General features: G+C 64.6%; 115 protein-coding genes, 1 tRNA gene, 2 pseudogenes and 2 riboswitches (2 of these 120 only partly in view). Of the genes and pseudogenes, 65 read left to right on the top strand and 53 right to left on the bottom strand.

The features are described from left to right. The 7 genes from JQ616_RS14560 to JQ616_RS14530 form a co-directional block, all read right to left on the bottom strand. Nucleotides 1-614: the 5' portion of a P1 family peptidase gene (locus JQ616_RS14560; RefSeq protein WP_212015369.1), read on the bottom strand. 382 nt of this gene lie to the left of the window's left edge; only the first 614 of its 996 coding nucleotides appear in the window; it begins with the start codon at nt 612-614; the stop codon falls past the left edge of the window. A 183-nt stretch (nt 615-797) separates the two neighbouring features. After that, nucleotides 798-2,357 carry a GMC family oxidoreductase gene (locus JQ616_RS14555; protein ID WP_212015368.1) on the bottom strand — a complete coding sequence of 520 codons (1,560 nt, stop codon included), beginning with the start codon at nt 2,355-2,357 and terminating at the stop codon, nt 798-800. A gap of 229 nt (nt 2,358-2,586) precedes the next feature. Then, nucleotides 2,587-3,705 carry a branched-chain amino acid ABC transporter substrate-binding protein gene (locus JQ616_RS14550; protein ID WP_212015367.1) on the bottom strand — a complete coding sequence of 373 codons (1,119 nt, stop codon included), beginning with the start codon at nt 3,703-3,705 and terminating at the stop codon, nt 2,587-2,589. Between the two features lie 157 nt (nt 3,706-3,862). After that, nucleotides 3,863-4,612, bottom strand: coding sequence for an ABC transporter ATP-binding protein (locus tag JQ616_RS14545; protein ID WP_212015366.1), 750 nt, complete (start codon nt 4,610-4,612; stop codon nt 3,863-3,865). Then, entirely contained in the window at nt 4,609-5,442 is an 834-nt protein-coding gene (locus JQ616_RS14540) for an ABC transporter ATP-binding protein (RefSeq protein ID WP_212015365.1), read from the bottom strand. Before JQ616_RS14540 ends, JQ616_RS14545 begins: the two co-directional genes overlap by 4 nt. After that, nucleotides 5,439-6,707: a high-affinity branched-chain amino acid ABC transporter permease LivM gene (gene livM, locus JQ616_RS14535; RefSeq protein WP_212016303.1), complete on the bottom strand. Its 1,269-nt coding sequence runs from the start codon at nt 6,705-6,707 to the stop codon at nt 5,439-5,441. The genes JQ616_RS14540 and livM overlap by 4 nt, the downstream gene beginning before the upstream one ends. Nucleotides 6,708-6,774: 67 nt before the next feature. Beyond that, nucleotides 6,775-7,692 (bottom strand): ABC transporter permease subunit, encoded by a 918-nt coding sequence (locus tag JQ616_RS14530; protein ID WP_212015364.1) that lies wholly within the window; start codon nt 7,690-7,692, stop codon nt 6,775-6,777. 302 nt (nt 7,693-7,994) lie between these two features. On the opposite strand from JQ616_RS14530, the gene JQ616_RS14525 reads away from it, so the two are divergent. Together JQ616_RS14525 and JQ616_RS14520 are read left to right on the top strand one after the other, a co-directional pair. Beyond that, complete coding sequence (locus JQ616_RS14525; protein WP_212015363.1) at nt 7,995-8,138, top strand: hypothetical protein; 144 nt, start codon at nt 7,995-7,997, stop codon at nt 8,136-8,138. A 221-nt stretch (nt 8,139-8,359) separates the two neighbouring features. Next, a complete protein-coding gene (locus tag JQ616_RS14520) occupies nt 8,360-8,887 on the top strand; it encodes a hypothetical protein (protein WP_212015361.1) in 528 nt (175 codons plus the stop codon). Here JQ616_RS14520 and JQ616_RS14515 read toward each other — a convergent pair. The 3 genes from JQ616_RS14515 to JQ616_RS14505 form a co-directional block, all read right to left on the bottom strand. Further along, nucleotides 8,867-9,259: a carboxymuconolactone decarboxylase family protein gene (locus tag JQ616_RS14515; protein WP_212015359.1), complete on the bottom strand. Its 393-nt coding sequence runs from the start codon at nt 9,257-9,259 to the stop codon at nt 8,867-8,869. The genes JQ616_RS14520 and JQ616_RS14515 overlap by 21 nt on opposite strands. Before the next feature lie 31 nt (nt 9,260-9,290). Continuing rightward, complete coding sequence (pcaD, locus tag JQ616_RS14510) at nt 9,291-10,073, bottom strand: 3-oxoadipate enol-lactonase (protein WP_212015357.1); 783 nt, start codon at nt 10,071-10,073, stop codon at nt 9,291-9,293. Between the two features lie 103 nt (nt 10,074-10,176). Further along, on the bottom strand, nt 10,177-11,547 hold the full coding sequence (locus tag JQ616_RS14505) for a 3-carboxy-cis,cis-muconate cycloisomerase (protein WP_212015355.1): 1,371 nt from the start codon (nt 11,545-11,547) through the stop codon (nt 10,177-10,179). A 211-nt stretch (nt 11,548-11,758) separates the two neighbouring features. Between JQ616_RS14505 and JQ616_RS14500 the strand changes: the two genes are divergently transcribed. The 9 genes from JQ616_RS14500 to JQ616_RS14460 all read left to right on the top strand — a co-directional run bounded on the left by JQ616_RS14500 (nt 11,759) and on the right by JQ616_RS14460 (nt 19,236). Beyond that, on the top strand, nt 11,759-12,205 hold the full coding sequence (locus tag JQ616_RS14500; protein ID WP_016840413.1) for an SRPBCC family protein: 447 nt from the start codon (nt 11,759-11,761) through the stop codon (nt 12,203-12,205). 154 nt (nt 12,206-12,359) lie between these two features. Continuing rightward, the gene (locus tag JQ616_RS14495) at nt 12,360-12,845 is read left to right on the top strand and encodes a (2Fe-2S)-binding protein (protein WP_016840414.1); all 486 of its coding nucleotides are present in this window, start codon (nt 12,360-12,362) and stop codon (nt 12,843-12,845) included. A gap of 37 nt (nt 12,846-12,882) precedes the next feature. After that, nucleotides 12,883-13,689 (top strand): FAD binding domain-containing protein, encoded by an 807-nt coding sequence (locus JQ616_RS14490; protein ID WP_212015354.1) that lies wholly within the window; start codon nt 12,883-12,885, stop codon nt 13,687-13,689. A 137-nt stretch (nt 13,690-13,826) separates the two neighbouring features. Beyond that, nucleotides 13,827-14,735 carry an AAA family ATPase gene (locus tag JQ616_RS14485; RefSeq protein ID WP_212015352.1) on the top strand — a complete coding sequence of 303 codons (909 nt, stop codon included), beginning with the start codon at nt 13,827-13,829 and terminating at the stop codon, nt 14,733-14,735. Nucleotides 14,736-14,880: 145 nt separating this feature from the next. Further along, nucleotides 14,881-16,083, top strand: a complete 1,203-nt coding sequence (locus tag JQ616_RS14480; protein ID WP_212015350.1) for a vWA domain-containing protein — start codon at nt 14,881-14,883, stop codon at nt 16,081-16,083. Between the two features lie 11 nt (nt 16,084-16,094). Beyond that, nucleotides 16,095-16,418 (top strand): XdhC family protein, encoded by a 324-nt coding sequence (locus JQ616_RS14475; protein WP_021077800.1) that lies wholly within the window; start codon nt 16,095-16,097, stop codon nt 16,416-16,418. A gap of 2 nt (nt 16,419-16,420) precedes the next feature. Continuing rightward, complete coding sequence (locus JQ616_RS14470) at nt 16,421-17,134, top strand: XdhC family protein (RefSeq protein ID WP_212015348.1); 714 nt, start codon at nt 16,421-16,423, stop codon at nt 17,132-17,134. Then, entirely contained in the window at nt 17,131-18,735 is a 1,605-nt protein-coding gene (locus tag JQ616_RS14465; protein ID WP_212015346.1) for an NTP transferase domain-containing protein, read from the top strand. Before JQ616_RS14470 ends, JQ616_RS14465 begins: the two co-directional genes overlap by 4 nt. Nucleotides 18,736-18,828: 93 nt before the next feature. Continuing rightward, nucleotides 18,829-19,236, top strand: coding sequence for a DUF4189 domain-containing protein (locus JQ616_RS14460; protein WP_212015344.1), 408 nt, complete (start codon nt 18,829-18,831; stop codon nt 19,234-19,236). A gap of 26 nt (nt 19,237-19,262) precedes the next feature. Here the strand turns inward: JQ616_RS14460 and JQ616_RS14455 are convergent, their stop codons facing one another. Both JQ616_RS14455 and JQ616_RS14450 read right to left on the bottom strand, forming a co-directional pair. Further along, nucleotides 19,263-20,480, bottom strand: coding sequence for an NAD(P)/FAD-dependent oxidoreductase (locus JQ616_RS14455; protein ID WP_212015342.1), 1,218 nt, complete (start codon nt 20,478-20,480; stop codon nt 19,263-19,265). Nucleotides 20,481-20,595: 115 nt separating this feature from the next. Then, entirely contained in the window at nt 20,596-21,174 is a 579-nt protein-coding gene (locus JQ616_RS14450; RefSeq protein ID WP_212015339.1) for a tetratricopeptide repeat protein, read from the bottom strand. A gap of 274 nt (nt 21,175-21,448) precedes the next feature. Between JQ616_RS14450 and JQ616_RS14445 the strand changes: the two genes are divergently transcribed. The 15 genes from JQ616_RS14445 to JQ616_RS14375 all read left to right on the top strand — a co-directional run bounded on the left by JQ616_RS14445 (nt 21,449) and on the right by JQ616_RS14375 (nt 35,017). After that, complete coding sequence (locus JQ616_RS14445) at nt 21,449-21,859, top strand: DUF2000 family protein (RefSeq protein WP_212015337.1); 411 nt, start codon at nt 21,449-21,451, stop codon at nt 21,857-21,859. A gap of 167 nt (nt 21,860-22,026) precedes the next feature. Continuing rightward, a complete protein-coding gene (locus JQ616_RS14440) occupies nt 22,027-22,803 on the top strand; it encodes a hypothetical protein (RefSeq protein ID WP_212015335.1) in 777 nt (258 codons plus the stop codon). A 227-nt stretch (nt 22,804-23,030) separates the two neighbouring features. Beyond that, complete coding sequence (locus JQ616_RS14435) at nt 23,031-23,756, top strand: TetR/AcrR family transcriptional regulator (protein WP_212015333.1); 726 nt, start codon at nt 23,031-23,033, stop codon at nt 23,754-23,756. Further along, complete coding sequence (locus tag JQ616_RS14430; protein WP_212015331.1) at nt 23,753-24,538, top strand: HlyD family secretion protein; 786 nt, start codon at nt 23,753-23,755, stop codon at nt 24,536-24,538. Before JQ616_RS14435 ends, JQ616_RS14430 begins: the two co-directional genes overlap by 4 nt. After that, nucleotides 24,535-25,494 (top strand): ABC transporter ATP-binding protein, encoded by a 960-nt coding sequence (locus JQ616_RS14425; RefSeq protein WP_212015329.1) that lies wholly within the window; start codon nt 24,535-24,537, stop codon nt 25,492-25,494. Before JQ616_RS14430 ends, JQ616_RS14425 begins: the two co-directional genes overlap by 4 nt. A 5-nt stretch (nt 25,495-25,499) precedes the next feature. Next, nucleotides 25,500-26,663, top strand: a complete 1,164-nt coding sequence (locus JQ616_RS14420) for an ABC transporter permease (protein ID WP_212015327.1) — start codon at nt 25,500-25,502, stop codon at nt 26,661-26,663. A gap of 44 nt (nt 26,664-26,707) precedes the next feature. After that, nucleotides 26,708-28,027: an adenylate/guanylate cyclase domain-containing protein gene (locus JQ616_RS14415; protein WP_433995970.1), complete on the top strand. Its 1,320-nt coding sequence runs from the start codon at nt 26,708-26,710 to the stop codon at nt 28,025-28,027. A gap of 73 nt (nt 28,028-28,100) precedes the next feature. After that, nucleotides 28,101-28,829, top strand: coding sequence for a GntR family transcriptional regulator (locus tag JQ616_RS14410; protein ID WP_212015323.1), 729 nt, complete (start codon nt 28,101-28,103; stop codon nt 28,827-28,829). A gap of 46 nt (nt 28,830-28,875) precedes the next feature. Next, complete coding sequence (locus JQ616_RS14405; RefSeq protein WP_212015321.1) at nt 28,876-30,120, top strand: MFS transporter; 1,245 nt, start codon at nt 28,876-28,878, stop codon at nt 30,118-30,120. Between the two features lie 15 nt (nt 30,121-30,135). Then, nucleotides 30,136-31,035 (top strand): amidohydrolase family protein, encoded by a 900-nt coding sequence (locus JQ616_RS14400; RefSeq protein WP_212015319.1) that lies wholly within the window; start codon nt 30,136-30,138, stop codon nt 31,033-31,035. A 99-nt stretch (nt 31,036-31,134) separates the two neighbouring features. Then, the gene (locus JQ616_RS14395) at nt 31,135-32,052 is read left to right on the top strand and encodes a PhzF family phenazine biosynthesis protein (RefSeq protein ID WP_212015317.1); all 918 of its coding nucleotides are present in this window, start codon (nt 31,135-31,137) and stop codon (nt 32,050-32,052) included. A 369-nt stretch (nt 32,053-32,421) separates the two neighbouring features. After that, nucleotides 32,422-33,303: an NmrA family NAD(P)-binding protein gene (locus JQ616_RS14390; RefSeq protein ID WP_212015315.1), complete on the top strand. Its 882-nt coding sequence runs from the start codon at nt 32,422-32,424 to the stop codon at nt 33,301-33,303. Nucleotides 33,304-33,366: 63 nt separating this feature from the next. After that, the gene (locus JQ616_RS14385; protein ID WP_249136787.1) at nt 33,367-33,708 is read left to right on the top strand and encodes a hypothetical protein; all 342 of its coding nucleotides are present in this window, start codon (nt 33,367-33,369) and stop codon (nt 33,706-33,708) included. A 63-nt stretch (nt 33,709-33,771) separates the two neighbouring features. Continuing rightward, the gene (locus JQ616_RS14380; protein ID WP_212015311.1) at nt 33,772-34,485 is read left to right on the top strand and encodes an SDR family oxidoreductase; all 714 of its coding nucleotides are present in this window, start codon (nt 33,772-33,774) and stop codon (nt 34,483-34,485) included. 142 nt (nt 34,486-34,627) lie between these two features. Beyond that, the gene (locus JQ616_RS14375; protein ID WP_433995969.1) at nt 34,628-35,017 is read left to right on the top strand and encodes a MarR family winged helix-turn-helix transcriptional regulator; all 390 of its coding nucleotides are present in this window, start codon (nt 34,628-34,630) and stop codon (nt 35,015-35,017) included. A gap of 79 nt (nt 35,018-35,096) precedes the next feature. Here JQ616_RS14375 and JQ616_RS14370 read toward each other — a convergent pair whose 3' ends face one another. Both JQ616_RS14370 and JQ616_RS14365 read right to left on the bottom strand, forming a co-directional pair. Next, complete coding sequence (locus JQ616_RS14370; protein ID WP_212015307.1) at nt 35,097-35,558, bottom strand: DUF488 domain-containing protein; 462 nt, start codon at nt 35,556-35,558, stop codon at nt 35,097-35,099. 11 nt (nt 35,559-35,569) lie between these two features. Continuing rightward, nucleotides 35,570-36,433 carry a DUF72 domain-containing protein gene (locus JQ616_RS14365; protein WP_433995968.1) on the bottom strand — a complete coding sequence of 288 codons (864 nt, stop codon included), beginning with the start codon at nt 36,431-36,433 and terminating at the stop codon, nt 35,570-35,572. A 137-nt stretch (nt 36,434-36,570) separates the two neighbouring features. Here JQ616_RS14365 and JQ616_RS14360 point away from each other — a divergent pair, with 137 nt between their 5' ends. The 10 genes from JQ616_RS14360 (at nt 36,571) to JQ616_RS14315 (ending at nt 47,311) form a co-directional block, all read left to right on the top strand. Further along, a complete protein-coding gene (locus JQ616_RS14360) occupies nt 36,571-36,927 on the top strand; it encodes a hypothetical protein (protein WP_212015305.1) in 357 nt (118 codons plus the stop codon). 67 nt (nt 36,928-36,994) lie between these two features. Continuing rightward, nucleotides 36,995-37,204 (top strand): hypothetical protein, encoded by a 210-nt coding sequence (locus JQ616_RS14355; RefSeq protein ID WP_212015303.1) that lies wholly within the window; start codon nt 36,995-36,997, stop codon nt 37,202-37,204. Nucleotides 37,205-37,462: 258 nt separating this feature from the next. Continuing rightward, complete coding sequence (locus tag JQ616_RS14350; protein ID WP_212015302.1) at nt 37,463-38,596, top strand: glycosyltransferase; 1,134 nt, start codon at nt 37,463-37,465, stop codon at nt 38,594-38,596. A gap of 7 nt (nt 38,597-38,603) precedes the next feature. Further along, on the top strand, nt 38,604-40,106 hold the full coding sequence (locus JQ616_RS14345; RefSeq protein ID WP_212015301.1) for a glycosyltransferase family 39 protein: 1,503 nt from the start codon (nt 38,604-38,606) through the stop codon (nt 40,104-40,106). Between the two features lie 78 nt (nt 40,107-40,184). Beyond that, nucleotides 40,185-40,880, top strand: coding sequence for a DUF899 family protein (locus JQ616_RS14340; protein WP_212015300.1), 696 nt, complete (start codon nt 40,185-40,187; stop codon nt 40,878-40,880). A gap of 327 nt (nt 40,881-41,207) precedes the next feature. Further along, a complete protein-coding gene (locus JQ616_RS14335) occupies nt 41,208-42,434 on the top strand; it encodes a DUF2778 domain-containing protein (RefSeq protein WP_249136783.1) in 1,227 nt (408 codons plus the stop codon). Nucleotides 42,435-42,623: 189 nt separating this feature from the next. Then, nucleotides 42,624-43,580, top strand: coding sequence for a GAF domain-containing protein (locus JQ616_RS14330; RefSeq protein ID WP_212015299.1), 957 nt, complete (start codon nt 42,624-42,626; stop codon nt 43,578-43,580). A 189-nt stretch (nt 43,581-43,769) separates the two neighbouring features. Next, nucleotides 43,770-45,287, top strand: a complete 1,518-nt coding sequence (gene adh, locus JQ616_RS14325) for an aldehyde dehydrogenase (RefSeq protein ID WP_212015298.1) — start codon at nt 43,770-43,772, stop codon at nt 45,285-45,287. Between the two features lie 73 nt (nt 45,288-45,360). Further along, on the top strand, nt 45,361-45,711 hold the full coding sequence (locus JQ616_RS14320; RefSeq protein ID WP_212015297.1) for a DUF779 domain-containing protein: 351 nt from the start codon (nt 45,361-45,363) through the stop codon (nt 45,709-45,711). Between the two features lie 103 nt (nt 45,712-45,814). Next, nucleotides 45,815-47,311 (top strand): AMP nucleosidase, encoded by a 1,497-nt coding sequence (locus JQ616_RS14315; RefSeq protein WP_212015295.1) that lies wholly within the window; start codon nt 45,815-45,817, stop codon nt 47,309-47,311. A gap of 81 nt (nt 47,312-47,392) precedes the next feature. On the opposite strand, the gene JQ616_RS14310 is transcribed toward JQ616_RS14315, so the two are convergent. Both JQ616_RS14310 and JQ616_RS14305 read right to left on the bottom strand, forming a co-directional pair. Beyond that, the gene (locus tag JQ616_RS14310; RefSeq protein ID WP_212015293.1) at nt 47,393-48,022 is read right to left on the bottom strand and encodes a glutathione binding-like protein; all 630 of its coding nucleotides are present in this window, start codon (nt 48,020-48,022) and stop codon (nt 47,393-47,395) included. Between the two features lie 11 nt (nt 48,023-48,033). Further along, on the bottom strand, nt 48,034-48,627 hold the full coding sequence (locus JQ616_RS14305; protein ID WP_212015291.1) for a cysteine hydrolase family protein: 594 nt from the start codon (nt 48,625-48,627) through the stop codon (nt 48,034-48,036). 129 nt (nt 48,628-48,756) lie between these two features. Here JQ616_RS14305 and JQ616_RS14300 point away from each other — a divergent pair, with 129 nt between their 5' ends. Beyond that, on the top strand, nt 48,757-49,596 hold the full coding sequence (locus JQ616_RS14300; RefSeq protein WP_212015289.1) for a LysR family transcriptional regulator: 840 nt from the start codon (nt 48,757-48,759) through the stop codon (nt 49,594-49,596). A 93-nt stretch (nt 49,597-49,689) separates the two neighbouring features. Here the strand turns inward: JQ616_RS14300 and JQ616_RS14295 are convergent, their stop codons facing one another. Beyond that, the gene (locus JQ616_RS14295) at nt 49,690-50,298 is read right to left on the bottom strand and encodes a TetR family transcriptional regulator (RefSeq protein ID WP_249136781.1); all 609 of its coding nucleotides are present in this window, start codon (nt 50,296-50,298) and stop codon (nt 49,690-49,692) included. Between the two features lie 260 nt (nt 50,299-50,558). Between JQ616_RS14295 and JQ616_RS14290 the strand changes: the two genes are divergently transcribed. Beyond that, nucleotides 50,559-51,404 (top strand): DUF3313 domain-containing protein, encoded by an 846-nt coding sequence (locus JQ616_RS14290; protein WP_349629995.1) that lies wholly within the window; start codon nt 50,559-50,561, stop codon nt 51,402-51,404. 183 nt (nt 51,405-51,587) lie between these two features. Further along, nucleotides 51,588-54,947: an adenylate/guanylate cyclase domain-containing protein gene (locus JQ616_RS14285; RefSeq protein ID WP_212015285.1), complete on the top strand. Its 3,360-nt coding sequence runs from the start codon at nt 51,588-51,590 to the stop codon at nt 54,945-54,947. 82 nt (nt 54,948-55,029) lie between these two features. Here the strand turns inward: JQ616_RS14285 and groL are convergent, their stop codons facing one another. Both groL and groES read right to left on the bottom strand, forming a co-directional pair. Continuing rightward, a complete protein-coding gene (gene groL / locus JQ616_RS14280; protein ID WP_024582526.1) occupies nt 55,030-56,670 on the bottom strand; it encodes a chaperonin GroEL in 1,641 nt (546 codons plus the stop codon). A 45-nt stretch (nt 56,671-56,715) separates the two neighbouring features. Then, on the bottom strand, nt 56,716-57,030 hold the full coding sequence (groES, locus tag JQ616_RS14275; RefSeq protein WP_021077770.1) for a co-chaperone GroES: 315 nt from the start codon (nt 57,028-57,030) through the stop codon (nt 56,716-56,718). Between the two features lie 394 nt (nt 57,031-57,424). Between groES and JQ616_RS14270 the strand changes: the two genes are divergently transcribed. Further along, nucleotides 57,425-57,715 carry an usg protein gene (locus JQ616_RS14270; protein WP_097674119.1) on the top strand — a complete coding sequence of 97 codons (291 nt, stop codon included), beginning with the start codon at nt 57,425-57,427 and terminating at the stop codon, nt 57,713-57,715. A gap of 116 nt (nt 57,716-57,831) precedes the next feature. Then, the gene (locus JQ616_RS14265) at nt 57,832-58,398 is read left to right on the top strand and encodes a cupin domain-containing protein (protein WP_212015283.1); all 567 of its coding nucleotides are present in this window, start codon (nt 57,832-57,834) and stop codon (nt 58,396-58,398) included. 140 nt (nt 58,399-58,538) lie between these two features. On the opposite strand, the gene JQ616_RS14260 is transcribed toward JQ616_RS14265, so the two are convergent. Further along, nucleotides 58,539-59,789 (bottom strand): NupC/NupG family nucleoside CNT transporter, encoded by a 1,251-nt coding sequence (locus JQ616_RS14260; RefSeq protein ID WP_212015281.1) that lies wholly within the window; start codon nt 59,787-59,789, stop codon nt 58,539-58,541. A gap of 116 nt (nt 59,790-59,905) precedes the next feature. Between JQ616_RS14260 and JQ616_RS14255 the strand changes: the two genes are divergently transcribed. Beyond that, a complete protein-coding gene (locus JQ616_RS14255; RefSeq protein ID WP_212015279.1) occupies nt 59,906-61,129 on the top strand; it encodes an MFS transporter in 1,224 nt (407 codons plus the stop codon). A gap of 236 nt (nt 61,130-61,365) precedes the next feature. Here the strand turns inward: JQ616_RS14255 and JQ616_RS14250 are convergent, their stop codons facing one another. Together JQ616_RS14250 and JQ616_RS14245 are read right to left on the bottom strand one after the other, a co-directional pair. Continuing rightward, the gene (locus JQ616_RS14250; protein WP_212015277.1) at nt 61,366-62,127 is read right to left on the bottom strand and encodes an SDR family oxidoreductase; all 762 of its coding nucleotides are present in this window, start codon (nt 62,125-62,127) and stop codon (nt 61,366-61,368) included. Between the two features lie 12 nt (nt 62,128-62,139). Further along, nucleotides 62,140-62,901: a peptidase gene (locus tag JQ616_RS14245; protein ID WP_212015275.1), complete on the bottom strand. Its 762-nt coding sequence runs from the start codon at nt 62,899-62,901 to the stop codon at nt 62,140-62,142. Between the two features lie 303 nt (nt 62,902-63,204). On the opposite strand from JQ616_RS14245, the gene JQ616_RS14240 reads away from it, so the two are divergent. Beyond that, a complete protein-coding gene (locus JQ616_RS14240) occupies nt 63,205-64,815 on the top strand; it encodes an ABC transporter substrate-binding protein (RefSeq protein ID WP_212015273.1) in 1,611 nt (536 codons plus the stop codon). 26 nt (nt 64,816-64,841) lie between these two features. On the opposite strand, the gene JQ616_RS14235 is transcribed toward JQ616_RS14240, so the two are convergent. From JQ616_RS14235 to JQ616_RS14215, 5 genes are all read right to left on the bottom strand, one after another. Continuing rightward, the gene (locus JQ616_RS14235) at nt 64,842-65,267 is read right to left on the bottom strand and encodes a carboxymuconolactone decarboxylase family protein (protein WP_212015271.1); all 426 of its coding nucleotides are present in this window, start codon (nt 65,265-65,267) and stop codon (nt 64,842-64,844) included. Nucleotides 65,268-65,335: 68 nt separating this feature from the next. After that, nucleotides 65,336-66,178 carry an alpha/beta fold hydrolase gene (locus JQ616_RS14230; RefSeq protein ID WP_212015270.1) on the bottom strand — a complete coding sequence of 281 codons (843 nt, stop codon included), beginning with the start codon at nt 66,176-66,178 and terminating at the stop codon, nt 65,336-65,338. Nucleotides 66,179-66,229: 51 nt separating this feature from the next. Continuing rightward, on the bottom strand, nt 66,230-67,072 hold the full coding sequence (locus JQ616_RS14225) for a transglutaminase family protein (RefSeq protein WP_212015269.1): 843 nt from the start codon (nt 67,070-67,072) through the stop codon (nt 66,230-66,232). Nucleotides 67,073-67,255: 183 nt separating this feature from the next. Further along, complete coding sequence (locus JQ616_RS14220) at nt 67,256-68,200, bottom strand: alpha-E domain-containing protein (protein WP_212015268.1); 945 nt, start codon at nt 68,198-68,200, stop codon at nt 67,256-67,258. An 8-nt stretch (nt 68,201-68,208) separates the two neighbouring features. Further along, complete coding sequence (locus JQ616_RS14215) at nt 68,209-69,627, bottom strand: circularly permuted type 2 ATP-grasp protein (protein WP_163161604.1); 1,419 nt, start codon at nt 69,625-69,627, stop codon at nt 68,209-68,211. A 225-nt stretch (nt 69,628-69,852) separates the two neighbouring features. Here JQ616_RS14215 and JQ616_RS14210 point away from each other — a divergent pair, with 225 nt between their 5' ends. The 3 genes from JQ616_RS14210 to JQ616_RS14200 all read left to right on the top strand — a co-directional run bounded on the left by JQ616_RS14210 (nt 69,853) and on the right by JQ616_RS14200 (nt 71,917). Further along, a complete protein-coding gene (locus tag JQ616_RS14210) occupies nt 69,853-70,605 on the top strand; it encodes a competence/damage-inducible protein A (protein ID WP_212015267.1) in 753 nt (250 codons plus the stop codon). A 6-nt stretch (nt 70,606-70,611) separates the two neighbouring features. Further along, on the top strand, nt 70,612-71,139 hold the full coding sequence (gpt, locus tag JQ616_RS14205; protein WP_212015266.1) for a xanthine phosphoribosyltransferase: 528 nt from the start codon (nt 70,612-70,614) through the stop codon (nt 71,137-71,139). A 154-nt stretch (nt 71,140-71,293) separates the two neighbouring features. Beyond that, nucleotides 71,294-71,917, top strand: coding sequence for a hypothetical protein (locus tag JQ616_RS14200; RefSeq protein WP_212015265.1), 624 nt, complete (start codon nt 71,294-71,296; stop codon nt 71,915-71,917). Nucleotides 71,918-71,933: 16 nt separating this feature from the next. Here the strand turns inward: JQ616_RS14200 and JQ616_RS14195 are convergent, their stop codons facing one another. Beyond that, the gene (locus JQ616_RS14195) at nt 71,934-72,956 is read right to left on the bottom strand and encodes a methionine synthase (RefSeq protein ID WP_212015264.1); all 1,023 of its coding nucleotides are present in this window, start codon (nt 72,954-72,956) and stop codon (nt 71,934-71,936) included. A 100-nt stretch (nt 72,957-73,056) separates the two neighbouring features. Here JQ616_RS14195 and JQ616_RS14190 point away from each other — a divergent pair, with 100 nt between their 5' ends. The 3 genes from JQ616_RS14190 to JQ616_RS14180 all read left to right on the top strand — a co-directional run bounded on the left by JQ616_RS14190 (nt 73,057) and on the right by JQ616_RS14180 (nt 75,446). After that, nucleotides 73,057-73,761: a glutathione binding-like protein gene (locus JQ616_RS14190; protein WP_212015262.1), complete on the top strand. Its 705-nt coding sequence runs from the start codon at nt 73,057-73,059 to the stop codon at nt 73,759-73,761. A 99-nt stretch (nt 73,762-73,860) separates the two neighbouring features. Further along, nucleotides 73,861-74,472, top strand: coding sequence for a 2-hydroxychromene-2-carboxylate isomerase (locus tag JQ616_RS14185; protein ID WP_212015260.1), 612 nt, complete (start codon nt 73,861-73,863; stop codon nt 74,470-74,472). After that, nucleotides 74,472-75,446: an NADPH:quinone oxidoreductase family protein gene (locus tag JQ616_RS14180; RefSeq protein WP_212015258.1), complete on the top strand. Its 975-nt coding sequence runs from the start codon at nt 74,472-74,474 to the stop codon at nt 75,444-75,446. The genes JQ616_RS14185 and JQ616_RS14180 overlap by 1 nt, the downstream gene beginning before the upstream one ends. A gap of 95 nt (nt 75,447-75,541) precedes the next feature. Here the strand turns inward: JQ616_RS14180 and JQ616_RS14175 are convergent, their stop codons facing one another. The 11 genes from JQ616_RS14175 to JQ616_RS14125 form a co-directional block, all read right to left on the bottom strand. After that, nucleotides 75,542-76,216: an alpha/beta fold hydrolase gene (locus JQ616_RS14175; protein ID WP_212015256.1), complete on the bottom strand. Its 675-nt coding sequence runs from the start codon at nt 76,214-76,216 to the stop codon at nt 75,542-75,544. Next, on the bottom strand, nt 76,213-77,103 hold the full coding sequence (locus tag JQ616_RS14170) for a crotonase/enoyl-CoA hydratase family protein (protein WP_050625555.1): 891 nt from the start codon (nt 77,101-77,103) through the stop codon (nt 76,213-76,215). Before JQ616_RS14170 ends, JQ616_RS14175 begins: the two co-directional genes overlap by 4 nt. Before the next feature lie 135 nt (nt 77,104-77,238). Beyond that, nucleotides 77,239-78,657, bottom strand: coding sequence for an amidase (locus JQ616_RS14165; protein WP_212015254.1), 1,419 nt, complete (start codon nt 78,655-78,657; stop codon nt 77,239-77,241). After that, on the bottom strand, nt 78,650-79,822 hold the full coding sequence (locus JQ616_RS14160) for a M20 aminoacylase family protein (protein ID WP_212015252.1): 1,173 nt from the start codon (nt 79,820-79,822) through the stop codon (nt 78,650-78,652). Before JQ616_RS14160 ends, JQ616_RS14165 begins: the two co-directional genes overlap by 8 nt. Before the next feature lie 5 nt (nt 79,823-79,827). Next, a complete protein-coding gene (locus tag JQ616_RS14155; protein WP_212015250.1) occupies nt 79,828-81,348 on the bottom strand; it encodes a M81 family metallopeptidase in 1,521 nt (506 codons plus the stop codon). 252 nt (nt 81,349-81,600) lie between these two features. Next, entirely contained in the window at nt 81,601-83,265 is a 1,665-nt protein-coding gene (locus JQ616_RS14150) for an ABC transporter ATP-binding protein (protein WP_212015248.1), read from the bottom strand. Beyond that, nucleotides 83,262-84,149, bottom strand: coding sequence for an ABC transporter permease (locus JQ616_RS14145; RefSeq protein ID WP_212015246.1), 888 nt, complete (start codon nt 84,147-84,149; stop codon nt 83,262-83,264). The genes JQ616_RS14150 and JQ616_RS14145 overlap by 4 nt, the downstream gene beginning before the upstream one ends. Nucleotides 84,150-84,152: 3 nt before the next feature. Beyond that, entirely contained in the window at nt 84,153-85,094 is a 942-nt protein-coding gene (locus tag JQ616_RS14140; protein ID WP_212015244.1) for an ABC transporter permease, read from the bottom strand. A gap of 264 nt (nt 85,095-85,358) precedes the next feature. Beyond that, the gene (locus tag JQ616_RS14135; RefSeq protein WP_212015242.1) at nt 85,359-86,657 is read right to left on the bottom strand and encodes an ArgE/DapE family deacylase; all 1,299 of its coding nucleotides are present in this window, start codon (nt 86,655-86,657) and stop codon (nt 85,359-85,361) included. Between the two features lie 320 nt (nt 86,658-86,977). Next, on the bottom strand, nt 86,978-88,285 hold the full coding sequence (locus tag JQ616_RS14130; protein ID WP_212015241.1) for a D-amino acid dehydrogenase: 1,308 nt from the start codon (nt 88,283-88,285) through the stop codon (nt 86,978-86,980). 68 nt (nt 88,286-88,353) lie between these two features. After that, nucleotides 88,354-88,469, bottom strand: a riboswitch (glycine riboswitch). Between the two features lie 3 nt (nt 88,470-88,472). Further along, nucleotides 88,473-88,578: riboswitch (glycine riboswitch) on the bottom strand. 86 nt (nt 88,579-88,664) lie between these two features. Beyond that, nucleotides 88,665-89,795, bottom strand: a complete 1,131-nt coding sequence (locus tag JQ616_RS14125; protein ID WP_212015240.1) for a M20/M25/M40 family metallo-hydrolase — start codon at nt 89,793-89,795, stop codon at nt 88,665-88,667. 266 nt (nt 89,796-90,061) lie between these two features. Between JQ616_RS14125 and JQ616_RS14120 the strand changes: the two genes are divergently transcribed. Further along, on the top strand, nt 90,062-91,681 hold the full coding sequence (locus JQ616_RS14120) for an ABC transporter substrate-binding protein (protein ID WP_212015239.1): 1,620 nt from the start codon (nt 90,062-90,064) through the stop codon (nt 91,679-91,681). Between the two features lie 165 nt (nt 91,682-91,846). Here the strand turns inward: JQ616_RS14120 and JQ616_RS14115 are convergent, their stop codons facing one another. Then, on the bottom strand, nt 91,847-92,125 hold the full coding sequence (locus JQ616_RS14115) for a hypothetical protein (protein ID WP_212015238.1): 279 nt from the start codon (nt 92,123-92,125) through the stop codon (nt 91,847-91,849). A gap of 333 nt (nt 92,126-92,458) precedes the next feature. On the opposite strand from JQ616_RS14115, the gene JQ616_RS14110 reads away from it, so the two are divergent. Beyond that, nucleotides 92,459-92,698: a PilZ domain-containing protein gene (locus JQ616_RS14110; protein WP_212015237.1), complete on the top strand. Its 240-nt coding sequence runs from the start codon at nt 92,459-92,461 to the stop codon at nt 92,696-92,698. A gap of 86 nt (nt 92,699-92,784) precedes the next feature. On the opposite strand, the gene JQ616_RS14105 is transcribed toward JQ616_RS14110, so the two are convergent. Continuing rightward, a tRNA-Leu gene (locus JQ616_RS14105) sits at nt 92,785-92,871 on the bottom strand. 225 nt (nt 92,872-93,096) lie between these two features. Here JQ616_RS14105 and JQ616_RS14100 point away from each other — a divergent pair. Then, complete coding sequence (locus JQ616_RS14100; protein ID WP_212015236.1) at nt 93,097-93,531, top strand: twin-arginine translocation pathway signal; 435 nt, start codon at nt 93,097-93,099, stop codon at nt 93,529-93,531. Nucleotides 93,532-93,582: 51 nt separating this feature from the next. Here JQ616_RS14100 and JQ616_RS14095 read toward each other — a convergent pair whose 3' ends face one another. Further along, the gene (locus JQ616_RS14095) at nt 93,583-94,785 is read right to left on the bottom strand and encodes an FAD-dependent monooxygenase (protein WP_212015235.1); all 1,203 of its coding nucleotides are present in this window, start codon (nt 94,783-94,785) and stop codon (nt 93,583-93,585) included. A 7-nt stretch (nt 94,786-94,792) separates the two neighbouring features. Further along, nucleotides 94,793-95,038, bottom strand: a complete 246-nt coding sequence (locus JQ616_RS14090) for a zinc-finger domain-containing protein (protein ID WP_021077734.1) — start codon at nt 95,036-95,038, stop codon at nt 94,793-94,795. A 249-nt stretch (nt 95,039-95,287) separates the two neighbouring features. Between JQ616_RS14090 and JQ616_RS14085 the strand changes: the two genes are divergently transcribed. Next, a complete protein-coding gene (locus tag JQ616_RS14085) occupies nt 95,288-96,421 on the top strand; it encodes a hypothetical protein (RefSeq protein WP_212015233.1) in 1,134 nt (377 codons plus the stop codon). Between the two features lie 93 nt (nt 96,422-96,514). After that, entirely contained in the window at nt 96,515-97,267 is a 753-nt protein-coding gene (locus tag JQ616_RS14080; RefSeq protein WP_212016296.1) for an alpha/beta fold hydrolase, read from the top strand. A 15-nt stretch (nt 97,268-97,282) separates the two neighbouring features. Here JQ616_RS14080 and JQ616_RS14075 read toward each other — a convergent pair. Then, nucleotides 97,283-98,674 (bottom strand): annotated as a pseudogene (locus JQ616_RS14075) (hypothetical protein); the annotation flags it as partial. Nucleotides 98,675-98,856: 182 nt separating this feature from the next. On the opposite strand from JQ616_RS14075, the gene cysE reads away from it, so the two are divergent. Next, nucleotides 98,857-99,684, top strand: a complete 828-nt coding sequence (gene cysE / locus JQ616_RS14070; protein ID WP_212015231.1) for a serine O-acetyltransferase — start codon at nt 98,857-98,859, stop codon at nt 99,682-99,684. A 138-nt stretch (nt 99,685-99,822) separates the two neighbouring features. Then, on the top strand, nt 99,823-100,035 hold the full coding sequence (locus tag JQ616_RS14065) for a DUF3126 family protein (RefSeq protein WP_021077729.1): 213 nt from the start codon (nt 99,823-99,825) through the stop codon (nt 100,033-100,035). 78 nt (nt 100,036-100,113) lie between these two features. Here the strand turns inward: JQ616_RS14065 and JQ616_RS14060 are convergent, their stop codons facing one another. Then, nucleotides 100,114-100,824, bottom strand: coding sequence for a hypothetical protein (locus tag JQ616_RS14060; RefSeq protein WP_212015229.1), 711 nt, complete (start codon nt 100,822-100,824; stop codon nt 100,114-100,116). A gap of 220 nt (nt 100,825-101,044) precedes the next feature. On the opposite strand from JQ616_RS14060, the gene JQ616_RS14055 reads away from it, so the two are divergent. After that, on the top strand, nt 101,045-101,374 hold the full coding sequence (locus tag JQ616_RS14055) for a DUF6949 family protein (protein WP_212015227.1): 330 nt from the start codon (nt 101,045-101,047) through the stop codon (nt 101,372-101,374). Nucleotides 101,375-101,565: 191 nt separating this feature from the next. Next, a complete protein-coding gene (locus JQ616_RS14050; RefSeq protein ID WP_212015225.1) occupies nt 101,566-102,096 on the top strand; it encodes a gamma carbonic anhydrase family protein in 531 nt (176 codons plus the stop codon). A gap of 103 nt (nt 102,097-102,199) precedes the next feature. On the opposite strand, the gene JQ616_RS14045 is transcribed toward JQ616_RS14050, so the two are convergent. Beyond that, nucleotides 102,200-103,171: a LysR substrate-binding domain-containing protein gene (locus JQ616_RS14045; RefSeq protein ID WP_349629994.1), complete on the bottom strand. Its 972-nt coding sequence runs from the start codon at nt 103,169-103,171 to the stop codon at nt 102,200-102,202. Between the two features lie 101 nt (nt 103,172-103,272). Here JQ616_RS14045 and JQ616_RS14040 point away from each other — a divergent pair, with 101 nt between their 5' ends. The 3 genes and pseudogenes from JQ616_RS14040 to JQ616_RS14030 form a co-directional block, all read left to right on the top strand. Then, nucleotides 103,273-104,532 carry an amidase gene (locus JQ616_RS14040; RefSeq protein ID WP_212015223.1) on the top strand — a complete coding sequence of 420 codons (1,260 nt, stop codon included), beginning with the start codon at nt 103,273-103,275 and terminating at the stop codon, nt 104,530-104,532. Between the two features lie 39 nt (nt 104,533-104,571). Next, nucleotides 104,572-104,952, top strand: a complete 381-nt coding sequence (gene gloA / locus JQ616_RS14035) for a lactoylglutathione lyase (protein WP_349629993.1) — start codon at nt 104,572-104,574, stop codon at nt 104,950-104,952. A 40-nt stretch (nt 104,953-104,992) separates the two neighbouring features. Further along, nucleotides 104,993-105,226 (top strand): annotated as a pseudogene (locus JQ616_RS14030) (IS5/IS1182 family transposase); the annotation flags it as partial. 3 nt (nt 105,227-105,229) lie between these two features. Here JQ616_RS14030 and JQ616_RS14025 read toward each other — a convergent pair. Continuing rightward, nucleotides 105,230-105,484: a hypothetical protein gene (locus JQ616_RS14025; protein WP_212015221.1), complete on the bottom strand. Its 255-nt coding sequence runs from the start codon at nt 105,482-105,484 to the stop codon at nt 105,230-105,232. Between the two features lie 87 nt (nt 105,485-105,571). Here JQ616_RS14025 and JQ616_RS39290 point away from each other — a divergent pair, with 87 nt between their 5' ends. The 3 genes from JQ616_RS39290 (at nt 105,572) to JQ616_RS14010 (ending at nt 106,867) form a co-directional block, all read left to right on the top strand. Further along, nucleotides 105,572-105,871: a hypothetical protein gene (locus JQ616_RS39290; protein WP_249136777.1), complete on the top strand. Its 300-nt coding sequence runs from the start codon at nt 105,572-105,574 to the stop codon at nt 105,869-105,871. A 155-nt stretch (nt 105,872-106,026) separates the two neighbouring features. After that, nucleotides 106,027-106,506 (top strand): hypothetical protein, encoded by a 480-nt coding sequence (locus JQ616_RS14015; RefSeq protein ID WP_212015219.1) that lies wholly within the window; start codon nt 106,027-106,029, stop codon nt 106,504-106,506. 112 nt (nt 106,507-106,618) lie between these two features. After that, complete coding sequence (locus tag JQ616_RS14010) at nt 106,619-106,867, top strand: hypothetical protein (RefSeq protein WP_212016400.1); 249 nt, start codon at nt 106,619-106,621, stop codon at nt 106,865-106,867. A 376-nt stretch (nt 106,868-107,243) separates the two neighbouring features. Here the strand turns inward: JQ616_RS14010 and JQ616_RS14005 are convergent, their stop codons facing one another. The 3 genes from JQ616_RS14005 to JQ616_RS13995 all read right to left on the bottom strand — a co-directional run bounded on the left by JQ616_RS14005 (nt 107,244) and on the right by JQ616_RS13995 (nt 109,101). After that, nucleotides 107,244-107,735, bottom strand: coding sequence for a hypothetical protein (locus JQ616_RS14005; RefSeq protein WP_212016286.1), 492 nt, complete (start codon nt 107,733-107,735; stop codon nt 107,244-107,246). A gap of 154 nt (nt 107,736-107,889) precedes the next feature. Continuing rightward, a complete protein-coding gene (gene fabA, locus JQ616_RS14000) occupies nt 107,890-108,420 on the bottom strand; it encodes a bifunctional 3-hydroxydecanoyl-ACP dehydratase/trans-2-decenoyl-ACP isomerase (protein ID WP_212016283.1) in 531 nt (176 codons plus the stop codon). A 33-nt stretch (nt 108,421-108,453) separates the two neighbouring features. Further along, nucleotides 108,454-109,101: a TetR/AcrR family transcriptional regulator gene (locus JQ616_RS13995; RefSeq protein ID WP_212015217.1), complete on the bottom strand. Its 648-nt coding sequence runs from the start codon at nt 109,099-109,101 to the stop codon at nt 108,454-108,456. Nucleotides 109,102-109,196: 95 nt separating this feature from the next. On the opposite strand from JQ616_RS13995, the gene JQ616_RS13990 reads away from it, so the two are divergent. Then, complete coding sequence (locus tag JQ616_RS13990) at nt 109,197-109,547, top strand: hypothetical protein (RefSeq protein WP_212015215.1); 351 nt, start codon at nt 109,197-109,199, stop codon at nt 109,545-109,547. Nucleotides 109,548-109,579: 32 nt separating this feature from the next. On the opposite strand, the gene JQ616_RS13985 is transcribed toward JQ616_RS13990, so the two are convergent. The 3 genes from JQ616_RS13985 to JQ616_RS13975 all read right to left on the bottom strand — a co-directional run. Continuing rightward, nucleotides 109,580-110,194 (bottom strand): transglutaminase-like cysteine peptidase, encoded by a 615-nt coding sequence (locus JQ616_RS13985; protein ID WP_212015213.1) that lies wholly within the window; start codon nt 110,192-110,194, stop codon nt 109,580-109,582. Between the two features lie 332 nt (nt 110,195-110,526). Further along, entirely contained in the window at nt 110,527-111,144 is a 618-nt protein-coding gene (locus JQ616_RS13980; protein ID WP_028336124.1) for a PilZ domain-containing protein, read from the bottom strand. Between the two features lie 150 nt (nt 111,145-111,294). After that, nucleotides 111,295-111,710 carry the end of an FAD-dependent monooxygenase gene (locus JQ616_RS13975; protein ID WP_212016281.1) on the bottom strand. It continues 1,138 nt past the right edge of the window, so the window shows 416 of its 1,554 coding nt (coding positions 1,139-1,554); the start codon falls outside the window, past its right edge; the stop codon is at nt 111,295-111,297.

The following is a 111,710-nucleotide window of genomic DNA, read 5'->3' as shown; positions in this document are numbered from 1 at the left end:
CCGCCGAACTCGCTGTCAACCTCGAACGGCGCGGCCCAGAACCACGGGCCGCTGCCGACCGTCACGCTGCCGACCGCGTTGACCACCGCGAGTGCCGCGACCTTGATGCCGTCGTCGGTCACATCAGACGCCGAGCCGAGGCCGCCCTTCAGATTGGCCGTGGTGGCGCCCATGCCGGCGCCGACGCTGCCGAGCGCGAAGTCATCGGCCGCCGCATTCGCCGCCGCGTAGCCGAGGTCGCGATAGGGCGGGAAGCGTCCCCACGCCTTGTTGCCGCCGTTGAGCAGGTCGAAGCAGATCGCGCCGGGCACGATCGGGATCACCGCGTCGCGAATGCGAAAGCCGCGACCACGCTCGGCGAGCCAGGCCTGCACGCCGCCGGCCGCGTCGAGCCCGAGCGCGGAGCCGCCGGACAGCGTGATGGCGTCGATCGCCTCGACGACATTGTGCGGCGACAGCAACGCATCCTCGCGGGTGCCGGGCCCGCCGCCGCGCACATCGATCGAGGCCACCGCCGGCCGCTCGAACAGGATGGCGGTGACGCCGGAGGCGATCACCGCGTCGTCGGCATGGCCGACGCTGACGCCGGCAATATCGGTGAGAAGGTTTTTCACGATCGAGTCCATCCGCCTGCTGTCCGATCGATCCGGTATAGCAGCTGCGGCGGGCGCGGCTAGAGCATGATCCGGAAAAGTGCGAAGCGGTTTTCCGAAAGATCATGCCAAAACAAGAATCCAAAGCGCGATGACGATTCAACTCAATCTCATCGTGCTCTGGAGGCGCGCTAATGGCTTGGCCTATGACCTCATCATCCGGGCGATGGCTTCGCCAATCACGACCGTGGTGAAGTGCGTATTGGCCCGGCAATCGGACGGCATGATCGATGCGTCGGCGACCCGCAGGCCGCCGATGCCCTTCACCGTGCCGTCGGGATTGACTACACCCGTGGGATCGTCGGCGCCGGCCATCCGGCAGCTGCCGGCTGCATGCTGGATGTCGCCGGTCTCGCGTCGCAACACCGCTTCGAGCTCGGCCGTCGGCAAGGCTGCCGCGGCCGGCAGGGTCAGCTCGGTATCGCCGAGGCGGATCCAGTCCGAGATGCCGGCCAGTGCCGGCTGCGTGGCGAGGACCGCGAACCGCTTCACCGCATCGACCATGCGCAGCATATCGCGCGGATCGGCCAGCATGTTCTCCTCGACGATCGGATCGATCGTCGGATCGGGCGAAGCCAGTTTCAGCTGTCCGCGCGAATAGGCGTTGAACAGTCCTGCGCCGATCGCGCCGGGATTTCCGATGCCGCGATGGTTGAACCCGATCATGATCATGTCGCGCTTGCCGCCGTCGGCGAGACCGGATGAGTAGGTCACGCAGCAATTGGTGTGACGCGTATCCGGATCGGTGGGCCGCAGCTCCTCGCGCAGCTGGATCGTCATGCGAAACAGCGGATGGTCGAAGAAATTGCGGCCGACCGGCAGGTCACGCTCGACCGCGATCCCCATCGCTTGCAGCTCGGCCGCAGGGCCGATGCCCGATCGGAGCAGGATCGCGGGGCTGTGGATGGCGCCGCCGCACAACACGATCTCACGCGCATCGATCTCGGCGGTGCCCTGGCCGTCGATATGGACACGGACGCCGGTCGCCTTGCCGTCGCGGATGATGACCCGGTCGACCAGCGCCTTGCCTCGAATCTCGAGATTGGCGCGGCCACGCGCCGGCTCGAGATAGCCTTCGTTGGTCGTGATACGACGGCTGTTGCGGCTGTTGATCGGATAGCAGGCGACGCCTTCGCCATCCGGACCGTTGACATCGGTGCACCACGGATAGCCGCTGGCGAGAGCTGCATCGCGCAGGCCGCGATCGATCGGCCCCCATGTCTCCAGCGGCGCGCGATAGACCGGCAGCGGACCGCCGCGGCCATGTCCCTTGGCGTCGCCGAATTCCTCGTCGTCCTCGATCACCGAGAACAGCGGCATGATCTCGCGTGCGGACCAGCCGTTGCAGCCGAGCGCGGCCCATTCGTCGAAGGCATCCGCGACGCCGCGAATTGCGATCTGGCCGTTCATCATCGAGCTGCCGCCCAGCCCCTTGCCGCGCCAGTAGAAGCGCGGCTCCTGTCCCGCGATGCGGCGCGTCAGGAGGTCGGGCCACTGCCATTTCTCCTGGAATTCGCGCTTGTGAATGATCGGAATCGGATTGGGCGTCCGGATTTCCCAGGGGGCTTCGTCCGCACGCCAGTCGAGGCCCGCTTCCAGCAGCAGCACCCGCCGCTTTCGATCCTCGGACAACCGGGCGGCAATGGCCGCGCCGGCCGAGCCGCCGCCGACGACGATCACATCGTAAGTGGTATCAGGTGACATGACTTCAAACCTTAGCTTCAAATCTTGCTGCGTCGGAAAGTCCGGATAACGACATCAGATCGCATTCCGGACATCTCCAGTGTTTTTCGTTTCATCGCACGGCGCGGGCGTCGGCTCGTTCCGGACAGCCGCCCGCGTCGATCAGAATCATGTGGGTTAGCAGCCCAGAAAAAACGCCCCGGCGGACCGGGGCGTTTTGCCGTCTCTGGTCGGATCAGACGCGTGCGGCTCAGGAGCCCTTCGGATTGATCTCGGTGTAGTTACCCTTGGCGTCCCACTTGTAGACGACATAGTCGATTGCCTTGATGTCGCCCTTGGCGTCGAAGGCCATCTTGCCGAGCACGGTGTCCCACTCGCCGGCCTTGATGGTGTCCATCACCTTCTTGGCGTCGGTCGAGCCGGCCTTGGCGACGGCCTGGGTCCACACTTGCATCGCGGCGTAGGTGTAGAGCGTGTAGCCTTCGGGGTCGATGTTCTTGCTCTTGAACTTCTCGACGATCGCCTTCGCGGTCGGCTTGTTGCGCGGATCGGGACCGAAGGTGAACAGCGTGCCTTCGGCGGCCGGGCCGGTGATCGAGGCGAACTCCTTGTCGTTCATGGCGTCGCCCGCCATCAACACGGTCTGCAGGCCCTGGTCGCGCATCTGGCGCAGGATCAGGCCGGCTTCCTGGTGGTAGCCGCCGACATAGACCAGGTCGATGTTGTCGCGCTTCAGGCGCGAGACGATCGAGTTGAAGTCCTTGTCGCCCTTGTTGTAGGACTCGAACATCTTCTCCTGGAAGCCGGCCTTGTTCAGCGCCTTCTTGGTCTCGTCGGCGAGACCTTTGCCGTAGGTGGTCTTGTCGTTCAGGATGGCGACGTTCTTGCCCTTGAAGTTCTTCATGATGTAGTCGGCGGCGACCAGGCCCTGCTGGTCGTCACGGCCGCAGACGCGCGCCACGTTCCAGAGCTTGCGCTCGGTGAACAGCGGGTTGGTCGAGGCCGGGGTGATCTGCAGCACGTTGGCGTCGGCATAGGCCTCGGAGGCCGGGATCGACGACGACGAGCAGAAATGGCCGGCGACGAACGGGATCTTCGACGAGCCGATCTTCTCGGCGATCGAGCGCGCCTGCTTCGGATCGCAGGCGTCGTCGTCGGATTCCAGCACGAGCTTCTTGCCGAGCACGCCGCCGGCGGCGTTGATGTCAGCGACCGCCTGCTCGGCGCCGTTCTTCATCTGCCGGCCGAAAGCGGATTCGGAGCCCGTCATCGGGCCCGCGACTGCGATCGTGATATCTTGCGCGAACGCGCTCGCCGACAATGCGAACGAAGCGCCCAATGCCAGGCCGATCAGCTTCAGTGATTTCATGAGACGTCCCTCGTGGTCGTTGCCTCTTGCGGAAGGGCCCGGCATCCCGGGCCCCAAAACCGCCGGCATATTCGGCTGATTTCGCAGCGAAGTCACCGGCAATTTTCAGGCAAATCGACGCTACATCTTGCTAGCGGCGGCGGCACGAAACGTGCAGCTAACCGTGGCGGCCGCCTTCCAGATAGGCGGCGCGGATTTCCGGGCGCTGCAGCAATTCGCCGCCGGTTCCGGTCAGCGTGATCAGGCCGTTGACCATGACATAGCCGCGATGGGCAAGCTTCAGCGCATGGTTGGCGTTCTGCTCGACGATCAAGACGGTGAGGCCGTCCTGCCGGTTCAGCGTGCGGATGGCGTCGAAGATCTGCCGGGCGATCAGCGGCGCCAGCCCGAGCGACGGCTCGTCCAGCATCAACAGCCGCGGCCGGCTCATCAGTGCGCGGCCGATCGCCAGCATCTGCTGCTCGCCGCCCGACAGCGTGCCGCCGCGTTGCGCGATGCGCTCCTTCAACCGTGGAAACAGCGCGAACACGCGCTCCAGCCCGGCTTCGCGCTCGGCGTCCGTGCATTCGGTCGCATCGGCGCCCATCTGCAGGTTCTCCGCGACGCTCATGCGCGGAAAGATCCGGCGGCCCTCGGGCGATTGCGCGATGCGCAGCCGCGCGATCTCGTGGGTCGGCACGCCGGTGATGTCGTGGCCGTCATATTCGATGGTGCCGGCGCGGGCGCGCGGCCGACCGAAGATCGTCATCATCAGCGTCGACTTGCCGGCGCCGTTGGCGCCGATCAGGGCGACGATCTCGCCGGCATTGATCTCGATGTCGACACCCTTCAGCGCCTCGATCTTGCCATACGCCGCACGCACGCCGCGCACCGCGAGCAGGGGTGTGGTCGCCGGTGCCGCGCTCACGTGCCGCTCTCCATCACGGCGATCGCCTCTTCCTCGTCGGCGCCGAGATAGGCCGCGATCACCTTGGGGTCGTCGCGCACCGCCTGCGGCGTGCCTTCGGCGATCTTGACGCCGTAGTCCATGACCACGACGTGATCGGAAATCTCCATCACGACCGACATGTCGTGCTCGATCAAGAGGATCGATGTGCCCTGTTCGTTGCGGATCGACAGCAAGAGCTCGTTGAGCCCGCCGCTCTCGCGCGCGTTCAGTCCGGCCGCCGGCTCGTCGAGGCAGAGCAGGGCGGGTTCGGTGCACATCGCGCGCGCGATCTCGAGCCTGCGCTGGTCGCCATAGGGCAGGTTGCCCGCGGCATCGTCGGCGCGATCGAGCAGGCCGACGCGGTCGAGCCAGGCTCGCGCCAGATCGATCGCGCGCTTTTCGGCCTCGCGCCAGGACGGCAGGCCGAGCAGCCCCAGCACGGTCAGGCCCGAGGCGCGCATCAACGCGTTGTGCTGGGCCACCATCAGGTTTTCCAGCGCTGTCATGCCGGGAAACAGCCGGATGTTCTGGAAGGTGCGCGCCACCTTGGCCTGCTTGGAGATGCGGAAATCGTTCAACCGCTCGAGCTGGATGCTGCGGCCGTCGTCATGGCTGAGGCGGATCGCGCCGCCGCTGGGCCGGTAGAAGCCAGTGATGCAGTTGAACACCGTGGTCTTGCCGGCGCCGTTCGGCCCGATCAGCGCGGTGATCTTGCGCCGCTCGGCGCTGAAGGAGAGCTCGTTGACCGCGACGATGCCACCGAAGCGCATCATCAGGCGGTCGACGCTGAGAATGGGATCGCCGCTCATCCGTGGCCCTCCTTGACGAGGTCGGACGAGATCGACTGGTTGCGCTCCAGATACACGGTCGGCGCGCGATGGCCGATCAGCCCGCGCGGCCGCCAGATCATCAACAGCACCATGGCGATGCCGAACACCAGCATGCGGTACTGATCGAAGCCGCGGAACAGTTCGAAGCCGCCGATCATGGCGAGCGCGGAGAGTGCTACGCCAAGCTGCGAGCCCATGCCGCCGAGCACGACGATCGCGAGCACCAGCGCCGATTCCTGGAAGGTGAAGGATTCCGGGCTGATGAAGCCCTGCCTTGTGGCAAAGAACGCACCGGCGAAACCGCCGAACATCGCACCGGTCGCGAACGCCGTCAGCTTGGTGGTCGTGGTGTTGATGCCGAGCGCGCGGCAGGCGACCTCATCCTCGCGCAGCGCCTCCCAGGCGCGGCCGATCGGCAACCGCCTGAGCCGGATCGTCACCCAATTGGTGAGCAGCGCCATCGCCAGGATCAGATAGAACAGGAACACCAGGCGATGGGTCGGCGAGAACTCGATGCCGAGCCTGGCGGCGAGCCCGTTGTCGCTGTTGTCGAGCGGAATGCCGAACATGGTCGGGCGCGGAATGCCCGAGACGCCGTTGGGGCCGCCGGTCAGGCTCTGCCAGTTGATGATGACGAGGCGGATGATCTCGCCGAAGGCGAGCGTCACGATCGCCAGATAGTCGCCGCGCAGCCGCAGCACCGGGAATCCGAGCAGCACGCCCCAGAACGCCGCCAGGATACCGGCGAGCGGCAGGCAGACCCAGAACGACAATCCGAAATTGGTCGCCAGCAGCGCGTAGGAATAGGCGCCGACCGCATAGAAGGCGACATAGCCGAGGTCGAGCAGGCCGGCGAGGCCGACCACGACGTTCAGGCCCCAGCCCAGCATCACATAGGTCAGGACCAGGATCGACAAATCGAGAATGTAGCGCTGGTCGTAGAAGATCACGGGCACCAGGACGGCGAACACCAGGAGCGCCGGCGCCAGCCAGCGACCGGCGAACGAGATCGCTGACTGCACCGGCTTCGGCACGATGCTGTCCTTGTCGACCGGGCCCCACCATTGCCGAAGCAGCTCGACGATGATGCTGCCGCCGAACACGGTGCCGACGAGGGCTGCGAGATCGCCGAACCGGGTCCAGTAGATCAGGCCGCCTTGCGGTCCGGCCTCGGTGCGGACGCCGATCATCAGCGAGAACAGCACCAGCGCGACGAGGGCGCTGATCAGGGCTTTCTTGACAATGAAGGCGCTGCCCGAGGGCTGCGCGGCGTGCGAGGGGCGGGCTGAGGTCGCGCTCACGAAGTGCCTGTCAGACTTTTTCGACTTCGGGACGGCCTAGCAGGCCGGTCGGCATGAAGATCAGCACCACGATCAGGATCGAGAACGCGGCGACGTCCTTGTACTCGACCGAGAAATAGGCCGACCAGAACGTCTCGATCAGGCCGATCGCAAGCCCGCCGAGCATCGCACCCGGCAGCGAGCCGATGCCGCCGAGCACGGCGGCGGTGAACGCCTTGATGCCGGCGACGAAGCCCATGAAGAAATCGACCAGGCCGTAATAGAGCAGGTACATCATGCCGGCGACGGCGGCGAGCGCGGCACCGATCACGAAGGTCATCGAGATGGTGCGGTCGACATCCACCCCAAGAAGCGCGGCCATGGTCTGGTCCTGCTCGCACGCGCGCATGTCGCGACCGAGCCTTGTGCGCGACACCAGCCAGGTGAACAGCGCCAGCACCACGACGGTGGCGAGCACGACCATGATCTGGATGTTGGAGAGCTGCACGGCGAAGCCCTCCGGGCCTTCATGCAGCGTGTAGCCGCCGGTGATGATCGGCGGCACCGGCTTGACGCGCGCGCCCTGCGACACCTGCGAGAAATTGGTCAGCACGAACGACATGCCGATCGCCGACAGCATCGGCGCCAGCCGGAACGAATGGCGCAACGGCCGGTAGGCGATGCGCTCGATGGTCCAGCCATAGAGCGCGGTGATCGCCATCGAGACCAGCAGCACGATCAAGAGGATCAGGGGGATCGCGGTGAGGCCGAGCGACACCAGCACCAGGAATGAGATCAGCGCGATGAAGCCGCCGATCATGAAGATGTCGCCATGGGCGAAGTTGATCATGCCGACGATGCCGTAGACCATCGTGTAGCCGATCGCGATCAGGCCGTAGATCGAACCGAGCACGAGGCCGTTGATCAGTTGCTGGGCGAAATAGTCCATGCGCTGCCGTTAGTCCCCACTTCGCTCGAAAACGCCACGTCGCGAATGACGCGGCGAGGGCCCCCGGCAGCCTGATCCGTCGCGTCGTGCCATTTTCTAACAGCGGAACCCCGGCGGCGGCAACAGCGTGGCAGCAGCAGAAAGGGCTTGTACATAACTACTTTGGCGGGTGCGGTTCCGATGTCACAGGGTCGACACGCGGTTGCCCTGCAATGATCACGCCGGAACCGGTGTTCCCCCAGCAACTGCGCTTCCGGCGCGCGCGTTGTCCCCAGCTTGATCAAAGTAAAGGGAGTATCCGCATGAGCAATCAGAACCAGAAGCCGGGCCAGCAAGGCCAACAGCCTGGTCAGAAGCCGGGCCAGCAGCAGGGTGGCGGGCAGAAGCCCGGCCAGCAGCAGCAGGATCCAGGCCGCCAGGGCCAGCCCCCGAGCGAGGAGCGCTAGTTCGGAACCGACGGCACGGCAGGTCGTCATGGAAAGGCCCCGCGGAGGCGGGGCCTTTCCTTTTGCCTCGTTCTGGCACGGCGCGCCGGCTTGTCGCCAATAATCCCCAGGCAGTTAAGGTAAACAAAGGGTTTAAATTGCCGCCGGCAATTGATCGGCGTTACCTCGTACGCTGAACCGTCGCCGACCTGAAAGGCGCCGGACAGAAACGGGAAGCGGCAATGTCGAACACCTGGCGGATCAGCTCCTTCAACGGCGCGCTGCTGGCGGCCTATTTCATTCCGGTCTGGACCATCATCGCCTTCAGCATCATGGTGTCGCCGATCCACGGCCTCTATGAGCGGCCGAGCGTGTCGATCGCGCTCTATGCCAGCGACTATCTGCACCTCTCCAAGATGGCGACGGTGCGGCTGGCTTGGCTGCTGGCGCTGGCGCGGATCACGGTGGTGGCGTTCTTCGCGGTGTTCCTCGCGATGGCGGCATTCTCGCCGCTGCGCAAGAAGAGCAGCGGCAGCGACGAGGCGCTTGCGGTGGCGCTCTGCCTCGGCAGCGTGCTGAGCTTCGCCAGCATGATGATGGCCTCCAAGGTCGGCGAAGTCGAAGCGATGCGCATGCATGCCTCGGAGCTTCTGATGCTGCTCGGCACCGCGATCGTGATGCTGTTCGAGACCTCGCCGAAGCCCGCCGTGAAGGCGCCCGCAGCGGAGACAAGCGTGCCGGCCGGTGAGCTATCCCTTCAGCAGCCCTAGCTCGGCAATGATCGCGCCGGCTTCCTTGACGGCGTGATTGGCCGCGGGCACGCCGCAATAGATCGCCTGCTGCAGCAGGATCTCCTTGATGTCGTCGGGCGTGAAGCCGCCTTCGCTGAGCGCGGCGCGCACATGGAGGCGGAATTCGTCCCACTGGCCGAGCGCCACCATGGTGCCGATGACGAGCACGCGGCGGGTGCGGTGATCGAAATGCGGCCGGGTCCAGATGTCGCCCCAGGCGTAGCGCGTGATCAGGTCCTGGAAGTCGGTGTTGAACGCGTTGCGGTTTGTGATCGACTTGTCGACCCATTCATTGCCGAGCACCTTGCGGCGCTGCGTCATGCCGTCTTCGCGGCGCTGATTGTCGTCCATCAGTTTCTCCTCGCAATGACGCTCTTTGTTGTTACCGTTGCGTCAGGAAGCCGACCACGGCTTCGGTGAAGGCGTGCGACTGCTCGACGTTGGAAATATGCGCGGCGTCGAGCAGCGTCATGCTGGCGCCGGGAATGCCGCTGCGGATCATCTCGCCCGCCGACACCGGGGTCGCCATGTCCTGTTTGCCTGCGATCACCAGCGTCGGGCTCTTGATTTTGGGCAGCAACGCGCGCTGGTCGAGCGTGGAGAGCGCCTCGCAGCAGGCGAGATAGCCCTCGACGGGAGACGCAACCAGCATCGCCTTCATGCGCGCTGCGATCTGCGGCTCGCGCTCGCGGAAGTCGGCGGTCAGCCAGCCCGCGATCACGGTGTCGGCGACCGCGGCGATACCACCTTCCTTCACCGCCTTGATGCGGTTCAGCCAGTTGGTCGGATCGGGATAGTAGCAGGCGGTGTTGGCGAGGATCAGCTTGCCGAACCGCTCGGGCGCGTTGGCGCCGAGCCATTGCCCGACCATGCCGCCCATCGACAGGCCGCACCAATGCACCTTCTCGATGTTGAGGTCGTCGAGGATCGCGAGCACGTCGCGGCCGAACCGCTCCATCGAATAGGGGCCGGCCGGCACGCCGGACTTGCCGTGACCGCGGCGGTCGTAGCGGATGACGCGAAACATCTGCGTCAGCGCCGGCATCTGCGGCTCCCACATCTGCAAGGTGCAGCCGAGCGAGTTCGACAGCATCAAGGTCGGTCCGCCGTCGCGGCCGTCCACCTGGACGTTGAGCAGGCACCCGTCGGCGTTGATCATCGGCATGTTTCTTCCCCTCGTCATGCGCGGACTTGATCCGCGCATCCATCGAAAATGAATCTCTCCGGCGATGATGGATTGCTGAGTCAACCCCGGCAATGACATCCCGCTATTTGTCGTCGACCGAAGCCAGCAGACGATCGATCAGCGCCTGCGAGGCGCCCTGATAGGCCATCGGCTCGAACAGGCCAGCGATTTGCTTGGCGTCGAGATGCGCAGTGACCTTGGCATCCGCCGCCAGCACGTCGCGCAAATGTTTCTTCTCGGCGACCGCTTTCTTGCTCGCGGCTTCGATCAGATGATGAGCGTCGCTCTTGCCGATCTTGTCGGCGAGCGCAAAGGTGACGGCTTCCGCCATGATCAGCCCATGCGTCGCATCGAGATTGACGCGCATCCGCGCCGCGTCGACCTCGAGCCCTTCGGCGAGATCGACGATCGCGGCAAGCGCGCCCGAGGTCACCAGCATCAGGCCCGGCAAGGTCGGCCATTCCGCGTGCCACGGGCCGGCGCTGCGCTCATGGTCCTGCACCTGCGCGGCGAAGATCGTCGCGGCGAGGTTCGGCGCCATGGTCGCAGCGCCCAGCGCGCTTGCAGCGGCGACCGGATTGCGCTTGTGCGGCATCGTTGAGGAGCCGCCGCGGCCGGCGCCTGCCGGCTCGAAGGCTTCGCCGACATCGGTCTGCATCATCAGCGACACATCGCGCGCGATTTTGCCGCAGCTGCCGGCGAGGATCGCGAAGACCGACGCAGCCTCGGCGATGCGGTCGCGGTGGGTGTGCCAGGGCGCATCGGGCAGGGGCAGGTCCAATTCCTTGGCAAGCGCTGTTGCGACCAAAAGTCCCTTGTCGCCGAGCGCCGCGAGCGTGCCGGCAGCGCCGCCGAATTGCAGCGCCAGCGTCTCGCGGCGCAGGCGCAGCAAGCGCTTGCGGGAGCGGTGCAGCGCCGCGGCATATTCGGCGAGCTTCAGGCCGAACGGCATCGGCAGTGCATGCTGCAACCAGGTCCGCGCCACCATGGCGGTGTTGCGATGAGCGCGGGCGAGGCCGGCAAAACCCGCAACAGCGCGGTCGAGGTCGACGAGCAGCGCATCGATGCCGGCGCGCAGGCTCAGCATCGTCGCGGTGTCGATGACGTCCTGGCTGGTCGCACCCCAATGCACATAGCGCGCCGCCTCGGCATCCGCCTTGGCGACATCGGCGGTGAGAGACTTCACCAGCGGGATCGCCAGATTGCCCGATCGCGTCGCAGCATCGGCCAGCGCGGCGAGGTCGAATGATTCGGCCTTGCAGGCCGCGGCGATTGGTCCCGTGCTTGCAGCGGGAATCACGCCGCAGGCCGCCTCGGCGCGGGCCAGCGCGGCCTCGAAATCCAGCATGTTCTGCAGCGTGGCGGCATCGTCGCACACCGCGCGCATCGCGGCGCTCGACAGCATCGGCGCAAGCAGGGGGGAGAGGGCTGTGCGAGAGACGGTAGTATTCATGGCGCGCGACCTAACCACTGTCGCGCGCTCCTGCCAATGCCCCGGCGCTGCCGTCAATTTCGGCAGTGCGGATCGCGCGAATTCGTAAACGGCGGGATTGGCTTGCTGCGGTTGCGAATATGCATCGCTCATCCTCCGAAGGTGCCCTTTCCTTTGCGCCCCGGCTGCTTTACTTGGGGGAAAAGGTTCTTAGCGATCGAGGAGGTCCCCCATGGCCATGACAATGACCGGCGAAGTCCAGCTTGCAGCGCCGCGCCAGGCTGTGTGGGACAAGCTCAACGATCCCGAAGTGTTGAAGGCCTGCATTCCCGGCTGCGAAGAGCTGGAGAAGACCGACGAGGGCGGCTTCCGCGCCACCGCGAAGATGAAGGTCGGCCCGGTCTCGGCCCGCTTCAAGGGCAAGGTCACCTTGAGCGATCTCGACCCGCCGAATGGCTACAAGATCTCGGGCGAAGGCGAGGGCGGGGTCGCCGGCTTTGCCAAGGGCGGCGCCACCGTCGGCCTCGCCGACAAGGATGGCGGCACGCTTCTGAGCTACAACGTGGAGGCGCAGATCGGCGGCAAGCTCGCCCAGCTCGGCCAGCGCCTGATCAACGGCGCCGCCAAGAAGTTGGCCGATGAATTCTTTGCAAATTTTGCCAAGGCGGTGCAGGGTTAGCCCTGTTCGCGGGCCGGTTGATTAGGCCCCGCCATGCTCTGGATGGGTGGCTCGAAAGGTTGCCCATCGCGGGGCGCGCCCATATTATGCCGTCTGGAATGATTTTAAACCGCCTGCTTCGCCGATATGCGGTGGGGCAGATAAGAGAGTGCTGATGGCCAAGATTTCAATGATCGTGAACGGCAACCCCGTTAACGCCAATGTCGACCCCCGTACCCTTCTGGTCCAGTTTCTGCGCGAAAATCTGCGGCTGACCGGTACCCATGTCGGCTGCGACACCTCGCAGTGCGGCGCCTGCGTCGTGCACCTCGACGGCAAGGCGGTGAAGTCCTGCACGACGCTCGCGGTGATGGCCGACGGTCATGAGGTCAAGACCATCGAGGGGCTGGCTGCCGATGGCGCGCCGCTGCATCCGATGCAGGAGGCCTTCCGCGAGCATCACGGCCTGCAGTGCGGCTTCTGCACGCCGGGCATGATCATGACCGCCGTCGACCTGGTGCATCGCAAGGGCCACGAGCTCTCCGACGAGGTGATCCGCGAGGAGCTGGAAGGCAATCTGTGCCGCTGCACCGGCTACCAGAACATCGTCGCTTCGATCGCCGCCGGCGCCAAGGCGATGGCCAAATCGGACCTCGCTTAGTCAGCAATTCGTCGCGATCTGCGATCAGGACATTCCAATGTACGAATTCAAATATCATCGTCCCGGCACCGTACGGCAGGCCGCCAATCTGCTGGTGAAGAACGAGGACGCCAAGCTGATTGCCGGCGGTCACACGCTGGTGCCGGTCATGAAGCAGCGGCTCGCGAGCCCGCCGCATCTGGTCGATCTCTCCCACATCGAAGGTCTCAACACGATCGAGATGAAGGGCCGCTCGCTGGTGATCGGCGCCACCGCCAAGCACGCCGAGGTCGCGAACTCCGCTGTTGTCGGCGAGGCGATCCCGGCGCTGGCCGAATTGGCCGGCCTGATCGGAGATCCCGCGGTGCGCCATCGCGGCACCATCGGCGGCTCGCTCGCCAACAATGACCCGACCGCCGACTACCCGGCCGCGGTGCTGGCGCTGGGCGCGACCATCGTCACCAATAAGCGCCGCCTGAAGGCCGAGGAGTATTTCCAGGGCCTGTTCTCGACTGCGCTCGAAGCCGACGAGATCATCACCAAGGTGATGTTCCCGCTGCCGAAGAAGGCGGCTTACATCAAGTTCCGCAACCAGGCCTCGCGCTATGCGTTGGTCGGTGTGTTCGTGGCCAAGCGTCCGTCCGACGTCCGCGTCGCGGTCACCGGTGCCGGCTCCGACGGCGTGTTCCGCGTTGCCGCGTACGAGGAGGCCCTGAAGAAGCGCTTCTCGCACAAGGTGCTCGACGGCATCGCGGTTCCGGCCGATGGGCTGAACAGCGACCTGCACGGCAGCGCCGAATACCGCGCGCATTTGATCGGCGTTTTGACGCGCCGGGCGGTGGAAGCCGCCAACGCCAAGGACTAAATCCAAGGGACTAGGTCGCGGGACTAGATCCAAGGGACTAGATGCGACCTAGACCTCAAGGACTAGATCCAAGAACTAGCCCCAAGAACTAGCCAAGGCGTGATGTTGCTAACCCCTGTTCGAAGACTGGCTGTTCCATGAGTGCATCGGCGTTACCCACTTCCGTCGATGCGCTCGAGGGGCTGTTGACGTCGCGCGGCTATCTTGCCGAGCGGTCGCTCGCGACCGTGACCTATCTCGCGCTGCGGATGGGCCGGCCGCTGTTCCTTGAAGGCGAGGCCGGCGTCGGCAAGACCGAGATCGCAAAGGTCCTGTCGGCGGCACTCGGGCGCAAGCTGATCCGCCTGCAATGCTATGAAGGCCTCGACGTCGCCTCCGCGGTCTATGAGTGGAGCAGCGCGGCGCAGATGATCGCGATCCGGCTGGCGGAAGCCTCCGGCGACACCGATCGCGACCAGCTCGCGAGCGACATATTCGCCGAGCGCTTTCTGATCAAGCGGCCGCTGTTGCAGGCGCTAGAGCCGGATGTCGCGGGGCCGCCGGTGCTGCTGATCGATGAGCTCGACCGCGCCGACGAGGCGTTCGAGGCGTATCTGTTGGAAATCCTCAGCGACTTCCAGGTCACGATCCCCGAGCTCGGCACCGTGAAGGCGCCGGCGCCGCCGATCGTGATCATCACCTCGAACCGCACGCGCGAGATCCACGACGCGCTGAAGCGGCGCTGCCTCTATCACTGGGTGGATTATCCCACGGCGGACCGCGAGCTCGCGATCGTCAAGTCGCGGGTGCCGAACATCTCCGCGAAGCTGTCGCAGCAGGTCGTCCGCTTCGTGCAGGCGCTGCGCAACCAGGACTTCTACAAGTCGCCTGGTGTCGCTGAGACCATCGACTGGGCCACAGCACTGTCCGAGCTCGACGCCCGCTCGCTGACGCCGCAAGTGGTCGGCGACACGCTGGGCGCGCTGCTCAAGTATCAGGACGACATCGCGCGCATGCAGGGCGATGCGCTGCAGAAGACATTGAAGGAAGCGACGAGCGAGACGTAAGTCGCGCGCGTTGCATTTTGCGTCCGTCATTCCGGGGCGCGCGCAGCGCGAGCCCGGAATCCATACTCACGATCGTGGTTATGGATTCCGGGCCTGCGCCTAACGGCGCATCCCGGAATGACGTGGCTGATGGATCGAGCAGAAGATGGCGATCAACCACCTCGCGCCTCCGACCGGCCACATGGCCGACAACGTGATCGGCTTTGCCCGGGCGCTGCGGGCGGCCGGGCTTCCCGTCGGACCGGGCTCGGTGATCGATGCGCTCAATGCGCTGCAGCTGATCGAGGTCGGCAATCGCCTCGATTTCTACGCCACGCTGGAGGCGATCTTCGTCAAGCGCCATGAGCATGCGCTGATCTTCCGCCAGGCCTTCATGCTGTTCTTCCGCGCCGCCGAGGAGTGGAAGAGCATGCTGGATTCGGTGCCGCTGCCCGACCACGCCAAGAAGAAGCCGCCGCCGGCCTCGCGCCGCGTCCAGGAGGCGATGGCGCAGCCGGCGAAGAACGAGGAGCGGCCGCAGGCCCAGGAGCAGGAACTCAAGCTCTCGGTCTCCGACAAGGAGATCCTGCAGAAGAAGGATTTTGCGCAGATGACCGCGGCCGAGATCGCCGAGGTGACGCGCGAGATCGCCAAGATGCGGCTGCCGCAGGCCGAGCTCGTCACCCGCCGCTACCAGCCCGACGCGCGCGGCCTGCGGCTCGACATGCGCCGCACCGTGCGCAACTCGCTACGCACCGGCGGCGAAATCATCGATATCCGCAAGCTCGGCCGGATCGAGAAGCCGGCGCCGATCGTGGCGCTGCTCGATATCTCCGGCTCGATGAGCGAGTACACCCGCCTGTTCCTGCACTTCCTGCATGCCATCACCGATGCCCGCAAGCGGGTCTCGGTGTTCCTGTTCGGCACCCGCCTGACCAATGTGACGCGCGCGTTACGGGCGCGTGACCCCGACGAGGCGCTGGCGAGCTGCTCGTCCTCGGTCGAGGACTGGGCCGGCGGGACCCGGATCGCGACCTCGCTGCACACCTTCAACCAGCTCTGGGCCCGCCGGGTGCTCGGGCAGGGCGCCATCGTCCTCCTTATATCCGATGGACTAGAACGGGAGGCAGATGCCAAACTGGCCTTCGAGATGGACCGTTTGCACCGCTCCTGCCGCCGCCTGATCTGGCTCAACCCGCTGCTGCGCTACTCCGGCTTCGAGGCCAAGGCGCAGGGCATCAAAATGATGTTGCCCCACGTTGACGAATTTCGCCCGGTGCATAACTTGACGTCCATCAAGGGCTTGATCGGGGCGCTGTCATCCCCGCCGCCGGCGCACCACCGCAGCCTGATCCGATCCGTGGCCTGAGGGAGGTTTCTATGCTGAACCGCGACGAAGACATTCTTCAGGCCGCCGAGACCTGGCAGAAGCAGGGCCACGGCGTGGCGCTTGCCACCGTGGTCGAGACCTGGGGCTCGGCGCCGCGCCCGGCCGGCTCCAGCCTCGTCATCAATGACGACGGCACGTTTCTGGGCTCGGTCTCCGGCGGCTGTGTCGAGGGCGCGGTGGTCACCGAGGCGCTCGACGTGATCGCGAGCGGCCAGCCCAAGATGTTGGAATTCGGCGTCGCCGACGAGACGGCCTGGAACGTTGGCCTGTCCTGCGGCGGCACCATCCGCGTGTTCGTCGAGAAGGTCGGCTAGCCGTGAAACTCGAGACCCTGACACAACTCAACGCCGAGCGTGCCGCGCGCCGCCCTGTCATCATCGTCACTGACACCGCCAATGGCGAGCAGCGCCTGGTCAAGGCCCAGGACATCGCCGTCGATCCGCTGCGCGCCGAACTTTCGAAGCAGCTGCGGATGGGCAAGAGCGGCAATGTCGAGGTCGCGGGCAAGAAGCTGTTCCTCAACGTCTACGCGCCGACCGCAAAGCTCGTGATCATCGGCGCGGTGCATATCAGCCAGGCGCTGGCGCCGCTGGCGCGTTCGCTCGACTATGACGTCACGGTGGTCGATCCGCGCACGGCGTTTGCAAGCCCGGAGCGTTTCCCCGACGTGCCGCTGGTCGCCGAATGGCCTGATGTCGCGCTGCCGCCGCTCAATGTCGATCATTACACCGCGTTCGTCGCGGTGACGCATGATCCCAAGATCGACGATCCGGCGTTGCTGCACGCCTTTGACCGCGACTGCTTCTATATCGGCGCGCTCGGCTCGCGGAAGACCCACGCCAAGCGCGCCGAGCGGCTGCGCGCGCAGGGCGCCAAGGACAGTGACATCGCGCGGATCCACGCGCCGATCGGGCTCGACATCGGCGCGGTGTCGCCGTCGGAGATCGCGGTTGCGATCATGGCCGAGATCACCGCGCTGCTACGTCTGCCTCCCAAAGAAAACTCCAAGGAAAAAGAAGAAGCGGCATGAAGTTCGGTCCCGCCAGTCCGGCCGACGCGATTGGCGGCGTCACCGTGCATACGCTCCGCCAGGGTGCGCTGGTGCTCAAGAAGGGCACCACGATCGGCCCTGAGGAGGTCGACGCGCTGACCAGGGCCGGCGTCAAGGACGTCGTCGTGGTGCGGCTGGAAGAAGGCGACGTCTCCGAGGACACAGCTGCCGCCAGCATCGCGCAGGCGGTGGCGGGCGAGGGCGTCAATGTCGAGCGCGCCTTCACCGGCCGCGCCAATCTGTTCGCGGCGCGCCCCGGCGTGCTGGTGGTCGATCGCGCCGCGGTCGATCGTATCAACGGCGTCGACGAGGCCATCACCTTCGCCACGCTCGCGGCCTATAAGCCGGTGGTCGAAGGCGAGATGATCGCGACCGTCAAGCTGATCCCGTTCGGCGTCGAGGGGCGCTTGCGCGATGCCGCCGTCGCAGTCGCGGGCAAGGACGCGCTGCGGATCGCGCCTTATGTGATCAAGAAGGTCGGCGTGGTCTCGACCTTGCTGCCGGGCCTTGCGCCGAAGGTGATCGACAAGACGCTGCGCGTCACCGCCGAGCGGCTGGCGCCGGCCGGCGCCACCATCATCGCCGAGCGCCGCGTGCCGCATGACGAGACGGTGCTCGCCGGCGCGATTAAGGAATTGCTCGGCCTCGGCGCCGAGCTCGTCATCGTGTTCGGCGCGTCGGCGATCGCCGACCGCCGCGACGTCATCCCGGCGGCGATCACCGAGATCGGTGGCGCGGTCGAGCATTTCGGCATGCCGGTCGATCCGGGCAATCTGCTGTTGATCGGCAGCGCCGGCGGCGTGCCGGTGCTGGGCGCGCCGGGCTGCGCGCGCTCGCCGGTCGAGAACGGGTTTGACTGGGTGCTGATGCGGCTGCTCGCCGGCATCAAGGTGACGCGGTCGGATCTCACCGGCATGGGCGTCGGCGGCCTTCTGATGGAGATCGTGACGCGGCCGCAGCCGCGCACCGTGCCGGACACCGAAGGCAACCGCAACGTCGCGGCGATCGTGCTCGCCGCCGGTCGTTCGACCCGGATGGGCGGGCCGAACAAATTGCTCGCCGAGCTCGACGGCAAGAAGCTCGCGCGCGTCGTCGCCGAGCAGGCTCTGGCCTCGAAGGCTTCCGAGGTGATCGTCGTCACCGGGCACCAGGCCGATCTGGTCGAGCAGGCGCTTGATGGCCTCAAGGTCAAATTCGTCCGCAACCCGGACTTCGCCGGCGGCATTGCGAGCTCGGTGAAGGCCGGCATCGCGGCGGTCTCCGACGGCGCCGACGGCGCGATCGTCTGCCTCGGCGATATGCCGCTGATCGATGCCAAGTTGATCGACCGCATGATCGAGACCTTTGCGCCCGACCGCGGCCATCTGATCGCGGTCCCGGTCAGCGAGGGCCGCCGCGGCAATCCGGTGCTGTGGTCGCGGCGCTTCTTCAAGGAATTGATGACGCTCGACGGCGACATCGGCGCCCGTCATTTGATCGCAAAGCACGCCGAGGCCGTCGCCGAGGTGCCGGTCGAAGGCGACAGCGCCTTCCTCGACATCGATACCCCGCAGGCGCTGGAAGCCGCGCGGCGGGGGTAGCTTTATCCGCGTCGTCGCGCCATCAACCCGTCATTCACCATCTGGAAACGACCCCCGCGTACAGTCCGCGCCGGACTTTGGGGGAATTCCGCTTTGATCATTTCAACCGCCGCCGCGCAGCGCCGCGCGCTGACTTTCCTTGTCTTGACATTGCTGCTCGGCGCCACGCGTTTCTCCGTGGAAACCTTCGTCCCCAAGGCACACGCTGCGGGCGCGTTCGCGGTCGGCAAATGCGGGGCCTATGGCCAGGCCTATGATTACCCTGCCGAAGGCGCCGCGCGTGCCGCCGCGCTGAAGCAGTGCAAGGGCGATTGCACCACCATCACCATGAAGCGCGCCTGCGCCGCGCTTGCGATCGACATGAAGAATCCCTGCGGCGCCCATGGCTATGCGGTGGCGCCACGGATCTCAAGCTCGCTCAATGCCGCCACCAAGAAGTGCTACGACTATGGTGGCAAGGAATGCGTGATCCGCGCCTGGGCCTGCGACGCCAAGGGGTAGCGAAAGAGCGCTGCCCCGAGCCGCGCTCAGACCGCGCCGTAGAAGTGACGATATTGCCAGGCGGCCTCGCTCTGCAATTGCTCTTCAGACCACGATTGGTCTTTGAACCGCGTGACCGACATCGGCGATAGATCGACCGGCGGCTCGCCGTCCACGATCCAGGCCGCAAGCGCCTCCCCGACGGCCGGCGAGATCGACAGACCGGCAACGTTGCACCCGCTTGCAAAATAGAAGCCGGTCGTGCCAGCGGCAGGGCCCAGAATGTGATGGCCGTCAGCGGTCATCGTCGGAATGCCTCCGCGGAATTCCCGCACCTTGGCGGTTTGCAGGAACGGCAGTTGATCCTTCACATCATCTGCGGCTGCATGCAGCACGTCGATGTCGAGCGGCATGTCCTTGACGTCGAATCCGGTCCCAAGCTTCTCCATGTCGAAGAAGCGCGGCGTTTCCTCGTAGACACCCCAAAGGAAGCCGCCCTGACACGGGCGCGTATACACTGCAGCATCCATGATGCGGATCATCGGCAAGTCGGCACGCGCGCCGTCCAGCGGCTCGGTGACGATCAGTTGCTGCCGGGTCGGCACCAGCGGCACGCGGATTCCGCTTGCCTCCGCGACCTGCCGCGCCCACGCGCCGGCCGCATCGACGACGACTGGGGTCTCAATGACGCCGTTCGCCGTGGTGACGCCGATCACGGTGCCGCCGACGATGTTGACGCCGCGCACGTCGGTCTTCGGCAGCAAGGTAGCACCGTTGGCCGCGGCGGCGCTGGCGAAGCCGACGGCGACCTGCGCTGGGTCGAAATACCGGTCGTCGCCGATCCGCATCGCCGCGACGACACCGGTCGGCTGCAGGAACGGATTGAGACGGCTTGCCTGCTCCGGCGAGATCAGCTCGACATCGAGGCCTGAGCGGAGCCCGCGCTCAAGGTCGTCCTTGAGCACCTCGGCGTCTTGCAGCCGACGTGCAATTTTCAGGCTCCCCGAATGCACCCAGTCGAGCGGCTGGCCGGTTTCTTCCGTGAACGCTTCGATCTTGCGGCAAGCGTCCTTGATGAGGCCGATCATCAGATCGCTCTTACGCGCGCAGCTCACCATGCCGGCGGCGCGGAGCGAGGTCTGCGATCCGATCTCATGCTTGTCGACAAGGGCAACGCTGAGAGCGCCACGCTTGCTCAGGTAATAGGCGGTGGCCGCGCCCAAGCCGCCCGAACCAATAACAACAACATCGGCGTTGCGGATCATGATGCAATGCCCTGAAAAAATGTTGTGGTAATCGAATTCGCGGAGCCTACACCGCAGCGGCAGAGCTGACTATCGCTTTTCGTCCGGGCACAGGCTGGGCCTGCGCCGCCCACTGCTAGCGGTCGACGTGCGGGTTGAGCTTCTTCGCCGCAGCAATGTCGGCCTCGGCGGCGGCAACATCGCCCTGCTGGCGTTTGGCGATGCCGCGCCAGTACAGCGCTGCCGCGGAGGCCGGTTGCAGCTGGAGCACGCGATCGAATTCGGCGACCGCGCCGTCATATTTTCCGGTCGCGAGATATACGATGCCGCGGCCGATTAAAGCGAGGTCGAAGTCCGGTGCCAGCGCGACTGCCTTGCTGTAATCGGCCAGCGCGCGGTCGTAGTCCTTCTTCACCAGATAGATATCGCCGCGTGCACCGACCGCGAAGGCATCGGCGGGATCGAGCTGGATCACCTGCTCGATGTCGGCCAGGCTGTGGTCGAGGTCACCAGTCTGCGCATAGGCCTGGCCGCGGAAGGTGAGGGCTTTTGCGAGATCCTTGCCAACGAACTTGCCGGACGCGATTACCTCGGTGCATCCGGCGATCTGCACCTGCCACGCGACGTCAGGCTTTCCGGTGCATTGGGCGTTCAGCGCGGTCTCGGCGCGCGGCAATGTCGCCGGCCACACGAATGCGAGAGCTGTGCAGATCATCCCGGCGGATGCAGGTAGTAAGCGATGTCTCGTCATCAACGCAGGCCCCAATGACAAAGCGCGGGCATCGCGGAGTCGCATGCCCAAGCCTTGGTCGCCGGCTCGGAACGGCAGGTTCAGGGTGTAGCCCGGATGAGCGCAGCGTTACCCGGGCTTTATCGTTCCTGCTACGCCGCTTCGTCTTGCGGGAAACGAACATCAGCGGTTGATGGGCAGGTGAGGGATGCTTCGCCGGTACTGGCGCTTGCCGTCATCCCGCGGATACACTCGCGCCATGCAGTTCGACACCAAGATCGCGGTCGTGATCCGCACCAACCTGGAAGTCTGGCAGAAGCTCAACGTGGCGTCGTTTCTCGCCGGTGGCATCGCAGCTTCCTTTCCCGAATGCATCGGCGAGAATTACGAGGACGGTTCGGGGACGAAGTATCTCTCCCTGATCGGCCAGCCGATCCTGATCTACGGCGCCGACGGGCCCGCGCTGTCGCGCGCGCTGGAGCGTGCACTGGCGCGCAACGTGAAACCTGCGCTCTACACCGAGGACATGTTCGCGACCACGCATGATGCCGCCAATCGCGAGGCGGTGAGGGCGGTGGCGCGCGGCGAGCTCAATCTGGTCGGCCTTGCCTTTCGCGCCGAGCGCAAGGTGGTCGACAAGATCCTCGATGGGCTGAAGTTTCACGGCTAGCGGCCCGCCGTTCGCGTACCAAGCGGCATAGCTTGATTTAGGTCAAACCCGAAGAGCCGATCATCAGCTTTTCCTTGTGGGACGGCAGCTTTGCCAAGCCTCGGGCAAGCCACGGGATTGCGCCCATTGTCAGTGCCCGTCACGCAGTCGAACACTTTGCGCTACGAATGCTGAACCTTTATCAATTTGCTTTACCAACACTGTCTGCCATTTGCGCAGCTCTCGTTGTCGTGTCGATCGAAATCGGCTGGCACGTGGGCGTGCGCGCCAAAGGTCGCGGCGGGGCCAATGTTTTCGCGTTGGAGCAATCCCTGCTCGGGCTGCTGGCGTTGATTATTGGCTTTACCTTCTTTATGGCGCTTACGCGGTTCGAGGCGAGACGTGAAGCCGTTGTCAATGAAGCGAACGCGATTGGGACGACAGCGCTGCGCGCCCGCCTTCTCGCCGAACCGTATCGAACCGAAAGCGTGGAATTGCTGCGGGAATACGCGCGCATCCGTGTGGAAGGCTCTAAGACCGGTCTATCGTTGATCGATCTTCCCGCGGTCATTTCGCGCTCTAACGAGATACAGGAGGCGCTTTGGTTACGTGCGAAAGCCGCAGCCGCAAATGAGGCTGCATTGTTGCCGGTAGGTTTGTTCATTGTGTCGCTCAATGAAATGATTGACAGCCAGGGCAAGCGCTTGGCTCACCTGCGCAACCGAATTCCGAACGTCGTTCTGCTTGTGCTGATCGTCATGACTGCCATCAGCACCGGCATCGCCGGTTATGCGAGCGGATTGGACACGGAGCGAACCCGCTTGCCGCTCTATTTGATCGGCTTGCTGCTGTGTGGGGTCGTATACGTTGTCCTGGACCTCGATCGCCCCGCCGCGGGCCTCATCACCATCAGCCAGCAGCCATTGTTCGATGTCGCCTCCAGCATGGCTGCGTTTTCCGATTAGAGGCATTTTTGGCGCGGGACCCATGGGTGCAATCGGCGCCGGTTCCCCCGCGTCATCTGATCGGAAAATGGACGAAATCAGTAACAGATTCTGATGTTTAGGCCGCGAGGTCACGGTTGTATGCGCGCACGCATTCGGGGCCCCCGACACGATAGGAACGCTTCGCGCGGATCGACGTTTTTCTCGATCGAATTGACAATGACTGACCAGTCAGTCATAATATAACAATGACAAAACGCACCGAGAAGCCGACCCGCACCCAGCCCGCCAAACGCCGGAGCACGATCCGCGCCGCCGCGGCGAGGATCCCGAAGGTGACCTCGGCAGAGCTGGCCGAGCCGAGGCCGCCGGCGAACCGCGCCGAGAAATCCGCGGAGCGGCGCGCTGCGATCATCGAGGCGGCGATGGATGAGTTCATCGCGCGCGGCTATGCCGCGACGCGGCTCGACGACGTCGCGAAGCGGGCGGGCGTCGCCAAGGGCACGCTCTACCTCTACTTCAAGGACAAGGAGACGATGTTCGAGGAGTTGATCCGCACCGCGCTGGTGCCGCTGATCAGCCGCATGACCGCGCTGCCCGCCATCACCGGTCCGGTGCGCGACGCGGTGGAGGGATTTGCCGAGACCTTCATCCGCGAGGTCGTGTCGACCCGGCGCGGCGACATCATCCGCCTCATCGTCTCAGAGGGGCCGCGCTTTCCGGCGATCGCCGATTTCTATTTCCGCGAGGTGGTGTCGAAGGGGCTGGCCGGCATGAAGGCGCTGGTCCAGCTCGCGATCACGCGCGGCGAGATCAAGCACCGCGAGCTCGGCGATTTCCCGCAGCTGGTTGTCGCGCCCGCGATCGTCGCGGTGATCTGGCAGAGCCTGTTTGCCCGGCACGCGCCGCTGGATGGGCTCGCGATGTTCAAGGTTCATCTCGATCTGATCTTCGGCGAACGGAGGAAGACATGACCGCGTCGCGCATGATGAAGCTCGTGGCCGTCGTCGCGCTGGCGGCGGCGCTGGCCGGCTGCAAGGAGAAGCGCGATCCCGGCTTCCAGGGCTGGGTCGAGGCCGACATGATCTTTGTCAGCCCGGATGAATCCGGCCGCGTCATCAAGCTCAACGTGCGCGAGGGCGACGAGGTAAAGCCCGGCGATCTGCTCTATTCGGTCGACGACGATCTGCAACGCGCCGATCTCAACCAGAACAACGCGACGCTGGCCAACGCCCAGCAGAGCTACGACCGCGCCGCCTCGCTGCGCGGCACCGGCGCCGGCACCCAGGCCAACCTCGATTCCGCGGTCTCGGCGCTGCGCGTCGCGGAGGCGCGCGTTGTCACCTCGCAGACCCGACTCGACCGCCGCAAGGGCTTTGCGCCGATCGCGGGTTCGATCCAGCAAATCTATTTCCGCGAGGGCGAGATGGTGCAGGCGCAGCGCCCGGTGCTGTCGATCATGCCGCCCGGCAACATGAAGCTGCGCTTCTTCGTGCCGGAGACCGAGCTGCCGAAGCTCGCGCTCGGCGATGAGGTGCGGGTGACCTGCGACAATTGCGCCGCCGATCTCACCGCGAAGATCTATTTCATCGCCACCACGGCGGAGTACACGCCGCCCGTCATCTACAGCCTCGATGAGCGCAACAAGCTGGTCTACCTGATCCAGGCGCGGCCGAGCCGGCCCGACGTCTTGCGCGTCGGCCAGCCGATCAGCATCTACCTCAACCCCAAGACGCCGGTGGCGGAGCGCAAATGAACGGCGGCCCCACTAGCACGCAGCCCAATGCACCGTCCATCGCGATCGATGTGAAGGGCCTGACCAAATCGTTCGGTGGACGCGAGGTGGTCCATGACCTGTCGATGCAGGTCAAGCGCGGCTCGATCTACGGCTTTCTCGGCCCCAACGGCAGCGGCAAGACCACGACCATCCGCATCCTCTGCGGCCTCTTGACGCCCGACAGCGGCGAGGGCACTTGCCTCGGATACGACATCCGGCGCGATGCCGACAAGATCAAGCGCAGGGTCGGCTACATGACCCAGCGCTTCAGCCTCTACCAGGATCTCTCGGTGCGCGAGAATCTGGAGTTCGTCGCGCGGCTCTACGGCATGCCGGATGCGCGCGGGGCGGCGCGTGACATGATCGCGCGCATCGGGCTGAAGGGCCGCGAGGAGCAGCTCGCCGCCAATCTCTCCGGCGGCTGGAAGCAGCGGCTGGCGCTCGGTGCCTGCACGCTGCCCAATCCGCAATTGCTGTTGCTGGACGAGCCGACTGCCGGCGTCGACCCGAAGGCGCGGCGCGATTTCTGGAACGAGATCCACGCACTCGCCGCCGAAGGCCTCACCGTGCTGGTCTCGACCCATTACATGGACGAGGCCGAGCGCTGTCACGAGATCGCCTATATCGCTTATGGCCATCTGCTCGCGCATGGCACGGTGGATGAGGTGATCGCGGCCTCCGCGTTGTCGACCTGGACGGTGACGGGCGACGATTTCAACGGTCTGATGGCCGAGCTTACCGGCAAGCCCGGGGTCGACATGGTGGCGCCGTTCGGCACCAGCCTGCATGTCTCCGGCCGCGACAAGGCGGCGCTGGAGGCCGCGATCGCGCCCTATCGCGACAATTCGAAATGGCACTGGCAGGCGAGCGAACCATCGCTCGAAGACGTCTTTATCGATCTGATGGGGCGTTCCACGGATAATTTCCAGGGATAGTTGCCATGAACGCAACCGACACGATGCAGACCAGCGAGGCGAGGGAGCCGCGGTTCGGCTTCTGGCGGCGCAGCTACGCGATGCTGGTCAAGGAGTTCATCCAGCTCCGCCGCGACCGCGTCTCGTTCGCGATGATCATCATGCTGCCGGTGATGCAGCTCACGCTGTTTGGCTACGCCATCAACACCACGCCGCGCAACCTGCCGACCGCGGTGCTGACCCAGGAGGATACCGACCTCGGCCGTTCGATCCTGAAAGCGATGGAGAACACCGCCTATTTCCATTTCGTCCGCGAGGTCCATACCGTCGAGGAATTCGACGAGCTGCTGCAATCCGGCAAGGTGCTGTTCGGTGTCGAGATCCCGCGTGGCTTCGAGCGCGCGGTGCGGCGCGGCGACAAGCCGGCGCTGCTGGTTGCCGCCGATGCCACCGACCCGGTGGCGGCAGGCTCGGCGCTCGGCGCGCTCGGGCCTTTGGTGCAGACCGCGCTGGCGCATGACCTGCATATCGGCGATCCCCCTGACATGCCGTTCGAGATCCGCGCCCATGCCCGCTACAATCCGGCGGCGGATTCGCGCCTCAACATCGTGCCCGGCCTGGTCGGAACCATCCTGACCATGACGATGCTGATCTTCACCGCGCTGTCGGTGACGCGCGAGATCGAGCGCGGCACCATGGAGAGCCTGCTGTCGATGCCGATCAAGCCGGTCGAGGTGATGTTCGGCAAGATCATCCCCTATGTGCTGGTCGGCTTCATCCAGGCGACGCTGATCATCGCGATCGGCATCCTGCTGTTCGGCGTGCCGGTGCTCGGCAGCCTGACGCTGCTGGCGCTGCTCACCACGCTGTTCATCACTACCAATCTGTCGATCGGCTACACGTTCTCGACCATCGTGCAGAACCAGTTGCAGGCGATGCAGCTCTCGATGATGTTCTTCCTGCCGAGCATCCTCCTGTCCGGCTTCATGTTTCCGTTCGCGGGCATGCCGGTCTGGGCGCAATATATCGGCGAGGGGCTGCCGCTGACCCATTTCGTGCGCATCGTCCGCGCCATCATGCTGAAGGGCGCGGCGATGCAGAACCTACAATACGACACCATCGCGCTGGTCGCCCTGATGCTGTTCGCGATGACCGTCGCCGTAACGCGCTTCCGCCGCACGCTCGATTGAGGCAGAATGATGCAGAGCGTCATTTTGGCATGGTGACCGGGGCGATGACGATGGCTGGCTGGTGGGGTGGCGAGGAGACGACACGGAAAACGACTATATCCGCCGATTTCCATCACGCCCTGATGCATGAGGTGATGACCACCGAGCTGCTCCGCATCAAGGTGCTGATCGGCATTGCCCTGGCATTCGCCGTGATCACCTCGACGATCTACTTTACGGCTCCAGACGCGCTGGCTCGGGTCTGGCACGGCAATTTCAAGCCGTCCTACATCTATACGGTCATTGCGCCGTTCATCCTGTTCGAATTGTGGGTGCATGGCGCGATCAGCAGGCACATGAAGCAGGGGCGCGACCTGCCGGTGTTCAGGCGCTATATCGGCGTCCTGATCGAGACGTCGATGCCGACCGTCGCGCTCGCGCTGCATATCGACAGCATGGGCCCGGTGGCGGCGCTCGGCTGGGTCGCTCCGCTGGTCTATTTCATCTTCATCATCGCCTCGACCTTGCGGCTCGACTTCTGGCTGTCGACTTTTACCGGCCTGGTGGCGGCTTCGGAGCTGTTCTGGATGGCGATGTATTATCGTCCCGAGGGGACGCTCGATCCCGCGCCGGACTTCTTCTATCACGCAGCGCGCAGTGTCGTGATCCTGGTCTCGGGAGTCCTCGCCGGCGCGGTCGGCAGGCAGCTGCGGATTCAATTCGGTGCCAGCATCATCGCGGGCACCGCGCGGGACCGCATCACCAATTTGTTCGGCCAGCACGTTTCGCCGCAGGTGGTTGAGCGTCTGATGACGGAGGGCGCTTCTACCGGCAGCGACATCCGGCGCGTTGCCGTGATGTTCGTCGATTTCCGCAGCTTCACCGCGGGTGCGCGCACGCGCTCCCCGCAGGAGGTGGTGGATCGGCTCGACGGCGCCTTCGCCGTGCTGGTCGATATCCTCGATCGCCATGGCGGCATCGTGAACAAGTTCCTGGGTGACGGCTTTCTGGCGCTGTTCGGCGCGCCGTTCGAGACCGGCGACGCCGCGCATCAAGCGGTCGCCGCCGCGCGCGAGATGCTGGCCGCCAATGAGCGCACCAACGCGGCGTCGAGCTGGCCGCTGCGGATAGGCATCGGCATCCATATCGGCGAGGTCGTGGCCGGCAATATCGGCTCGCCGCGGCGCAAGGAATACACCGTGATCGGCGACACCGTGAACTTCGCTGCCCGGCTCGAGGCGCTCAACAAGGAGCTCGGCTCGCAATTCCTGATCTCGTCCGCGGTGCGCGACGCGCTCGGCGACGACTGCACCGACGCCGTCTCGCGCGGCGAGATCCCGGTGCGGGGTTACGAGCACCCGGTGTCGGTCTGGCAATTGGGGTAGGGCGCAACACCTAACCGTTTGAGGTATTAAGGTAGCGATTGACGAGGCGTCATATACTCATATAGATGACTAGATGACTTCAGCCCTCGACGACCGCCTGCCGCGCTACCAGCGCCTCCGCGACGATCTCGCGGCGCGCATCAATCGCAATGAATGGCGTCCCGGAGACCTGATCCCCTCCGAGGCCGAGCTCGGCGCGCATTACGGCGTCGCGATCGGCACCGTGCGCAAGGCGATCGATCAGCTGGTCAGCGACGGCGTGCTGGAGCGCCAGCAGGGCCGCGGCACCTTCGTGCGCCGTGCCCGATTCAATTCCTCGCTGTTCCGCTTCTTCCGCTTCCAGTCCGAAAGCGGCGAGCGCCGCGTGCCGCAAAGCCGTATCCTGCGCCGCAAGGCGATGCCGGCGACCACCGCGGTGGCCTCGGCGCTGCGTATTGCCGTCGGCGAGCCCGTCATCAGCCTGTCGCGCCTGCGGCTGATCGACGACGTGCCGCTGCTCGCCGAGGAAATCTGGCTGCAACGATCGCGCTTCGAGGCGATCCTCGCGCTCGACACGGCCGAGTTCGGCGACTTGCTGTATCCGCTCTACGAGGATCGCTGCGGCCAGGTCGTGGTGTCAGCCGATGAAATCCTCACGGTCGAGATCGCGACCGAGATGCAATCGCGCCTGCTACGGCTGGAGGCTAACGCGCCGCTGATCGTGATCGAGCGCCTGGCCTTCGACCTGGAGCGACGGCCGATCGAATGGCGCCGCTCGCGCGGGCCGGCGGATCGCTTCCGCTACCACGCCGAGATCAGATGAGCGCGGCAAACAAATAAAACAACACAAGACATTTCAGGGAGGAACGATGGTGAACTGGTATAGCGAATGCTCGCCGCTCGAACGGCGCACCTTCTGGGCTAGTTTTGGCGGCTGGGGCCTCGATGCGCTCGACGTCCAGATGTTCAGCCTCGCGATCCCGGCGCTGATCACCGCGTTCGGGATCAGCAAGGCCGATGCCGGTCTGCTCGGATCGGTCACGCTGTTCTTCGGCGCATTCGGCGGCTGGCTCGGCGGCGCGCTCGGCGATCGCTTCGGGCGGGTGAAAGCGCTGCAGATCACGGTGGCGACCTTTGCGCTCGCGACCTTCGCCTCGGCCTTCGCGATGAACTACACCCAGCTCGTCGTGCTGAAGGCAATCCAGGGCGTTGGCTTCGGCGCCGAATGGGCCTGCGGCGCGGTGCTGATGGCTGAGATCATTCGCGCCGAGCATCGCGGCAAGGCGCTGGGCGCCGTGCAGAGCGCATGGGCGGTCGGCTGGGGTGCTGCGGTGCTGCTCTCGGCGTTGGTGTTCACCTATGCGCCGGCTGATATTGCCTGGCGCATCCTGTTCGCAGTCGGTCTGATCCCCGCGCTGCTCATTCTCTACATCCGGCGCGGATTGAAGGAGCCGCCGCGCACTGCGCTGCGCGCAGCCGAGCCGCCGTTCTTCGCCACGCTCGCCGGAATCTTTCACCGCGACGTGCTGCGCTCGACCTTGATCGGCGGCCTGTTCGGCATCGGCGCCCATGGCGGCTATGCGGCGCTGACGACATTCCTGCCGACGTTCCTGCGCGAGGAGCGGCATCTCTCGGTGCTCGGTTCCAGTGCCTATCTCGCCGTCATCATCGTCGCCTTCTTCTGCGGCTGCGTGGTCTCCGGAATCATCAGCGACCGGATCGGGCGGCGCGCCAACGTGACGCTGTTCGCAGCCGCCTGCGTCGTGACCGTGCTGGTCTACATCTTCGCGCCGCTCTCCAATTCGCAGATGCTGGTGCTGGGCTTTCCGCTCGGATTCTTCTCGGCTGGCATTCCCGCCAGCATGGCCGCGCTGTTCAGCGAGCTCTACCCCGCCGGCGTCCGCGGCACCGGCGTCGGCTTCTGCTACAATTTCGGCCGCATCGTCTCCGCGGCGTTTCCCTTCCTGGTCGGCTATCTCAGCGATCACATCGGCCTTGGTGCCGCGATCGGAATCGACGCAGCGTTTGCCTATTCGCTGGTGCTGATCGCCGTGCTGATGCTGCCGGAAACCCGCGGCAAGGTTTTCGAGCAGGCCGCCGCCACACGCGCGTGATGATGACGAATGATCATGACATCGGACCAACATGGGTTGACGCGGCGCCGGTTTGCCGCGGGAATGGTTGCCGCGCTGTCGGCCAGCGGATTGGCGAGCAGGGTGAGGGCTGAGATGCCGAAAGTGGCGATCGATACCCACGCCCACGTTTTCCATCGCGGGCTGAAGCTCGCGCCGGGCCGCCGCTATGCGCCCGATTACGACGCGCCGCTCGCGCTTTATCTGCAGCAGCTCGACCAGAACGGCATCACCAATGGCGTGCTGGTGCAGCCAAGCTTTCTCGGCACCGACAATTCCTATCTGGTCGAGTGCCTGAAGGCGACCAATGGCCGCTTGCGCGGCATCGCGGTGGTCGATCCCACGGTTCCCGCGCAAGAGCTTCGTGAGCTCGATCGTGCCGGCGTCGCCGGCATCCGTCTCAATCTGGTCGGCCAGACACTGCCCGATCTGACATCGCAGGAGTGGACGGCACTGCTGGGAGAGATCCGGGCGCTCGACTGGCAGGTCGAGATCCAGCGCAACGCCAGTGATCTTGCAACGCTCGCGCCAAAGCTGCTCGACCAGGGCGTCAAGGTCGTGTTCGACCACTTTGCCTTGCCCGATCCGAAGCTCGGCATCGACGATCCCGGATTCCAGTCGGTGCTCAAGCTCGGCGCGACGCGCAATGTCTGGGTCAAGATCTCGGCGCCGTATCGCAACGGCGCGGCCGGCGAGGCGTTCGCGAAGCAGGCCTATCCGCTACTGCGCAAAGCCTATGGCATCGACCGGCTGTTGTGGGGCAGCGATTGGCCGCACACGCAATTCGAGGCGACGCAGAACTATGCGAAGAATCGCAAATTCCTCGACGAGCTCGTCACGGATGCGGATGAGCGCGCCGGCGTGCTCGCATCGCCGCGTGCGTTGTTTCGCTTCTAGCTCGCGCGTGATTGTACCGAGTGCTCTGAATGGCGTCGTTGCAGCCGTGCTACGATGACGCCATCGGTCGCGGATGACCGGGGCACAAGGACACGCAAGATGCAGCGGCGCTATATCACTGTCGACGTTTTCACCGACCGCGCCTTCGGCGGCAACCCGCTCGCCGTGGTGCTCGACGCCGAGGGGCTGTCGACCGCGCAGATGCAGGCGATCGCGACCGAGTTCAACTATTCCGAGACGACCTTCGTGCTGCCGCCGCAAGACAAGGCCAACGACGCCCAGGTGCGCATCTTCACGCCGGTCAGAGAATTGCCGTTTGCCGGGCATCCCAATGTCGGCACCGCCTTCGTGCTGGCGCAGCTTGCGAAGGAGCCGAAGCCACGTCTGGTGTTCGAGGAGAAGGCGGGGCTCGTGCCGGTCGATATCACGCGAGCGGGCAGCAGGGTCGTTGCCACCGAGCTGACCGCGCCGCAGCCGCTGTCGCGGCTGGCGCAATTCTCCGCCGCCGAGGTCGCGAGCCTGATCTCGCTCACGGCCGACGACGTCAGGACCGATCGTCAGCCGCCGCAGGTGGTGAGCGTCGGAACGCCATTCCTGGTCTTCGAGGTCGCATCGCGCGATGCGGTGCGGCGGGCAAAGCCGGATGCGGCGGCGTTCGGCGGCTTCTTCCCGCGTGACGGCGCGTTCTCCGCGTATTTCTACACCCGCGATGTCCCCGCCGCGGAGGCGCCCTGCGATCTGCAGGCGCGGATGTTCTTTCCGGGATCAAGCGGCCTGATCGAGGACCCCGCCACCGGCAGCGCCACAGTCGCCGCCGCCGCGCTGCTTGCGGCGCTCGATCCGCTCCGCGACGGCACTCTGAAGCTGACGGTCGGGCAGGGGTTTGACATGGGCCGGCCGAGCCTGCTGCTGACCCGCGTCCGCAAGCAGCACGGCGCAGTCATATCCGCGCATGTCGGTGGGGCCTGCGTGCAGATGATGCAGGGGACGCTGAATCTCCGGGGCGCGGAGAGCTAGGGCGTTCCTCATCAGTCCGCGACATCTGCTTATCCCCAACAGCGGTGAAGGCGCGGACATTGCACGGGGTCTGAGAAAGGCCATGCGCCGATATCTCGACGAGCCTGCTTTGTCCTTGACCTTGGCCCTCGTCGTGGCCCCGAGCGAGGCGCGTTTCTCGTAACGCGCGAGCCAATCGACGAAATTGCTCTGATGTCCGACAGCTCTCCCGACAGAGCCGTCATTGATGTCGGCCCCTCCTGGCGACCACACGGCGATGTGAACGGCGCCACGCCCGGTGCCGAAACAAACGCCTTGACTTAAGGGCATATGCACCTATTTTCAGGCCTATAAGAGCATATGCTCTCATATCAACAAAGGAGCGTTGCCATGAGGGAAGCAACTATTCTGGTGAGTGGGGCGACCGGACGAACCGGAGGTGCTGCCGTCGACGAACTGCTCAAGATGGGCAAGACGGTGCGTGCTTACGTGCGTTCCGACGGCGAGCGGGCAGCGGCTCTGAGGCAGCGTGGAGTCGACATCGCGATCGGCGATTTCACTGACATCGATGCCATTCGCGCGGCCATGGAAGGCATCCAGTCCGCATATTTTCTCCATCCGATCGCGCCGGGAATCATCGGGGCGGCCGCCTATTTCGCACAGGCCGCGAAGGAGGCCGGCGTCTCCGCCATCGTCAACATGTCTCAGATTTCGGCACGCCGGGAATCCGCAAGCCATGCGGCGCAGGATCACTGGGTTTCGGAGCGCGTGTTCGACTGGTCGGGCGTGGCGACGACGCATCTGCGCCCGACCTTCTTTGCCGATTGGCTGGTCTACCCGCATTTCGGCAAGGAGATCTGGGCAAAGAAGAAGATCGAATTTCCGTTTGAGAACGGGCGCCACGCGCCCATCGCCAGCGACGACCAAGGCCGTGTCATCGCCCATCTCCTGGCCAAGCCAAGAGGTCATGAAGGCAAGATTTATCCGCTGCACGGCCCGGTGGAGATGAACCACACCGAGATCGCCGCCGAGATGAGCGAAGTGCTCGGCAGCAAGATCGAATACGCGCCGACGTCGATCGCGGTGTTCAAGGAGAAGATGGAAAAGCTCTACAAGTTTCCTCCGTTCCTGGTGCAGCACCTGGTCGAAGTCGCCCAGAATTATCGCGAGGGCATCTTCTCGGGCACCAACGATGCCGTCGAGAAGATCACAGGAACAGCGCCCCTCACGGTCCGCCACTTCATCGCGCAGAACCGCGCCGTGTTCGCCTGAGCACGATCGAAGCCAGCATGGGGTTTGAAAATGTCCCACCCACAAGCCGAGCGACATCCATTCTTGGACGATCTGACCGCTGATGCAGAGCTTGTCAGCTCCGTGCTGCGCGGTCCTGTCGCTGGACGCGATGACATCCGCCGCGTCGTCGACGCCGTCGGAGCCTTCTACGCGTCACAAACGCCGACCTTTGTGCAGCACGTCGGCTCCCGGCTGTTTCTTGAATACGAGGCCGTTCTCAACAGCGGGGAGAAGCTGAGCGCGGCCGTCATCGTCGACCATAACCCGGACGGATCAGTCCCGCGCGTCAGCGTGCGAATGAGTCCGCTTGGCGCAGTGCTCGCACTCGCCACCGGTCTACGCGAGCGGCTTTCGACACAGCTACGGGAAGGTCTTTTTCTCTGAGTTGAAAACGGGCCAGCAGCGCAAATGAGCCGCTGGCATCCAAATCTGGAAAGGAAGAGTGTCATGGATATCAAGAATGCAACCGTCTTCATCACTGGTGCCAATCGCGGCCTCGGTCTCGCCTTTGCACGCGAGGCACACCGCCGCGGAGCCGCCAAGGTCTATGCGGGCATGCGCAAGACCGATGGATTCAATGAGCCCGGCATCATCCCCGTGAAGATCGACGTCACCGATCCGGCATCGATCGCAGCAGCCGCTGCGTTGGCGGCCGATACGACGATGCTGATCAACAACGCCGGCATCGCTGCTCTGATCGACGGGCCTCTGTCGGCTGACGTCGCGGCGCAATCGGCCCGCATGTTCGACACCAACTATTACGGCGTCGTGCGCGTCACGCAGGCCTTCGAACCGATCTTGTCGACGAAGCCGAACGCCGCCATCATCAACGTGCTCTCCGACATCGTGTGGCTGCCACGGCCGATTCTGGCGCCCTATGCCGCGTCCAAGGCGGCGGCCTGGAGCTACACCAACCAGGTGCGCTTTCATCTGCGCGAACGCGGCGTTCAGGTTCTCGGTCTGCATGTCGGGTTCGTGGACACTGACCTGACCAACGGAATTGACGTCCCGAAGTCGAGCCCCGAGGACGTGGTGCGCCAGACCTACGACGCCCTCGTCGCCGGCAAGAGCGAGGTGATGGCCGACAAGGGAACGGCGGTGCTGAAGAGCACGCTTGCGGCCGAGGAGCCGGGCTACATCACGCCGCCGCAAGGGTTTTGAGAATATCGCTGCGCCCGCGCCGCGCCTATAGTCGCGGCGCGGGCCGCGATGGAAACGAGAACGACAGGGAGTGTTGCCGGTGAATAGGCCTCTGGGAATCGATCAATGCAACTGCTTCGCCATGAGGAAGGCCAACCGGCAGATGTCGCGCTTCTATGACGCTCACCTCGAACCGGTTGGCCTGCGCATCACGCAGTTCCTCACCCTCTCGGCGCTGAACGAACTCTGCAGCGCCGCCGTCAACGGGCTCGCCGAGCAGCTCGACATCGAGCGGACCGCCATGGGCAAGATGGTCGGCTTCCTGGAACGGGACGGCCTCGTTCGGATCCGGCCATCGCCCACCGACGGACGAAGCCGCCTCATCGAGCTGACCGATGCCGGCCGCCGTCTTCACGACAAGGCCGCTCCGCATTGGCAGCGTGCCCAGCGAGAGTTCGAGCAGCTGAACGGGGCGAAAAATGTCGCCGTCCTGCGAGGCGCCATGCGCGATATGGTCGTTGGCGACATCAAGCCGAGCTCATCCGAGGACTGAGCGCCGCTTCCGATCGCGAGCGCGCGGCCGCGATGCGTGGCCGTCACGAGCCGCCGTCTACGGCTTTATGAGTACATGCCTAAACCTGCGGCGCGGCCAAATTCTCGATCTTGACCCCGTCGCGCTCCTCGATGATCTCGGCGATCCAGCGGCGGTGACAGTGTTCGTGGTCGCGCTCGTAGCAGAGGATGCAGACCGGGCCGGACTTCTTCACCAGCGCCGACAGCTCGTCGAGCTCCTCCTTGGCCTGCACCGTCTTGAGATGCGCCGAATAGATCTTGTGCAGCAGCGCGTATTGCCCACTGCGCGCCGCCTCGCGCCCGCTCTTCGGCGTGCCGAGGCCACGGAGGTGGACGTAGCCGATGCCGCGCTCGTCGAGGCCTGCGGCAAGCTGGGTCTTGGAGAAGCCGGGACGGCGCGAGGAGGCGACGGCGCGCACGTCGACCAGCAGCTTGACGCCGGCCTGCTCAAGTTCGTCGAGCACGGCCTTGGACGGCGTCTGCTCGTAGCCGATGGTGAACAGCCGCTTCGCCTTCGCCATCGCTAACGCCTTCACTTCACTCGTTCGATCAGTTCCATCGCGCCCGCGGGCGCGCGCACCTTGCCCTCGTGGATCACGTAGGCGAACACGTCGCGCGGCGCCTTCTTCGGCGCAGTCTTGTCGACCTTCGGCAGGTCGTCCGGCTCACTGCCGCCAGCCCAGTCCTGAAACCGCTTGGCCCAGGCGTCGAGCTGCTTCGGCGGATAGCAGGTCTTCAGTTCGTCATTGCCCTTCTGCAGCCGGGCATAGACGAAGTCACTCGCGACGTCGGCGATCGCCGGATATTTGCCGTGCTCGGCGAACACCACCGGCACCGCGTGTTCACGAATGAGGGCGATGAATTCGGGCACGCAAAAACTGTCGTGGCGCACCTCGACCACGTGGCGTAGCGCGCGGCCGTCGAGCTTGCGTGGCAACAGCTCGAGGAACTTGCCGAAATCGGCGCCGTCGAACTTCTTGGTCGGCGCGAACTGCCAGAGTACCGGGCCGAGCCGGTCCTTCAGCTCCAGCACGCCCGAATCATAGAACCGCTTCACCGAATCGCCGGCCTCGGCGAGCACGCGGCGGTTGGTGGCGAAGCGCGGCCCCTTCAGCGAGAAGATGAAGCCGTCGGGCACTTCGCTGGCCCATTTGCGAAAGCTCTCCGGCTTCTGCGATCCGTAATAGGTGCCGTTGATCTCGATCGAGGTCAGCTTCGAGGCGGCGTAGGACAGCTCCTTCGCCTGCGTGAGCTTCTCCGGATAGAACACCCCACGCCACGGCTCGAAGGTCCAGCCGCCAATGCCGATATAGATATTGCCTGCGTCCGCCTTGGTCGTCTTGGTGTCTGTTGTCTTGGCGTCTGTCTTGGTCGGCTTGGTGGGAGCTTTGGCCACGACTGCACTCATCGTGAGGGGGAAGGGGATCGAGATTAGTCAAAATAATCGTGATTGGCCAGTTTGCCAGATCAGTGCGGCGGTGCTTATCGTGGTCGCCGGTGTTGGCTAGGATGCCGAAAAACGGGAGAACAACAATGCGCATGCTGGTTGCGGCCGCCCTCTTGATCACATCGTCCGCTGCAATGGCTGATGAGGTCGACGACGCGCACAAGCTCGCGATCACCGGCCGCGACGCCTACTGGAATTGTCTCGCCCGCGAATATCCCCGTGACAGCAACAAGGCGATGTCCGATCAGGAGTTCAGTTCGCTGATCGCCAATGTCTGTCCCTCGGAGCGGCAGAACTTTCGGGTATCGCTGATCGACTTCCTGTCGCTGCAATTTCCGAAACAGGATGCCGACGCCAATCTGACCACCGCCAACCGTGCGATCGAGCTGGCGCAAAAGGACATCGTGACCGCCTTCACCCGGCGTAAGGCCGCGGCGAAATAGGTTCCCGAATCCTGTTGCGGCGAGCCGATTTTTGATATCAATCCGCGCAGGCGAGGGGATGATCGGCATGCGCTCACAATCGACGGCAGGCTTCTTGGGTGCAGTGGTCGCAGCGATCGCGCTGGCGGCGGCGTTCATCTACGGGCCGTCGCCGAGCCAGCTCCGTAACCCGACCCCGCCGGCCGCGGCCCAGCCGCAGGCGGCGCCTGCCGCCGAGGCGGCGCCGGCGGCCCCGGTGCCGCGCGGCCCGGTGATCCGGGAAGTCCCGAACAACTAGCGCCAAGGCCCTCTCCGGGGTGCCCCTTGCAAACCGCATGGGGGCTTCCTATTTGGCTCATAACGGCGACGTTGAGCTTCAGGGCTCCGGCGCTGGGACGACCACGACAATGTCGGCTGCGCCGGATGTACGCGCGCCCCTTGTTCGTGGTCGTTGGCATTTTCAGGGGTATTTCGCCCCGTTTTCCCGCTTCCCGAGACCGTGTTTGGGCAGGCCTGCCTTGGCAGCGGGGGAGGCTGCGGCTATACGCTGGCGCTCATGAATCAAGCCATCAAGCCGGGCCCCGAAACCTCCTCGCAGGCGGCAAGTCTGCCGCAGCTTTCGGTGGTCGTCCCGACCTTCAACGAACGCGACAATGTCACGGTGCTGTACCGCCGGCTCGACGCGACCCTGAAGGACGTGTCCTGGGAAGTCATCTTCGTCGACGACAATTCGCCTGATGGAACCTGGGACGTGGTGCGCGCGCTGGCGCGCAAGGATTCCCGCGTGCGCTGCATCCGCCGGGTCGGCCGGCGCGGCCTGTCCGGCGCCTGCATCGAGGGCATCCTGGCCTCGAGCGCGTCCTATGCGGCGGTCATGGACGCCGACCTGCAGCACGACGAGACCCAGCTGCCGAAGATGGTGGCATTGCTGCAGAGCGGCGAAGCCGAGCTCGTGGTCGGCAGCCGCTATATCGAGGGCTACAAGGCCGACGGCTTCAACAAGCAGCGCGCCGGCGCCAGTGCGTTCGCGACCGAGATCGCGCGCCGCGCGCTGAAGGTCGAGATCGCCGACCCGATGAGCGGCTTCTTCATGATCCGCCGCGACCGCTTCGAGCAGCTTGCGCCGCAGCTCTCGACCCAGGGCTTCAAGATCCTGCTCGACGTGGTGGCGACCGCGGAAGGCAAGCTGCGTACGGTCGAAATTCCCTTCACCTTCGGTGCGCGCCAGCACGGCGAGAGCAAGCTCGACTCCATGGTTGCGCTCGACTTTCTGGGCCTGGTGCTGGCGAAGCTGACCAACGATCTGATCTCGCTGCGCTTCATCCTGTTCGCAGCGGTCGGCGGGCTCGGCCTGCTGGTGCACCTGATGGTGCTGTTCATCGCGCTGGAATTGTTCAAGGCGCCGTTCCCGGAGGCCCAGGCCGCCGGCGCGATCGTCGCCATGACCAGCAACTTCATCCTCAACAATTTCCTGACCTACCGCGATCAGCGGCTGAAGGGCTTTGGCATCCTGCGCGGCCTCTTGCTGTTCTATCTGGTGTGCAGCGTCGGCCTGCTCGCCAATGTCGGCGTCGCGTTCTCGGTCTACGACCAGGAGCCGATCTGGTGGCTTGCGGGCGCGGCCGGCGCGCTGATGGGCGTGGTCTGGAACTATGCGATGTCCGGGCTGTTCGTCTGGCGCAAGCGATGACGGTGGCATGAACCCGAACGAGGCCCGGCTGGCCCGGAACACCGCGCTTGCGGTGTGTGCGCTGGTCGTGCTGCGGCTGGCCGCCGCCGCATGGACGCCGCTGACCTTCGACGAAGCCTATTACTGGATGTGGTCGAAGTCGCTGGCCGGCGGCTATTACGACCATCCGCCGATGGTCGCCGTGGTGATCAGGCTCGGCACCATGATCGCGGGCGACACCTCGTTCGGCGTGCGACTGGTGTCGATCCTGCTCGCGCTGCCGATGAGCTGGGCGATCTACCGGGCGGCGGAGATCCTGTTCGGCGGCCAGCGCATTGCCGCCAGCGCCACGATCCTGCTCAATGTCACGCTGATGGCTGCGGTCGGTACGCTGATCGTGACGCCGGATGCACCGCTGCTGGTTACGGCGAGCTTCCTGCTGTACGCGCTGGCAAAGGTGCTGGAGAGCGGCCGCGGCGCCTGGTGGCTTGCGGTCGGCGCCAGCGCCGGCGCGGCGCTGCTGTCGAAATACACCGCGCTGTTTTTTGGTCCGGCGATCCTGATCTGGCTTGCCGTCGTGCCCAAGCTGCGGCGCTGGTATCTTTCGCCTTGGCTCTATCTCGGCGGCCTGGTTGCGGCCGGCCTGTTCGCGCCGGTCATCCTCTGGAATGCCGATCACCAATGGGTGTCGTTCATCAAGCAGATGGGCCGCGCCCGGATCGAGGATTTCCGGCCGACCTACATCGCCGAGCTGATCCCGACGCAGTTCGCGTTCGCGACACCCTTGGTCTTCATTCTCGGCGTGATGGGCCTTTATGCGCTCTCACGGCGCCGCGCCGGCGCGATGCCGGCACGGGTGCTGGTCAACACGATGTTCTGGACCATCGTGGTCTACTTCACCTGGCACGCGCTGCATGCGCGGGTCGAGGCGAACTGGTTCGCGCCGGTCTATCCGGCCTTTGCCGTGGCGGCCGCGGTCGCCGCGATCCAGGTGCAATGGGCGCCGCGCGAGCAGCGCACGATCGATTTCTGCCGCCGCTGGGCCGCGCCCACCGGCGTCGTGCTGTTCGCGCTGCTGATCCTGCAAGCCAATACCGGTTTGCTCTCGGGCTACCGCCGCGACGCCACGGTGCGCAGCGTCGGTGTCGGCTGGCAGGAGCTCGCCAACGAGATCGAGGCGGCGCGTGTACGGACGGGTGCCACTTGCGTGCTGGCGCCGGATTACGGCACCACCGGCTGGCTCGCCTTCTATCTCCCCAAGGGCAGCTGCGTCGCCCAGCAGGGCCAGCGCATTCGCTGGGTCAATATGCCGGAGCCGAGCCCGGCGCAGCTGTCCGGCAAGCTATTGTATGTGCATGAGGTCGATCAGGCGATGCCGGCCTCGGTGCGCGACAATTTCACCCATGTCGAGACGGTGGGCGAGGCCAAACGGATGCGCGGGCCGCTGGTGATCGAGACCTACGTGCTCGATCTGCTTGAGGGTGCCAAGGGCGAGGTGTTCGACCGTTCGCCGCCGCCGGAACTGCAATAAGATCGTCGCCGTTGAGTGTCGGATCGTCCGGATCCCGGTCGTCTTCCAGGAAGCCCGTCAATCACGCGAGGTTCCAACATGACCAGTTCCGTCCTCAAGCCCGCCGCCGAACTCGCCAGCACCAACACCGAGCGCGTTCCCAATGAGAGCGCTGAGTATCGCCGCGCGCGCCAGGCGCTGCTCGTCGAGGAGATCGAGCTGCGGCGGCATATCGAGCGCGTCGCCGAGCTGCGCCGCGCATTGCCGCCGGGCGGCGAGGTGACCAGGACCTATGAGTTCATCGGCGAGTCCGGTGCGGCCTCGCTCGCCGATCTCTTTGGCAACAAGCAGACGCTGATCATCTACAGCTACATGTTCGGCCCGCAGCGCGAGAAGCCGTGTCCGATGTGCACGTCGTTCATGGGCACATGGGAGCAGAAGCTGCCCGATATCGAGCAGCGCGTGTCGTTCGTGTTCGTGGCGCGTTCGCCGATCGCGCGATTGATCGAGGCGAAGAAAGCGCGCGGCTGGACGCGCCACAAGGTCTACTCGGATGCGTCGGGCGATTACACACGCGACTATGTCAGCAAGGATGACAGCGACGTGCCCGGCTACAACGTCTTCACGCGCGACGACGGTACGATCCGGCATTTCTGGGCCGGCGAAATGGGGGCGGGCACGATGGACCCCGGCCAGGACCCGCGCGGCGCGCCGGACATGGATCCGCTGTGGACCTTGCTCGACACCACGCGCGAGGGGCGCGGCACGGACTGGTATCCGAAGCTGAATTACTGAAGGAGATTTTTGCCCGATCCCCGCGCGATTACGGGGCGATCGGCAAGGAAATTCTCCCTGAATTTATTCCGGTATGCCGCACCCCAGACGGCGTGCCGGAATGTCCCATCGTGGGACAAAAAAGCCGTTTTGGCGGTCCAATGTCATCTTAAAAAAGCCCTACGCCACAGGCACTTCCCGCGTTGCAGGGGATCGCATCCGGTTAAGTCGCATTTAACTAAAAGTCGCCTTAATGGCCGTCTGTGCCGCCTGCGCGACGGTGAGCCGAAAGTCGTTCGGCAGATCCAGTGTGGGGACAAAGGTGGACCTGTTTTGAGCGCCGGGCGTATGAGTACGAGTGCGAGTGCGTATGTTCTTGGGGCGCCGAGCCGCAAGAAATCCTCCAGAAAAATTCTCCCGCAGCATTTCTTTGGCAGCGCGGCCGTCGCGGCGCTGGTGCTTGGCTGCGCCTGGACCGTCTACGCCAACATCTTCGCGGCGAGCGTCTTTCCGTCGGTCGGCAATGCGCCGTTCGATGCGCCGATGGTGAAGCGGCCCGTTGCGGTCGCCACCCGCACGGCACCCTCGTTCAACGAGGTGTTCGCGTCGGTGACGCCGGCGCCGGTGGCTCCGGCAAAGACCGAGGTCGCGAAGTCGGAAGCCGCGGCACCTTCGCTTATGTTTAACGATCGGTTTGCGGCCGCCTCGCCGGAAGGTGTGGCGTCGAGCGTCGTGGCTGACGCCGCGCCGCAGATCGACCCGATCAAGCAGGCCGCCGCGCCCAAGGTCGTCGCAGCGGCGAGGGCGGTGGCCACGGCAGAACTCGCCGAGACATCGAAGCCGTTGCCGGCACCGAAGTCGGTCGAGACCGCCAAGAAGCAGGCCGCCACCAATCTGCAGGTGGCGCTCAACGATCCTACCGCCAACGTTCAGCCCAAGGGGGCTGAGGCGAAGCCGGCCGAGGCCAAGCAGGCCGCGAAATCCGGCGGCGTTCGCGACATGGCCGCGCGCGCCAAGGCCGCGGTGATGTCGATCGCCTCGAGCGAGCGGCAGACCATGGTCGAGAAGCTGTGGGGCAAGCGCGAGTCGAGCGGCGGATTGCTCTCCTTCGCGTCCGCCGACGCCAACGTGACCGGCAGCATCCCCTCGACGCTGGACCAGAACCCGATGCTCGGCGGCTCGCCGCCCTATGACCGCCAGACCGCGGTCTATGACATCTCGGCGCGGACCGTGTATCTGCCCGACGGCACCCGCCTCGAGGCGCATTCCGGTCTCGGCTCCCGGCTCGACGATCCCAGGTCTTCGCATCTAAAGATGGTCGGCGTGACGCCGCCGCACATTTACGAGCTCAAGCCGCGCGAAGCGCTGTTCCACGGCGTGCCGGCGCTGCGGCTCAATCCGATCGGCGGCGAGGGCAAGATCTTCAACCGCGTTGGCCTGCTCGCGCACACCTTCATGCTCGGTCCGAACGGCGACTCCAACGGCTGCGTCTCGTTCAAGGATTACTACGCCTTCCTCGACGCCTACCGTAACAAGGGCATCCGTCGTCTCGCCGTGCTCGCGCGGGTCCAGTAGACGCCGTCCTCCTGGGAGCGCTGTCCCCAACGTGTGAACTACGCGACCTGCCGGTACCTGTCCGAAGGTCGTAATCCCATCCCTTGAACGGTGATCGGGGGCGCTATATCCTACAAAATACAAGGGTGCCGGCGTCAACAGCGCCGCGCTCCCGAGGGTCTGTGGAACCCGGGGAGCAGGGAGGGAAGCATGAGCCGGTCGCCGGGCGTCATGCATACGGACAAGGTTCTCGACGTGCTTGCCGGAGGCGGAGCGCCATCCGACCTGTCGGCGTCGTGGCGACGGTCCGGCCATCTGCATGCGCTCGATCCGGCGAGCCGCCTGCCGTCGCATCGTCTGAGCTGGGCTGAGATCTCCGCCGCGCAACAGCGCCTCGGTGAATTCCTGAAAGTCGCGCAGAGCACGCTCGATCGGCTGTTCCTGGCCGTGGGCGGGGTCGGCTGCTCGGTGCTGCTCGCGGACCGCAACGGCGTCGTCGTCGACCGGCGCGGCGCGGGGGCCGATGATGCGACGTTCAACGAATGGGGGCTCTGGACCGGCGCGGTCTGGAGCGAGAAATACGAGGGGACCAACGGCATCGGCACCTGCATCGTCGAGAAGCGACCGTTGTCGATCGACCGCGAGCAGCACTTCTTCACCCGAAATTCCAGCCTGTTCTGTACCACCGCGCCGATCTTCGACGAGCATGGCGAGCTCGCCGCCGCGCTCGACGTGTCCTCATGCCGGGCTGACCTGACCGATGGATTTTCTCGGTTGATCGCGACCACGGTCACCGACGCTGCGCGCGCGATCGAGGCCGAGAATTTTCGCCGTGCGTTTCCCGATGCGCGAATTCTGCTGACACCGAGGAGCGAGCGTGCCGTCAACTCGCTGCTGGCGGTCGATCGCGACGACCTTGTGATCGGCGCAACGCGCGCGGCGCGGCGCGCGCTCGGCCTCAATGCGGCGTCGCTGGCGCGGCCATTGCCGGCGGCCGATTTGATCGGCGAGGCGCGCGACGACGGCGGCCTGGCGTCCGCCGAACGCGCAGCGTTGCAGCGTGCGCTGGCGCGTGCCGGCGGCAACGTGTCGAAGGCCGCCAAGGACCTCGACATGTCGCGCGCGACACTGCACCGCAAGCTCAAGCAGCTAGGTCTGCACCGCTGAAACGCATCCTGGCAGGTCCAAACCAGCGTCAGCAGCACTGACACGCCTGCGCCAATTTGCGGCGCACTCTGTCTCAGATTTGCGACAGTTCCGCTGCGGCCGTTAGGGCGGGCCCCTGTTCTGTAAGCCTGATTTGACGGAGCGTTCCGGCCCAACGCCGTGTGCATCGGCGTGCCAACGGAGGAACACATGAACAAGGTTGACATGCAGTCCGTGCTCAAGGCGCCGTTTGCCAAGCGCTACGGCAATTTCATCGGCGGCGAATGGCGCGAGCCCCATTCCGGAAAGTATTTCGACAACGTCTCTCCGGTCACCGGACTTCCGATCTGCGAAATCCCGCGCTCGGATGCGGCCGACATCGAGGCCGCGCTCGATGCGGCGCATGCCGCCAAGGACGCCTGGGGCAAGACCAGCGTCGCCGAGCGCTCGCTGATCCTCAACAGGATCGCCGACCGGATGGAGGCCAATCTCGAGAAGCTGGCGACTGCCGAGACTTGGGACAATGGCAAGCCGATCCGCGAGACGATGGCCGCCGACATGCCGCTCGCGATCGATCACTTCCGTTACTTCGCCAGCGCGATCCGCGGTCAGGAAGGCTCGATCTCCGAGATCGACCATGACACCGTCGCCTATCACTTCCATGAGCCGCTCGGCGTCGTCGGCCAGATCATTCCGTGGAATTTCCCGATCCTGATGGCGGTGTGGAAGCTCGCGCCGGCGCTCGCCGCCGGAAACTGTGTCGTCCTGAAGCCGGCCGAGCAGACCCCGGCGTCGATCATGACGCTGCTCGAACTAATCGGCGATCTCCTGCCCAAGGGCGTGCTGAACGTTGTCAACGGCTTCGGCCTCGAGGCTGGCAAGCCGCTGGCTTCGTCGAACCGGATCGCCAAGATCGCCTTCACCGGCGAGACCACGACGGGCCGGCTGATCATGCAATACGCCTCGCAGAACCTGATCCCGGTGACGCTCGAACTCGGCGGCAAGTCGCCCAACATCTTCTTCAGGGATGTCTGCGCGGAAGACGATGATTTCTTCGACAAGGCGATCGAAGGTTTCGTGATGTTCGCGCTCAACCAAGGCGAGGTCTGCACCTGTCCGAGCCGTGCGCTGATCCATGAATCGATCTACGACCGCTTCATGGAGCGTGCGCTGAAGCGCGTGGCGGCGATCACGCAAGGCAGCCCGCTCGACCCGACCACCATGATCGGCGCGCAGGCCTCCTCCGAGCAGCTCGAGAAGATCCTCTCCTACATCGACATCGGCAAGAAGGAGGGCGCCAAGGTCCTGGCCGGTGGCGAGCGTAACGATCTCGGCGGCGGACTGTCGGGCGGCTACTACGTCAAGCCGACCGTGTTCGAGGGCAACAACAAGATGCGTGTCTTCCAGGAGGAGATCTTTGGGCCGGTGGTCTCGGTCACGACCTTCAAGACCGACGAGGAAGCGCTCTCGATCGCCAACGACACGCTCTATGGCCTTGGCGCGGGCGTCTGGAGCCGCGATGCCAATCGCTGCTATCGCTTCGGCCGCGCCATCCAGGCCGGCCGGGTCTGGACCAATTGCTACCACGCCTATCCGGCACATGCGGCGTTCGGCGGCTACAAGCAATCCGGCGTCGGCCGCGAGAACCACAAGATGATGCTCGACCACTATCAGCAGACCAAGAACATGCTGGTGAGCTACAGCCCGAAGAAGCTCGGCTTCTTCTAAACCACACCCAGGGCAACCAACACGACAGGCTTCGGCGGGATGTTCCGCCGGAGCCTCCATCACGGAGACCGAGATGGCCGACAAGGTGACCGCGACCCCGGCCGCGCTTGACCTGATTGCCGAGATCGTCGCCGATCACGGGCCGGTGCTGTTTCACCAATCCGGCGGCTGCTGCGACGGGTCGTCGCCGATGTGCTATCCGGTAGGCGAATTCCTGATCGGCGACCACGACGTCAAGCTCGGCGAGATCGGCGGCGCGCCGTTCTATATCAGTGGTTCGCAATATGACGTCTGGAAGCACACCGATCTGATCATCGACGTCGTTCCCGGCCGCGGCGGCATGTTCTCGCTCGACAATGGACGGGAGCGCCGGTTCCTGACTCGGTCCGAAATCTGCGCGCTGCCGCCGCGCGAGATGGAGTAGGGCGCCGCGACGGGCACCGATCTGGAACTGGAGGCCATTGTCGTTATACTGCACTGATCCAGGGCGAGTCCAAGCTCGACAACCGATCTGGTGTAAAGCGAACATGTCTCCGACGCCCCCCATCGAAACTCCCCCGCCGATCACGACCGAAGCGTTCACCGATGCTGCGGCCGCGGTTGCTCGTCTCGAAGAGATCTACGAGCGCAACACCGGCTACCTGCGCAACCGCTTCGAGGCCTATGTCAATGGCGCCGTGATCACGACACGGGTGCGCGCGCATTACCCGTTCGTCCGGATCACCACCTCGTCGCATGCGCGGCTCGATTCGCGGCTCGCCTATGGCTTCGTCGCGGGGCCCGGCATCCATGAGACGAGCATCACCCGGCCGGACATTTTCCGGACCTATCTCACCGAGCAGATCGGGCTGCTGATCAAGAACCACGGCGTGGCGGTCGAGATCGGCGAGTCCAGTGAGCCTATACCGATTCATTTCGCCTACCGGCGCGACATCAATATCGAGGCGGCGCTGACCATCGCCGACAGTTCGGCGTTCACCCGGTCGCTGCGCGACATCTTCGATACGCCGGATCTTGCGGCGATGGACGATGCGATCGCCGACGGGACGTTCGAGCTGACGCCGGGCACGCCGGAGCCGCTTTCCCTGTTCCGCGCCGCGCGGGTCGATTACTCCCTGCGCCGGCTATATCACTACACCGGCACCGATCCCGAGCACTTCCAGAATTTCGTGATCTTCACCAACTACCAGTTCTATGTCGATGCCTTCGCGCAATCGAGCCTGCAACGCCTCGCCTCGGGTGAGGAAGGCCTTGAGGCGTTCGTTGCGCCCGGCAATGTGATCACGCGCAGCGCGCGGCTTGGCGGCGGCACCATCGGCATGGCGTCGGAACGCGTGCCGCAGATGCCGGCGTTTCATCTCGTCGAGCCCGGCTATCGCGGCATCACCCTGATCAATATCGGGATCGGTCCGTCCAATGCGCGCAACATCACCGATCACGTCGCGGTGCTGCGGCCGCATGCCTGGCTGATGATCGGCCATTGCGCGGGCCTCAGGAACACGCAGCGGCTCGGCGATTATGTGCTGGCCCATGGCTATGTCCGCGAGGACCACGTGCTCGATCACGAGCTGCCGCTGTGGGTGCCGATCCCCGCGCTCGCGGAAATGCAGGTCGCGCTCGAGGAAGCGGTCGGCGAGGTGACCGGGCTCTCCGGGTTCGAGCTCAAGCGGCTGATGCGCACCGGCACGGTCGCCAGCGTCGACAACCGCAACTGGGAGATCAGCGGGCCGCAGGTGATCCGGCGGATGTCGCAGTCGCGCTCGATCGCGCTCGATATGGAATCGGCGACGATCGCCGCCAATGGCTACCGCTTCCGCGTGCCCTACGGCACGCTGCTCTGCGTCTCCGATAAGCCGTTGCATGGTGAGATCAAGCTGGCTGGGATGGCGAGCGAATTCTATCGCCAGCGCGTTGGCCAGCATCTCCAGATCGGGCTGAAGGCGCTCGAGCGGCTCAAGCAGCAGGAGTCCGAGCGCCTGCATTCGCGCAAGCTGCGCAGTTTTGCCGAGGTCGCGTTTCAGTAGAGCATGATCCGGAAAAGTGCGAAGCGGTTTTCCGAAAAGATCATGCTCAAACAGTAAGCTAAAGCGCCGGACGCGCGGCGATCACGCCGCGACGCTCTTCCACAACTGCATCTCGGTGCCGATGGCCGCCTTGACCTGCGGCCGTGCCTGGATGCGTGAGAGATAGGCTGCCAGTGACGGCCATTGCGCGACGTCGACACCGGCGGCGCGGAGCAACAGCAGCGCCCAGGCGAGGTGCGCGTCCGCGACCGTGAAGCGTTCGCCGACCAGAAATTCGCGGTGAGCGAGATGCGTTGACGGCACCGACAAGGTCTGGCCGATCCTGGCACGCGGTTTGGCAAGCGATGCGTCGTCCTTGTACCAGAAGGTCGGGAACAGAAAGCCCTTGTGGATCTCGGTGCCGATGAAGCTCAGCCACTCCTGCAGGCGATAGCGATCCGGATCGCCAGGTGCCGGCGCGAGGCCGAGTTCGGGCTTCAGGTCCGCGATATATTGCAGCACGGCCGCGCTCTCCGTCAGGCGTTCGCCATTCTCGAGCACAAGCACCGGCACCGCGCCCTTCGGTGCGACCGCGCGGAAGTCGCCGTCGTCCTCCAGCACCTTCTTGGTCCAGAGCTGGACCATGTGATAGCGCGCCTCGATGCCGGCTTCCATCAATGCGATGCGGCTGGCCAGCGAGCAGGCCATCGGCGAGAAATAAAGCTGGAGCATCGCGATGTCTCTCAGGCGAGGGCGTTGCCGCGGGCGATGATCGCAAAGCGATCGGAGAGTTCGGCGAGCGCGACGTCGTGGATCAGTTTTGCAGCGATCGTGCCGCCTTTGCCGTCGGGCAGGTCGCGGGTGGCGCAGCTGTCGGCATCGATCGTAGTGCGATAGCCGAGATCGAGCGCCGCGCGGGCGGTCGAGCTCACGCACATATGCGTCATGAAGCCGGCGAGCACGAGCTCCTTGCGGCCGGTCGCGGCCAACTGCGCGTTCAGCTCGGTGCCGGCAAAAGCGTTCGGCAATTGCTTCTCGATCACGATCTCGCCCGGCCGCGGCTTGAGCGGCGCGACGATCGCGCCACGCTCCGCGCTGCGATCGAACAGGCTGCCCGGCGCTCCACTGTGCGCGATGTGGATGATCTTGGCGCCGGCTTCCCGTGCGCGGTTGAGCAGTGCGGTCGCGCGCGCAATCGCTGGATTGGCGTCGGGCAGGGCCAGGGGACCGGCGAGATACTCGTTCTGGATATCGATCAGCACCAGGCAGGCATCGCCGAGGCGGGGCGGGGTGAGGTCGATGCCGGCAAGCTGCATCAGCGTTTTGGCTGCGGTCATGGTCCTGAGGTCTCCAGCGGATCTGTCTTTACGAAAATATAGCCGCGGACCTGGCTGCCGTTATGCAGGGATATTGCAGCCGGTGGCTGCGTTATTGCAGGAAGGCCGAACACGCGCTAGCCTGCTGCCATGAACTGGGACGACCTTCGCATCATCGCCGCCGTCAGGGACGAGGGCACCTATGCCGGCGCCAGCGCGCGGCTGCGGATCGACGAGACCACGGTCGGCCGGCGCCTGGCGCGGATCGAGCGCGCGCTCGGCCTGCGGCTGTTCGAGGCGGCCGACGGCGTCCGCAAGCCGACCCGGCAGTGCGACGTGGTGCTGGCGCACATCCAGGCGATGGCCGAGCATGCCGAGGAGATCGGCCGGATCGGCGAAAGCCTGCCGGGGCCGGTCGGCCGGCTGCGCATCGCCTCGACCAATGCGATCGCGGAGGAGGTGCTGGCGCCGCGAACCAGCGCCTTGCTGCGCGCCAATCCGGGGCTCACGCTGCAATTCCTGACGTCGAGCGACAATGTCAAATTCTCGCGCTGGGAAGCCGATCTCGCGATCCGGCTGCGCAAGCCCGACAAGGGTGACTTCGCGATCTCGAAGCTTGCCGAAGTCAGGCTGTATTTCTTCGAACCGGCCGCGGCGGCAACAGGGGAGGCGGTGACGTGCGCCTATCCGGATGAGCTCGGCGCTATACCGGAGATGCAGTTCCTGCGCGCGAAGCGGCTGCGCGCGCGCTGCGTCACCGATAATGTGCGCATCATTCACAGACTGATCCAGTCGCATCACGCGGTCGGCGTGCTGCCGGAGCATAGTTGCGTCGACCTGCTGACCGATCGCCGGCTGCGCGCCACGCTGCTGCCGAAGCGGCGCGACGTTTGGCTCCTGGTGCAAAGCCATCTCAAGCGCGACGTGGCGACCCGCGTCACCATCGACTGGCTGCGCGGTTGCTTTCAGGATGTCGCGCGCAGCGGGTGATGTGGAGACGGTCTCTCCACCCGTCATTCCCCGGTGCGCAATTGCGCACCTGAGGGCGGCGCGCAGCGCCGAGCCCCGGAATGACGAAGGGGCTCAGATCGCGGCCTTCAGGTTGGCGAAGGCGTCCTGCACGAATTTGGTGAGCTGGCGCTTGCCGCCTTGCTCGAGCCAGGCGTCGACGGCGATGCGCATTGCGCCACTCGAGGCCATCGCGACCAGGCGGAGGCGGTCGCGGCGATCCTTGCCCGGCCATAATTCGCACAGCATGTCGTAGATGACCTGCTCGCGGTGCAAATCGTTTCGGGGGCGGCGCGAGCTCAGCACCTCGCTCTCGCGGATCAGGCGCGAAATCGCAATGGTCCGCGGCGTCTGGAAGCGGGCGGACATGTCCAGCAGCGCCGCGCGGACGACGTCGATCGGCGCGCCGGCCGAGGCATGGTCGCGGATCGACGCCCTGAGCGCGTCGTCATAGCTTGCGACATGCGCAAGCAGGATCTCGTCCTTGCCCTTGAAATAGTAGAAGAAGGTCCGGCGCGAGATGCCGGCCGCCGCCGCGACCTCATCCAGCGTCGTCGCATCGAAGCCGTTGGCGAGAAACAGCTCCATGCCGACATCGGCGATGCGTTGCAATGTCTGGCGACGATTGCGCTCGCGCAGGCCTTCTTTTGCAGGCGTCTGGGCTTTCGTCAGTGTCTCCGGCATCGGCCGCTTCTCTCATAAACAGGCAATCAGGGCAAAATCACTTCGCGGCCTCGCCTTCGCGCGGCCGTCGGCGTCAACGCGCGTGGCGGCGCGGTTGGGCATGCGTCTACCGGTCGCAGCCCGCGGTCACGCCATAAAACCGCCCAACACGATAATTACACCGAGTGTAATAACTACACTAAGTGTAAGTCAGTGGTGCCCCAATGACAAGCTGCTCGCATGCGCGTCGGATCAACCTGCTTCCGGCGGCAAATGGATTCGTGCGCGGGCGGGGGACGCAGCTCCGCAATTGGGCCGCGGTGAAGCTGCTCGGTCTGCTGCTCGCAGGCTGCGCGACGGCGACGCTGGATCAGGCCGGCTCACTCCGCTCCTACGACAACATGGTGCAGTCGGACGGGATGCTGACCCGTTCGCAGCTGCGGGTGAGCAAGGACGAGGTGCTTGCGGCGAAGACGGTGAGGATCATCCCCACCGTATTCTCAGAGAAAACGCCGGCGCCGTTTACGCCTGCGCAGCGCAGGCTCGTCACCAACGCCGCCGACCGCGCACTGTGCGCCGGCCTGAGCGAACGCTTCTACGTGGTGGCGTCGGAGCCGGCCGACCTGACCGTCCAGGCCGTCATCACCCATGTGGTGCCGACCGACCCGACCGCCGTCGGCGTGTCCAAGGGCGTGTCGGTCGCGAAGACGATTCTGCTGCCCGGCGTGCCCGTGCCAGTGCCGCGGATTCCGGTGGGGCTCGGCAGCCTGTCGCTCGAAGCCGAGGCGCGTGATCCAGCCGGACAGCAAAAGGCCGCGATGGTCTGGGGTCGCAACGCCAATGCCTTCGATACCGGACGGATGTCGGAGGAGGGCGATGCGTACGGCCTTGCGGCATCGTTCGGCGGCGATTTCAGCCAGATGCTGGTCACCGGCGTGACGCCGTTTGGCGGCGTGCCGACGATGCCCTCGATGCAGCGGCTCGGCTTCCTGCTCGGCGGCGCGCCGAAATATCCCGCGTGCGAAGCTTTCGGACGCGCGCCCGGCCTCGTCGGCATGATCGGCGACAGCGCCGGCGTGCCGCCGGACTGGACCGACAAGGGGCCGGTTGCGGCACGCACGGAGTGAGCCCGCCGGCACGCGTACGAATGTTCGCGTGCACAGGGCTGTAACCGGGCACCGGCGTGGCACAATTCGCGTGTCCTGCTCCGGGCGGACTACCGCAAAACGGAAGGTGCCAGCGCAGACAGATTGCGCTAACGTCTATTCGCCGTGGTCCATTCGGCCAGCCGTCAACTGTCGGTGAAGCCAATGCAGCAGATTGCGGAATGGCTCGAGAAGCTGGGACTTGGGCAATACGCGCTGCGTTTTGCCGAGAACGGCATCGACGTAGGTGTTCTTTCCGAATTGACGGATGAAGACTTCGACAAGCTCGGGGTCCTGCTCGGCCATCGTCGCAAGATGCTGCGCGCGATCGCTGATTTCAATCAACCCGAACTCATCGCCGCGCCGGTTTCACCGCACGATGCCGAGCGACGCCATCTCACCGTAATGTTCTGCGACCTGGTCGGCTCGACCGCCTTGTCGGCACGCCTCGATCCCGAGGACATGTGGGAAGTGATCCGTGCCTATCGTGCGGCCTGTGCGCGGGTCATCGCGACATATGATGGCGTCGTTGCCAGATTTATCGGCGATGGGATCCTCGCATATTTCGGCTACCCACGTGCGCACGAAGACGATGCGGAGCGCGCGGTGCGCGCCGGCCTCGACGTCATCGCCGCAATCGGCAAGCTGGAGACCCGCGCGGGCGGGGGCGTCGCGGTGCGGATCGCGATTGCGAGCGGGCTTGTCGTGGTCGGCGATCTCGTCTCCGGCGACGCGTCGGAGGAGCAGGCGCTGGTCGGCGATGCGCCGAATGTCGCTGCGCGGTTGCAGGGCCTGGCGGAGCCGGGTGTGGTCGTCGTCGCCGCCTCGACCCGCCGACTGCTCGGCAATCTCTTCACGCTTCGCAACCTCGGTCGCCGCGAAGTCAAGGGAATCGCCGAGCCGATCGCGGTGTGGGCTGTCGAAGGCGAGCCGGCATCGGAGAGCCGCTTCGAAGCCGTGCGGACCGCGCGTTCGATCGGCTTCGTCGGCCGCAAGGCGGAGATCGAATTTGCGTTGTCGCGCCAGCAACTGGCGTGGCAGGGCCAGGGCCAGGCGGTGCTGATATCGGGCGAGGCGGGGATCGGAAAATCGCGGATCGTGGCAATGCTCTCCGACAGCCTCGCACCAGCGACACACCGCCGTGTGCGGTATCAGTGCTCGCCTTACCACACCAACAGCGCGCTGCACCCCTTCGTCACACAGCTCGAGCGTGCCGCCGGCATCAGGCCGGACGATCTTCCGGAGCGAAAGCTGGACAAGCTCGAAGCCATGCTGGCGCTCGGGACGCAGCAAGTACCCACGGTAACACCGCTGATCGCGGCGCTGCTGTCGATCCCGACCGGTGACCGCTATCCGCCGCTCGGCCTCAGTCCGGTGCAACAACGGCGGCAGACATTTGCCGCGCTGCTCGACCAGCTCGAGGGCCTCGCCCGGCAGCAGCCGGTGCTTGTCGTCTGCGAAGACATGCATTGGGTCGACGCCACGTCGCTCGAATTACTTGACCTCGCGGTCGACCGGATCAGGGGACTTCCGATCCTCATGCTCATGACATTCAGGCCGGAGTTCGAACCGCCATGGGCTGGGCTCGCCAATGTGAGCCTGCTGCGGCTCGATCGGCTCGACCGGCAGGACACGCGCGCGCTGATCGAGCAGGTGACCGTCGGCCGGTTGCTGCCCGGCGAGATGATGACACAGATCATCGAACGGACGGATGGTGTGCCATTGTTCGTCGAGGAACTGACCAAGATGGTCATGGAGTCGGGGCTGCTCGTCGAGAATGCCGGACGCTATCGCCTCGACAATCCGCTGCCGCCGCTCGCGATCCCGGCGACGCTGCAGGACTCGCTGATGGCCCGGCTCGACCGCCTGGCACCGGTCAAGGAGGTGGCGCAGATTGGCGCGGCGATCGGCCGTGAATTCTCCTATACCCTGCTGCGCAGCGTGGCCGGGCGCGATGATCTGACGCTTGCGGCCGCGCTCGCCCAGCTCGAAGAGGCCGAGTTGCTGCTGCGCCGGGGCACGCCACCTGATGCAAGCTACAGCTTCAGGCACGCGTTGGTCCAGGAGGCGGCTTACGAGAGCCTGCTCAAGAGCCGCCGGCAACTGCTCCACAAGCAGATCGGCGATGTGCTGCGTGCCAAGTTTGCCGAAATCGCGGAGATCGAGCCGGAAGTCGTCGCCTATCATTTCACCGAGGCAGGGCTCGGCCAGACTGCACTCGGATGGTGGCGCAAGGCCGGTCAGCAGGCGCTGAAGCGATCGGCCTATTGCGAGGCGATTGCACATCTCGGCAAGGCGGTCGCCATCGCCGATGAACTGCCCGACGAGCCGGGCCGGATGATCGGTCGGCTCCATCTGCAAATCGCCTATGGCCGCGCGTTGCGCGGTAGTCTTGGGCACAGCGCCCCCGAGACGGTGGCAGCCTGGACGCGCGCCCGGCAATTCGCCTCTGACATCGATGATCCAATCGAAATGGCGCCGATCCAGTCGGGCCTCTTCAACGCCTGCCTGACCCACGGCGAGCTCGCGCCGATGCGCGAGTTGGCGGAGGCCATCATGGGCGCGGCGGAACGGCATCCGGATTCGCCGGTGGCGACGATTGTCGCGCACTGGACCAGCGGGGTGACCTCGTGGTTCGCGGGCGACTATCTGAACGCGGGCATCCATCTCGAGCGGGCGTTCGCGACCTATACGACCGAGTCCAATCCGGCAACCTTGAAGGCATCGACGCTCGATCTGCCATTCGTCATCATGAGATTTCTTGCGCTCGTGCTTTGGCCGCGCGGCGAGATCGATCGCGCCCGGCAGCTCGCGGGCGAAGCGGTGAGCGTTTCCGGAGAACAGCGCGCACTCGCGCGTGCCAATGCGCTGGTTCACAAGGCCGTTTTCGACGGTCTGTGCGGCAGCCGGTTGCGGCAGACCGAGACAATCCTCGCTTTGGGGCTGGCGCAGGATCACACGATGCCGCTGTATGTCGCCGCCGGCACCTACCTCAATGGTCTGGCAAAGTGGCGCGCCGGCGACCGGGCGGCAGGTCTCGCGGAGATGCAGCGTGGCTGGACTTTGCTGCACGAGAACGATTGCTACCTCTGCGAGCCGTTCTGGGGATTGCAGATCGCGCTGGCGAACGCCGAGGCCGGGCATGTCGAGGCGGGGCTCGACATCATCAATGAGCTGATCGACGCGACGGAGCAGTCCGGGCAGCACTGGCTCGACGCCGAGCTATGCCGTGTGCAGGGTGAGCTGCGGTCGCGTCGCGCCACCCCTGACCTTTCCGGCGCCGAGGATGCCTTCCACCGCGCCATCGAGATTGCCCGAAGGCAACAGACGAAGACGTTCGAACTGCGCAGCGCGTTGGGACTTGCACGCCTCTATGCCGGCAATGACCGAGTGGATGCGGTGCCGGAGGTGCTTGCGCCGGTGCGCGCTTGCTTCGATACCGGGCAGGATCTCGCCGAGATCCGGGATGCCGACGAACTGCTCAGGCAGCTGGATCGGCCCGCGCGTCACTCCCGTGCATCCTGATGGATGCCGGTGGAGGCCAAACAAAAACCCCGGCATCGCTGCCGGGGTTTTGCATTTCGCAAATCGCCTTGAATGGCTGGACTTAGAAGTCCATGCCGCCCATGCCGCCGCCCGGAGGCATCGCGGGGCCGCCGGCGTTCTTCTTCGGCAGCTCGGCAACCATGGCTTCCGTGGTGATCAGCAGCGCAGCAACCGAGGCAGCGTTCTGGATCGCGGTACGGACGACCTTGGTCGGGTCGATGATACCCTTCTTGACGAGGTCGGCGTAGTCGCCGGTCTGGGAGTCGAAACCGTAATTGTAGGTCTTGTTCTCCAGGATCTTGCCGACGATGACGGAGCCGTCTTCACCCGCGTTGATCGCGATCTGGCGAGCCGGAGCCGACAGCGCCTTGCGCACGATCTCGACGCCGGTCTTCTGGTCGTCGTTCTTGGTGCGCAGACCCTTGAGCTGCTCGGAAGCACGGAGCAGGGCGACGCCGCCGCCCGGGACGATGCCTTCCTCGACAGCCGCACGGGTCGCATGCATCGCGTCATCAACGCGATCCTTGCGCTCCTTCACCTCGACTTCGGTCGCGCCGCCGACGCGGATCACCGCGACGCCGCCCGCGAGCTTGGCGAGACGCTCCTGCAGCTTCTCACGGTCGTAGTCCGAGGTGGTTTCCTCGATCTGCGCCTTGATCTGGGCAACGCGAGCGTCGATGTCGGCCTTCTTGCCGGCGCCGTTGACGATCGTGGTGTTCTCCTTGTCGATCATCACCTTCTTGGCGCGACCGAGCATCTGCAGCGTGACGTTCTCGAGCTTGATGCCGAGGTCTTCCGAGATGGCCTGGCCGCCGGTCAGGATCGCGATGTCCTGCAGCATGGCCTTGCGGCGATCGCCGAAGCCCGGAGCCTTGACGGCCGCGACCTTCAGGCCGCCACGCAGGCGGTTGACGACGAGGGTGGCGAGGGCTTCGCCTTCGACATCTTCAGCGACGATCACCAGCGGCTTGCCGGTCTGCACCACGGCCTCGAGCAGCGGCAGCAGTTCGTTCAGCGAGGAGAGCTTCTTCTCGTTGATGAGGATGTAGGCGTCGTCCATCTCAACGCGCATCTTGTCGGCGTTGGTGACGAAGTAGGGCGAGATGTAGCCGCGGTCGAACTGCATGCCCTCGACGACGTCGAGTTCGGTCTCGAGCGACTTGGCTTCCTCGACCGTGATCACGCCCTCGTTGCCGACCTTCTTCATGGCGTCGGCCAGGAACTTGCCGATCTCGGCATCGCCGTTGGCCGAAATGGTGCCGACCTGGGCGATCTCCTCGTTCGAGGTGACCTTCTTCGAGTTCTTCTGGAGGTCCGCAACGACGGCTTCGACCGCGAGGTCGATACCGCGCTTCAGGTCCATCGGGTTCATGCCGGCGGCGACCGACTTGGCGCCTTCCTTCACGATCGCCTGGGCGAGCACGGTCGCCGTGGTGGTGCCGTCGCCGGCCGCGTCAGCGGACTTGGAGGCGACTTCGCGCACCATCTGGGCGCCCATGTTCTCGAACTTGTCCTCGAGCTCGATCTCCTTGGCGACGGTGACGCCGTCCTTGGTGATGCGGGGAGCGCCGAACGACTTCTCGAGCACCACGTTGCGGCCCTTCGGACCGAGCGTGACCTTCACCGCGTTGGCGAGGACGTCGACGCCGCGCAGCATCTTGTCGCGCGCCTCGACGGAGAATTTGACTTCTTTAGCTGCCATCTGAGTTTTTCCTTGAGAGATTAAGCCTGGGAGGGAGAGGGACGCTTAAGCGGCCTTCTTCTTGGAAGCGGGGACGTCGAGCACGCCCATGATGTCGCTTTCCTTCATGATCAGCAGGTCTTCGCCGTCGATCTTGACCTCGGTGCCCGACCACTTGCCGAACAGGACGCGGTCGCCGACCTTGACGTCGATGGGGATCAGCTTGCCGGCTTCATCGCGGCCGCCCGGGCCAACGGCGATGACTTCGCCCTGCGAGGGCTTTTCCTTGGCACTGTCCGGAATGATGATGCCGCCAGCAGTCTTCTCTTCGGCGTCGATACGCTTAACCACGACGCGGTCGTGAAGCGGACGGAATTTCATGCAGTCCTCCTAAATATTTGCGGATGCTGTAGATTTTTGGAGAGTTAGCAGTCCAGCCGAGCGAGTGCCAGACTGGTTGGGCAGGAGATAGGCCAAGCCTTGGCGGCGGGCAAGTGCCTCTAGCAGAAAAATTGGCACTCGCGAATGACGGCTGCCAGCAGGATGCCGAGATCATTTCGGCATGCTTAATGCCGGCCCGAGGGGCCGAAGGGGCTATTAGCAGATGCGGTAAGCTGCTGCCAACGCACGAAATTTCAACAACCTATTAAACATTTAGGCTTGAGATGGGTTAGTCGCGTGCGTCACATTTCTCTCATGTGAGCGCATCCATTGCCGGTGGTCCGGCGGGGAAGGTCGGCCACCATGTGAATGCGCTCCGTCACAGGAGGTTGGCATGGTCTCGCGAGTTGGTGGGGTTGTTTCCGACGATTTCCGGAAGCAGTTGCTGGGGTACGGGCTGACGACGGCGCAAATCCTCTATCGGATGCCGGATCATCCCTCGTTGCTGCAGACCTATGTCTGGCAGAACTACGACCTGTTTCCGAAATTTCCGGCGCTGCAGGATTTCCTCTCCTTCTGGCAGCAGAAGCTCGAGGGCCCGTTGTTCTCGGTGACGGTGGCGCATTCCAAGCTGGTCAAGCCGGCGGAGTTGCGCGCGGTCGACGGCGTCTTCCGGCTGCATTGAAGGCCGATCAGTAGTTCGGGACGTTGGGTGGGCACGGCGCTCACGCGCCTTTGCCCACCCACCATTGCGCGACTTGTGTTAGCCTTCGTTCGTCACAAGAAGACGGGAGGCGAACAATGGCCAAGAAGACGGCATCAAGATCCGCAGCCAAGACCGCGGTGAAGAAGAAATGGACCGGGCTCGGCGCCGGTGCCAAAAAATCGTCCGCACGCAAGACCATCAAGTCCAAGGGCCGCGTCTCGGCGGCGAAGAAGAGCGCGCCGAAATCAGCGACCAAGGCCGCAACGAAGGCACGGCCGAAGCAGCGCGTCGCGATCAGCCATCACCGCGAAGAGGATTTCAAGGCCGACGGGCTGCGCGCCTACGCCAAGTACCGCGACCTCGGCATTTCAGCCGCCTCACACGGCCTCGCGCAGGCGCATGTGATCCGGTTGCAGGGACCGTGCAATCCGGATGAAGTGTCGAAGCTGCACTTCCACGATATCGACTTCCAGATGGTCTATGTGCTCAAGGGGTGGGTGAAGACGTATATGGAAGGCGAGGGCGAGACGCTGATGAAAGAAGGCAGCGCCTGGACCCAGCCGCCGCGCATCAAGCACATGATCCTGGATTATTCCGACGACGTCGAACTGCTGGAAGTGATCCTGCCGGCGGAATTCAAGACGGTGGAGTTGAAGGCGTAAATTCCTGTCATTCCCCGGTGCGCAATTGCGCACCTGAGGGCGCGCGCGGCGCGAGCTCGGAATCCATTTATCGGCATAACCGGCGGCACAATGGATTCCGGGTTCTCGCTACGCGAGGCCCGGAGTGACGACCGTAGTCGTCACGTCATCATCCCCACGATCGCGCCCATCAGGCATGTCGTCAGCGTGCCCGAGACGATCGACTTCAGCCCGAGCGCGTTGATCTCGTCGCGGCGCCCGGGCGCCATGATGCCGAGGCCGCCGATCATGATGCCGAGGCTCGCGAAGTTGGCAAAGCCGCACATCGCATAGAGCATGATCAGCCGCGAGCGCGGATCGAGCGCGTCGGGGCCGAGCTTCGAGAGGTCGACATAGGCGATCAGCTCGTTCAGCACGGTCTTGGTGCCCATCAGGCTGCCCGCCGTGATCGCCTGCGGCCAGGGCAAGCCCATCAGCCAGCACACCGGCGCCATCACGTAGCCGAGCAGCCGTTGCAGCGAGATCTTCGCGCCGCCGATCTCCGGCAGCAGGCCGATGATCTTGTTGGCGAGATAGACCAGCGCGACCAGCACCAGCAGCATCGCGATGATGTTCATCAGCAGCTCGAGCCCCGCCGCCGTGCCCTTCACGATGGCGTCCATCGTCGACGATACCTGGACGTCAGGATCATCGAGCGACCCGCCGGTGCGCTTGTCCGTCGTCTCCGGCACCATGATCAGGCTGACCAGGATGGCGGCCGGTGCGCCGAGCACCGAGGCGATGACGAAATGCGCGGCGGCATCGGGGATCAGCGGCGCCAGCAGCGTGGCGTACAGCACCAGCACGGTGCCGGCGATCCCGGCCATGCCGCCGGTCATCACCAGAAACAATTCGCTGCGGCTGAGCTGCGCCAGATAGGGGCGGATGAACAGCGGGGCTTCCACCATGCCGAGGAAGATGTTGGCCGCGGTCGAGAGGCCGACTGCGCCGCCCACGCCGAGCGTGCGCTCGAGGATCCAGGCCATGCCGCGCACCACAGGCGGCAGCACCCGCCAATAGAACAGCAGCGTCGTCAGCACGCTCATGACCAGCACGATCGGCAGCGCCTGGAAGGCGAGGATGAAATCCGAGCCCGGCGCCTTCGGGTCGAACGGCGCCGGACCGCCACCGACATAGCCGAACACGAAGGCGGTGCCGGCGCGCGTCGCCGCGGCGATGGTGCCGACCGCATCGTTGATCGCGCCGAACGCCTGCGTCACCAGCGGCACCTTGATCAGCACCAGTGCGGTGACGACGGTGACGACGAGCCCGATCGCCGCCTGCCGCAGCGATACGAGGCTCCGATTCTCGCTCAACACCCAGGCGATCACGAGCAACGCCACCACGCCGAACGCCGATTGCAACTGCAGCATCACGCCCCCAAGAACCCGCACGCAATTATGGGCAGGGGCCTCGCGCAGCGCAATGCTGTTGCGCGTTCTCCTTCCTGCCATTGACAAGTTGCAGGCGCTCGGCCACGCAATCATCCATGTCCTCCGTCACGCCGGCCGGCGCCCGCGATCTGCTAGGCCACAGACCCTTCCTGTTCTTTTTGTCGTCGCGCAGCCTGTCGCGCTTCTCCAGCCAGATCGGCGCGGTGGCGATCGGCTGGCAGATCTATGACCTGACCGGCAGCGCGTTCGATCTCGGCATGGTCGGCTTGGTGCAGTTCCTGCCGACCGCGCTGCTGGTGTTCGTTGCCGGTCACGCCGCCGATCGCTTCGAGCGTAAGCGCGTGGTGCAGGCCTGCCAGGTGGCGGAGGCGCTGACCGCATTGTTTCTCGCCGGAAGCACTTTTGCCGGCACCATTTCCGAGATCCAGATCTTCGTCGCGACCTTCGTGCTCGGCATCGCCGGCGCGTTCGAGAGCCCGGCGACCGCCGCGCTGCTGCCGCTGATCGCGCCGCAGGGATCGTTGCAGCGGGCGACCGCGATCTCGAGCGGTGCGGCGCAGGTCGCAACCATCACCGGCCCCGCGCTCGGCGGCTTCGCCTATGCGCTGATGCCGGGCGCGCCCTACGGCATCATGATGGTGTTCTGGCTGTTCGGCGCGCTGCTCACCAGCGGCATCGGCCGCTTGCAGCAGGCGCCGGTGAAGAACGGCGGATCGTCGGACGATCTGTTTGCCGGCGTCACCTTCGTGCGCCGCAATCCGGCGATCCTCGGCACCATCTCGCTCGATCTGTTCGCGGTGCTGTTCGGCGGTGTCACCGCGCTGCTGCCGATCTATGCCCGCGACATCCTGCAGGCCGGCCCGCTCGGCCTCGGTATCCTGCGTGCCGCGCCCGCGGTCGGTGCGCTCTTGATGACGATGGTGCTGGCGCGCCACACCATCAACCGCCGCGTCGGCATGCGCATGTTCCAGGCGGTGATCGTGTTCGGCGTCGCCACCGTGGTGTTCGCGCTGTCGCACTGGATGTGGCTATCGGTGCTGGCGCTCGCGGTGCTCGGCGCCGCCGACACGATCAGCGTCGTGATCCGCTTCTCGCTGGTGCAGCTTGCCACCCCCGACGAGATGCGCGGGCGCGTCGGCGCGGTCAATTTCCTGTTCATCAACGCCTCGAACCAGCTCGGGCAGTTCGAGAGCGGCGTCACCGCGGCGCTGCTCGGCGCCGTGCCGTCGGCCGTGCTCGGTGGCGTCGCCACCGTCGCGGTCGCGCTGCTCTGGATGAAGCTGTTCCCGACGCTACGGGATGTCGAGAAGCTGGAGTAGGGCGGCGCTCCCGCCAGCCGTCATTGCGAGGAGCGCCTGCACGATTTCGGAATAATGGAAAAATACTACTGAGTTGCCCGACGTGTCAAGTTGCCTTGTCGGACGCCGGCAGGCAGCCGGCTACTGTGCATGGGGTTGTTTTCAGTATTTTTGACAGCGCCGCTGCGACGGCATCGCCGGGACAAGCCCGGCCATGCCGTCGTGTAGCCCTGCCGCAAGCGGGGAGAACGCGAAGATCAGCCCCGGCCGACGAATGGCATCTTGGTCGCCATCACCGTCATGAACAGCACGTTGGCGTCGAGCGGCAGGCCGGCCATGTAGGCGACGGCATCGCCGACCGCCTTCGCATCCATGCGCGGCTCGTGCTTGGTGGTGCCGTCCGGCTGCAGCACGCCGGGGCCGTTGACCATGCGATCGGTCATCGGGGTCGCGGCATTGCCGATATCGACCTGGCCGACCGCGATGTCATACATCCGGCCGTCGAGGTTGGAGGCCTTGGTGAGGCCGGTGATGGCGTGCTTGGTCGAGGTGTAGGCCGCTGAGAACGGCCGCGGCGCATGCGCCGAGATCGAGCCGTTGTTGATGATGCGGCCGCCGCGCGGCGTCTGGTCCTTCATGATGCGGAAGGCGTGCTGGGTGCACAGGAACGGCGCGGTGAGGTTGGTGTTGACCACGGCTTGCCACTGCTCGAGCGGCAGATCCTCGAAATGCACCGGCGGAGCGCCCATGCCGGCGTTGTTGAACAGAACGTCGAGCCGGCCGTAGGTCGCCTTCACCTTGTCGAACAGCGCGGCGATCGCGGCCGGGTTGGCCATGTCGGCGGTGACGCACAGGCTCTTGCCGGCGGGACCGAGCTTGGCGGTCTCCTCCAGCATCTCCAGGCGGCGCCCGACCAGCACCACGGTGTAGCCCTTGTCCATCAGAGCGAGCGACGCGGCGCGTCCGACGCCGGTGCCTGCACCGGTCACGAGTGCGATCTTGCGGGTTGCCTCAGTCATCCGAGTTTCCTCTTACTTGGTTTTTGCTTCGGTTTCGTTCTTGTAGGGTGGGCGTGGAATGTTCTGGTGTGCCGCGCGCAGCGCCGCCGACCAGCGCGAGCGCAAATCGTGGAAATAGGGCTCGCCGGCCTCGATGCGGTGGTTGAGGTCGGCCACGCAGGCGTCGGCGCGCACCACCAGCACGTCGATCGGCAGGCCGACGCCGAGATTGGAGCGCATCGTCGAATCCATCGAGATCAGCCCCGTTTTGAGCGCCTCGTAGAGCTCGACGTCGTAATGCATGGCGCGATCGAGCACCGGCTTGCCGTATTTGTGCTCGCCGATCTGCAAATACGGCGTGTCGGTGGTGCATTCGATGAAGTTGCCGGCAGTGTAGACCATGAACAGCCGCATCCGCGAGCCCTGGATCTGGCCGCCGAACAGGAACGAGACGTCGAACGAGATGTCTTCCGAGCGCAGCGCATCGCCCTCGGTGGCATGCACCGAGCGGATGGCGCGGCCGATCCGCTGCGCCGCCTGGAACATGGTCGGCGCGTTCATCAGCGTCTCGAGCTCGCCGGTGTCCGGATTTTCCATGCCCTCGGTCAGGGTCGACAGCACCGACTGGCTGATCGCGAGATTGCCGGCGCTGGCGATCGCCATGATGCGGTCGCCGGGCTTTTCGAAGATGTGCAGCTTGCGGAAGGTCGAGACGTTGTCGAGACCGGCATTGGTGCGGGTATCGGCGATCATGACGAGGCCGTCGCGCACCAGAATTCCGCAGCAATAGGTCATTTCCGGTCCCCAACGATCCGCATGTCTCGGCGGGGAAACGTGTAGCCAATTTCGCGGATGCATCCAACCCCAATTCCCCGTGACGGGACATGCGGCAGCCGGTCAAAACGGGGAGGGCCCGATCACGGACATCACCTGCCGGCGCCTGTTCCAGCCGGCGACGGTTCGGAGTTGCAGGGCGCCGGCCTTGCCCTGCGTTGTACGCAGCCGGCATTGATCCGCATCCCCAGTCATTGCGGCGCATCGGACCCTGTGGTCGACTGCCTGCAATCGACAAAACAACAAGAAGTCCGGGAGGCGAGAATGTCGCTCAAACTGTCTGCATTTGTCATTGCGTTGGGCATCGTTGCTATGGCCACGAGCCCGGCATTGGCGCAGAAGAGGGGCGGCACGCTGCGGCTCTATCACAACGACAATCCGCCCTCGACCTCGCTGCTCGAGGAATCCACCATCGCCTCGGTGATGCCGTTCGCGGCGGTCTTCAACAACCTCGTGGTGTTCGATCCGGCCAAGGTGCACGAATCCATCGACACCGTGATCCCCGATCTCGCCGAGAGCTGGTCGTGGGATTCCACCAATACCAAGCTCACTTTCAAGCTGCATCACGGCGTGAAGTGGCACGACGGCCAACCGTTCACGGCCAAGGACGTGCAATGCACCTGGCGGATGCTGATCGGCAAGAGCGAGACCCAAGACTCCAAAACACAAGACTTCAAGCGCAATCCGCGCAAGGTCTGGTACTCGAAGCTGAAAGATGTCAGCGTCAACGGCGACGATGAAGCGACCTTCGAATTGACCGAGCCGCAGCCCGGGCTGCTCGCCTTGCTCGCCAGCGCCTTCTCGGTGGTCTATCCCTGCCACGTGCCGCAGCAGGTGATGCGCACCAAGCCAATCGGCACCGGCCCGTTCAAGTTCGTCGAGTTCCGGCGCGGCGATTCGATCCGTCTCGTCCGCAACCCCGATTATTTCAAGAAGGACCGGCCGTATCTCGACGAGATCACGGTGCGCTCGATCGACAGCCGCGCTACGCGGATGCTGGCGTTCGCGACCGGTGACTATGACATCACCTTTCCGTCCGATGTCAGCATTCCCCTGATGAAGGACGTCAAGGCGCGCTCGCCAAGCGCGATCTGCGAGATGACGTCGACCAATCTGCAGATCAATCTCCTGGTCAATCGCGTCAATCCGCCGTTCGACAATCCCGACATCCGCAAGGCGATGTCGCTGGCGCTCGATCGCAAGGCGTTCAACTCGATCCTGTTCGAGGGAGCGGGGCGGCTCGGCGGCGCGATGCAGGCCAAGCCGGAAGGCGAGTGGGGCATGCCGCCCGAACTCCTGTCGACGCTGATGGGCTACGGCCCCGACACCGAGAAGAACCTCGCGGACGCGCAGGCGATCATGCAGAAGCTCGGCTACAGCGATGCCAAACCGCTGTCGATCAAGATCCAGACCCGCAATTTGCCGACCTATCGCGACCCGGCCGTGATCCTCGCCGACCAGTTGAAGAAGATCTACATCGTTGCCGAGCTCGACATCCTCGACACGCCGCGCTGGTATTCGCGGCTGCAGCGCAAGGATTACACGATCGGCCTCAATGTCACCGGCGTCAGCGTCGACGATCCCGACGGCAATCTGGTCGAGAATTATTCCTGCAATTCGGAGCGCAATTACACCCAGTACTGCAATGCCGAGGTCGACAAGCTCCTCGCCGCTCAATCGCGCGAGGTCGACAAGGACAAGCGCCGCAAGATCGTGTTCGACATCGAGCGCCTCCTGGTCGACGATGCGGCGCGACCGGTCATCCTGCACTCATCGGCCGGCAATTGTTGGCAGCCTTATGTGAAGAATTTCCATCCGCACGACAACAGCCAGTACAACAATCTGCGCTTCGAGGACGTCTGGCTGGATAAATAACGCGGCGTAGGGGCGAGTGGTGGCCGCTACGGCTCCTGGCTTCGCCCAGCCGGTGCATCGACCAGGAATGCGTCATCCACCGGTACGCCGAGCCCGGTGACCAGCCGGTTGGTCTCCGCAGCCATGCCGACGATCGCCAGCATTTCGTGATACTCGGCCTCGGTCATGCCTTTGGCACGGGCGGCCGCGGTGTGCGAATGAATGCAGTAGCTGCAGCCATGGGCGATCGAGACGGCGACGTACAGCATCTCCTTGACCTTCGGATCGAGCGCGCCGGGGGCCATCACCTCCTTGATGCTCTCCCAGGTGCGCCGCAGCGTCTTCGGGTCATGCGCGAGCGCGCGCCAGAAATTGTTGATGAAGTCCGACTTCCGCGTCGCGCGGATGTCGTCGAACACGGCGCGGGCCTCGGCTGAGAGTTCATCGTCGGAAAGGAGTTTTACGGTGGCCATGGCTTTCTCATTCCATCAGATTGCACGACGATCATAGCAGAGACCGGCCGACGCTGCTGCGTCCGCGATCACGCGTCGAGAAAATCCAGCAGCGCAGCGTTGAACAGCGTGGGATCCTGCAGGAACGCGAAGTGGCTGACATTGGGCAGGATGAGCAGGCCTGCACCCGGAATGGTCGCCGCCATGTATTCGGTATGCTCGCGCTGGATGGCTTCGTCATGTTGGCCATCGGCGATCAGCACCGGCGCGCGGATCGTGCGCAACTGCGCGTCGGTCCAGTTCGGCTGGCTGTCCCACATCTTCTCGATCTGCTGCAGGAACTGGTCATACTCGCCGGGTGTCGGCGAGAGGCGCTCATATTCCGTTTTCGCCCGCGCGATGAACTGCGCGAAAGTCGGATCTTTGTCGACACCAGGCTTCAGGCCTGATGTCAGGGTGTTGGCGCCGAATGCAAACACGCTGACGACCCGATCGGGATGGCGCATCGCCATATCAAGCCCGATGATGGCGCCGTCGCTCCAGCCGACGATCGTCGCGCGCGGAATCTTGAGATGATCGAGCAACGCGACGACGTCATCGGTCATCAGATCGTACCCGAACGGCTGCGCATTGCGACTGCTGCGACCATGGCCGCGGCTGTCGACACAGATCACGCGATGCTTCCGCGCGACCTCCGGCACCTGCAGTCCGAAGTAATCGGAATTGGAAAGCCCGCCGTGTAGAAAGACCACCGGGCTGCCTTCACCGGTCTCGACATGAAACAGGCTGATCCCGTTGACCTCAGCGTGGGCGCTACGTCCTGCGATCGGCGCCGGCGTCGCTGGTAACGTTAGCCAGCGCTCAAGCGCGTCGGCGCGCGGGATGCGTGTCAGGCCGAACAGGGCGGTTGCGAGAAAGAGGCGCCGGTCCATGATGATCTCGCGCCAACAGACGCGCTCCGGAATGACGTGTGAGACGTCCGCCTACGACTGCGTCTGGCTCTGCCATTGGCCGGGACGTCCGGCCTGGTCGACCTTGACCGCGACCGTCAGTGTCTCGTTGCCGCCGCCATAGCGGGTGCCGCGGACCGGGGCAGCGCCGAGATAGTCGAGGCCGATCGCGACGCGGGCATGGGCGTCGGTGGTGCAGATGCCGTTGGCGGCGTCGAAGCCGACCCAGCCGAGATCGGGCACGAAGGCCTCGGCCCAGGCATGGCCGGCCTGCTGGTTGACCATGCCGTCGGAGCGCAGGAAGTGACCGGAGACGAACCGCGCCGGAACGCCGCCGGCACGCGCGCAGGCGATCAGGATGTGGGCGTAGTCCTGGCAGACACCGCGCTTCAGCGCGAACGCCTCGGAGGCCGAGGTGGCACTATTGGTCGGGTCCTCGTCGAAGGTCATGTGCTCATAGATCTGCGACATCAGCGCGTGCAGGAAGCCGAGCACGTCGTTGCCGGCCTGGGCGCGCAGCTCGCGCACGAAACTCGTCATCGCCGGGTTGAGGTCGGTCAGCGGCGTGGCGCGCAGAAACAGGCTCGGCGGAAACCGCTCGTCGCTGCCCTTCAGCACGCCACCGGTGTCCTGGGTCTCGACCAGGCCTTCGCAATGGATCGTGAGGTCGGTGATCGAACCATGCGTCAGCACATGGGTGACGTTGCCGAAGGCGTCCTCATGGGTGTCGAGCCGGGAATCGGTCGAGACGTCGATCTGCCAATCCGCGACATACTGGCCGTCATGGCTGCCCGGCGTCATCCGCAGAATCTGGATCACGCCCGAAGCCGAAGGCTCGTAGCGATAGGTGGTGGTATGGGCAATCCGCAGGCGCATTGGCTCAACCGGAGTTCAGTTGACGTCTTGGAGTAGGAGGCCGGGGACTTTCCGGGCACCTCGTCTTTCTTCCTAATCGGCCGGGAAAGCAAGACGCGGATAGCTGGGACGCCCCTGCGAAGACGCGCTTCGCGCTTTTGAGCCCGCCATGACGACAATTTGAGCGATTTTGGCCCGTATCGGTCAGATCAGGTACTGCTTGGTGATGATCTCACCCAGCCTCGAGTTATCGGCGATGAATTCCTGGATGAATTCGTGCACGCCGTGCTGGAAGATATCGTCCATGTGGCTGTGCTCGAGCCGATTCCTGATGCCGCGGGCGTGGCGCTGAGAGGCGCCCTGGCGGCCATAGGCGACGCCGATCTGGTCCAGATTGCGCACCAGATTGCTGTAGCAGCTGGCAAGCGAGCGCGGCAGCGTGTCGTTGAGGATCAACAGGTCGGCGATCAGCCAGGGTTTCAGGGTTTCCCGGTAGACCCAGTGATAGGCTGTCGTCGCCGACACCGAGCGCAGGATCGAGGTCCACTGGTAGTAATCCAGCGGGCCGCCGACATGCTCCTCCTCGGGCAGCAGCATGTGATACTTGACGTCGAGAATGCGGGCGGTGTTGTCGGCGCGCTCGAGATGAACCCCGAGCCGCGAGAACCAGTAGGCGTCGTTGCGCAGCATGGTGCGGTAGGCCGAGCCGTCGAAGCGCAGCGAAGTCTCCTGCACGAAGCGCAGGAATTTCGCCAGCTCCTCGCGATTGGCGGGACCCTTGTTCCAGACCGCCTGCAGCTCGATCCAGGCCGAATTGATGGTGTCCCACATCTCCGACGTCAGCGCGGTGCGGACCGAGCGTGAGTTGAGCCGCGCCGCCTCGATGCAGTTCTTGATCGATGCGGGGTTTGCGTCCGAGAAGGAGAGGTACTCGACGACGTTTCGTTCGTTGGCTTCTTCGTAGTGATCGTAGAAGCTCGGACCGACGCCGGCGGTGAGCAGCGCGGAATCCCACTCATTGGTCTTGCCGACATAGGCTGCGGGCAGCGCGGTGACGCGCAGCGTGGCATCGATCGTGCGCGCGAGATATTCGGCACGTTCGACGTAACGGGCCAGCCAGAACAGGTTTTCAGCGGTGCGCGACAGCATGCTTTCAACTACTCGCTCAGTATCCAGGTGTCCTTGGTGCCGCCGCCCTGGCTCGAATTGACCACGAGCGAGCCTTCCTTCAGCGCCACCCGCGTCAGCCCGCCGGGCACGATGGTGGTGTGGCTGGAGCCGGTCAGCACGAACGGGCGGAGGTCGACATGACGCGGCGCCAGACCCTTGTCGGTGCAGGTCGGGCAGGTCGACAGCGCCAGCGTCGGCTGGGCGATGAAACCTTCCGGCTCGCGCTTCAGCTTGTCGCGGAACGCCTCGATGGTCGCCTTGGTGGCGGCGGGCCCGATCAGCATGCCGTAGCCGCCCGAGCCGTGCACCTCCTTGACGACGAGGTCGGCGAGGTTGTCGAGCACGTAGGACAGATCCTGCGGTTCGCGGCAGCGCCAGGTCTGCACATTCTTCAGGATCGGCTCCTCGCTGAGGTAGAACTTCACGATGTCGGGCATGTAGGAATAGATCGCCTTGTCGTCGGCGATGCCGGTGCCGACCGCATTGGCGAGCGTGATGTTGCCGGCGGCATAGGCCGACATCAGCCCGGGGACGCCGAGCGCGGAATCCGGTCGGAAGGTGAGGGGATCGAGGAAATCGTCGTCGACGCGGCGGTAGATCACGTCGACCCGCTTCAGCCCTTCGGTGGTGCGCATGAACACCTCGTCGTTCTTGACGATGAGGTCGCGCCCCTCGACCAGCTCGATGCCGAGCTTGTCGGCCAGGAACGAATGCTCGTAATAGGCCGAGTTGTAGACGCCGGGCGTCATCAGCGCGACCGTCGGTTCAGCCGAGGCGCTGTGCGGCGCCACTGACCGCAGCGCCGACAACAGCTCGTCGGGATAGCGCTCGACCGGTGCGACGCGGTGCCGCGCGAACAGGTCCGGAAACAGCCGCATCATGATCTCGCGGTTTTCCAGCATGTAGGAGACGCCGGACGGCGTGCGCGCATTGTCCTCCAGCACGATGAAATTGTCCGGATCGGTGCGGATGATGTCGATGCCGGCGATGTGGACGTAGATGTCGTGCGGCACGTCCTGGCCGTTCATTTCGGGGCGGAAGACCGGGTTCTGGAAGATCAGGTCCTCGGGGATGATGTTGGCGCGCAGGATGTCGCGGCCGTGATAGATGTCCTTGAGGAACATGTTGAGCGCGAGCACGCGCTGCTTCAGGCCCTTCTCCAGCAGCGTCCACTCGGTCGCGGACATGATGCGCGGGATGACGTCGAACGGGATCAGCCGTTCCTGGGCTTCTGAATCGCCATAGACCGCGAAAGTGATGCCGATCCGGCGGAACAGCAGCTCCGCTTCCTGGCGTCGATATTCGAGCGCATCCGGCGGCGTCTCTTTGAGCCAGCGGGAGAGCTCCTGGTAGGCCGGGCGAAGGTCCTCGCCGAGGCCGTTCATCTCATCGAACGCGACTGCCATATATCCCGACTGCCCTCCCAAGCCATGAGACACAGTGCATGACTTGATGGGATGGTAGCAAGGGGCGGGCCAGCGCGATATGCATTGGCTTGTGGCATTTGCTAAGGGTGAGGCGGAAGGCCTGCCCGAAAAACCGGCTGAGGTCTGCTTAATTCGGCGGCAAAACCCCGTGACATCAAGGCATTGGATCGGCAATGTCAGGGGATCAAGTTAGGGAATGAGACCATGAGCGAGATCGTCACGGCGGGGATATTGGTGATCGGAGACGAGATCCTGTCCGGCCGGACCAAGGACAAGAATATCGGCTTCATCGCCGAATACCTGACCAATATCGGCATCGACCTGAAGGAGGTCCGCGTCGTCGCCGACGAGGAGGCCGACATCGTCGCCGCCCTTGATGCGCTGCGGCATCGGTACACCTACGTGTTCACGACAGGCGGCATCGGGCCGACCCATGACGACATCACCGCCGACAGCGTGGCGAAGGCGTTCGGGGTCGAGATCCATCATCACCCGGAGGTGGTGGCGCGGTTCAGGGAGCGCTGGAGTGAGCAGGACCTCAACGAGGCGCGGCTCAGGATGGCCCGGGTGCCCGACGGCGCCGAGCTGATCCAGAGCGCGACCATCCTGGCGCCGGGCTTCAAGCTCGGCAATGTCATCGTGATGGCCGGCATCCCGACCATCATGCAGGCGATGATGGATATCGTGGCGCCGACCCTGAAGTCCGGCGTGCGGATGCTGTCGGACTCGGTCCGCGCCGACGCGCGCGAGGGCGACATCGGTGGCCCGCTTCGGGCGATCGCGGAGGCCAATCCCGACACCATCATCGGCAGCTATCCGTTCCAGGACGAGAACCAGAAGCCGAACACCAATCTGGTGGTCCGCTCGCGCGATCCGGAGAAGCTCGCGGCGGCGATGGCCGCGGTGAAGGAGATGCTGAAGCAAGTACAGGCCGCGCAGAAAAAGCCGGCGGGTTGAAGCGATATGGTTGAGCGAAATTCTGAACCGAGTGCACAGGAACGGGCCGGCAGGCCGTTCCCGGTCTCGTGGGATCAATTCCATCGGGACTGCCGGGCGCTGACCTGGCGGCTCAATGAGGTCGGCCCGTTCCATGCGGTGGTCGCCATCACCCGCGGCGGGCTGGTGCCGGCGGCGATCGTGGCCCGCGAGCTCGGCCTGCGGGTGATCGATACGGTCTGCGTGGCCAGCTACGATCACGACAAGCAGGGCGACCTGAAAGTGCTCAAGGGCATTTCGGAACAGACCGCCAAGCTCGGCGGCGGCACCGGCAAGGGGCTGTTGATCGTCGATGACCTCGTCGATACCGGCAAGACCGGCAAGCTGGTGCGCGAGATGCTGCCCGACGCGCATTTCGCCACGGTCTATGCCAAGCCCAAGGGCCGGCCGCTGGTCGACACCTACATCACCGAGGTGTCGCAGGACACCTGGATCTTCTTCCCCTGGGATACCGCGCTGTCGTTCCAGCCGCCGATCAGGGATGGGGCGGCTTAAAAGTCACCTCGTCCCGCTTGCGGGGAGAGGTCGATCGCGCAGCGATCGGGTGAGGGGGACTCACCGCGGGTTCATCTCTCACTATATTTTCGCGGAAGCAGCCCCTCACCCCGACCCTCTCCCCGCAAGAGCGGGGCGAGGGGGAAACAGCAGCATGCCCCTGCAAAACCGCGTCACCCCAACCGGCGATATCGTCGCGTCAGAGCATCGCGGCACCTTCACCGGCAACCGCGGCATCATCCACGATCCGGCGACGCGGACGCTGTTGAACAAGCGATGGTCGTCGCCGGCGTGGCTCACCTGTGTCTGCGAGTTCAGGGGGCGGCGCCGCAAGGTGATGAGCCGGCAGAGCTGGACCGAACTGTTCTTCCTGGATGAAGCCACCGCCTTCGCGGCCGGGCACCGGCCCTGCTTCTACTGCCGCCGCGACGACGCCAACCGGTTTCGCGCCGCTTGGGAGCAAGGCAATGGCGTGAGCGATCTCAGCGCCAAGGCGATGGATGCAGTGCTGCATGCCGAACGGCTCGACCGCGGCAGGAAGCGGCTGCATCCGTTGCCAAAGCCGCTTGCCGAACTTCCCGATGGCACGATGGTCCAGGTTGATGGCGAGAGCTTTCTCGTTACAGCCGGCACCACGCTGCGCTGGTCCTTTGCCGGTTACGAGCGTGCAGCGGTCGCAGGCGCAGCGATCTTGCTGACGCCGCCGTCGACCGTCCGTGCATTTGCAGCCGGCTATCGGCCGATGCTGCATCCCAGCGCAGCGGCTGCTCTGGGCTGAGCCGCCGGCGCTGCGCTTATGCCAGCCGCTGCCGCGCCAGCTTTGCACCCGCGCCGAGCGCGATCAGCTTGGCTTCGGCGATATCCCGTCGCATCGGCGCCATGCCGCAATTGGTGGTGGCGATGATGTTGGCCTTCGGCACGTGCTTGGCGACCGCCTCGATCACCTTGACGACGTCCTCGGCAGTCTCGACCTCGTCGCTGGCGACGTCGATGACGCCGGCCTGCACGATCTTGCCAGGGAGTGCGGCGAGCAGCTCGATCGGCACCTTCGAATTGCGGCATTCGATCGCGACCTGCTGGATCGTGCTCTTGTCGATGACCGGGAAGGTCTCTTCATATTGCCGCCACTCGCCGCCGAGCGTCTGCTTCCAGTCGGTGTTGGCCTTGATGCCGTAACCGTAGCAGATGTGCACGGCGGTGGCGCAGGTCAGGCCCTCGGCGGCGCGCTCCAGCGCCTTGATGCCCCAGTCGCGCACCTCGTCCATGTAGACGTTGAAGGCGGGCTCATCGAACTGGACCATGTCGACGCCGTCGGCCTGCAACGCCCGAGCTTCCTGATTCAACAGCTCGGCGAAGGCGAACGCCATCTTGACGCGGTCGCCGTAATATTTGTCGGCGATGGTGTCGATGATCGTCATCGGGCCGGGCAGGGTGAATTTCAGTTTGTTTTTGGTGTGGGCGCGCGCCGCACGCGCCTCGCCCTCGTGGACGCGGCCCTTGAGCTGCAACGGCGCGACCACCTGCGGGACCATCGCTTTGTAGCGGTCCTTGCGGATGCCCATCTCGACCTTGTGGGCGAAATCGATGCCTTCGATCCGCTCCAGAAAGCCGTGCACGAAGTGCTGGCGCGCCTGTTCGCCCTCGGTGACGATATCGACGCCGGCATCCTCCTGCAGCTTGACTGCGAGCACGGTGGCGTCGCGCTTGGCGCGGGCGAGCTCGGCGCCTTCCGATTTCCACGGTGCCCACAGCATGTTCGGTTCGGCGAGCCATTCCGGCTTCGGTAGCGAGCCTGCGATCGTGGTTGGAAACAGCATGGGTGCCTCCCGATGGGTTCTGATTGAGCGCCTGTGTGCCATGTCCTAAGGTGGACGTACAGAACAACAAAAGTATTTGTGACAGGGAATAGGGACGCCGATGATCGACCTGCATTACGCGCCGACGCCGAACGGCTGGAAGATCTCGATCATGCTGGAGGAACTGGGGATACCCTACACGGTGATCCCGGTGAACATCCGCGCCGGCGAGCAGTTTCGGCCGGAATTCCTGGCGATCAGCCCGAACAACCGCATTCCCGCGATCGTCGACCGTGCCCCGGCCGACGGGGGCGGGCCGTTCTCGGTGTTCGAGACCGGTGCGATCCTGATCTATCTCGCCGACAAGACCGGCCGCTTCCTGTCGAAGGAGCTGCGTGCGCGGTCGAACGTCATCCAGTGGGTGATGTGGCAGATGGGCGGTCTCGGGCCGATGCTCGGCCAGCACGGCCATTTCGCGCTCTATGCGGCCGAGAAGATTCCCTATGCGATCGAGCGCTACCGCGACGAGACGGCGCGGCTCTATGGCGTGCTCGACCGTCAGCTCGGCAAGACCGGCGCCTATATCGCCGGCGACGATTATTCGATCGCCGACATCGCCTGCTTCCCCTGGACCATGACCCACAAGGCGCAGGGCTTCACCCTCGACGACTACCCGAACATCAAGCGCTGGTACGCGACCGTGCGTGCCCGGTCGCAGGTGCAGGCGGGGCTTGCGATTGGAAAATTCGTCAAGGAGCCGTTCGACGAGGAATCACGCAAGAACATGTTCGGCCAGCGTGCGAAGGAGCTGGTCGAGAAGAAATAACGTCCGTTATTCCGCGGCGCGACACAGTCGCGATGCCTGCGCCTTGCGGCGAACTCCGGAATGACGACAATGAACGAGGAAAAGACAAAGGGAAACGCCATGATCGAATTCTTCTTCGACTGTTCCAGTCCGTGGACTTACCTCGCCTGGCACAACATCCAGCCGATCGCGAAGGAGTTCGACACGCCGATCACCTGGCGGCCGATCCTGGTCGGCGGCATCTTCAACACCGTCAATCCCTCGGTTTACGCGCAGCGCGAGAAGCCGGTGCCGCTGAAGGCGCGCTACATGAAGAAGGATCTTGGCGACTGGGCGCGCTCGGCCGGTCTTGCGATCAAGATGCCGCCGACGGTGTTTCCGGTGAACAGCGTCAAGGCGATGCGCGGCTGCATCTGGCTCGGCAACGAGAAGATGGTGCCGTTCGCGCGCGCGGTGTTCGAGGCCTATTGGGGCGATGACAAGGACATCTCGCAAGATGCCGTGCTGACCGAGATCTGCAGCAAGCTCGGGATCGATCCGGCGCAGTTCCTTGCCGGCATCGGCGATCAGGCGATCAAGGACCAGCTCAAGGCCAACACCGAGGAGGTGATGGCGCGCGGCGGTTTCGGCTCGCCGACGATCTATCTCGACAAGACCGACATGTACTTCGGCAATGACCGCCTGCCGCTGATCCGCGAGGCGTTGGCCCGTCTCAAGGCGCGGGCCGCCTGATGCCGAAAGCCGTTGTTTGCCGCGAGCTCGGGCCGCCCGAGCGCCTTCAGCTCGAGACCTCTGCATCGGTGCCCCTGCAGCCGGGACAGGTCCGCGTTGCGATCCGTGCCGCCGGGATCAACTTTCCCGACATCCTGATGGCCGCCGGCGAGTACCAGCTCAAGCCGCCGCTGCCGTTCACGCCGGGCTCGGAGGCCGCCGGCGATGTCGTCGAGGTCAATGGTGCATCCGGTGTCGCCGTCGGCGACAAGGTGATCGTCAAGATGCGCTTCGGCGCCTATTGCGATGAGACGATCGCGGTGCCGTCGCAGCTCGTGCCGGTGCCGTCGACCTTCGACTATGCGGAAGGCGCGACCTTTCTTGCCGCGCACGGCACCGCGTATCACGCGCTGATCGATCGCGGGCAGATCAAGCCGGGTGAGGTGCTGCTGGTGCATGGCGCCGGCGGCGGCGTCGGGCTTGCCGCGGTAGAGATCGGCAAGCTGCTCGGCGCCACCGTGATCGCGGCGGCGTCATCCGAGGAGAAGCTTGCGATTGCCAAACAACGCGGCGCGGATCATCTCGTGCTCTATGCGCGCGAACCGTTCCGTGATGCGGTCAAGCGCCTCACCGACGGCCGCGGCGCCGATGTCGTGTTCGATCCGGTCGGCGGCGAGGTGTTCGAGAACTCGATGCGCTGCATCAACTGGGGCGCGCGGATTCTCGTCGTCGGCTTCACCGGCGGCATCGGCCTCGCCCGCACCAATCTGTTGATGATCAAGGGCGCGAGCGTGCTCGGCGTCCGCGCCGGCGAGGCGGTGCGCAAGGATCCCGCGCTCGGCGAGGTCAGGTTCAAGGCGCTGAGCGAATGGGCCGAGGCGGGCCGGGTGCGGCCAAATATCTCACACCGGCTGCCGCTGGAGGACTACGCGAAAGCGATGCGGCTGTTGATTGAGCGCAAGGCGATCGGGCGGGTGGCGTTGCTGACGCGATAGGTGCGCTGTGCGTAGGGTGGGCAAAGGAGCGCAAGCGACGTGCCCACCATCACGAGCAGTGTAGGAATTGGTGGGCACGCTGCGCTTTGCCCACCCTACGATTTCGTGAATTTCCCTTCTTTCAGAAACACAATCGTCTGAGTGATCGCTTCCCGATTTCGCACCAGCCAGGGATGCGAGGTACGGATCACGATGTGATCCGCCATGCCGTCGAGCCTGGTGTTGGCGACCGACACCCTTCCGTCATGCGGGCGCGGCAGCCCCATCGACGTGATCGGATAGACCGAGCGGTTGCCGGCGATGATGCCGGCCTCATAATCGATCGGCGGCAGCAGCGCGCCGGTCGCTGCATCGCGGCGGGTGACGAGCTGCTGGCCGGCCGGGCCGAAGAAGGCGCGGTACGGTGCGAGGTTCTTCAGGCGGTCGGCGATCTCGCTGCCGCCGTTCGGCGTGCCCAGCATCACGACGCGGCCGAGCCGGGCGGGGCGATGCCTTGCGAGGTAGACGCGCGCCACAAGGCCGCCCATCGAATGGCAGACGAAATGCACGGAGCCATCGAGGCCCTGCGCGAAGCGATCGAGCGCGGGGTAGATGTCCTCGGCCAGCGCGTCGAGCGGCTTGCGCCGGCTGTCATAGTCGAGATTGAGCGTGGCGAAGCCGACGTCGCCGAGCGCGAGCTCCATCCTGCGAAACGAACGCGCCGTCCTGCTGATGCCATGCAGCAGGACGACGCCGTCAGATGTGGACGCCGCGTGACGCCGTTCGCTCACTTATAGTCGCGCTCTTGCCACCACGGGAAATAGTCGGGCATGTCGGACGAGACCTTGTTCTTGAACTGCGCCGGGCGCTTCTCCAGGAACGACACCACGCCTTCCTTGACGTCCTCGGAGCGGCCGCGGGCATAGATGCCGCGGCTGTCGACCTTGTGGGCCTCCATCGGATCGTCGGCGCCCAGCATGCGCCACATCATCTGGCGGATCAGCGCCACCGACACCGGCGCGGTCTTGGCCGCGAACTCCTTCGCCAGCGCACGCGCGGTCGGCAGCAGCTCATCCGGCGGCACCACCTTGCTGACGAGCCGGCCGGCGAGCGCTTCCTGCGCCGGGAACACGCGGCCGGAGTAGCACCACTCCAGCGCCTGCGAGATGCCGACGATGCGCGGCAGGAACCAGCTCGAGGCGGCCTCCGGCACGATGCCGCGCTGGGAGAACACGAAGCCGAAACGCGCCGCTTCCGACGCAATGCGGATGTCCATTGCAAGCTGCATGGTGACGCCGATGCCGACCGCGGGACCGTTCACTGCGGCGATGACAGGCTTCAGGCACTTGAAGATGCGCAGCGTCACCTGGCCGCCGCCGTCGCGGACCTGCGGATCGCTGTAGTCGACGCTGCCGTCGGCATTGCGCTTGACCGGGCCGCGCCGCGCATCGCGGTCGAAGGTGTTGGCGCCGGAGGAGAGGTCGGCGCCGGCGCAGAAGCCGCGGCCTTCACCGGTCACGATGATCGCCCTGACGTCGTCGTCCTTGTCGGCCTTGTCGAACGCGTCGATCAGCTCCTGCTGCATCGTGGCGTTGAAGGCGTTGAGCTTGTCGGGCCGGTTCAGCGTGATGGTCAGGATCTGCTCGGCGACCTCGTACTTGATCGTCTCATACGCCATGGGGATGATTTCCTCTCGGTTTTCTTGAATGAACGGCGCTGGCGCGCGTCTCCATTCAGTTAACCCGGCAATCATCCCTTGTGAAGAAGTCGGATGCGCGAGCCTGGCTCTGCGCATCCGACTTGCGTTGAGGCGCTACTTCTTCGGCGGCGCCGGCCACGGCTTCTGCGGGCCGCGCAGGCCTTCGAATGCCTTGCCCATGCCGAGCACGCCGATGTCGTCGAAGCGGCGGCCGATGATCTGCACGCCGATCGGAAAGCCCTTCTTGTCGTAGCCGGCGTTGATCGACAGCGCCGGATTTTCCGACATATTCCATGGCACGGTAAAGCAGATGTGCTCGAACGGCTTTGCCGGGTCGTTGAGCGGTGCGGCGAACTCCGCCGGGAAATTCACCACCGGCGACACCGGCGAGATCACGTAGTCGACCTCGCAGAACAGCTTTGCGGCGGCCGCGCGGATCGCCATCGTCTGGTTGAAGCCGCGCACCACTTCGACGCCGGAGAGTTTTGCACCGGCCTCGGCCCAGTTGAGGATGTAGGGCAGCGTCTTGCCGCGGTCGGCCTGCGACAGTTTCGACAACTCGTCCCAGGTCCGCGCGCGCCAGAAATTATCGAGCCCTTCGAGCATCTCGGGCGTCAGGATGCCGTCGATTTCGGTGATCACGGCGCCGGCGGACTCGAACGCCTTCGCCGCCTTGACCACGGCCTCGCGGACTTCCTTCTCGACCTTCTGGCCGGATCCGGCATCGAGCATCAGCCCGATGCGCAGCTTGCGCGGCGACTTCTCCAGCGCCTTCCAGTTCACTTCCAGCGCCGGCAGGCTCATGCCGTCGCGACGATCGGGGCGCGACAGCACGCTCATCATCAGCGCGGCATCGTCAACGGTGCGGGTCATCGGGCCCGCGACGCGGCCGACATAGGGCGGGTCGATCGGCACGCGGCCGAGGCTCGGCTTCAGTGCGACGAGGCCGCACCAGGAAGCCGGCAGCCGCACCGAGCCGCCGATATCGGTGCCGAGATGCAGCGGGCCGTAGCCGGCAGCACCGGCCGCGCCCGCGCCGGAGCTCGAGCCGCCGGGATTCTTGCTGACATCCCAGGGATTGCGGGTGAGGGGATGGAACGACGACAGTCCCGACGACAGCATGCCGTAATCCGGCATCGTGGTCTTCGAGAAGATCACGCAGCCGGCTTCGCGCAGCCGCGCGGCGGGCGGCGCATCCTTCTCGGCCGGCGCAAGCTTGACGCTGGCGGCACCCAGCGGCACCGGCTGCCCCTTGGTCGCGACGTTGTCCTTGATGGTGACGGGCACGCCATCGAGCGTGCCGGCCGGCTCGGCCTGCTGCCAGCGCTCGGTCGAAGCCTTGGCGACCTTCCGCGCCCCATCAGGGTCGTACAGATACAGCGCCTTGATGTGCGGCTCCCAGGTCGCGACCTGGGAGATGATTTCCTCCAGCACCTCGGAGGGCGAGAACTGCTTGGCACGATAGCCGGCGAGCAGGTCGACGGCGGAGAGATCGTGCAGCGACGTGATGGCGTCCGCTTTCGGCTTATGCATGCGCACCTGCCGGCATACGTTTCTCGATGATGCGGGCGAACATGCTGGCGCCGATCGGCAGGATCTTGTCGTCGAGAACGTAACCGGGATTGTGCACGGGCACTGAACCGTCATGACCGACCCAGAAATACGCGCCGGGAACGGCCTGCATCATGTCTGCGAAATCCTCGCTGCCCATCTTGGGCGTCGAGCGGGTGATCACCTTTGCCGGATCGACGACGGTGCGCGCGACGTCCTCGACCACGCGGGACTGCTCTTCCTGATTGACCAGCACGCTGAAGCCGTCGCGGATCTCAACCGAGATTTCAGCTTCATATGCCGCCGCAAAGCCGGCGCAGATCTCGCGCATGCGCTTGCGGATCAGCGCGCGGATCTCCTCGGAGAAGCAGCGCACCGTGCCGCACATCCAGGCATCGCCGGGAATGACGTTGTAGGCCGAACCGGAATGGATCTGGGTGATCGACAGCACCGCTGCCTGCAGCGGATCAACGTTGCGGCTGACGATCGACTGCAGCGCCTGTCCGAGCGTCATTGCGATCACGACCGCGTCCTTGGAGCGTTCCGGCATCGCACCATGGGCGCCATAGCCCTGGATCCGGATGTCGAAGAAGTCGGCGGCGGCCATTGCCGGGCCCGGCAGGATCGCGATCTCGCCATGGTTGAGGTCGGGCGCGTTGTGCAGGCCGTAGACCTCGTCGCAAGGGAACTGCTTGAACAGGCCGTCCTTGATCATGGCGCGCGCGCCGCCGAGGCCTTCCTCGGCCGGCTGGAAGATGAAGTGCACGGTGCCGTCGAAATTGCGGGTCTCGGCGAGATAGCGCGCCGAGCCGAGCAGCATCGTGGTGTGGCCGTCATGGCCGCAGCCGTGGAAGCGGCCGGGGATGGTCGAGCGCCACTTCAGATTGGTGTTCTCTTCCATCGGCAGCGCGTCCATGTCGGCGCGCAGGCCGATCTTCTTGGTGCCGTTGCCCTTGCCCTTGAGCACGCCGACCACGCCGGTGCCGCCGAGGCCGCGATGCACCTCGATGCCCCAGCTCGTCAGCTTGTCGGCGACGATGCCTGAGGTCCGTACCTCCTCGAAGCCGATCTCGGGATGCGCATGCAGATCCCGTCTGATGGCGGTGAGTTCGTCGGCAAAACTGTCGATGCGCTCAATGGTCGGCATGGTCTCTATCCGTTTGTGCGTGATGGGGAGGTGGGTGTGAAAGTCGTGCCGTTAGGCTTGATACGAATGCCGGGCCGCAAATGTTTCCACGGCAGCGTGGCGGGATCGGCGGGCATCGGCCCGGGCGCGGCGCAGATCAGCAGCTTTTCGGCGATCGGCTCGAAATCGGCGCGGAAATGCACCGAGCTCTTGTTGACCAGGATCTTCTGCGCGGTCGGCTCGATGCCGACATAGCGGTACATCGCCTGGTCCGCGAGCTGTGCCTTGTAGGAGCCGACCACCACGCGGACGTCGCCGACCCGCAGGCAGGCCGACGGTCCCATATCCATGTCGCGGCCGCCGTAAAACGGCCCAGGCGCGACGAACCGTCCGTCCGAGAGCTGCTCGACGACGAATGTTTCCCTGTAAGGTGTGTCGCCCGGAATACCGGACTTGCCGCCGAGATCGAGCGTGACCGTCGCGCCGACGCCGGCCGCGTGCGCAGCGCGCGCCGATTGCGGGTCGCAGATCACGCCGGTGGCCGCACTTGCTCCGTTGCGCACCAGCGCACGCAGCATGCCCGTGGTGTCGGAATTGCCGCCGGCGCCGGGATTGTCCTGGGTGTCGGCGATCACGATCGGCTTCGACGCCGATGCCGCGAGCTTCATCGCAAGCAGCACGCCCTCGTCGGGCGTATGGATCGGGCCGTCGAAATCGTTCTCGTGGCTTTCCACCAGTGCGACGATGCTGTCGGCGGCAGCGTCGGCATCGGCCTGGGTCCGGCCGTAGGCGAATACGCTCGGGCCGCAGTCCCTGATATCGGCGGCCGGGAAGCCGAACGCAAACGAAAGCGTCGGAACCGCGTCGCTCTCCAGCGCCGCAAGCTTCTGATAGATGCCCTTGGCCGGCTGGTCGTTGGTGCACTGCCAGCTGATCGCGATCAGGAACGGCACCTGCCGGAACGCCTTTGCGAGACGTTGCTTGGATTGGAGCAACAAGGCCAAATGCCTGGCGCAGGCGCGGCCGGTGTCGGCCATGTCGACATGCGGATAGGTACGGTAGGCGATGAGTGCATCGGCATGTTCGATCATCTCGGGTGAGACGTTCGCGTGCAGATCGAGGCTCGCGACCAGCGGAATGTCCTTGCCGATCGCCTGGCGCACGCGGGCGAGGATTTCGCCTTCGCCGTCGTCATGGTGCTCGGTCACCATGGCGCCGTGCAGGTCGAGATAGACGCCGTCGATCGGCCCGGCTGCGACGATGCCGTCGACCATGTCCTTGACGATCCGCTCGAAGGCGTCCTTTGTCACATGTGCCGACGGGGTCGCACCGGTCGCAATCGTCGGCGCCAGCTCCCAGCCATTGGCTTCCGCCGCCTCGACAAAGCCGGCGAGGCCGGCATTGATCTTGCGCATGACCTTGAGCACCTCGGCGCCACGCGTCATCGACGGCCAACCGCCGCCATGCACGAAGTCGTCATAGGTCGCCTTCGTCGGTGCGAAGGTGTTGGTCTCGTGCAGGAAGCCGCCAACGGCAATGCGGGTCATCAAGTTGGTCTCGATACGTTTCTTCGATCATGGTGCGACTGGAATGGTTCGCAACACAATCTGATCTCGTTGGTCGGAGCGTGATCTCTCGGGAAAACCGGTGCCCACCCCAAGCTCATGCTCTAGCGCGCGACGTTAAGCGTGTCGTCGCGCCAAGCGCAAGCCGGGGAGCACTTCCGGATTTGCATGCCCTATGGGCGTAAAGCCCAAGGCCAGATTCAAGGCCAGGCCATGAGCCTTACGGCTAAAGACCTAGGCCGTTGCCACAATGCCTTCCGAAACAGGGCGGAAGTTCGCGAAATCCCAGCCGCGACCGGGCGCCGCATCGAGCAGCGCGCGGGTATAGGCCTGCTGCGGATTGGTCAGCACTTCCGCGGCCGGTCCCTGTTCCACGACACGGCCATGCTGCATCACGGCGACGTCGTCACAGATCTGGGCGGCAACCCGCAAATCATGCGTGATGAACAGCAGCGCGATGCCCAGCCGCCGCTGGATCTCGTCAAGCAGATCGAGCACCTGCGCCTGCACCGAGACGTCGAGCGCGGACACCGCCTCATCCGCCACCAGCACGTCGGGATCGAGCGCCAGCGCGCGTGCGATCGCGATGCGCTGGCGCTGGCCGCCGGAGAACTGGTGCGGGTAGCGCGAGATCGCGTCGGGCGGCAAATGGACCAGCTCGAGCAGCTCGCGGGCGCGTGCCAGCGCGTCCTTGCGTGGCATGCCGTAATTGATCGGGCCCTCCGCGATGCTCTCGCCGACGGTGACGCGCGGATTGAGCGAGCGATAGGGGTCCTGGAAGATGATCTGGATCTTCTGGCGATGCGGCTGCAACAGCCGGCGCGACAGGTCGGAGATCTCGCGGCCGGCAAGCCGCACCCCGCCCGAGGTCGGATCGATCAGGCGGACGATGCAGCGCGCCACCGTCGATTTGCCGGAACCGCTTTCGCCGACGATGCCGAGCGTGCGGCCCTTGCGCAACGTCAGCGTGACGTTGCTGGCGGCGGCGACCTCGCGGGCTTTGCCGTACAGCGAGCGCTCCCGGTAGACCTTGCAGAGCTCGTTGGCCTCCAGCACCACCGGCTCGGTCGTCTCCGGGCGTGGCGCGCGCGGCACGAGGCTCGGCACCGAGGACAGGAGGTTGCGGGTGTACTCCATCTTGGGCGTGCGCAGCACCTCCTGCAGTGAACCGGCTTCGACCAGCCGTCCGTGGCGCATCACCGCGACGCGGTCGGCGATCTCGGCCACCACGCCCATGTCGTGGGTGATGAAGAGAACCGCGGTGCCGTGGTCGCGCTGCAGGTCGCGGATCAGCGCGAGGATCTGCTTCTGGGTGGTGACGTCGAGCGCCGTGGTCGGCTCGTCGGCGATCAGGAGCTTCGGTTCCAGCACCAGCGCCATCGCGATCATGATGCGCTGGCGCTGTCCGCCGGACAGGCGGTGCGGGTAGGAGGAGAAGATGCGCTGCACGTCCGGCAGCCGCACATGCTCCATCATCGCCAGGATCTTCTGGCGCCGCGCGCGGGAGTCGAGATCGGTGTGGGCGCGCAGCACCTCGTCGATCTGGCGGCCGACCGGCACCACCGGATTGAGCGCGGTCATCGGCTCCTGGAAGATCATCGCCATCCGCGTGGCGCGGAGCTGGCGCAGCCGCCGGTCGCTGGCGGTGAGCAGTTCTTCGCCGACCAGCTTGACGCTGCCGCCCGACGGCACCAGCGTGCCCTTCTGCAGCAGGCCCATCGTGGTCAGCGAGGTCACCGACTTGCCGGAGCCGCTTTCGCCGACCAAGCACAGCGTCTCGCCCTCGCGTACCTGCAGCGAGAGGTCGTCGATGATGCGATGCGCGTCCGCCTTGCGGCCGAGGCCGACGACGAGGTTGTTGATGTCGAGGACGACGTTGGAAGAGTTGGTTGCGGTCACTTGCCCTCACGCTGCTTCATGCGGGGATCGAGCGCGTCGCGGGCGGCGTCGCCGATCAGATTGATGCTGAGAATGGCGATCGAGAGCAGCAGCCCCGGCCAGAAGATCAGCGACGGCTTGACCTGGAAGAAGGCACGGCCCTCGGCCATGATGTTGCCCCAGGTCGGCGTCTCCGGCGAGATGCCGGCGCCGAGGAACGACAGGATCGCCTCGGTCAGGATCGCGGATGCGCAGACATAGGTGCCTTGCACGATCAACGGCGCGATCGTGTTCGGCATCAAATGCCGCCACATGATCTTGGGCAGGCTGGAGCCGAGCGAGATCGCGGCCTCGACATAAGGCTCTTCGCGTGCGGTCAGCACCACCGAGCGCACCAGCCGCGCCACCCGCGGGATCTCGGGGATGGTGATCGCGACCATCACTGTCCAGATGCTGGCGCCCGACAGCGACACCACGGCGATCGCGAGCAGGATGGCGGGGATCGCCATCAAGCCGTCCATCACGCGCATCATCACGGCATCGACCCAGCGGAAGAAGCCGGCGACGAGGCCGATCAGGAGCCCGACGGCGATCGAGCAGACGGCGGCGCCGAGCCCGATGATCAGCGAGATCCGCGCGCCGTAGATGATGCGCGACAACAGGTCGCGTCCATAGGCGTCGGTGCCGAGCAGATATTGCGCGCTCGACGGCTTCAGCCGCTGCGACGGTGTCAGCAAGAGCGGATCATGAGGCGCAAGGAGCGGCGCGAAGATCGCCATCAGGATGATGAGAGCGAGGCAGATCGTCGCAACCGCGATGATCGGTGTCGAGGTCAGGAAGCCGAACTTGACGCGGAACGGCCGGGTGACGGGAATCGTGGATTCCGGAAGGGTTTCAATCGCCATTGCTCAGTACCGGATACGAGGATCGAGCAGGGTGTAGGCAACGTCGATCAACAGATTGACGCCGACATAGATGCCTGATGTCAACAGGATCATGGCCTGGATCACCGGATAGTCGCGCGCCAGCACCGCATCGACGGTGAGGCGGCCGATGCCGGGCAGGTTGAACACGCTCTCGGTGACGACGACGCCCGAGATCAACAGCGCGAAGCCGGAGCCGATCACGGTGATGACCGGCACCGCAGCGTTGCGCAGCGCATGGCGCAGCAGCACGCCGGCTTCGCCGATGCCCTTGGCGCGCGCCGTGCGCACGTAGTCCTCACCAAGGACGTCGAGCATCGAGGCCCGCGTCATGCGCGCGATCAGCGCGACATAGATGAAGGAGAGGGTGCAGGTCGGAAGGATGATGCGCTCGAAGAACGGACCGAAGCCGGCCGAGATGCTCTTGAAGCCCTGCACCGGCACCCAGCGCAGGTCGATCGCGAACACCTGGATCAGCACGTAGCCGATCACGAACACCGGCACCGAGAAGCCGAGCACCGAAAGCCCCATCACGCAGCGGTCGATCCAGGTGCCGTGCTTCCACGCCGCGATCACGCCGAGCGGCACCGCCACCAGGATCGAGAGGACGATGGTGGCAAGCGCGACCGAGATCGACGGCTCGAGGCGCGGGCCGATCATCTCGAGGATCGGCTTGTTCGAGATCAGGGAAACGCCGAGGTCGCCATGCAACAGCTTGGCGACCCAGGTGTAGAACTGGATGTAGATCGGCTCGTTGAGACCGAGCGAGGTCCGGATGCGTTCAAGCTGTTCCGGCGTCGCATTGTCGCCGGCCAGGATTGCGGCGGGGTCGCCCGGCGTCAGCCGCAGCAACAGGAACACGAACAGGGCCACCACGCCCATCACGGGAATGGCAGCGAGGATGCGGCGGATGAGATAGCCGAGCATCGTTGCTATCTCCTCCCGTGCGATGGTGCGAAGCGAAGGCTGGGCCGCATCATACTCATGGTGTCCCCGTGATGTGTCTCATGCGCTTCTGCGTCTTTGTCTCAAGGCCAGCGCGAACGTGATGAATTTGCAGGCAAATACTGTGCCAATGGCGACGTTATATCAAGGCGCGGTTCGGGCCGTTGGAGGCCTCCCTTGGTCTGATGCTGCACTTTCGAATTGCACTTGTCGTCATGTGCCACCGACCTGAAGCGACAAGTTCATTCACGCTCTCACCACGCCGCACCAGTTGGCGACGAACAGTGCGATGCTCTGCGTTGTCTTGCGAAGGCTGTCGAGCTCGACACGTTCGTTGAACGCGTGGGGACCGACACCGTAAGGACCATAGCAAAGCGCAGGGATGCCGTAATCGACGCAATAGTAGCGGGTGTCGTTGACGGCCGTCGACAGCCGCTCCTGCATCGGAGCCTGGAAGATCGAATGATGGGCCGCCGACAGAGCTGCTTCCGCTTCGCTGCCAGGCTCGCAGACGGCTGCGTCGGCCTGAAAACCGCTCCACACGAGCTCGGCCGGATTGTCGGACAGGAACTCGTCGGCCTTGTGGGCTTCGGCCAGGCACTCCTCGATGCCACGCATCGCCTGCTGAGGTGTCTCGCCCGGGAGCAGACCGAGCCGGCAATCCAGCTCGCACCACGCTGCGGTCGAACTGGCCCAATCGCCGCCCTTGATGATTCCGACGTTGAACTTGATCGGGTTCTTGACAGTGCGGAACCAGCTGTTGTCGAGCGCACGGGCATTGAGCGCCTTGGTGTAATCCTGAAACGCGCGCACGAGGTGCATCGCCGACAGGATGGCGCTCGTGCCGGTCTCCGAATAGGCGACATGTACCGGCGTGCCGCGGACGCGCAGGCGAAACCAGACGGCGCCGACCTGGGCGCGCGTCAGCGTGTGTCCGGTCGGTTCGGGAATGAGGCAAGCGTCGGCGCGATAGCCGCGCATCAAGGTCGACAGTGCACCGTTGCCGGTGCTCTCTTCCTCGGTCACGGTCTGCAGGTGGACGCGACCGCCCGGGGCATAGCCGGCGTCGCGGATCGCATCGAGCGCGAAGATCATCGCCGAGACACCGGCCTTCATGTCTTGCGCGCCGCGCCCGAACATCCAGCCGTCTTGCACGGTGCCCGAGAACGGCGGCTGGTCCCAAAGATCAGCGGGCCCCTCCGGCACCACGTCGATATGACCTTGCAAGATCAGGCTGCGACCGCTGCCTTTGCTGTTGAGCGTCGCAACGACCTGCCGCGATCCGGCAAGATCGATGCCGTCCATTGGTGCAGCTTTCGGGTGGCTCATCAGATCGACGTCCGCAAGGCTGAACGCGTCGACGTCGTAGCGGCGCTTTGCGAATTGCTCGGCCAGCCAATGTTGTTGTGGTGCTTCCTGTCCGCGCAGGCTGCGGAACTGCACCATGCGCGACAGGAACGCGATCTGATCGTCGAAGTTTCGATCAATGGCCGCGCACAGCTCTGCGGCAATCTGATCCGGCTTGGTCAACGTCTCAGCTGTCATGTCGCGCCCATCGTGCAGCTCAGTGCAGAGGTCCGAGCTTTGACAATTTCGGAAAGGCGGCGCGCGAAGCCGATGCGCGTGCCGGTAGCAAGACTGCGTGTCCGTCCGCTGAAGAGATCGCTGTCGGCAGACATGCCGTCCACGATCCCGCACCGGGCCGCAATGTCATGCGTGCCCGCCACTCCAATGCGCATTGTCCCCTCCGGCGATGAAGCGTTTTTCCCCATTGTGACGCTAGTTCCTATCGCGCGGTGTTTCTCGGCGAATTCCGACTTGGCCACAGGCAAATGCGCTCATATTCTTCCTCTTCGGCCCGGTAATTAGGGGAAAGCTGCGCGGGCAGGCTCGGCCGCACCGACCTGTGACGGCACCATTGAAGGCGTATCGAGGTCGCGCCAGTCGTCGATCGCGCCTGCGACCATCTGGGCAGTTGCGGCCGACAGCGTCCAGCCGAGATGGCCGTGGCCGGTGTTGTAGAACACGCCCGGAATCCGGCCGGCGCGCACCACCGGCATCATGTTCGGCATCATCGGGCGCAGACCCGCCCACGGTACGACTTTCGACGTATCGATCCCGGGGAAATGATGCCGCACCCAATCCACCAGCGGCTGGATGCGGTCGGCCCTGATATCGCGGTTGAAGCCGTTGAACTCGGCGGTGCCGGCGACGCGGAAGCGATCGGCGCCGAGCCGGCTGGTGACGATCTTGGCGGCTTCGTCGAGCAGGCTGACGGTCGGCGCGGCATCCCGGCTTTGCGGCGCGTCGAGCTGCACCGTGATCGAATAGCCTTTCACCGGATAGACGTTGACGCGGTCGTTGAGCAGACCCGCGAAGTGACGGCTCGCGACCCCAGCGCAAATCACGATGCCGTCTGCCTGCAACTCGTGCCGCGTCAGGACTTCGGCATCGTGTGAAGCCGCTTCATTCCAGCCGACGCGGAAGCCGTCATCGCCGCGCGTGATCGTGTCGACGTCAGCCTCATGGATGAAGGCCGCGCCACGGCGGGCGCAGGCGTCGGCAAGGCCGCGCGTGAATTTGTGGATATCGCCGGTCGCATCCGACGGCGTGAAGAAGCCGCCATAGCAAGCCGTCTGCAGCGCGGGCTCGATGGTGCGGATTTCGTCCGGTGTTACCGGCCGGCGGTCGAGCCCGCCTTGCTGCAGCAGCGTGTTGACCCGTAGGCCCGCCTCGAAGCCGGCCTTGTCGTGATAGACGTGCAGGATGCCGCGGCGTTCGAGATCGAAAGCAATGTTCTCGCGTTGTGCGATCGAGAACAGATGCTTGCGCGCTTCAATTGCGAGCCGCGTGGTTTCGATGGTGTTGCTGCGATAGCGCGCAATGCCGCCGATGAACTCGCCGATCCAGGAATATTTGTGCCAGCTCGGCTTCGGATTCATCAGCAGCGGCGCATCGCTTCTCAGCATCCAGCGCAGCCCCTTGAGAATGGTCGCGGCGCTGTTCCAGACTTCGGCGTTGCTGGCGGAAAGCTGTCCGCCATTGGCGAACGAGGTTTCCATCGCGGCGTAGCGGTGTCTGTCGAGCACAGACACCTTGTAGCCGCGTTCGAGCAGGGCATAGGCCGTCGTCACGCCGGTGATGCCGGCGCCAATGATCGCAATGTGAGGCATGGTGGTCTACAGGCTCCCGTGGGTTAGAGTCGCTGAACCGCCGGCAAAACCGGCTGTTTCAGCGCCCCATCTGTCACGGTACCTGAGAGCTTGATCCGCATCGGGCCTGAGCCCGACAGCGAACTATCCCCTTCGGTGGACGTCATGGCCCTTGATGTGCGGCCATGTCCGTCTCTCTCCAGATCGTCCTGACGATACAGTCCTTTTGCCTGAGAGTTTCCGGGGCGGTTGCTCCGTCGGCGCCGAACCAACAACACGAATGTTGTCGCTTCGATCTCTCCCGCATCGTCGTGTTGGACGGCCGGACCGTAGGCGAAGCCTTAAAATTGGACAAGGCTAAATTTCGATCCGGCAGTGCCAACGTGTTGTGCAGTGCAAATCAGTCCAGCGTCGCCAACAGCGCCGCCATCAGGCGGCCGCGCTCGACGAGGCTGTCGACCTCGATATGTTCGTTCAAAGTATGAGCGTCGGCACCGCGCACGCCGAGGCCGTCGAGGGTAGGGATACCCATCGCACCGGTGAAGTTGCCGTCCGAGCCGCCGCCGGCGCTGCCGTGCGGCAAATCAAGACCCATATCGGAGGCGAGGCGCTTCGCCTTTTCATAGAGCGCCATAGTGCCGGCGTCGGGCTCCCACACCGGGCGCGTGACGCCCCGCGTGACCTTGAACGTCACGTCATTTGCCGTACCCGACAGCGCCAGCATGCGTTCGACGCCGCGGTCGAGATCGGCCTGGCGCTTGGCCATGCTGAGCGCTTCGCCGGTGCACGTCGTTGCAACGCAATTGACCCACTGGCCGCCATGCACGATGCCGACGGAGAAGGTGCAGTCCTCGGTGGTCATGCCGTCGATGGCGATGATCTGGCGGGCCATTTCGCGGATCGCGGAGCGGCCGGAGGACAGCGTCGCGCCGGCATGGCTCGGCTTGCCGGTGGCTTCCAGATTGAAGCGCGCGATCGCGTAGCGGCCGGTGACGACGCCGTTGTTCGGCCGGCCGGGCTCCGGCACCAGCACATATTTGTTGCGCGCGGCTTCCGCCTCGATGATGTCGCGCGTCGACGGCGTGCCGACCTCTTCATCTGGTGTGAACAGCACGGTGATCGGCAGCGGCGTCGTGAAGGACGCGCGGGCCAATTGCCGGATCGCCTCGATCGACAGATAGTTGCCGCCCTTCATGTCGAAGATGCCGGGTCCAAAGCATTTGTTGCCTTCGCGGCGCCATGTCAGCTTCTCGATGGTGCCGACCGGGTGCACGGTGTCGAGATGGCCGGCAATCAGGATGCCGGGCTGGCCTTGCTTCGGATGCGGAAAGCGGGCGCGGACGCAGCCGGCAAAGCCCTGGCGTCCGGCGATGCGTTCGATGGTCGCACCCATGACCGCCATCTCGCGCGCGGCGAGATCGAGCATGCGCTCGACCGCGGCCGCGTCCCAGGTCGGGCTCTCGCATTCCACCCAGCTGCGCAGGCCCTGCAGCATCGCTTCGGAATCAAAGGGGAGATTGGCGGGGTTCATCGTTGTTCTCTCTTGTTGTTATGACGGCGCCGGCATCGCGCGGCGCACACGAAAATCTCCGCCGACGATTTTGTAAAGCTAAAATCTGACGCGCGGCCTCATTCGTTTGTGTACGTCCGATCCGGATCAAAACCGATTGACGCGCTTGGCGCTTGGTGCAAGTCTCGATTTCACAAGCCATACAGCGTGTTAGTTCGCCTAAATAACGAACCGCATGCATAACGAATAAGCCGGCTTTGACCAGTTACACGTCAGGAGAGATTTGCATGTTCCCTATCTCGCGTTGGAAGCGCCGCACGCTCGCGGCTGCATTGTCGGCGCTCGCGCTGTCATTCGCCCCGCAGCAATTGTCATTTGCGCCGCCGGCGATGGCCGCGGACAAGACCATCACCGCGGTGATGCATTCGGATCTGCGCGTCATCGACCCGATCCTGACCACGGCCTACATCACCCGTGACCATGGCTACATGGTCTACGACACGCTGGTGGCGACCGACTCCAACTTCAAGATCCAGCCGCAGATGGCGGACTGGAAGGTGTCCGACGACAAGCTCACCTACACCTTCACGCTGCGCGACGGTCTGAAGTGGCACGACGGGACGCCGGTGACGGCCGAGGACTGCGTCGCATCGCTGAAGCGCTGGGCCAAGGTCGACGGCATGGGCCAGAAGCTGATGGACTTCACGGCGAGCCTCGAAGCCACCGATGCGAAGACGATCACGCTGAAGCTGAAGGAGCCCTACGGCCTGGTGCTGGATTCGATCGGCAAGCCGTCGTCGCGCGTCGCCTTCATGATGCCGAAGCGGCTGGCCGAAACGCCGCCGGACAAGCCGATCCCGGAACAGATTGGTTCGGGTCCGTTCAAGTTCGTGCAGGCTGAATTCCAGCCGGGCGTGAAGGCGGTCTACGTCAAGAACAAGGACTATGTGCCGCGCAAGGAGCCGGCGAGCTGGACCGCGGGCGGCAAGGTCGTGAAGGTCGACCGCGTCGAGTGGGTCACGATGGCCGACGCACAGACCGCGCTGAATGCGCTGCAGTCCGGCGACATCGATTTCCTTGAGAACCCGTCGTTCGACATGTTGCCGATCATCGAGGGCGACAAGGACCTGAAGGTCGAGACGCTGAACAAGTTCGGCTTCCAGACGCTGGGTCGCATGAACTTCCTCTATCCGCCGTTCGACAACATCAAGGTTCGCCAGGCGGCGCTGATGGCGATCAACCAGAAGCAGGTGCTCGACGCGCTGGTCGGCAATCCCAAATATTACAAGACCTGCGTTGCCTTCTTCATCTGCGACACGCCGTTCGCAACTGATGTCGGCGGCGAGACGCTGCTGAAGGGCGGTGACATGGCGGCGGCCAAGAAGGCGCTCGCCGAGTCGGGCTATGATGGCACGCCCGTCGTCATCATGGCGCCCGGCGACGTCACCACGCTCAAGGCGCAGCCGGTCGTCGTTGCCCAGCAACTGCGCGACGCCGGCTTCAAGGTCGACCTGCAGGCGACCGACTGGCAGACCGTTGTGACCCGCCGCGCCAGCCAGAAGGCGCCAAAGGACGGCGGCTGGAACATGTTCTTCACCAACTGGGTGAGCGCCGACGTCTCCAACCCGATCGCCAATCTCTCGATTGGCGGGCAGGGCAAGAATGGCGGCTGGTTCGGTTGGGCCGAGGATGCCAAGATCGAGCAGCTCAAGGATGCCTTCGTTCGCGCGCCGTCGCTCGACGAGCAGAAGAAGATCGCGGCCGATATCCAGAAGGAAGCCTACGACCAGGTCATCTACATCCCGCTCGGCCAGTATCAGGGACCGAGCGCATGGCGGAAGTCGCTGAGCGGCGTGCTTGACGGCCCGGCGACGCCGATCTTCTGGAACATCGACAAGTCAGAGTAAGCTTGCGGCCTGACGCAAGACCAATGGCCGGGACGCGTCCCGGCCATTTTTCTTTCGCTGACTGTTAAAGCGCGATGAGATTGGATTGAATCGTCATCGCGCCTTAGGTGCTTGTTTGAGCATGATCCTTTCGGAAAACCGCTTCGCACTTTTCCGGATCATGCTTTAGTGGGCGTGGCCTGATCTCGTGCTGCTCGTGCTCGACAGGCTGGTGAGCTGCGTCTGTCCGGCGTCGGCGCCGTTCATCAAGACAGCGGCGCCGGCGGCAAGCGCCAGCAATCCGTACAACATGATCGCGCCGCGAATCCATCGTCGGTAGATCGCGCGCTCGTCGGGCGTTGCGTCACGGAATGTCTGTGCATTGAGCCCGTTGCTGCAATGGGCCGCATCGTCACCGTGTTCGAGACTCGAGGCGCCATGATCGCGCGCCTTTGCAATCGCCATCGCCGGTCTCCAGGCAAAATTGATGTCGAAATGCGGTGGCCGCGAAATGTGCGGCCGGAATTTCCAATGCGCGGAGGTTACACCCCGCGGCGATCACTGCGTGTGAGCCTCGCCACAATCGGACAACACGATGAGGTGATGCGAGCATCGTGATACCGCGCGCACCTGCGCAGGCTGTTTGACCGCAGCATTGGCATGCCAGTTCTGCTGGACGCGCCTTAAGGTTCCCGTCAGGATTGCGCCGTAACCTGAGCGATAGTCTGTGTACCTAGCTCCCATCGGTTCATGGCCGACGACCCCACCAGGCCCGCACCAGCCAACGCGCACCAGCCAATGCCAACCGAGGAGCGGCGTGGCGGCTCGCGTCGCCGCGTCCTCAAGTCGGGGGCGATCGAATTCGGCAACGAGGCGATCCCCTGCACGGTCCGCAATCTCTCGCCTCAAGGCGCCTGCATCGAGGTCAGCTCGCCGCTCTGGTTTCCCGATCGCTTCGTGCTCGCCGTCGACGGCGAGCGGCACAGCTGCCGGGTGATCTGGAAGAAGGAGCGGCGGATCGGATTGGGATTCGAGTAGCGCACGGCGCCGTCCTGGACGGCCCGCCTTCGGTCACTGCGCTACGAGACAGTTGCCAGGGCTGCCAAGCCGAAGCTCGCGAAGGCTGGTGCGGGCGGTGGGAGTCGAACCCACACGACGTTGCCATCGAGGGATTTTAAGTCCCTTGCGTCTACCAGTTCCGCCACGTCCGCGTTGCGCCAGGCGCGCCGATTTCTAGCGCGTTTGGGCGCGGAGTGGAATTGTCATTATCCGGTGCTAACAGGTGCGGTTTCAAAGGCTTAAGCTTGCGGCCTGCGATTCCATTTGCCTCCGTCGCGCCGCATTGGGATAAGCAGCGCGCCGCCGCGATTGAGCCTCAATCCGGACACCGGTGGCTGCTTTAGGCAATCTCAACACTGTCTGACTAAGAAAGCCGAATGTCTGTTCGTTTCCCAAGCCGCCCAAATCTGTTGCGCGCGGCAGCCATGGTTGCGCTGCTCGCCTCGGCCGCGGCGGTTTCCGGCTGTGCGCAGATCGGCGACAGCGTGCCGTCGGCATTTGCCGATCCCGCCAAATACGACCTGTATGACTGCAAGCAGCTCGAGGCCGAGCGCGCGAGCCTCAAGGCCCGTGCGACCGAGCAGGAAAGGCTGATGGCCAAGGCGGAGACCGGCGTCGGTGGTACCGTGGTCTCCGAGATGGTCTATCGCAACGAGCTGATCTCTATCCACTCCCAGCAGAAGCTTGAGGAAGAGGCCTGGCGTAAGGGCAAGTGCCACGAAACCCCGCCGGACACCCCTGCGGCCGCCGCACCGGCAGCCCCCACGCCGGCGCCGAAGGGTCCGCGCGCACCGCGCGGCCTCGTCCACTGAGATAGGCACTTTGGGCCCGTGCGCGCGCAGGGCATGCGTCGACCCGATCGCTCAGGCGCGCCAATCGTAGATCCAGTCCTGTCGCGCCAGCATGCGCTCCGGACCGATGGCGCGGATCGCCAGATCGCGCGCGATCGCCGCGGCTCCGCTCAAATGATAGATGCGGCCCTGCTGCCGCGCCATGCGCTGCACCTTTGCGACGCGCGCGCGCCGCATCTGCGCGTAGCGTTTCAGCGCGGCAGGAATGTTTGCGGTGTTCTCCCCGGTACTGTCGCTCAGCGCCTTGGCGAGCACGGCGGCATCCTCGATCGCCATGCCGGCGCCTTGCGCGGCAAACGGCAACATCGCATGCGCGGCGTCGCCGAGCAGCGTCACCGCGCCTTCGCTCCAGCGGCCGATATGGGGCAGGGTGAACAGCGCCCATTTGCGCCAGCCGTCGACCGCGCCGATCAGCATCCGCGCCGTGGCGGGCCAGCGCGCCGTGGTGAACGCGTCCTTGATCTCGTTGATGTCGCCGGGGGCGCTCCAGCCCGGCCGGTTCCAGGTGCCTGACACGATCGCGACCACATTGATCTGGCGGCCTGCGGAGATCGGATAGGCCACCAGATGTGCGTCCGGCCCCATCCACAGCTGCACGCGCGGCGCGGTGTATTCACGCGGCAAAGCGGTTGCATCCAGCGTGCCGCGCCAGGCGATCAGGCCGGAGAATTGCGGTTGTACATCCGGAAACAAATGTCCGCGCACCGACGACCAGATGCCGTCGGCGCCGATCAGCGCAACGGCCAATTCCTCCTGCCGTGAATTGCCGCGGCGTTGCACCACGGTCAGGCCCTTGGCGTGCTTGGTCACGTCCTCGAACTGGCAGCCGAGCCGCAGGTCGATATCGGGATGGTCGTTGACGGCGTTCTGCAACGCGGTCTGCAAATCGGCGCGGTGGATCACCCAATAGGGCGCGCCGGCGCGGAACTCGGCCGCCTGGCCGAGCGGCATCCGGGCGATCTCGCCGCCGGCCCGCGCGCTCAGGATGTTGACGGATTCCGGCGTCACCGCGCGCCGCGCCAGCGGCTCCTTGAGTCCGAGTTCGACCAGGATGCGGCTGGCATTGGGAGAGAGCTGGATGCCGGCGCCGGCTTCCTCGAGCCGCTCGGCCTTCTCCAGCACCACGACGCGAAAGCCTTGTGCCGCCAGTGTGAGCGACGCCGTCAGTCCTCCGATCCCGGCGCCAGCAACGATGACGGTTCGCGTCAGCGCCACGGAGCGGTCAGGCGACCTTGTCTTTCAGCACGCATTCCGGCGGCCGCGCTTCGCCGGCAGCGAGGTCTGGCGCGAAGCGATACAGCGTCGAGCAGTATGGGCAGATGATCTCGTTGTCGTTGCCGAGGTCGAGGAACACGTGCGGATGATCGAACGGAGGGTTGGCGCCCACGCACATGAACTCCTGCGATCCGATTTCGATCACCGAGACTCCGGCATCGTTATGGAAGTGCGGGACGACGTGGTCGGACATATTCTCACCTTGGTGGCAACGACGGGCAGACGCAATCAACAGCATGCGGCATCGCGAAATGCCGCGCACCATACTGGCGGGAACGGTTGATTCCTAGAGCCCCGATGGCTCATTTGCTCATGCAAATTCGACACAATCTTGTCGTCCCAGAGAAGCCCTTCTTTGGTCGGAGCCGTTGTGTCTCAAAAACGGCACACTATTTCCAAAGCGACTTGAACAAGGCGAATAAAACTAGAGGTTTTCAGCGGCATGTACGGGGTGCGCCTCAGTTTCGCGGTGGCCGGCCTGGCGGCAAGCGCCGCCGTCGGCGCAGCCATTTGGCCGCATGCCCGTGACGCCGGCACCGTGCTCGCTGTGCGGGACGATCCCGTGGCGCTTGCCGACATCAGGCTCAATTCCGTCCTGCGCAACAACCCGGCGTTGATCTCGGACAACATCGAGGCAGCACTTGCCGCAGGCGACGCTGACCTTGCGACCAGCTTCGTCGCGCTCGCAGGCGACAAGAATATCGCGCTCAGTGACGAGCTCACCAAGCGTGTCGACGACGCGCGCACCGAGCAATCATCCACCACGCATTTCGCCAAGGGGTTCGCCACCGGCCTCGTGACCGGCAATGCCGACGATGTCGCAAGCCTGTCCGGCACGGTCGCGGGCGACCTGTTCGTGTTCGGTGATGTCAGGGATGTGGTGCGCGAGGGCAAGCATCTCGTGATGGGCGAGGATACCGACCGGCTGGTACTGGGCCTTGCGGCCGCCGGGCTCGCCGTGACCGCGGCGACTTATGTCTCGGTCGGCGGCGTTGCGCCGCTGCGGGCCGGGCTGACCCTGGTCAAGGATACGCGCAAGGCCGGGCGGCTGAGCGAGGGCATGATCGAATGGGCCGGACGCTCGACCCGCGAGGTCGTCGATCAGCCGGCGCTGCGCGAGGCGGTCGCGTCCGGCTCGGTGCTGCGGCCGATGGAAACCGCAACCGCGATCCGCGCGGCATTCCGCGCCGAGAAGGCCGGCGCGCTGGCGCGCACCGCGAAGGATGTTGGACGCATCGGCGAGGCGGCCGGGGTTCGCGCGGCGCGGGACACGCTCAAGGTCGCGGAGAACCCGCAGGAGATCGCGCGCGCGGCCCGCATAGCCGAGGCGAAGGGCGGCCAGACTCGCGCCATCATCAAGCTGCTCGGCCGCGGCGCGCTGCTGCTCGCGGCCGGTGCATTCGATCTCTCCATGTGGCTGTTCGGTGCGCTGCTTGCGCTGTTCGGCTTGCTGTCGTCGATCAAGGCCACCACGGAGCGGACCACGGCGTGGTGGCTCAGACGAAGCAAGGCGTTGCGCCTGGAGCGGCAGATGGCTGCCCAGGCGGCGCTGGCGAGTATGCCCGCCAAGGGCTAGGCTTCTGGTCAGGCTTGCGGTCGCAAGTCGATCGCCAATCGAAAATCTCAAGAAACAATCCCAAGCAAATCCCAAGCAACGACGGAATGCATGATGCCGAGTTTCCATCACGGCGATGTTGAAATTGCCTATATCGACGAAGGCGAGGGCGAGCCGATCGTGCTCGTGCACGGCTTTGCCTCGAGCAAGAACGTCAACTGGATCTATCCGACCTGGGTGTCGGATCTCGTCAAGGCCGGTCGTCGCGTCATCGCACTCGACAATCGCGGCCACGGCGAATCCGCCAAGCTCTACGACGTCGCGCAGTACGAGATCGCGATCATGGCAAGCGACGTGATCGCATTGATGGATCATCTCGGAATCGCGCGCGCCGACATCATGGGCTATTCGCTGGGCTCGCGGATGACCGCGATCCTGGCGCGCGAACATTCCGATCGGGTGCGCTCGGCGATCCTGGGTGGCATCGGCATCGGGTTGATCGAGGGCGGTGGGCCGGGCGAGGCCGTCGCGCTGGCGCTGGAGGCGCCATCGCTCGAGGATGTCACCGATCCGGTCGGCCGCACCTTCCGCGCCTTTGCCGATCAGACCCGTTCCGACCGCCGCGCGCTGGCGGCCTGCCTGCGCGGCTCGCGCCGGCTGATGACGCGCGAGGAGGCCGCCGGCATCAGCGTGCCGGTCCTGATCGCGGTCGGCAGCAAGGATGAGATCGCGGGTTCGGCGTCAGCGCTCGGCCGCATCATTCCGGGGGCGGAGGTGCTCGACATTCCGAACCGCGACCATATGCGAGCGGTCGGCGACAAGGTCTACAAGACCGGGGTCATCGATTTCCTGTCGCGGCGAAAATAGCCCGTCGGCTTCGTTCTCGGCATCGTCCCTGGCGAAGGCGCGCGCGGCCGCGATCAGCACCACGAAGGTCGCAACCCACACCAGGCGCGCGCCATAGCGGTCGTGCGGACCCGAGATCACGCCGCAAACGACGGCATTGCCGAGCAGAGCGAGCGTGACGGTGCCCGCCAGCAGCGTGAGGTCGTCGAGCCGTCGCTGCCACAGCCCGCGGCCGAACAGCAGCACGACCAGCAGCATCGAGCCCAGCGCGACCGGCACGTGGATGCGGTTGATCGCGGTGAAGTCGAGATGCCACTTCTGTTGCCGCGCCGCGCGCATCGGCGCGACCTGTGCGGGAATGTAGCGCTCGATGATCCCATAGGTGTGCGGGATCCAGCCGTTGCTGCCTTCGCCGGTCGCGACATGCATGAGCTGGTCGACGGTTGCGATCAGCGCCGCTTCGGCCTGCCATGCCGGATATTCGGCCAGCGAGCGCTTCACGATATAGCCCATCTCGTCATTCAGTCCCTGGAAGCGGCCGAGCGTGTTGAACATGCTATGGCCCCACAGGAAGTCGTCGGCGGTCGGCGGCAACTCGTTGCGATAGGGGCAGAGCTTCAGGTTCTCCTTCGCGCAATGGTCGCGCAGATATTGCGTGACGATGCCATCCTGCAGCATGCGGCCGAAGGCGACACCGATGCCCCCGGGCGTCCAGGCGAGCTGTCCGGACAGCGCGAAATTCGCCGCCAGCAGCATTGCCGCGCCGGCCAAGGTCGTCAGGCTGCCCTGCACGAGGCTTGCGACCGGAATGCGCCGGCGGAGCCATGGACGGAGCATCCAGCCGACGCAGCACAGGCCGAGTAACACCGCGAGCGTCGCGCTGTGGGTTGCGGCTGAGAACGCGGTGAAGCCAAACAGCACGGACTTCTCCAGCGTCGAGATCCGATCGCCGCAGAGCACGAGGATGAAGAGCGCGAGCACCGACAGGCCGGCGAAGATGTCGGTGAGCAGCATGCTCGCAAGCCAGGGCAGGGCGGTGGTGGCGATCAGCACGAGGCTGATCGCGATCAGCCGGACCGGCCGGGCGAGGTCGAGCACGCGCAGCGTCAGTTGCAGGATCCACAGCGTCGCCAGCGTCTGGACGCCAAGGTTGAGCCAGAAGCCCGATGTCTCGCCGAGATGGAGGTAGATGCCGTACACGGTGGACCGGCTCGGCACCAGATAGCCCTCGTACCAGCGGGCGAGATAGCCGCCGGTATCCCATTGGAGCAGCGGATAGCCGTTCCAGAAGGCAGGGGCGAGCAGGAGGAGGGGGATGGCAATGGTGGCAACCCAGACCGACCGTGCATCGGTCAGGCGGGCGCGCAAACTCTGCGTATTGATGATGTTTCCCCCTTTTATTGGGGCTGACCATGCCCAAAACCACACTGGCGACGAAATCCGCCAATAGTTGCAGAAGCACGGCTTGATTTCGGCAAAATCCCGACCAATTCCCCTAGACGTCGGTCCGGGGGCGTTCGGCTGGGGTTTACCGTGCCAAGCCTTCCCGGGACGCGCTGGGTCCATCGTGCTATAACGCACGTCAGAACAACCGAATTGCGAGAGCAGCTATGGCAGTTCATCAGGTCAATCCGCAGGGCGCGAAGCTGGCTTCGCTCGATCCGATCTGGGATCGGATTCGCGGCGAAGCGGAAGACATCCTGCGGCGCGAGCCGGAGCTCGCATCCTTCATCTATGCGACCGTGCTGCATCATGAGCGCCTGGAAGATTCGGTGGTCCATCGCATTGCCGAGCGGCTCGACCACGCCGCGCTGTCGGGTGACCTGATCCGCCAGACCTACGGCGAGGCGCTGCGCGACGAGCCCGATCTCGGCAACGCGTTCCGTGCCGACCTCGTCGCGGTCTATGACCGCGATCCCGCGACTTCGCGCTTCATCGATCCCTTGCTCTACTTCAAGGGCTTTCACGCGCTGCAGACCCATCGTCTGGCGCACTGGCTCTATCAGCAGGGCCGCAAGGATTTTGCGTTCTACCTGCAGAGCCGCTCGTCGGCGGTGTTCCAGACCGACATCAACCCGGCGGCCCGGATCGGCCGCGGCATCTTCCTCGATCACGCCACCGGCTTCGTCTGCGGCGAGACCGCGGTCATCGACGACGACGTCTCGATCCTGCATGGCGTCACGCTCGGCGGCACCGGCAAGGAGAACGAGGATCGCCATCCGAAGATCCGCCACGGCGTGCTGATCGGCGCCGGCGCCAAGATCCTCGGCAATATCGAGATCGGTCACTGTGCGCGCATCGCGGCGGGCTCCGTCGTGGTCAAGCCCGTTCCGCACAACGTCACCGTCGCGGGCGTGCCGGCGAAAATCGTCGGCGAAGCCGGCTGTGCCGAGCCGTCGCGCACCATGGACCAGATGCTCAACGCGATCGGGCTTTGATTTCATTCGCTTTCTGATCGGCGGCGCGCTTGTGCGTGTGCGCAACATCACGTCGCCAAAGCCTGAAAAGGCTCTGGCGATCTTCGGCGTCTCGTCCTAAAACTCCCCCGAAAATCATCGACCCGATTGGAGACGGCCGTGGACGTTCAGGAAGTCAGGAAGCTCGACGCGTATCTGAAGCGCGTGTTCAGCAATCCCAAGATCCGCGTGGTGCCGCGGCCCAAGAAGGACGACTCGGCCGAAGTCTATATCGGCGAGGAGTTCATCGGTGTGCTGTTCGTCGACGACGAGGACGATGATCGCTCGTTCCAGTTCCAGATGGCCATCCTGGAAGAAGATCTGGCTGAGTAAGGGCTGAGCAGTCTCAGATCGTCATTGCGAGGAGTGCCGATCTTTCGATCGTCACCTCGCTCCGCCGCAATGACGGAGTTACCCCTTCGCGCTGTGCATTTGCGCGGAGAGGCGGTCCATCGCGGTGGCGATGTCGCGCCATTGTGCGAGCCAGCTGCGCGGAAAGCGGAAGGTCAGGTCGGCGCCCTCGATGCGCCGCTCACTCAGGCACATGCCGGGCGTCGACGTATCGCGCGTGCAGCGTGCGATCAGCTGCGGCTCGGTCGCGGTGAACAGGTCCTCGCCGCCATAGGGTGTGCCGTCGCGGAACGCACGCGCGGTCAGGCCGTCGTCGGTCGTTGCACGCTCGTCGAGATAGCGCGGATAGATCGTGCGTACGCGCATATCGGGCGCGAGTGAATCGTGATGCGCCGAGATCGACGCGAAGATTCGGTCGATCGGCTGCACCTTGTCCTCGACCGTATCGGCGCTGTAGTGCTTCGGCGCGGCGGGCGCCTCCAGCGACGGGTAGAGGAAGCTCAGATCGACGCGTTCCTGCGGCCCGGAATGGCGCTGGATCTTCATGCGCACCGCCATGGTCGGCACGTTGAACAGCGTGCCGCCGACGCTCACCGGCAGCCGCGACGGATCGCTCACCGGCACAGTCGTGTACGTCGGCCACAGCAGATAGGCGACAAGCGCAATCGCGCTGGCCGCGATGATGGCCGAGGCGATGATCGGAACGAGATGCGCGCGCGGGTTGCGGCGGGTATCGCGGGCGAGATGCTGGGCCGTCGAGAGAAGCGTCATGAACGAAGCAAAGACCAGGTCGAGGGTGGCCGAATCATCTGCCGAATATGCCACGTGGCGAGGAATTTCCGTACGATTCCAATGGAATCCCTTCTTGAATGGCCATGCGCAAACGCCGCGTCCGGCGCACCGGATTAACCTTTCCTTAAGGATGATGTGGCGGCCGGCGGCCAATTCTGCGAAGCAGGCGTGAGTGGCCTGTAGCGTAGCGGAAGTTCCGATGTCGCCCGATACCCTGAATTCCCTGTTTTCTCTCTTCATCGGCTTCGCACTCGCCGGCGCACTGGCCAGCGGCTATCAGGCGATGGCGGAGCGCCCGGCGGGCTTCGGCCTGTTGCAGGACGGCGTGGCGCCGAAGACCTTTGCCGCGGTCCCGTTCCTGGTCTTCGCCGCACCGTTCATCATCATGCGCAACACGCTGCGCGGCGCGCGCATCGAACGCCGCCGCTTCGAGTTCGTGATGATGGCAACCGTCATCTCCGGATTCTGGAGCCTGATGTCCGGCACCTTCTTCATGATGACGCTACGCGCTGCGGGCGTGCTCGGCTGACCGGCCATGATCCGCGTTCGGATCATGACTGCACTTGCTTGAAACCACATCAGTCGCTGTGCCAAGGTCGTCCGGACGAGAGGTTCGGTTCTGGTTGAATCAGAACACGCAGCTCCGGATTTGCGCTTTGACGCGTTTTCTTCACGCGAACCGGCGTCCACTTCGCTCGAAAACGCTCCAGGGAGACATCCATGGCGATCTACGAACTCGACGGGCAGGGGCCCGATCTTCCCGCTGACGGCAGCTACTTCATCGCCGACAATGCCGTTGTGATCGGCAAGGTCCGCCTCAAATCCGCGGCGAGCGTCTGGTTCGGCGCGGTCGTGCGCGGCGACAATGAGTGGATCGAGATCGGCGAGGGCTCCAACGTCCAGGACAATTCGACCCTGCATGTCGATCCCGGTTTTCCCCTGACCATCGGCAACAACGTCACCATCGGCCACAATGCGATCGTGCACGGCTGCACGCTGGAAGACGGCGTGCTGATCGGGATGGGCTCGATCGTGATGAACGGCGCGCGCATCCGGCGCGGCAGTGTGGTTGGCGCCGGTTCGGTCATCACCGAGGGCAAGGAGTTTCCGGAAAACTCCCTGATCATCGGCGCGCCTGCGCGCGTGGTGCGCACACTCGACGCCGCGCAGGCCGAGGCGCTGTCGCGACCGGCGAAGTCCTACGCGATCAGGGGCCCGCAGTACAAAGCCGGACTGAAGAAGATCGGCTGAAGCACGATCCGGAAAAGCGCGAGGCGGTTTTCCGAAAAGATCATGCCTGGACAAGAACTTTACGCCGTGTATCCCTAAGCCAGTTGACGTGACGCGACGAAGGCTACGTCAGTTTTGTTGCTGAAGCGCGACCCGGAGCGGCGGAGTGACGCTGTGGCGCGCGTTCGGCTTCCTTCTGAATGAAAGGCTGGAGCTCGGGAACGCCGGCCAATTTGGCCTCCAGTGTTTCCAGAAGGATGTCCATCAAACGACGAACGGCCGGCGCGAGTTCTCGTCGTGCATCGTGCAGGCACAAAGCGATGGTTGGCACCGGCGGCAATCCGGAACGATCGTCGAGAACCATAACCGAGGGTGGAAGGCCCAGAGCCGTACGTACGGTAATCCCCAACTCTGCTTCGACCGCGGCCCAAAGTCCATGGAGACTTGGGCTTGTGAAGGCGGTGCGCCAAGGGATGCCGGCCTTATCAAGAGCATCAATGCCGGCCTGCCGGAAGAAACAGGGTGGCCCATACATCACAAGCGGCAAAGGCTCGCAGCTTTCGTGCGAGACCTGACGTGATGCTGGCCCGATCCACTTCATCGGCAAATCGGCAAGCCGATGTGCGTCGCTTCTATCTTGGCCTCCGAAGGCGAGAACCAGATCGAGATGCCCTTTGTCGAGTTGCTCAAGCAGCACGGCGTTTCGGTCGACCACTGCTTCGATCAAGACGGTTGGATGCGCACGTTTGAAGCGGCCCAAGGTGGTTGACAGCCAGGTTTCCGCAAGATCGCTCGGCAACCCAAAACGGACCGTTCCCTCGACTGCAACCCCGCGGACTGCCGCGACTGCATCGTCATTGAGTTCGAGCATCTTGCGCGCATAGGCGAGCATCACATCGCCGGCCTCGGTCAAGGCGACGCCGCGTCCGTTCTTTCGATAGAGCGCCTGTCCCAGTTGCCCTTCAATACGACGGATTTGCTGGCTGACCGCCGATTGCGTGCGACCGATCCGATCGGCAGCACGGTTAAAACCACCAAGGTCCTGAGCCGTAACCAGGGTTCGCAGGACGTCGAGATCCAGATTGATATTGGCCACAGTTCAATTCCATTAAACAGTTGTGCCAGAAATATTAATTTTTTTGATGGAATTGCAAGGCCTAGTTTCGCGGTGGCTCACCTGCTTGGGACAATTTCGACATGGACGCCGCTCGCCTGACCGCCACCGAGGCCTCGCGCCTAATTCAATCCGGCAAACTCAAACCCGCCGATCTCTTGGAAGCCTGTCTCGCGCGCATTGCCGAGCGCGAAACCAAGGTCCAAGCGTTTGCCTTCATCGATCCGGCACAGCCGCGTGCCGCAAAATCCCTTCCCGGTCCGCTTCACGGCATACCCGTCGGCGTGAAGGATGTTTTCGATACTGCCGACATGCCAACGGAGCACGGCTCGCCGATCTGGAAGGGCTGGCGCCCGAAGACAGACGCCGCGGTGGTGAATCTGACACGCAACGCTGGCGCGGTTGTCATCGGCAAGACCGTCACCGCCGAGTTTGCAATCCGAACGCCAGGGCCGACCGCTCACCCGCAAACGCTCCGCCATACGCCAGGCGGCTCAAGCAGCGGCTCGGCTGCCGGGGTTGCCGACTTCTTCTTTCCCCTCGGCACTGGCACTCAAGCGATGGGCAGCTTGATCAAGCCGGCGGCCTATTGCGGCGTGGTCGGATTCAAGCCGAGCTTCGGGCTGATCAATCGTGGCGGCGTTAAACTGGTATCAGAAACGCTGGACACGGTTGGCATCATCGCGCGTAGCGTTGCAGACTGCGCGCTGTATGTCGGCGCTATATCAGGACAGGATCTTGGCAATCCGGACCTCAGGCCGGAGCACGCGCCACGTATCGGCGTCTGCCGCTCGCCGGCGTGGGGCAAGGCGCAGCCCGAAACCCAACGCTTGGTGACCAATGTGACCGCGACGTTGGCGCGTGCTGGTGCATTGGTCAGCGACTACGAGCTTCAATCGGACTTTAGCTCCGCGTTTCAGACATTTTCGCACGTTTTGAACCGCGAAGCCGCGCAAGGATTGGGGTGGGAGCTAACGCACGCGCGCGACCAGGTCAGCCACACGCTGCTCGAACAATTGGATGCGGGCCTTGCGGTGACATGGGAACAGTATTCCAAGGCTCTTGCAGCGCTCGCGCAGGTTCGCGAGCGGTTCTCATCGACGCTGGGCGATCTCGATATTCTCATTACGCCAGCGGCGACTGGCGAAGCACCGGAAGGTTTCAGTTCAACCGGAGATTCGTCCTTCAACTCGCTCTGGACCGCTTTGCACGTGCCCTGTTTGACCGTACCGGCCGGCACGGGAGCGAACGGCCTACCTCTCGGCATTCAGGTCATCGCACGGCGCGGCGACGACCGTGCGGCTCTCGCCTGGGCGCAATGGATCGCTTCAGCGCTCTCCTAATCAGCACGTTTCTTCTCATCCAAATCAAGGGGGCTCTCCGTGAGTAAGATTCTCTACACGATGATCCGCGTCGGCGATCTCGACCGTAGCATCGCTTTTTACAAGCGACTTGGAATGCAAGAGATACGGCGTCGCGATGTGCCCGACGGAAAATACACGCTGGCGTTTCTCGGCTTCGACGGCGAAGGCGGGTCCGGTATCGAGTTGACCTATAACTATGGTGTCGCAAGCTACGAGCACGGAACAGCGTTCGGCAATCTCGTGATCGGCGTGCCCGATATCTATCGCCTCTGCGAGGAAGTGCGCGCGACAGGTGTGAAGATCAGACGCGAACCGGGGCCGGTCAAATTCGGCACTTCGATTATTGCCTTCCTTGAAGATCCCGACGGCTACAAGGTTGAATTGATCCAGGATCCTTAAGTTGGGTCATCGAAGAATTGGAGTGGACGCCGCGTGTGGAATCAAAAAGAGGGCGTGGGCCAACATCCTGCCGAAATGCAATCATGGCGATCCGATTTGCTTCTGCCCCTATCTCTATCGCGCTCGCAATCAGCTTGCGCGGCTCTTCAACAGGATCAAACAATGTCGTGGCGTGGCAACGCGCTACGAGAGGCTTGCGGTAAACTACCTTACCTTCGTCCAACTCGCATCCATCCGGCTGTGGCGCGCCGCGCGTTATGAGGCCGCGCCCTAGCTTTCAACGCCTGCGTCGCTTCTTGCGTGCGCCCTTCTGTGCGGGGCGTGGCTTCGCTGCAGCCTCCTGTGGCCTTGCCGCTTCCTGAAGCCTTGCGCTCTTGCGCAGCGCATCTCTCAGGTCGATCGGAATGCCGTGCTTCTTGAGCAGGTCGGCGAAGGCCTCGTCGGCGAGCTCCTGCAAGGTCGCCATCCGGTCGCGGCCAAGCTGCTTCAGCTTGTCGAATGTGTCGTCGTCAAACTCGATCAGCTTGCGCAATTTGCATTGCCCCCAAACTGTATTGCTCCAACGCCGGTGGGAACCGGCGTTTTGTGGACCCGTTGATGTCCGCAAGGGAGAATTGCCATGCCCAAATTATCCGCTACCGCCGCGTTCGCGACAATCGCCGTTCTGCTGGCACCCGCAGTTGTCGTCGCTCAGGGCACCGGGACCGGCAGTCCCTCATCGGCCAGCCCTATGTCGCCGCAAGTCACATCGCCGCCAGGCACCAATAGCGCCGGCACCGCGCAATCCTCCGGCCGGCTGAACAGCGGCGAGGGCGTCACCACCGGCTCGGCGTCGTCGACCGAAAATCTCGACAAGGCGATCGAGGACGAGAACAAGTCGGTCGATCGTCGGGTCAAAGGCATCTGCCGCGGCTGTTAACCTTTGAGACCGCGCGCTTGATGAACACGGGTCGCGCAGAAGTGAGCGCGGCATCGACGCGCAGCCGAAGCCTCGGTCCTACATTGGGTTAGCATGCGCGGGACGCGGCGGAGGAGGCTTGAAGCGAAAAGCCTCGGAAAGAGGAGTAACGGGTGATGTTGCGTAAGACGATGATTGCCTTGCTGGCGACGGCATCGGCTGTCCTGTTCACGGTCGACGCCGCGTCGGCACGCGGTGGCTTCGGCGGTGGCGGATTCCACGGGGGTGGAGGCTTCCACGGCGGTGGCGGCTTCGGCGGCTTCCACGGTGGTGCATTCCGCGCCATGGGCGCGGGCGGCGGCTTCCGTTCGGCTGCGATCGGCGGTTGGCACGGTGGTGGCTGGCATGGTGGCGGCGGCTGGCATGGCGGCTACTATCGGCGCGGCTGGGGCTATCCGCTTGCCGCGGCTGCGATCGGCTTCGGGCTCGGCTATGGCGCCTACGACTACTACGACGGCTACTATGGCAATCCGTACTACGCCGGTTACGGCTATGACGACGGCTATGGCTATGGTGACGGCGGCTGCTACATCGTGCGCCGCAGCATCATGACGCCGTATGGCTGGCGGGTCCGGCACGTGCAGGTTTGCAACTGAGCCATCCGTTGACGCATGGCCGTTCCATTCGATCGCCATGCTGATGGTCTTGGAATGATCGCGCGGCCGGCGTTTCGATGCCCTGCGACCGCGTCGGCTGTCGCGCACTGGTATGCAGCTTGCTTATGCTTTGCGGCAGTTGGTGCGTGAACGCGTCGCGACAACAAATGGCCCGGCTGCGATTGGAGCCGGGCCTCAGAGGGCCTTCAAGATGCTGACCATTCCTGATCTGACATTGCTGTTCATGGTGGTTGTTTCGAGCCTTGCCGTTGCGTTGATCTATATGCTCCACGAGCTCGAGCCGAAGCTTGCGCGGCTGCGGCTGAGGGGCAATCGCGTGTTGCGGGATCGCAGCAAATAGATCGCTAACGCCGGCTGAGATCGGACGCAGCTGGGGCCGGAGGATCTGCGCGCGGCTGACGGCATGCGCGCAATCCGAACCGTGAGTCGAGGCCCAAAAAACAAGGCCGTCGACGTAGTATACCGTCAACGACCTTGCCAGCCCCGGATATTGAAATCGGCTCACGCCATCCGGTCATTGAAGGATGACTCGGATTCGAACGCCGATATGTGAAGCAGTTCACAAAGTCCGGATTAATTCACGCTAACGGGCACTCATGCGAGGCTGCAGCGGCTGGCCTGGAGTCCCGAAAGTTCCACCTTAGCCGCTGATGTTGTTCGGGAATTGGTGCATTTTGATGGCCGGCCGGTCGCTGGGCGGGCGGCACGCGAAATCGTCAGCCGCGCGAGCGGTGGCGCTTCCGGTTGGCGCTCCTTGAGGCCTTCGAGCGCTTGCGCGGCTGGGGCTCGGCGGTCGGCTCGTTGGCCTGTGCGCTTGCCAGTGACTGGCGCAGACCCTCGACCTGTTCGGTCAAGGCGGCGACCTGATCGACGAGCTTCTTGGCGTCGGCCTGTTGCAGGGCGAACTGCTTGCGCATGGTCAGCAGTTGGTCCTGCACCTCCTGCAACTGGTCGATGGATTCCTGCTGGGTGACCTCCATGCCCTTGGTCTTTTCCACCAGGGCCTCGGAGACCTGCGCGGTCCGCGCCTGCAATTGACGGGCGGCGACCATCCGGTCGGTCTCCGGCACGTTGCCGCTGAAGCTGCGCCACAGCGCGATCGAGCCGATGCCGAACAGCACGAGCACCAGCGCCACGGCGCCGATCGCGATCGGCTGCACGCCGGTCAGGCTGCTGACTTGTGCATTCCGGGGGGCAAGTTCGACCATGCGACCAGAACCGGACATCAATTGAAAGGTTCCGAATAGCACAACCGCTGCGCGGGCAAAACCCCCGGCAATTCAAGCAGGTGGCGCGGGGAGTGCAAAACCCGCCGCAAATTCCGGGGCTGCTGCCCCAAAACGGGACTGTCCGCGGGTGGGCTCAGCGCGTCGGTGCAATCAGGCCGACCCTCATGTCCTTCGCCAGATAGACGCAGGCGCCGTCGGCAAGCACACGGCCATCGGCGATGCCCAGCACCAGCCGTCCGCGCCGGACCTGGCGCATGTCGACCTCATAGCGCACCAGCCTGACGTCAGGCGTGATGTGCCCCCTGAACTTGACCTCGCCGACCCCAAGCGCCCGGCCTTTGCCCGGCGAACCCGACCAGCCCAGCCAGAAGCCGATGATCTGCCACATGGCGTCGAGCCCGAGGCAGCCCGGCATCACGGGGTCGCCGGCAAAGTGACAGGCGAAGAACCAGTGGTCGGGTGCAATGTCGAGTTCGCCGGCAACATGGCCTTTGCCGAAGGCGCCGCCCTCGGTGCTGATCTCGGTGATGCGATCCATCATCAGCATCGGTGGCGCCGGCAATTGCGCATTGCCGGGACCGAAATAGCCGCCATCGCTGGAGCGCAGCAGATCCGGCTTGCCGTAGGACGATTGCGGCGTGTGAAAATCGTGCGGGTTGAACAAGATGGCCACCGACCTTGCAGTTGTAGTTGATTGTTAGCTGCGGCGCCGCCGCCTGGCTTTGGACCCCACCGATGCCGGCTCGGCGGGCAGCCGCAGCGCGGCGGCCATGAAGGCCCAGATGTCGCCGGTCAGCCTTGCGGGATCAGGCCGCCGTTCGCCTGTCAGCGCACGGATCAGCGCTTGGCGGATGCCGCCGATCATCAGCGCGATGGTGAGGTGAGGATCAATGTCGCCAGGCACGATCCCGTCGCGCTGCGCGGCCTGAAGCATCCGCGACCCGGCCGCGAGCTGCCGGGCGGTGAAGGCGGTCTCGACATCGAGGACCTCCGGTGCGCGGCACAGCGGACCGATCACCAGGGCGGCAAACGGGTGCTCGTAGTGAAAGGCGATGTAGGCGCCGATGCGCTGCCGTTCGCGGTCCGCCCAGGTCTTGGTGGATAAGGTCCCGGCGAACGGCTTGGCGCCGCCGAAGGCGGCCGCATCGAGACGCTCGTAGAAGTCTTCGACCACGGCGGCGATCAGGCCGGCCTTCGATCCGAAATGGTGATAGGCGAGCCCGACCGAGACCTGCGCTCGCCTGGCGACGGCCTGCATCTCGAGGTGGCCATGGCCGTCGATGAGCTCCGCTTGCGCTGCCGCGAGCAGCCGTTCCGGTGCCCCCGGGCTGGTTGCATCCATCATGTGCCCATCCACTGAAATGAATTCAATTCAATATGGGATGTGCCGGGAAGTCAAGGCTGGGATATAGGACGGCCGGGCGACGAGATGGTGTTGCGATGACATTTGCAATCAAGACCGAGATCCGGGATCCAGGGACCGTTGCGTTCACCTTCACCGCGCAAAAGACCATGTATGGAGGCAAGCACGTCGCCGCCGGCGGCATCGTGTTCGAAGCGGCCGCTGGGGCGCGACGAGCTCAAGCGCTTCAATCGGCGCCTTCGCCGATCCGCTCAGCGAACGCGCTTTGCCGACCGGTTTGCGCAGAGATCATGCCGAAACAGACAAGCCTGCGCGGCGCGGATCAGCGCTGCGCAGGTTCGTCGTATGCGCAAAAGGTCGCGGCCAGCCATTGGGGGATGGCTGGCCGCGCGCGAACCGGTCTGGGACGGGGAGGGGTGGGGATGTGACCGGGTCGCGAACTCGAAATGTCCTGTTCTGCTCAGCGCGAGCTTGCGGTTGAAACTGCGGGGCGGTTGTCGCCGAGCGAGACCCACACGTTCGGATCGCTCTGCGATTGCCGCTTGACGAAGCGGTAGCCGGTCTCCGTCCAGGCGACGATGCTCTCGTTCTGGTTATCGAGCACGAACTCGCCCTTGTCGGTCTTCACCGTCAGCACCGCGTGGCCTTCGCCCTTCTTGTCGCGGACCACCGTGATCAACAGCGCCTCGCGGGGCCAGCCGGCGTCCATCAGCATCTTGCGCTTCAGGAGCACGTAGTCCTCGCAGTCGCCGTAACCGTCGGTCGGCAACGACCATTTCTCGATCACGCCCCAATGATCCATGTCGGTCATCGGCTTGATGGATTCGTTGACCCACTTGTTGACCCGCACGAGGTCGCGCCAAGCGGTCTGCGACAACACGATGTCGCGTGGTTGCGTCGCGCCGCCGCGGCACTCGGCCGGATTGTCGGCGCAGAATTCGACCCAGCCGATCGGCGAACGCGCGACGTCCCCCAGGCTGGCGTAGACCACGTCGCCGGCCTTGGCCGACACGCACGTTGCAAACAGGATGGCGGCAACCGCCAAACCTTTCCCCTGTCCCCTGAAACCAAACATTGTGGCCCCCGTTCTTCTTGTTGGGACCACGTTTCGCACAAAGTTTTTTCGCCGCCGCTAAGTGCACAAAGTAGATTTGACGCGAATACTGATAAAAGCTGCGGCGAAGTTGAACTGTACTTGAATCGAATTCGCGTAAAATTTGAAACAACTGCAATTGATTCAAATTTTACGTATTAACGCGCCGAACGTTGCGGCAGCGTGGTTTGTTGCGTCAGAAGTTCCAGCCGTTAACCGCCGATTTCGCAGCGCCAAACGCGTCGAAGGCGGCCACCGGTGCACCGGAGGCCGCCTTCGCGGGCTGAAAACGGGGTCTTGAGCGGTTTTTCGCTTTACCTCGCGGTAACGCTCTCTTCGAGGGTTTCCGCGGACTGCTCGTGGACGAACTCGAGCGCGAAGCCTTCCTCGAGGTTTCGCACCACGCGGGCTTGCACCCGGCCGAGCATCACCAGCGACTTCAGCGGCGGGCGGTTCTCCGCGGCAATCGCGGCGCCGGACAAGGACAGGTCGATGATGCGGCAGGTCATCCGCGTGCCGTCTTCCTGGGTGAGCAGGGCGATCGGGTTGCGCGGCACGATACGGTCGTGGCGGCGATCCTCGGGCAAGTTGAGGATGTCGCGGTTGGCGAGCCAGGTCAGCTGGGCGGCGAGCTTGTCGCGCTTGCGCGCGGTGGCGCCGATCGTCATCGCAAAGCCGTTGTCGATGATGCGGGTGATGCGGCCCTCGACGCGGCCGATATGGTCGAGATAGGCGATGACGCGGTCGCCGACATTGCCGATGCCGGGCGCCAGCAGCGCGAGGCCGCCCGGGGACATGTTGATAATCTGGCAGGGAAACTCGCGCCGGTCGGGCAGCATGTAGCGGCCGAGCAGGTGCACCTTGACGCGCTGAAAGCGCCGCCGCTCCTCGGCTACGGGGACGACGGTAGTTTTCTTCTGTGCAAACGACATCACAACAAACCTGGCCACCGTCCATTCGGAGCCCCGACGACCGTAAGGCTGATAGGGTTAACAGGGCGTTACGGTTGAGGCGGGGAACCCGTACACGGTGCAAGAGAGACAAGCGAAAGCTCAGGTGCGCCGTACCCAGTGGCGCCTCGCTCATTCTTGCGCCGCGTCAGGTTCTCCGAACCACCGCGCCGCCGCTTGGGCACTCTCTCCCAGGTCGGGCTCGATGTCTGTGGCCCAAGCCACAAACCCATCGGGGCGCACGAGCACCGCGCTCAGCCCCAGTCGATCGCTGGCATCGCTCGCGCGATAGCTGATCCGCCCGCGCCAGCGATCGGCCAGCGCTTGCAGGGAAGCACGCGCGTCGAAGTCCAGCAGCAGGCCGCGTCCATCTCGAAGCAACTCGCCCAGCCTCGTCCCGTCGGCGAGCTCGAAGTCGGGTGCGCTGCGGCCCATCAACGGATGGCCGTCGCCGAGATCGTAGCGCAGTGAAACGCCCCACACGCGCTCGGCAAAATAGGTTGCGCCGTCTGATGTTGCGATCAGATCGCGGATGATGGCTTCGAGCG

The organism is Bradyrhizobium tropiciagri, from assembly GCF_018130545.1.
GTDB lineage: Bacteria > Pseudomonadota > Alphaproteobacteria > Rhizobiales > Xanthobacteraceae > Bradyrhizobium > Bradyrhizobium tropiciagri_A.
The sequence above is the reverse complement of the archived record's forward strand: the minus strand, read 5'-3'. Positions and strand labels throughout refer to the sequence as shown.

Coding starts and splice junctions, on each gene's coding strand:
- JQ616_RS14555 (WP_212015368.1), bottom strand. CDS start 2,357: ATGTCACCTGATACCACTTACGATGTGATCGTCGTCGGCGGCGGCTCG.
- JQ616_RS14550 (WP_212015367.1), bottom strand. CDS start 3,705: ATGAAATCACTGAAGCTGATCGGCCTGGCATTGGGCGCTTCGTTCGCA.
- JQ616_RS14540 (WP_212015365.1), bottom strand. CDS start 5,442: ATGAGCGGCGATCCCATTCTCAGCGTCGACCGCCTGATGATGCGCTTC.
- JQ616_RS14530 (WP_212015364.1), bottom strand. CDS start 7,692: ATGGACTATTTCGCCCAGCAACTGATCAACGGCCTCGTGCTCGGTTCG.
- JQ616_RS14525 (WP_212015363.1), top strand. CDS start 7,995: ATGAGCAATCAGAACCAGAAGCCGGGCCAGCAAGGCCAACAGCCTGGT.
- JQ616_RS14520 (WP_212015361.1), top strand. CDS start 8,360: ATGTCGAACACCTGGCGGATCAGCTCCTTCAACGGCGCGCTGCTGGCG.
- JQ616_RS14515 (WP_212015359.1), bottom strand. CDS start 9,259: ATGGACGACAATCAGCGCCGCGAAGACGGCATGACGCAGCGCCGCAAG.
- pcaD (WP_212015357.1), bottom strand. CDS start 10,073: ATGCCGATGATCAACGCCGACGGGTGCCTGCTCAACGTCCAGGTGGAC.
- JQ616_RS14505 (WP_212015355.1), bottom strand. CDS start 11,547: ATGAATACTACCGTCTCTCGCACAGCCCTCTCCCCCCTGCTTGCGCCG.
- JQ616_RS14500 (WP_016840413.1), top strand. CDS start 11,759: ATGGCCATGACAATGACCGGCGAAGTCCAGCTTGCAGCGCCGCGCCAG.
- JQ616_RS14495 (WP_016840414.1), top strand. CDS start 12,360: ATGGCCAAGATTTCAATGATCGTGAACGGCAACCCCGTTAACGCCAAT.
- JQ616_RS14490 (WP_212015354.1), top strand. CDS start 12,883: ATGTACGAATTCAAATATCATCGTCCCGGCACCGTACGGCAGGCCGCC.
- JQ616_RS14485 (WP_212015352.1), top strand. CDS start 13,827: ATGAGTGCATCGGCGTTACCCACTTCCGTCGATGCGCTCGAGGGGCTG.
- JQ616_RS14480 (WP_212015350.1), top strand. CDS start 14,881: ATGGCGATCAACCACCTCGCGCCTCCGACCGGCCACATGGCCGACAAC.
- JQ616_RS14475 (WP_021077800.1), top strand. CDS start 16,095: ATGCTGAACCGCGACGAAGACATTCTTCAGGCCGCCGAGACCTGGCAG.
- JQ616_RS14465 (WP_212015346.1), top strand. CDS start 17,131: ATGAAGTTCGGTCCCGCCAGTCCGGCCGACGCGATTGGCGGCGTCACC.
- JQ616_RS14455 (WP_212015342.1), bottom strand. CDS start 20,480: ATGATCCGCAACGCCGATGTTGTTGTTATTGGTTCGGGCGGCTTGGGC.
- JQ616_RS14450 (WP_212015339.1), bottom strand. CDS start 21,174: ATGATCTGCACAGCTCTCGCATTCGTGTGGCCGGCGACATTGCCGCGC.
- JQ616_RS14445 (WP_212015337.1), top strand. CDS start 21,449: ATGCAGTTCGACACCAAGATCGCGGTCGTGATCCGCACCAACCTGGAA.
- JQ616_RS14440 (WP_212015335.1), top strand. CDS start 22,027: ATGCTGAACCTTTATCAATTTGCTTTACCAACACTGTCTGCCATTTGC.
- JQ616_RS14435 (WP_212015333.1), top strand. CDS start 23,031: ATGACAAAACGCACCGAGAAGCCGACCCGCACCCAGCCCGCCAAACGC.
- JQ616_RS14430 (WP_212015331.1), top strand. CDS start 23,753: ATGACCGCGTCGCGCATGATGAAGCTCGTGGCCGTCGTCGCGCTGGCG.
- JQ616_RS14425 (WP_212015329.1), top strand. CDS start 24,535: ATGAACGGCGGCCCCACTAGCACGCAGCCCAATGCACCGTCCATCGCG.
- JQ616_RS14420 (WP_212015327.1), top strand. CDS start 25,500: ATGAACGCAACCGACACGATGCAGACCAGCGAGGCGAGGGAGCCGCGG.
- JQ616_RS14415 (WP_433995970.1), top strand. CDS start 26,708: ATGACGATGGCTGGCTGGTGGGGTGGCGAGGAGACGACACGGAAAACG.
- JQ616_RS14410 (WP_212015323.1), top strand. CDS start 28,101: ATGACTTCAGCCCTCGACGACCGCCTGCCGCGCTACCAGCGCCTCCGC.
- JQ616_RS14405 (WP_212015321.1), top strand. CDS start 28,876: ATGGTGAACTGGTATAGCGAATGCTCGCCGCTCGAACGGCGCACCTTC.
- JQ616_RS14400 (WP_212015319.1), top strand. CDS start 30,136: ATGACATCGGACCAACATGGGTTGACGCGGCGCCGGTTTGCCGCGGGA.
- JQ616_RS14395 (WP_212015317.1), top strand. CDS start 31,135: ATGCAGCGGCGCTATATCACTGTCGACGTTTTCACCGACCGCGCCTTC.
- JQ616_RS14390 (WP_212015315.1), top strand. CDS start 32,422: ATGAGGGAAGCAACTATTCTGGTGAGTGGGGCGACCGGACGAACCGGA.
- JQ616_RS14380 (WP_212015311.1), top strand. CDS start 33,772: ATGGATATCAAGAATGCAACCGTCTTCATCACTGGTGCCAATCGCGGC.
- JQ616_RS14375 (WP_433995969.1), top strand. CDS start 34,628: ATGTCGCGCTTCTATGACGCTCACCTCGAACCGGTTGGCCTGCGCATC.
- JQ616_RS14370 (WP_212015307.1), bottom strand. CDS start 35,558: ATGGCGAAGGCGAAGCGGCTGTTCACCATCGGCTACGAGCAGACGCCG.
- JQ616_RS14360 (WP_212015305.1), top strand. CDS start 36,571: ATGCGCATGCTGGTTGCGGCCGCCCTCTTGATCACATCGTCCGCTGCA.
- JQ616_RS14355 (WP_212015303.1), top strand. CDS start 36,995: ATGCGCTCACAATCGACGGCAGGCTTCTTGGGTGCAGTGGTCGCAGCG.
- JQ616_RS14350 (WP_212015302.1), top strand. CDS start 37,463: ATGAATCAAGCCATCAAGCCGGGCCCCGAAACCTCCTCGCAGGCGGCA.
- JQ616_RS14345 (WP_212015301.1), top strand. CDS start 38,604: ATGAACCCGAACGAGGCCCGGCTGGCCCGGAACACCGCGCTTGCGGTG.
- JQ616_RS14340 (WP_212015300.1), top strand. CDS start 40,185: ATGACCAGTTCCGTCCTCAAGCCCGCCGCCGAACTCGCCAGCACCAAC.
- JQ616_RS14335 (WP_249136783.1), top strand. CDS start 41,208: ATGAGTACGAGTGCGAGTGCGTATGTTCTTGGGGCGCCGAGCCGCAAG.
- JQ616_RS14330 (WP_212015299.1), top strand. CDS start 42,624: ATGAGCCGGTCGCCGGGCGTCATGCATACGGACAAGGTTCTCGACGTG.
- adh (WP_212015298.1), top strand. CDS start 43,770: ATGAACAAGGTTGACATGCAGTCCGTGCTCAAGGCGCCGTTTGCCAAG.
- JQ616_RS14320 (WP_212015297.1), top strand. CDS start 45,361: ATGGCCGACAAGGTGACCGCGACCCCGGCCGCGCTTGACCTGATTGCC.
- JQ616_RS14315 (WP_212015295.1), top strand. CDS start 45,815: ATGTCTCCGACGCCCCCCATCGAAACTCCCCCGCCGATCACGACCGAA.
- JQ616_RS14310 (WP_212015293.1), bottom strand. CDS start 48,022: ATGCTCCAGCTTTATTTCTCGCCGATGGCCTGCTCGCTGGCCAGCCGC.
- JQ616_RS14305 (WP_212015291.1), bottom strand. CDS start 48,627: ATGACCGCAGCCAAAACGCTGATGCAGCTTGCCGGCATCGACCTCACC.
- JQ616_RS14300 (WP_212015289.1), top strand. CDS start 48,757: ATGAACTGGGACGACCTTCGCATCATCGCCGCCGTCAGGGACGAGGGC.
- JQ616_RS14295 (WP_249136781.1), bottom strand. CDS start 50,298: ATGCCGGAGACACTGACGAAAGCCCAGACGCCTGCAAAAGAAGGCCTG.
- JQ616_RS14285 (WP_212015285.1), top strand. CDS start 51,588: ATGCAGCAGATTGCGGAATGGCTCGAGAAGCTGGGACTTGGGCAATAC.
- groL (WP_024582526.1), bottom strand. CDS start 56,670: ATGGCAGCTAAAGAAGTCAAATTCTCCGTCGAGGCGCGCGACAAGATG.
- groES (WP_021077770.1), bottom strand. CDS start 57,030: ATGAAATTCCGTCCGCTTCACGACCGCGTCGTGGTTAAGCGTATCGAC.
- JQ616_RS14270 (WP_097674119.1), top strand. CDS start 57,425: ATGGTCTCGCGAGTTGGTGGGGTTGTTTCCGACGATTTCCGGAAGCAG.
- JQ616_RS14265 (WP_212015283.1), top strand. CDS start 57,832: ATGGCCAAGAAGACGGCATCAAGATCCGCAGCCAAGACCGCGGTGAAG.
- JQ616_RS14260 (WP_212015281.1), bottom strand. CDS start 59,789: ATGCTGCAGTTGCAATCGGCGTTCGGCGTGGTGGCGTTGCTCGTGATC.
- JQ616_RS14255 (WP_212015279.1), top strand. CDS start 59,906: ATGTCCTCCGTCACGCCGGCCGGCGCCCGCGATCTGCTAGGCCACAGA.
- JQ616_RS14250 (WP_212015277.1), bottom strand. CDS start 62,127: ATGACTGAGGCAACCCGCAAGATCGCACTCGTGACCGGTGCAGGCACC.
- JQ616_RS14245 (WP_212015275.1), bottom strand. CDS start 62,901: ATGACCTATTGCTGCGGAATTCTGGTGCGCGACGGCCTCGTCATGATC.
- JQ616_RS14240 (WP_212015273.1), top strand. CDS start 63,205: ATGTCGCTCAAACTGTCTGCATTTGTCATTGCGTTGGGCATCGTTGCT.
- JQ616_RS14235 (WP_212015271.1), bottom strand. CDS start 65,267: ATGGCCACCGTAAAACTCCTTTCCGACGATGAACTCTCAGCCGAGGCC.
- JQ616_RS14230 (WP_212015270.1), bottom strand. CDS start 66,178: ATGGACCGGCGCCTCTTTCTCGCAACCGCCCTGTTCGGCCTGACACGC.
- JQ616_RS14225 (WP_212015269.1), bottom strand. CDS start 67,072: ATGCGCCTGCGGATTGCCCATACCACCACCTATCGCTACGAGCCTTCG.
- JQ616_RS14220 (WP_212015268.1), bottom strand. CDS start 68,200: ATGCTGTCGCGCACCGCTGAAAACCTGTTCTGGCTGGCCCGTTACGTC.
- JQ616_RS14215 (WP_163161604.1), bottom strand. CDS start 69,627: ATGGCAGTCGCGTTCGATGAGATGAACGGCCTCGGCGAGGACCTTCGC.
- JQ616_RS14210 (WP_212015267.1), top strand. CDS start 69,853: ATGAGCGAGATCGTCACGGCGGGGATATTGGTGATCGGAGACGAGATC.
- gpt (WP_212015266.1), top strand. CDS start 70,612: ATGGTTGAGCGAAATTCTGAACCGAGTGCACAGGAACGGGCCGGCAGG.
- JQ616_RS14200 (WP_212015265.1), top strand. CDS start 71,294: ATGCCCCTGCAAAACCGCGTCACCCCAACCGGCGATATCGTCGCGTCA.
- JQ616_RS14195 (WP_212015264.1), bottom strand. CDS start 72,956: ATGCTGTTTCCAACCACGATCGCAGGCTCGCTACCGAAGCCGGAATGG.
- JQ616_RS14190 (WP_212015262.1), top strand. CDS start 73,057: ATGATCGACCTGCATTACGCGCCGACGCCGAACGGCTGGAAGATCTCG.
- JQ616_RS14185 (WP_212015260.1), top strand. CDS start 73,861: ATGATCGAATTCTTCTTCGACTGTTCCAGTCCGTGGACTTACCTCGCC.
- JQ616_RS14180 (WP_212015258.1), top strand. CDS start 74,472: ATGCCGAAAGCCGTTGTTTGCCGCGAGCTCGGGCCGCCCGAGCGCCTT.
- JQ616_RS14170 (WP_050625555.1), bottom strand. CDS start 77,103: ATGGCGTATGAGACGATCAAGTACGAGGTCGCCGAGCAGATCCTGACC.
- JQ616_RS14165 (WP_212015254.1), bottom strand. CDS start 78,657: ATGCATAAGCCGAAAGCGGACGCCATCACGTCGCTGCACGATCTCTCC.
- JQ616_RS14160 (WP_212015252.1), bottom strand. CDS start 79,822: ATGCCGACCATTGAGCGCATCGACAGTTTTGCCGACGAACTCACCGCC.
- JQ616_RS14155 (WP_212015250.1), bottom strand. CDS start 81,348: ATGACCCGCATTGCCGTTGGCGGCTTCCTGCACGAGACCAACACCTTC.
- JQ616_RS14145 (WP_212015246.1), bottom strand. CDS start 84,149: ATGGCGATTGAAACCCTTCCGGAATCCACGATTCCCGTCACCCGGCCG.
- JQ616_RS14140 (WP_212015244.1), bottom strand. CDS start 85,094: ATGCTCGGCTATCTCATCCGCCGCATCCTCGCTGCCATTCCCGTGATG.
- JQ616_RS14135 (WP_212015242.1), bottom strand. CDS start 86,657: ATGACAGCTGAGACGTTGACCAAGCCGGATCAGATTGCCGCAGAGCTG.
- JQ616_RS14130 (WP_212015241.1), bottom strand. CDS start 88,285: ATGCCTCACATTGCGATCATTGGCGCCGGCATCACCGGCGTGACGACG.
- JQ616_RS14125 (WP_212015240.1), bottom strand. CDS start 89,795: ATGAACCCCGCCAATCTCCCCTTTGATTCCGAAGCGATGCTGCAGGGC.
- JQ616_RS14120 (WP_212015239.1), top strand. CDS start 90,062: ATGTTCCCTATCTCGCGTTGGAAGCGCCGCACGCTCGCGGCTGCATTG.
- JQ616_RS14115 (WP_212015238.1), bottom strand. CDS start 92,125: ATGGCGATTGCAAAGGCGCGCGATCATGGCGCCTCGAGTCTCGAACAC.
- JQ616_RS14110 (WP_212015237.1), top strand. CDS start 92,459: ATGCCAACCGAGGAGCGGCGTGGCGGCTCGCGTCGCCGCGTCCTCAAG.
- JQ616_RS14100 (WP_212015236.1), top strand. CDS start 93,097: ATGTCTGTTCGTTTCCCAAGCCGCCCAAATCTGTTGCGCGCGGCAGCC.
- JQ616_RS14090 (WP_021077734.1), bottom strand. CDS start 95,038: ATGTCCGACCACGTCGTCCCGCACTTCCATAACGATGCCGGAGTCTCG.
- JQ616_RS14085 (WP_212015233.1), top strand. CDS start 95,288: ATGTACGGGGTGCGCCTCAGTTTCGCGGTGGCCGGCCTGGCGGCAAGC.
- JQ616_RS14080 (WP_212016296.1), top strand. CDS start 96,515: ATGCCGAGTTTCCATCACGGCGATGTTGAAATTGCCTATATCGACGAA.
- cysE (WP_212015231.1), top strand. CDS start 98,857: ATGGCAGTTCATCAGGTCAATCCGCAGGGCGCGAAGCTGGCTTCGCTC.
- JQ616_RS14060 (WP_212015229.1), bottom strand. CDS start 100,824: ATGACGCTTCTCTCGACGGCCCAGCATCTCGCCCGCGATACCCGCCGC.
- JQ616_RS14055 (WP_212015227.1), top strand. CDS start 101,045: ATGTCGCCCGATACCCTGAATTCCCTGTTTTCTCTCTTCATCGGCTTC.
- JQ616_RS14050 (WP_212015225.1), top strand. CDS start 101,566: ATGGCGATCTACGAACTCGACGGGCAGGGGCCCGATCTTCCCGCTGAC.
- JQ616_RS14040 (WP_212015223.1), top strand. CDS start 103,273: ATGGACGCCGCTCGCCTGACCGCCACCGAGGCCTCGCGCCTAATTCAA.
- JQ616_RS39290 (WP_249136777.1), top strand. CDS start 105,572: ATGCCCAAATTATCCGCTACCGCCGCGTTCGCGACAATCGCCGTTCTG.
- JQ616_RS14015 (WP_212015219.1), top strand. CDS start 106,027: ATGTTGCGTAAGACGATGATTGCCTTGCTGGCGACGGCATCGGCTGTC.
- JQ616_RS14010 (WP_212016400.1), top strand. CDS start 106,619: ATGCAGCTTGCTTATGCTTTGCGGCAGTTGGTGCGTGAACGCGTCGCG.
- JQ616_RS14005 (WP_212016286.1), bottom strand. CDS start 107,735: ATGGTCGAACTTGCCCCCCGGAATGCACAAGTCAGCAGCCTGACCGGC.
- JQ616_RS13995 (WP_212015217.1), bottom strand. CDS start 109,101: ATGATGGATGCAACCAGCCCGGGGGCACCGGAACGGCTGCTCGCGGCA.
- JQ616_RS13990 (WP_212015215.1), top strand. CDS start 109,197: ATGACATTTGCAATCAAGACCGAGATCCGGGATCCAGGGACCGTTGCG.
- JQ616_RS13985 (WP_212015213.1), bottom strand. CDS start 110,194: ATGTTTGGTTTCAGGGGACAGGGGAAAGGTTTGGCGGTTGCCGCCATC.
- JQ616_RS13980 (WP_028336124.1), bottom strand. CDS start 111,144: ATGTCGTTTGCACAGAAGAAAACTACCGTCGTCCCCGTAGCCGAGGAG.